Raw genomic sequence first — 108,401 nt, 5'->3', positions numbered from 1 at the left:
GAACTCGACGCCGACCTGCTCACGGTCAAGGCCGGCCCGCACACTTGCAAGGTCGCGGTGGCGCAGTTGGACCTGCAACACGCGCGCATCGTCGACCTCGACGAACACACCGGCCTGCGGCCCTCGATCAAGACCTTCGGCGTCGCCCTGCCCGGCTACAAAGCCGGCTGGTTCCGCATGCGCGAGGGCTGGCGCAAGGCCTTCTGCCTGCTCACCGGCTACCGGCGCGTGCTGTGCCTGCCGCCACGCGGCGACGGCGCCACGCTGCTGCTGTCGCTGCAACAGCCGCAGGCCTTGCTGGATGCGCTGCAGGACGTGGCAAGGCGCGCCCGCAGCCGTTAACCTGCACGCATGCGCGGCACCGTTCCGGTCCTGATCAACACCCCCGACATCGAGCTGTGGCCCGGCGGCCTGCTGCGCGCGCGCAGCAATCACGACGCCCGCGCGCTGTCGCGCGCGCGCCACGTGCTGCGGCGCAAGCGCGACGGCCAATACCTCGCCGCCGACCTGCCCGAAGGCTTGCTGCCGCTGATTCCGCACCTGGGCCACGAGCCCGGCCTGGACGCCGCGCTGGACGCGATGGAGCATCACTTCAGCCTGCGCCGCGCCGGCCTGGAGCGGGTGAGCGCGTTGCCGCTGGACCGCCTGGAAGAACGCCTGGCTTGGCTGGGCCTGGACCAGGCCTACGGCGAGCGCACCGGCCTGCCGCTGGTGCCGGAGCCCGACCGCCTCGCCTACGCCGGCCACGACCGCTACCGCCGCCCGCTGTGGCTGCATCCGCGCGCGGCGCGCGCCTGGACCCACCTGCACGCGGCGGCGCTGCGCGACGGCGTGGTGCTGGAGGCGATCTCCGGCTATCGCAGCCACGACTACCAGCTGGGCATCTTCGAACGCAAGCTCGCGCGCGGGCAAAGCGTCGAACAGATCCTCACCGTCAACGCCGCGCCCGGCTACAGCGAGCACCATTCCGGCCTGGCCCTGGACATCGGCGCACCCGACGAGCCGCCGGCGGAAGAATCGTTCGAGCGCACCGCCGCCTTCGCCTGGCTGCGCGCGCAGGCCGGCGGCTACGGTTTCGTCATGAGCTATCCGCGCGACAATCCGCACGGCATCGTCTACGAACCCTGGCACTGGCGTTTCGACCTCGCCTGATCGCGCCCGCGACCGCCGCGCTACGATGCCAGCCCGCGCCGCGCGCGCCACCGGGAGCCGATCTTGATCACCTGTTACCTGCGCTACGTGCTGGACCCGGCCAAGCTGGCCGAGTTCGAAACCTACGCGCGCATGTGGATCCCGCTGGTGCAGCGCCACGGCGGCACCCACCACGGCTACTTCCTGCCCGGCGAAGGCCCCAGCAACATCGCCCTGGCGCTGTTCTCCTTCCCCAGCCTGGCCGAGTACGAGGCCTACCGCAGCCGCGCCGCCGTCGATCCCGATTGCCAGGCCGCGGTGCGCTACTACGAGGACACGCGCTGCTTCCTCAGCTACGAGCGCAGCTTCTACCGGCCGGTGCTGGAGTGAGCGCGGTCGAGGTGCGATTGCTGGGCCGCGACGAGGCCGGCGTGCTGGCGCGCGTCGCCGACGACGTCTTCGACGGCGCGATCGACCCGCGCTGGGCCGGCGAATTCTTCGCCGATCCGCGCCACCACCTCGCGGTCGCGCTGCTGGACGGCGTGGTCGTCGGCATGGCCTCGGCGCTGCACTACGTGCACCCGGACAAGCCGCCGGCGCTGTGGGTCAACGAGGTCGGCGTGAGCGCCGCGCAGCAGCGCCAGGGCATCGGCCGGTGTCTGCTAGACGCGCTGCTCGCGCATGCGCGCACGCTGGGCTGCCACGAGGCCTGGGTCGGCACCGAACTCGGCAACGCCGCCGCGCGCGCGCTGTACGCGTCGGTGGGCGGCCAGGAAGCGACGATGGTGGTGGTCGCGCTGCCGCTGGACGCGCAGGGCTAAGCGCATGCCGTTCACGCCGATCCACCTCGGCCCCGGCCTCGCGCTCAAGGCCATCGGCGGCCGCCACTTCAGCTTCATGGTGTTCGGCGGCGCGCAGGTGCTGATGGACATCGAACCGCTGATCGGCATCCTGCGCGGCTGGGCGGTACTGCACGGACGCACGCACAGCCTGATCGGCGCCTTGCTGATCGGCCTGCTCGCGGGCGCGATCGGCAAGCCGATCAGCGCCGCATGCCTGCGCTGGCTGCGCATCCCGCATGCGCCGTTCACCTGGCGCGCCGCGTTCGCGGGCGGCCTGATCGGCACCTACTCGCACGTGCTGTTGGACGCGATCATGCACTACGACCTGCAGCCGGCCTGGCCCTGGTCGCCGGCCAATCCCCTGCTGCGCTGGATCTCGGTGGACGCGCTGCATCTGTGGTGCGTGGCGCTGGGCGGGTTCGGCTGCGCCGTGCTGGCCGCACGCGCGGCCTGGCGCCGCCTGGAGTAAAGCCGGGCGGCGCGGGCTCCAGATCGGGCACAATGCGCCGATTCCGCCACCCACTCAGGACCCGGCATGACGTTGCAGCAGGCCCCAAACCGACACGGCCAGTGGCAGGCATGTGTCGGCAACGCCGACGTAGAGTTCGGCGACTGATGCGGCACGCAATCGCATGACCCCGCGCACCCTGGCCGAGGGCCATGCCCAGCCACGCAACAACTTCAACCTGATCCGCCTGGTCGCGGCCTGGCTGGTGATCTACGGCCACAGCTACGCGGTCACCGCCAGCGGCGGCCAGGACCTGTTGCTGCAGCTGGTGCAGATCAAGTTCGCCGGCGGCATCGCGGTGGACATGTTCTTCGTGATCAGCGGCTTCCTGATCGCCGCCAGCCTGGAACGCAATCGCCTGGCCGGCTACGTCGCCGCGCGCGCGTTGCGGATCTTCCCGGCCCTGATCGTGTGCGTGGCGCTGTCGGTGCTGGTGCTGGGGCCGTGGCTGACCACCGCGGCCGACTACTGGAGTTCGCCGCAGACCTGGAAGTACCTGCGCGCCAACGCCCTGCTCAGCCGCGACACCCAGTACTTCCTGCCGGGCGTGTTCGAGACTTTGCCCAGTCACGCCATCAACGGCTCGCTGTGGTCGCTGCCGATCGAGGTGCGGCTGTACCTGTGGCTGGCGCTGATCGGCCTGCTGCGCTTGCTGCCGCGGCTGCGCTTCAACCTGCTGTGCGTGGCGCTGCTGATCTTCGGCGTGGTCAAGTACGGCGGCCAGACGCTGTCGCCGGAAAAGATCAACTGGCTGTACTGCACGGCCTACTTCCTCACCGGCAGCCTGGCCTGGGTCAACCGCGACCGCGTGCCGCTGCGCTGGTGGCTGCTGGCGCTGGTGCTGGTGGCGGCGGCGCTGCTGCGCGGCAGCAGCTACTACTACCTTGGGTATTTCGTCGCCCTGAGCTACACCACCTTGTTCCTGGCCTTCGTGCCGCGCCTGCCGCAGATCCGCCGCACCGATCTGTCCTACGGGCTGTACCTGTACGGCTGGCCGGCGCAGCAACTGGTGCAGCACTACGCGCCCAGCACCGGTCCGCTGATGAACACCCTGTGGGCGACCCTGATCGCGGGCACGCTGGCGGCGCTGTCCTGGCATCTGGTCGAACGCCCGGCGCTGCGCCTGAAATCGCGCTTCGGCGCGCGCAACGATCCGCATGCGCCGGCGGCGGCCGAACCGGCCGGCGGCGGCGCCGTTGCCGCGAACGCGCCGCGCGAATGAGCACGCACGACGACCGGGCCGTGCTCGCCGCCTGGCAGCGCAACGCCGCGCCGTGGACGCGCAGCGTGCGCGAGCACGGCATCGAGAGCCGGCGCCTGGTCACCGACCGCGCCATCATCGAGGCGGTGCTGCGGCAAGCGCCACGCGAGGTGCTGGACCTGGGTTGCGGCGAAGGCTGGCTGGCGCGCGCGCTCGCCGCGCAGGGCCTGTCCGTCACCGCCGTCGATGCGGTGCCGGCGCTGGTCGATGCGGCGCGCGCGGCCGGCGGCGGCGAGCGCTATCTGGCCCTGACGTACGCGCAGATCGCACAAGGCGCCTTGGACACGCGCTACGACGCCGCGGTCTGCAACTTCTCTCTGATCGGCGAGGCCGACGTCGAATCCTTGTTGAGCGCGCTGCCGCGCCTGCTGCGACCCGACGGCCGCGCGATCGTGCAGACCCTGCACCCGATCCTGGGTTGCGGCGACGCGCCGTATGTCGATGGCTGGCGAGCGGGCTCCTGGGCCGGTTGCGAAGGCGACTTCGCCGAGCCGGCGCCGTGGTATTTCCGCACGTTGAGCGGCTGGTTGGCGCTGTTGGCGCGCTGCGGCCTGCGCCTGCTCGAAATCGAAGAACCGTTGCACCCGCACACGGGCCGGCCGGCGTCGCTGATCCTGATCGCGCGACCGGCACCGTAGCGACGCCGTAGGATGCGGCGAGCGCAGCGAACCGCATCGTCGCGCGGCCCCAACAAGCGCCGCGACACGACACATCGTTCGCCTCTTCCGCCCCGATTCAATCCTGCGACCGCTTGGTCGGCTTGACCTCGGCTTTGCCCGGCATCGCCAGATCGGCGATGCGCCACAGATACAGGCTGGCGTAGCTGCGGTACGGGCCCCAGCGCTCGCCGATCTCGGCCAGTTCCTTCGGCGTCGGCATGGCGTCGAGCCGGTCCACCGCCTGCGCGCCCTTGCGGATGCCCAGGTCGTCCACCGGCAGGATGTCCGGGCGGCCGAGGCGGAACATCAGCATCATCTCCACCGTCCAGCGGCCGATGCCGCGGATCGGCACCAGCGCTTCGACGATGGCGTCGTTGTCCATCGTGCTCATGCGCCGCAGGTCGGGCACTTCGCCGCGCGATTCGCGCAGCGCCAGATCGCGCAAGGCCAGCAGCTTGTTGCCCGACACGCCGCAGGCGCGGATCGTGGCGTCGTCGCAGCGCGCCAGGGTGTCGCAATGGAAGCGGTCGCTGGCGATCGCGGTCTCGACGCGGCCGACGATGGTCGCCGCGACCTTGCCGCTGAGCTGCTGGTACAAAATCGCGCGCGCCAGCGCATCGACCGGATCGAAGCGCTTGCGCCAGCGCGGATCGGGCGCGATCGGGCCGACCTTCTTCATCCATGCGGCCAGCTTGCGGTCGCGTTTGGCCAGGTGGGCGTAGGCGGCGTCGGTGTCGAAACCGCGGCGGTGGCGCGGCATGGCTCAGCGCCTCGCGGCGTCGGCCGCGTACAGCAGCCAGGCCAGGATCATCAGGCTGCCGCCGAACGGCAGCATGCGCGTGCTGGTGCCGAAGAAATAGGCCGAGGCCAGGCCGCCGGCGAACAGCAGCACGCCGATCAACAACGCCGCCAGCGCGATCCGCGCCAGCCGGCGCGCCGCGGCCGGCGCCAGCGCGGCCAGGGCGACGCCGTGACCGAAAGCGAACAGCGCCGCCATCTGCAGGCGCGACTGCGCGGCGGGATCGGCGACGTGCGCGGCGTAGGCCGACAGCGCGACCGAGACCGCGGCGAGCACCGCGCCGGCGACGGCCAGGGTGCGCGTGGACGCGGGTTTGGGAGTGTGGGACGGCGTCATGCCTAAGGGCCAACGGGTGCGTGTCGGCACGATAGCAGGCGGGCTGCGCGCCGCAAGCGCCGGTCCTGCGAATCGGAGGTGGCGGGCTGGAATGTATTCGGCGGGATACGTCGTTGGCGTATGCGCGGCGCGGCGCGCATCGCGGCTTACGCCGCTCGCACAGAAAGCGGCCGGCGCCGATGCGCGGCGCACAAAAAAACGCGCCGCGGAATCCGCGGCGCGTTTCGTGCAACACAACGAGTAAGGCTTATTCCTTGACGGTCCAGTACACGTCGTAGTCGCCTTCCTCGGTGAAGCTCTTCTCGACGCCGGCCTTCCAGGTCTCGTACGGACGGTCGATGGTCTCGTCGCCCTGGGTCATGGCCCAGGCGCGCAGCGCGTCGCGGACCTTGGGCAGGTTGGCCATGTGGCCCTTGAACGGCACGGTGGCGACCTTGGCCTGGCCCAGGAACACGGCCTTGACCGGGCCTTCGACCTTCACGTCCAGCTCGGTGGCCGGACCGGTCGCGCCGACCTTGCGCACCGGCTGGGCGACGTCGAACGAATAGGTCTCGGTGCCGAACTCGTTGGTGATGATGCGCATCGGACCGGCGGCTTCCAGGCCGTTGGCGGCCATCACCTTCTTGATCCATTCCATGTTGCTGTTCATCTGGCCCTGGACCTTGGCGTTGTCGCGGTCCACGGCGGCGGTGACGATCAGCAGGTTCTCGGCTTCGCGCTGGACGAACTTCGGCTTGTTGGCCGGGTTGTCCTTGCTGAGGTCGGCGTAGTCGAGGTTAGGCACCGCGGCGAGCATGTTGCTCAGGCGCGACAGGCCGAGCTTGATGTCCTCGCCGACGCTGCTGCTGACGTACAGGCCGGAGTAGCGGCCCAGCATGTTCCAACCGTAGTCGACGTCGTAGGTCTGGGTGATCTCGACGTTGCGGTTGTTGCGGCCGGTCGGACGCAGGGTGAATTCGGTGCGCTTGTTGTCGCCGCGCAGGATGTCGTCGATCTTGTAGGCGACGCGCTTACCCGGCTCGGAGGCGGTGATTTCCCAGCTGCCGTCGCCCAGGTTCTTTTCCTTGGAGGTGTACTCGAGGCGCGCGCCCACGCCGGCGTCCGGGCCGGCCAGCTTCAGCTGCATGTTCGGGTCTTTCATGACCAGCGGATTCCAATCCTTGAACCGGTGCAGGCTGTTCAAGGTGTCGAACACGATGGTCATCTTGCGGTTGGTCTCAACCGAGTGCGACAGGTGACGGCTGGACGGCAGCGCAACGCCGACGACCAGGAACAGCACGGCGACGATCGCCAGGGAAATCAAAAACTCGATCAGACGGGTCATTCAGGTTTCTCCAAGGCCGGGACCCGGATCGGGCCGGGGCGCAGACCCACAATCGTATCAAGGAAGCCGGTGTCGGGGCAGTCATCCGTCGCAACCGCCCCATGCGGGCAAGCCGGCGGCGGGCGACGGACCGCGACGCCCCGCAAACGAAATCGCAACCTACGGCAAAGCACGGACGCGCGACCGGCGGCGAACGCGCCGCGAGCCGCCGCGATCGGGACTTTAACGAGGGCGAAACGGGCGCCGGGCGCGACGCGCGGGGCGGTCCCGGCCCGGCGCGATGCGCCGAACCGGGGCGCAGCCGGATCAGACCAGCTGCAGCTCGAAGGCCTTGAGCACGGCGCGGGTGCGGTCGCGCACGCCCAGCTTCGACAGGATGTTGGAGACATGGTTCTTGATCGTGCCTTCGGCCACGCCCAACGAGTTGGCGATCTCCTTGTTGGAGAAGCCGCCGGCCATCAGGCGCAGGATCTCGGTCTCGCGCTCGGTCAGCGGGTCCGGGCGGTCCAGGCTGACGAAATCGTTGCGCATGTGCTCCAGGCCCGACAACAGGCGCTGGGTGACCGCCGGCTGCACCAGCGAGCCGCCGTCGGCGACGGTCTGGATCGCGCCGACCAGCTGTTCCAGCGACACGTCCTTGAGCAGATAGCCCTTGGCGCCGGCCTTGAGCCCGGCCAGCACCAGCTGGTCGTCGTCGAAGGTGGTCAGGATGATGGTCGGCGGCAGGTTGCCGGCCCGGGCCAGGGCCTGCAGGGCCTCCAGGCCGGACATCACCGGCATGCGCATGTCCATCAGGACCACGTCCGGACGCACCTGCGGCACGATTTCGACCGCCTGGCGGCCGTCGCCGGCCTCGGCGACCACTTCGATGCCCTCGGCCAGCGCCAGCAGCGAGCGCACGCCCTGGCGGACCAGGGTCTGGTCGTCGACGAGCAGGACACGGATGGTGCGGGCGGGACGGGCAGTGTCTGAGCTGGGGGTCATGCGGTGACTCCTTCACAGGCGGCGGCCGCGGCCGCCGAGGCCGGCAGCGTGAGATGCAGGCAAAAGCCTGCCTCCGGCCGGGTTTCGATACGCAAATCGCCACCGTGCTGGACCAGGCGCTCGCGCATGCCGCGCAGTCCATTGCCGGAGACGGGATTGTCGGCGCCGTGGCCGTCGTCGCGCGCGTCCATCACGATGCAGTCCTTGTCGCGGCGGACCTGGATGTCGAGATGGCGCGCGCCGGCGTGGCGCACGGCGTTGGTGATGATTTCCTGGGTGCAGCGCATCAGCACGTGGGCGCGCTCGGGATCGTCCAGGGTCAGCGGGCTTTCGATGTCCATGCGGATGTCGAGCGCGGGCACGTTCTCGGCCAGCGGGCGCAGGGCCACGGCCAGGTCGATCGCGCCGTTCTCGCGCAGCTGGCTGACCGCCTCGCGCACGTCGGTCAGCAGCAGCCGCGCCAGCGCGTGGGCCTGCTGCACGTGTTCCTTGGCGCGGCCGTCGGACAGGTGGCCGGCGACCTCCAGATTCAGGCTCAGCGCGGTCAGATGGTGGCCCAGCAGGTCGTGCAGCTCGCGCGAGATGCGGGTGCGCTCGTTGATGCGCGCGCTCTCGGCCAGCAGGGCGCGGGTGGCGCGCAGCTCGGCGTTGAGGCGGCGCTGCTCCTCGCGCGCCTGGGTCTGCTGCAACGCGACCAGCGCGGTCACGAACACGAAGCTGGAGAAGCCCATGTACAGCAGCGACTGCAGCACCGCCACCAGCGGCGGGATGTCCAGCGCCTGCACGAACACCGGGGTGATCGCCAGGTTGCCGACCAACAGCCAGACGATGCCCACGCGCAGCGGCAGCATCCACGGCAACAGGCCGGCGATGACCATGAACAGCACGCTGCCCAGGCCGGTGTTGGAGTAATAGCTGACGCCGATCGCGCAGCCGGTCAGCACCAGCAGCAGCAGGTGGTCGACGATGCCGGTCTGGCGTTCGCCCAGCGAGCGGGTGATCCACCAGTAGACGATGCCGAAGGTCAGGTAGACCGCGACCCAGCGCAGAACCTGCAGGTAGACCGGCACCAGCGACTGGCCGGGCTCGAGCTGGAAATAGCCCGGGTCCAGCCAGATCGACAGCAGCCAGCAGCCCAGCAGGCCCCAGGTGAACAGGCCGGCGTAACGCAGCAGTCGGGTATGGGTGAGGCGCGCCAGCATGAACGCATGCTAACGGCTGGCGCCCGGCCCGGAGCCGTCCGAAAGTCATGGGCGCCGTGCCGCGCGGCCGGCAGCCCGATTCGGCATGGCCGTCGCGGCGGTCGCCCGGAGGGGGCGGCCATGCGATAATCGGCGCCGCCGGCCACCGATTTCGTGGCCGGCTTGCGAATACTGGAGCCTGGAATGTCGATCGTCGTCCGCGACGTGCGTGAGCACGAGCTGGATTCCGTCCTTGCACTCAACAACGCTGCCGGACCTGCGATCCTGCCGCTGGATGCGGCGAGACTGCGCCACTTCTTCGACCGCGCCGAGTACTTCCGGGTCGCCGAGCGCGACGGAACCATGGCGGGTTTCCTGATCGGCATGGGCAGCCACAGCGAACACGACAGCAGCAACTTCCGCTGGTTTCGCGAGCGCTATCCGGACTTCTTCTATATCGACCGCATCGTGGTCGCCAGCCGCCGTCGCGGCGGCGGCGTCGGCCGCGCGTTCTATGCCGACGCCCAGAGCTACGCCGAGCTGCGCTATCCGCAGCTGGCCTGCGAGGTGTTCCTGGAAGGCGGCAACGATCCGGCGCTGCTGTTCCACGGCAGCTTCGGCTTCCGCGAGGTCGGCCAGCACGTGATGGCCGAGGCCGACGTGCGCGCGGCGATGCTGATGAAGCCGTTGTGCAGCTACGCCTGGGTGCGCGACACCTACGGCGACGATTTGCCCGATCAACCCTGGCTGACCCGTCCGCGCACCGCCCTCGGTCACGACGACTCCCTGGCGCGGCGCCCGACGGGTACCTGCCCGTGAGCGTGGCGGTGGATTACGAACAGGCGGGCGAACTCAAGATCGGCCAGGTCGGCATCGCCAACCTGCGCGTGCGCACGCTGGACGTGGCGCGCCTGATCGAGGAGATGCGCGGCCGCGTGCAGCGCGCGCCCAAGCTGTTCGGCCGCGCCGCCGTGGTCATCGACTTCGGCGGTCTCAGCCACACCCCGGACGCCGCCACCGCGCAGGCGCTGCTGGACGGCCTGCGCGCCGCCGGCGTGCTGCCGGTCGCGCTGGCCTACGGCACCAGCGAAACCGAGCGCCTGTCCGAGGCGCTGGGCCTGCCGCTGTTGGCGAAATTCCGCGCCCAGTACGAGCGCGGCGACGACGAACCCGCGCCGCCCCCGGCCGCCGCACCGGCGCCCGCACGCCGCGAAGCGCCCGCCGCGGCGCCCGCGCCGGCCAAGATCGCCGCAGCCGCCGCCGCGCCCGGACTGATCCAGTCCGCGCCGGTGCGCTCGGGCCAGCAGATCTACGCCGAGAACCGCGACCTGACCGTGCTGACCGCGGTCGGCGCCGGCGCCGAGGTGATCGCCGACGGTTCGGTGCACATCTACGGCCCGCTGCGCGGACGCGCGCTGGCCGGCGCCCAGGGCAACGCCCAGGCGCGCATCTTCTGCCGCGAGTTCCATGCCGAACTGGTGGCGATCGCCGGCAATTACAAAGTGCTGGAAGACATCCCCAAGACGCTGCGCGGCAAGGCCGTGCAGGTCTGGCTCGAAGACGAACAGATCATGATCGCGGCCCTTGATTGAGGCCGCACTTTAGGAGGAATACAACTTGGCCGAAATCATCGTAGTCACCTCGGGCAAGGGCGGCGTCGGCAAGACCACGACCAGCGCCAGCGTCGCTTGCGGCCTCGCGCGCCGCGGCCACAAGGTCGCCGTGATCGACTTCGACGTCGGTCTGCGCAACCTCGACCTGATCATGGGCTGCGAACGCCGCGTGGTGTACGACTTCGTCAACGTCGTCAACGGCGAGGCGACGCTCAAGCAGTCGCTGATCAAGGACAAGCGCTTCGACAATCTGTACGTGCTGGCCGCTTCGCAGACCCGCGACAAGGACGCGCTGACCAAGGAAGGCGTGCAGAAGGTGCTCGACGATCTGATCGCCGACGGCTTCGACTACATCGTCTGCGACTCGCCGGCCGGCATCGAGAAGGGCGCGTTCCTGGCCATGTACTTCGCCGACCAGGCGGTGGTGGTGGTCAATCCGGAAGTGTCCTCGGTGCGCGACTCCGACCGCATCCTCGGCCTGCTCGCGTCCAAGACCCGTCGCGCCGAGAACGGCGAGCGCGTCAAGGAGCACCTGCTGCTGACCCGCTACAGCCCCAAGCGCGTGGAAACCGGCGAGATGCTCAGCGTCGGCGACGTCGAGGAAATCCTCGGCCTCAAGACCGTGGGCGTGATCCCCGAATCCGGCGACGTGCTCAACGCCTCCAACAAGGGCGAGCCGGTGATCCTGGAGACCGAGTCCGACGCGGCCCAGGCCTACGACGACGCGGTCGCGCGCCTGCTCGGCGACACCCGCCCGATGCGCTTCGTGCAAGTGGAAAAGAAGGGCTTCTTCAGCAAGATCTTCGGAGGCTGAGCATGGGACTGTTCGACTTCCTGCTGGCCAAGAAGCAGACCGCCTCGGTCGCCAAGGACCGCCTGCGCATCATCGTCGCCCACGAGCGCGCCGGCCGCGGCGGCCCGGAGTACCTGCCGATGCTGCAGCGCGAGCTGCTCGAGGTGATCCGCAAGTACGTCAACGTCGACGTCGAGTCGGTCAAGGTGGACCTGGTCAAGGAAGGCGAGCACGACGTGCTCGACATTTCCGTGGCCCTGCCTGACCGCCCCAGCGCGGCTTGAGGAGTGCGAGTGCGGAGTAGCGAGTGGGGCGTAACGCCGCTTTCGCTCACTGCTCCAAACTCGCCGAGCTCTCCTGCGACCCCGCCCCCGGCTCCACCGTGCTCACCCTGTCCGACATCGACCACGGCGCCGTCGCCGCGCTGCTGGCGCGCTACGGCCTGAACCTGGTGCGCGTCGGCGACGGCGAGGCCATTCCCGGCAGCTACTGGGGCGAATGCGAGGCCGGCCTGATCGGCAGCGACGTGTACGCGCGCGGCGACACGCCGGTGCATTCGCTGCTGCACGAGGCCGCGCACCTGATCGTGCTGCCGCCGCAACGCCGCGCCGCCGTGCACACCGACGCCACCGACTCGGTCGAGGAAGAGGATGCGGTGTGCGTGCTGCAGAGCCTGCTCGGCGAGGCCCTGCCCGGCGTCGGCCGCGAGCGCGTACTCGCCGACATGGACGCCTGGGGCTACACCTTCCGTCTGGGGTCGGCGCGCGCCTACGTCGATCACGATGCCGACGCGGCCTGGCGCTGGTTGCACGAGCGCGATCTGGCCGATGCCGATCTGCGCTGCCTGAAGCTGCCGGGCGCGTCCCTGGCGCCGGCGGCCTGATCCCTACGACTACCGCGGCGCCGCCGCGCAGCGCGCCCGCAGGCGCTGCCCGGCGACGGCCACCGCGGCCGTCGCGCACGCCCTCCGGGCGCACGCATTGGGGCTCGCTACAGCCCCGCATTCGATACCGTCCCTGGCACGCCGATCCGATGGGCACCCGCGTCGCGCGCGGCCTTGCGGCCTGCGCGCCCGTGCGATCCTTCGCCGCGGCCGCCGTCCTCCGGACGGTGCCGCCGAGCCCTCTGTAACCCTACCCATCCTCATCGCCGCTGACGTCCCGACGGCCTCCCTTGCCGCCGACGACCGGTCCATCTCCTACCTCGCGCCCGACCGCTCCGCAGAGCCGCGCCGGACGAGCATCCATGGCTAGACGCGGCCATCCGGGCCTGCGCCTTCGAGCATTTGCTACCGCTCCCTTCTTACCCCTTGCACGAACAGGCCAGCCTGTCGCTCGGTACCCCACGCCCTCCCCGGCGTTCGTTCGGTCGGTCCTGCGCGGCGCGCGTTGCGCGCCGGCGCGAGTTCAGACCTTCCTTGGCGTACCGGGCGAACCTCCCCAAGGCTTTACAGCCTGCCCTGGAGCGTCACCTTTCCCGCTTCTTGGTCACAAATCAAATGATTTTTTTATGACTAAGGTCGGTTTTAGTGCATGCGGTGGGGCACAAACAAGCCCCGAGCCGCAGTTTTGCGATTGAATCCTATTCTCGGAAATAAGCGCCATTAACCGGCGTATCTCGGATTTTTAACGACAAACGACTCCGAGATTTCACATCGCCATCACCTGAATATGAACGGTAGCTGTACAAGATTGGCATGACTGTTGCCGCTATGCGTCACCCACCGCGTTATGCGCGGGCCGCCGCGGCGGCGGTTTGCGCGAAAAACGCGGGCGCGGCGCGCGCGGCCGTCGCACACGGGCAAGCCGGCCGGCAAGCGGCGCACAGCCTGCCGACCCACGCCGCCAAGGCCGACGGCGGTGGCGCGGGGATTGGCGCACACACCGGCCTTTCCGGCCTTGCGCCGCATCGGACGGCCCTCTAGCCTCGGGGCACCCCGCGCCCGGCGCGGTGCATTCGTCCTGGAGAGAACCGCCTTATGAAGCCCTTACGCGCCCTGCTCGCGCTCAGCATCACCGCCGCCGTGATCGGCCTGGCCGGTTGCAAGAAAGAACCGACCGCGCCCACCACCGGCACCGCGCCGACCACCGCGCCCCAGGGCGAGACCGCCGATCAGTTCATCGCCCGCGTCAACGCCGAGTACAAGGCGATGTACCCGGAGATGAGTTCGGCGCAGTGGCTGTCGAACACCTACATCAACGACGACAGCGCGCTGATCGCGGCCAAGAGCAACGAGCGCTGGCTGACCCAGCTCAATGCCTGGATCGAGCAGGCCAAGCGCTTCGAAGGCCAGCAGATGTCGCCGGACACCGCGCGTTCGATCCAGTTGCTGAAACTGGCCACCGCGATGCCGGCGCCCAAGGATCCGACCAAGCTGGCCGAGCTGACCAAGATCGCGACCAAGATGGACGGCATGTACGGCTCGGGCAAGTACTGCACCGGCGACGGCGACGCCAAGCACTGCCGCCAACTCGGCGACCTCGAAGACGTGCTGCGCAGCAGCCGCGACTACGACGCGCAGCTGGACGCCTGGCAGGGCTGGCACACCATCGCCCAGCCGATGCGCAAGGACTACACGCGCTTCGTCGAGCTGGTCAACGAAGGCGCGCGCGACATGGGCTACGCCGACACCGGCGAGATGTGGCGTTCGGGCTACGACATGAGCCCGGCGGAAATCGCCGCCGAGACCGACCGCCTGTGGGGCCAGGTCAAGCCGCTGTACGAACAGCTGCACTGCTACACCCGCACCAAGCTGGAAACCACCTACGGCGCCGACAAGGGCCACGTCGCCGGCAACATGCTGCCCGCGCACCTGATGGGCAACATGTGGCAGCAGGACTGGGGCAACCTCTGGGACGTGCTGGCGCCGTACAAGAACGCCGGCAGCCTGGACGTGACCGGTGCGCTGGCCGCGCAGTACCAGCAGCAGCTCGACGCGCAGATGGCCAGGAATCCGGACTCGCGCGAACCCGATCAGGAAGCGCAGCTGGAAGTCGACGCCGGCCTGGCCACCGCGCGCCTGATGACCGAGCGCGCGCAGGACTTCTACGTCTCGCTGGGCATGCCCAAGCTGCCGGAGACGTACTGGAGCCGCACCCAGTTCGTGAAGCCGCGCGATCGCGACGTGGTCTGCCACGCCAGCGCCTGGGACATGGACATGGCCGGCGACGTGCGCACCAAGATGTGCATCAAGCCCAACGAGGAAGACTTCACCACCATCTATCACGAGCTGGGCCACGTCTATTACTACATGGCCTACAACAAGCAGCCGCCGCTGTTCCAGGGCGGCGCGCACGACGGCTTCCACGAGGCCATCGGCGACACCATCGTGCTGGCGATGACGCCCAAGTACCTGCAGTCGATCGGCCTGGTCGGCGATCAGCAGCAGAGCAACGAGGCGCTGATCAACGCGCAGATGCGCATGGCCCTGGCCAAGGTCTCGTTCCTGCCGTTCGGTCTGATGATCGACCGCTGGCGCTGGGGCGTGTTCGACGGCTCGATCAAGCCGGCCGACTACAACAAGGCCTGGTGGGAGCTGAAGGCCAAGTACCAGGGCGTGGCCCCGGCGACGGCGCGCGGCGAGGAATTCTTCGACGCCGGCGCCAAGTACCACGTGCCGGGCAACACGCCGTACACGCGCTACTTCCTCTCGCACGTGCTGCAGTTCCAGTTCTACAAGGCGCTGTGCGACGCATCGAGCTACAAGGGCCCGCTGTACGAGTGCAGCTTCTACGGCAACAAGGAAGCCGGCGCCAAGTTCCAGGCCATGCTGAGCAAGGGCCAGAGCCAGCCCTGGCAGAAGACGCTGAAGGAACTCACCGGCGGCGAGAAGATGGACGCCTCGGCGGTGCTGGAATACTTCGCGCCGCTGCAGACCTGGCTGAAGCAGCAGAACGAAGGCAAGACCTGCGGCTGGCAGCCCGACGGCAAGACCGCCGCGGCCAAGCCGGCGGCCGGCAAGGGCTGATCGACCGCCGCTACGCAACACCCGACAGGGCCGGCGCAAGCCGGCCCTGTTCGTTTCGGTGACGGCGCTTGCGTGAAAGCGCGGCGCATCGTGCGCCGCTCGAACGAAACCACACGCCCGCGCGGCCTGCTGTGGGAGCGACGTGAGTCGCGATTCGTGGCCGCACGGGATGGCGCTATCGCGACTCACGTCGCTCCCACAGACAGCACGAAGACGATCATCGCTACTCGGACCATGCGGCCGAACGCCCGACTTCGAAACTTTCGAAACCGTCGAGCCACGCAAGCACCGCAACCGCGACCGCGGTTGCAACTCCCATCGCCTCGATGTGAGCCTCGTCAAGTTATGCGCCGGCGCGCGCTGCTACGGTCGCCGACATGTCGAACCCCACCCCTACGGATAGCCGGGTCGTCTCGCGTTGGACCGTGCCGTTGCTGATCGCCGCGCTGGCGCTGGCCAGCGCGCTGGTGGTGGCGCTGGGCTGGCAGTTGCACCAGGCGCGCGAGAACCAGCGCTGGCTGTCGCAACGCGCGACCCAACCCTACATCGGCATGTACGTGCCGCGCATCGCGATGACCTCGCTCGACGGCGCCAGCCGCCGCCTGGGCGAGCCGGCCGCCGATTACCAGGTGCTGTACTTCTTCACCACCGGCTGCCCGCACTGCCGCGCCTCGGCGCCGTTGGTGAAGGCGATCGCCGGCCAGCTCGAGGCCGCGTCCGGCGGCCGCGCCGAAATGCTCGGCATCGCGCTGGATCCACCCGCGGCCGCGGGCGCATACGCGCGCGAGCACGGCTTCGCGTTTCCGGTGATCGCCAGCCAGGACCGCCGCAGCGCGATGCTGTTCCGCGCGCGCAACGTGCCCCTGCTGCTGGTGATCGGCCGCGACGGCCGCGTGCGCTATGCGCGCGTGGGCGCGATCAATACCAAGGAAGGCGTCAACGGCGTACTCACCGCGGTGCGGCGCAAGGAGGCGTCGTCGGCGGGACCCACCACCAAGGAGAGTTGAGATGAAGCATCGGACACGCAGTGTGCGCATCGCCCTGGCTGCCTTGCTGTTCTCCACCGCGATGAGCTTCGGCGCATTCCAGGTCGTCGCCGGCGACGGTACCGGCGCACAGGCCGAAAGCGAAGCCTGCAGCGCCTGGGCCTGCCGCCAGGAATGCCAGGGCTTCGGCGGCGACCTCGGCCCCGGCGGCCCGGGCCAGCCCTTGCAGTGCTATTGCTGCGGCTGAAACCTGTAGCGATACACCGTGGTCACCACGACCGGCCGGCGGAGCGATCCGTCGGCCGGTCGCGTTCGAACCCTTCGCGGCCGCCCCTTTGCGGCCGGCCCGCGCACGGCGCAATACTGCGGCCATGAACACGCGCCCCGCCCCTGCCGCCGATCTCGCGCCGCAACCGCTGGACCGCGCCACCGCCCTGCCCGCGCGCTACTACACCGACGCCGCGATGGCGGCGTTGGACCGGCGCCTGGTCTTCGATCCGGGCTGGCAGTTGATCGCGCACCTGTGCCAGCTGCAGCAGCCCGGCGATCACGTCGTCGCCGATCTGGCCGGGCTGCCGGTGATCGCCGTGCGCGGCGAGGACGGCGAAATCCGCGCGCTGCACAACGTCTGCCGCCACCGCGCCGGACCGATCGCCAGCTGCGACGGCCTGGCCGCGCGTTCGCTGCGCTGCCGCTACCACGGCTGGACCTACGGCCTGGACGGCGTGCTGCGCTCGGCGCCGGAGATGGGCCAGGCGCCGGACTTCGCCGTCGCCGACGTGCGGCTGCCGCAGCTGCGCGTGCGGATCTGGCAGGGCATGGTGTTCGCCTGCGCGGGCGAGGCGGCGATGGACTTCGACGCGCTGGTGCAAGGCATCGACGAGCGCATCGGCGGCGAGCGCGACCTGGGCGGCTACGGCCACCACCACCGGGTGAGTTACGACGTGGCCTGCAACTGGAAGGTCTACGTCGACAACTACCTGGAGGGCTACCACGTCCCGCACATCCACCCCGGCCTCAACCGCCTGCTCGACTACCGCAGCTACATCACCGAGACGGCGCGCTGGTACTCCTACCAGTGGAGCCCGCTGGAAAGCGGCGACGGCCTCTACGGCGACGGCGACGCGCTGTACTACTGGCTGTGGCCCAACACCATGCTCAACATCCTGCCCGGCCGGCTGCAGACCAACCGCGTGGTGCCGGTGGGCGTGGACCGCTGCCGGGTGGTGTTCGACTTCTACTACCGGCGCGACGATTCGGGCGAAGCGCGCGCGCGCCGCGACGCCGACCTCGCCTTCAGCGACGAAGTGCAGCTGGAGGATCTGACCATCTGCGAGGACGTGCAGCGCGGCCTGGCCTCGGGTTCCTACGTCGGCGGGCGCTTGAATCCGCTGCGCGAGAACGCGGTCCACCATTTCCAGGAACTGCTGCGCGCCTGTTACCGCGACGCGGGCGTGTCGGACCCGGCGTGAACGCCACGGGCCGGCCGCTGGGGGTGTGGTCGGCCACCGCGCTGGTGACCGGCAGCATGATCGGCAGCGGTGTGTTCCTGCTGCCCTCGGCGCTGGCGCCCTATGGCGCGGCGACGTTGATCGGCTGGGCCATCACCCTGTGCGGCGCGCTGCTGCTGGCGCTGACCTTCGCCCGCCTGTCGGCGCGCTGGCCGCACAGCGGCGGGCCTTATGTGTATGCGCGTCTGGCCTTCGGCGACAGCGCGGGGTTCGTGATCGCATGGAGTTACTGGATCTCGATCTGGTGCGCGAATGCGGCCATCGCGGTCGCCTTCGCCGGCAGCCTGGGCGCGGTGTTTCCGGCCGCCACCGCCACGCCCGCGCGTGCCGCCGGCTGCGCCCTGGCGGCGTTGTGGGTCTGCGCCGCGATCAATCTGGCCGGCATCCGCGAGGCCGGTCGCGTGCAGTTGCTGACCACCGCATTGAAGCTGTTGCCGCTGCTGCTGTTCGGCGGCGTCGCGCTGTGGTTCGTCGACACGCGCGCGGCGGTGCCGTTCAATCCCAGCGGCGAATCGCTGCCGCAAGTCGCGCACGCGACCGCCGCGCTCTGCCTGTGGGCCTTGCTCGGCCTGGAGGCGGCGACGGTGCCCGCCGACGCGGTGCGCGACGCCGCGCGCACGGTGCCGCGCGCGACGATGTTGGGCACGCTGATCGCCGGCGTGGCGACGATCCTGGCCTGCACGGCGGTGATCGGCGTGCTGCCCGCAGCGGCGTTGCAGCACTCGCAGGCGCCGATGGCCGATGCGGCGCGCGCGCTGTGGGGCGTGGAGGCCGGCATCGCCCTGGCGCTGGTGGCGGCGGTGTCGTGCTTCGGCGCGCTCAACGGCTGGGTGCTGCTGTCGGCGCAGCTGCCGCTGGCGGCCGCGCGCGACGGCCTGTTCCCTTCGCTGTTCGCACGCGTGGATGCGCGCGGCACGCCGCAAGCCGGGGTGCTGCTGTCGTCGGCGCTGGCCTCGGCGCTGGTGCTGGCCAACTACAGCCGCTCGCTGGTGCAGGTGTTCACCTTCGCCATCCTGCTGTCCACCGCGGCCACCCTGCTGCCCTACCTGGCCGGCAGCGCGGCCTGGCTGCTGCGCGGCGACCGCGGCCGCGCGACGGCGGCGCTGGCCTTGCTGTTCAGTGTGTATGCGCTGGCCGGGATCGGCGCGCAGGCCCTGCTATGGGGCGCGGCGCTGATCGTGGCCGGGCTGCCGCTGCATGCGTGGCTGCGCTATCGCGGCCTGGGCACGCGCGGCTGAGCGCCGAGCGGCCGGACACAACGAATCGGCCGCCCTACTCGCCGTCCAGCTCGCGCAGTTCCAACGCGCGCTCGGTATTGAGCTTCATCGGGCAGAAGCCGTACATGGGCGATCCGATGTACGAGCCGGCCAGTTCGCAATGCGCGTTGCGGTAGTTCAGCCAGGCCTTTTGCGAGGCTTCGAACTTGGCCGCATCGTCCGGATTGGCCTCGCTCAGGCGCGCATGGATGGTCTTGTAGCGGCGCGTGATCTCGGCCTTGGCGCTGGTGGAGACCTGGTTCGAGCACGCGTCGACCACCGCATTATTGATGGGACCGAGCTTGTCGACGCAGGCGTCGTAGAGCCGGTCGTATTCCGACGGGTTCGCCGCCATCGCCTGCAAGGGCAAGGCCAGCAACAGCGGCGCGATGCGCATCGTGATCGTCTTCATGGCCTTCATTCCCCTTGCGCCGGCTATCGCGCCATTGTGCACGAGCACTCGGGCCAACCCGCACCCGGTCCGGCGCAGCGCCGGGCCGTGGCCGCAACGGTGGCGGCATCAGCGCGCGGGGGCGGTGGCCGTCGCGGACGGATAGACCCAGGTCGCGAAGAACGTCGACAGGCTGCGGCCGCTGGCCAGCTCCATCGAACGCTGGAAGTCCTGGCTGACCACCGCGGTGCCGCGATGGGCGCGGGTGTATTCGCGCAGGCCGTTCCAGAACGCCGCCTCGCCGAGTTCCTCGCGCAGCAGATGCAGCACGTAGGCGCCCTTCTGATAGACCACCGCGCGGTCGTCGGCGCTGGGCTTGTCCCAGTCGGCGAACACCAGCGGCTTGTCCTTGCCGGCTTCCTTCAACTTTTCGTAGCGGCGTTTCCAGCCCTCGACCTGCTTGAGGTATTCGTCGCGGCCGAAGCGCTGCTCCATGTAGCTGGCGGCGAGGAAATTGGCGAAGCCTTCGTTGAGCCAGAAGTGGGTCCATTCGCGGCAGGTGATCAGGTTGCCCCACCACTGGTGCGCGGCCTCGTGCGCGATCAGCGATTCGTCGCGGCGGTCGGCCAGCACGCCGCGGCCGTACTCCTCCGACAACAGCGAGAAGCCCGCATGCTCCTGGCCGATGGTGCGCGCGACCAGCGCCTGCGTGTAGACGCCGCCCGGGTACGGCACGCCGGCACGGCGCTCGAAGTAGCGCAGCATGTCGCCGCTGTCGGCGAAGATCCGACGCAGCTCGTTCTGGCTGTAGCCCGCACCGAGGTAACGCAGGCGCACGCGGCTGCCGCGGTCGCTGGCTTCCTCGAACGGGCCGGCGGCGAAGCCGTAGGTGTAGGCGGGCATCGGCACGGTCTGGCGCCAGCGGTGCAGTTCGGTGCCGTTGCCCAGGCTGCGGCGGCCGACCAGATAGCCGTTGCCGACCGCCTTCAGGCCGGTGGGCAGGGCCACGCTCAGGTCCAGGCTGGCGCGCTCGTCGGGCGCGTCGATGCCGACCAGCCATTGCGCGGTCGAGAACAGGGTGTAGATCTGTCGCTTCTCGGGGTGGAACTGCAGGCCGAACTTGGGCGTGCCGTGGTAATTGACCGTCACCTCGCGCAACTGTCCGCGCAGCGCCGGCCGCGACAAGCGGATCTTGAGCACGCGCCCGGTCTGGTCGAAGGACAGCGATCGCTCGCCCTCGCGCACGCGGTCGATGTCCAGGCCGTCGCGGTCGAGCACGATCAGGTCGGTGCTGTCGACGGTGGCGACGAAGCGGATCGAGACCTCGCCCTTGAGGCTGCGGGTCTTGAGATCGGGGTCGATACGGGCGACGTAGTGGCGGACGTCGATGTCGCGCGCCAGGGCCGGCGTCGCCGAAGCCAGGGCGCAGGCCAGGGCCAGTCCCCTCCACACCGTCCAACACCGACGCGGCCGCGCCGCGTTCCTCTCCTTGCCCACTGCCATGCCGTTCCGTCTAGCCGTCCTCAACCGGTCGAAGTCTAGCGTCCCCGGCCGGCGCGCGTTTGAACGCGTCCGCACCGGCGCGTTCGCCGCGGCTCATGCCGCCGCCGCGTCCGTCACGGTGGCGCGCACGGCCTCGGCGAGGCGGCGCAGGTCGCCCTCGCCCTCCGGCGCGGGCAGGTACACCACCGCGTCCATGACGCGGCGCAGATCGCCCGCGCCGGGCGCGGCGTCGCCGGGCACCGCGTACAGGCTGGACGCGCCGCGGGTGGCGTCGAAACCGCGCGCGAGCAGGCCGGCGATCAGCCGCGGCGGGTCGGCGCTGAGCACCGGCAGCACCCAATGGCCGGAACCGGCGACGGCCTGGCCCGGGCGCGCCAGCGGCAGCGCCGCGAGCAGGCGTTCGCCGCGCTGCGCGCGCTGCGCCGCCCGCGCCCGCGGGTAGCCGCGCAGGCGCCGCAGCAGCAGGCGCGACTGCGCCGCGCACGGGCGCTGACGGATGCGCTGGAACAATTCGCCGCCGGCGAAGCCACGCACCGAGCGGTTGATCAGCGCATCGTGATCGATGCCGAACCATCCGCAGGCGCGACAGAACAGGCCGTAGGGGATACGGGCCGTGAGCGCTTTGAGCAGCGCGTACTTGCCGACCCGCTGCGCGAACGCGCGGCCCGCCTGCAGCGGCTGGTGCGCCTGCGCCGCGCGCACGCGCTCGCACAGGCCGGGATCTGCGAAGCGCAGCACGGCGCCGCCCAGCGCGGTCGCGGTCTTGATGGGGCCGAAACTCAGCAAGCTGACATCGCAGGCCGCATCGCCCAGCCAACCGTCGCCGGTGTAGGCCTGGGCGCCGTCCTCGACCAGCAGCAAGCCGTGTTGCCGCGCGAAGTCCAACGGCGCGCGCAGCGGCATGCGGCTGCCGAACAAATGCGCGACCAGCAGCATGCGGCTGCGCGGCGTCAGCGCCGCGGCCAGCGCCGCTACGTCCAGGCTCAGCGTGTCGGCGTGCAGATCCACCGGCACCGCGCGCAGGCCGTGCCGCTCGATCACCGCGATCATGTCGCGGATGGTGACCGCCGACACCAGCACTTCGCTGCCCGGCGGCAGCTGCAGGGTGGCGAGCAGGCGGTCGAAACCGCTGCGCACCGACAAGCTGACCAGGCTGTGGCGGCCGTCGTCGGCCAGCGCATCGGCGCCGGCTTCGGCCGCGGCCTGGGCCGCCGCCGGATCGCCGCCGCGCAGCGTGTACGCCGCTGCGCAAACCAGATCGAGCCAGCCGATGTCGGGGCGTTGCCGGGGCAGCATGCAGCTCGCCTCCCGCTACAACGTTTCCGACAGCCCGATGGCGGGAACCCGCGGCGAGTATCCAATTTGCATGACGGTCGATGCCTGAGACGAGCGAATTCGTCGGCATCTTCGCTACTCTCTTCGGTACGAACAAGCACCGTGAGAGCTGACGGCACACCCTTTGCACCAACGATGCGCCGCAGTCGATGCAATGCGATCGCATCACCGTGCGTCGGCCCTCGAGGCTTGCGCCTGCTTGCGACCTACAGCGTCTCCGGCGGCTCGATCGCGGGCGCGTCCGGGGTCGGCGCGGCCTGTCGCGAACGCGCGGTTTCCCAGCGCCAGAACACCCAGCCGGTCACCACGAACGCGAGCCCGGCGCCCGCCAACGCGACGCCGCTGCCGCTGACCAGCGGCGACAGCACGCCGGCGATCAGCGCGTTGAGCACCAGGCCGGTGAAGGCCTGCAGCGACGAGGCCGAACCGCGCTGGCGCGGGTACATGTCCAGGATCGCCAGGGTCACGATCGGGAACACCAGGGCCACGCCGAACGAACACAGCGAGATCGGGATCACCGCCCACGGCACCTGCGGGGTGGCGTCGAATAGGTTGTAGGCGACGTTCAGCGCCATCGCCAGGATGGTGCAGGCGAAACCGATCCGGACCATGCGCTGGCCGCCGACCTTGCCGGCGGTGCGTCCGGAGACGAAGGCGCCGACCACCATGCCGCCGATCATGGGCACGAAGAACCAGGCGAACTCGCGCTCGTTGAGACGCAGCAGGTCGAGCACGAACGCCGGCGCCGAGGCGATGTACAGGAACAGCGCGCCGAAGTTGAAGGCGCTGGCCGCGGTCAGGCGCTGGAAGCGCGGGTTGATGAAGATCGCCACGTAGTCGCGCAGCAGGCGGCGCGGCACCAGCGGCAGGCGCGACGCCGGCGGATGGGTTTCCGGCAGCACGCGCAGGGTCGCGACCAGCAGCAGCACCGAGAACGCGACCAGGAACCAGAAGATCCCCGGCCAATGGCTCCAGCCCAGGATCCAGCCGCCGATGATGGGCGCGATCGCCGGAGCGATGCCGAAGATCATCGACACCTGGCTCATCAGGCGCTGCGCGTCGTCGCCCTGCAGCACGTCGCGGATCACAGCGCGCCCCACGATCAGGCCGACGCCGGCCGACAGGCCCTGCACGGCGCGGAACACCAGCAGCGTGCCGAGGTCGCGCGACAGCGCGCAGCCGACCGAGGCCAGGGTGAACACGACCAAGCCGCCGATGATCACGCGCCTGCGCCCGATCGCGTCGGACAGCGGGCCGTGGACGATGCTCATCAGCGCGTAGGCGATCAGGTAGACGCTGATGGTCTGCTGCATCGCCAGCTTGTCGGCGCCCAATTCGGCGCCCATCGCCGGGAACGCCGGGAAGATGGTGTCGATCGAGAACGGCCCGAACATCGCCAGGCCGGCCAACAGCAGAGCCAGGTAACGCGCGGGCTTGGCGGCCGCCCGCGATGTCGCAGGTTCGCTCATGCCTGCGCGGCCACCGCGTCGGGCGGGCCTTTGAGCTCGACCAGATTGCCTTCCGGATCGAACAGGTACTGCGACGGCCCCTCGCCTTCGGCGCCGTAGCGCGAGCCGAAATCGCCGATGCGCACGCCGTGCGCGTGCAGGTGCGCCAGGATCGCGTCGCGATCGAAGGGATCGGCGCGCAGGCACAGATGGTCCATGTTGCGGCCCTCGACGCCGGGCGCGGCGCCGCCCATGCGGCCGAGCTTGCCGTCGATGCCGACCAGGTCGATCAGCGACTGTCCGGCGCGCAACTGAATCAGGCCGATCTCGTCCTGGCGGCGCTCCACCGAACAGCCCAGCACTTCAAGATAGAACGCGACCATGGCCTCGGGATCGCGCACCCGCAACACGACGTGATCGAGTTGCAGCAAACGGAACGGGGGTGCGCTCATCCTGTGCGTCCGCGAGCTCGTGGAGAGAGCGACAGCATACAACCGCGACGGCGCGACGGCGCGTGGCGCAACTGTCCGGATCGGTCTTTTTTCGCGCGCATCGATCGCGTCGCCGCGCTCACGGCGTACGCGTACCCGCGGCGACCGGCGCGACGGCCTTCGCGGGTGTCGTCGCCGGCGCGCCTGCAGGCGTCGCAGCAGCTGCGGTATCGCGCTTGCGCAAGAGCGACGGCGCCAGCAGGCGACCGATGCTTTCGATCGGCACCGCTTCGGCGCGACGCGCTTCGGGCCACCACAGATAGACATAGGCGCTGCCGGTGCCGAGCAGACGCGCAACGCCCGGCAACGGCGCGGACTCGCCGGCCAAGGTCACCACCACCGGATGGCCGTCGGCGTGGTCGCGAATCAAATTGGCCTTGTCGACCACGTACAGGCAGCTGGTCGCCGCCATGCCCATGAACACGCCGATGGCGATACCGGTTTCCGGCTTCAGCCGCAGCAGGGTCCAGCGGAACAGGTCCGACCGTGGAAACACCAGCCGTCCCCACCAGCGGCGCTGGTACTCCCGCACCCGGCGCGGATGCCGCCGGCGGTATATATCGGGCCAACTGATCAGCCAGGCCACCGCGACCGAGGCCGCCAGCATCAGCGCATAGCGAGGATCGCGCAGCCCGGCGACGAGGTAGTCGCTGGCCTGCATGTATTCCAGGATCGGCAGGCCGAACTGCCGGTAGAACCAGAAGTTCGCCCACAGTCCGATCATCGACACCAGGAGGTAGGCCGCGCTCAGGCCCAGGCTGGGTTCGTTGATCAGACGTCGCCAGGCGCGCACCGCCAGGGCATCGTGCGCAAGCGGAACCTGCGCATCGGCATCGCGCGGCGGCCGGCTGGCGCGCCCAGCGACCTCGGCCGCCGCTGCGGCCGTTCCGGCGCCCGCACCGGAACGCTTGCGCTTCCGCTTTGCCCGGGTGGGCGCACCTGATCCGTCGCTCATCATGCGGCGCTCCCCAAGGCCTTCGAATACGTTGCCGCGCGCGGCGGCCGTAGCGGCGATGCGACCGGTCGATCCCCCTGGATCGCGACGACCTGGCACTGTGGCATAGAGGTAAGGCGGCCCAAGAACGGCGGAACCCCATGGTACGGCGGATCGGCGCAAACTGAACCGGGCGGGCGCTGACCGGCGCCGCGCGTGCGGCTATAATCCCCGGCTTGAAACACGCGGTGGGAGAAGCCGGCCGGCCCCGCAAGGGAACCGACCGCTGCCGAAGGCGCAACGCCCGTAATCGCTCAGGCCCCATACCGCCGCGTGTACAAACTCTGGAGAGACCGCCCGCCCGGACCATCGGACGGAACCGGCGCCGAAGGGGCACGAAGCGAGCCGTACAGGAGCGAGCCTACCCAGGCCCCCCTCCCCCAGCTGCCTGTATGCAGCGGCGCTTCCAAACTCTCAGGCAAAAGGACAGAGGGGCGCCTCGCGTGCGGCACCGCACGCTGCCTACGGACGCCCCCTGCCATGACTTCAGCTGTCAATCGCGCTTCCCTGCGCGACCTCGAGCACCACGACGCCTTCCTCGAGCGCCACATCGGCCCCAACGACGCCGAGATCGCGCACATGCTGCGCACCGTCGGCCACGACTCGCTGGAAGCGCTGACCGACGCGATCGTGCCGGCCAAGATCAAGTCGCCCGCGCCGCTGGCGCTGGCCGCGCCGATGACCGAAGTCGAAGCGCTGGCCAAGATCCGCGCCGTCGCCGACAAGAACCAGGTGTTCCGCAGCTTCATCGGCCAGGGCTACTACGGCACCCTCACCCCGAACGTGATCCTGCGCAACATCCTCGAGAACCCGGCCTGGTACACGGCCTACACGCCCTACCAGGCGGAAATCTCGCAAGGCCGCATGGAAGCGCTGATCAACTTCCAGACCATGGTCGCCGACCTGACCGGCATGGAAATCGCCAACGCCTCGCTGCTGGACGAAGGCACCGCCGCCGCCGAGGCCATGACCCTGGCCAAGCGTTCGGCCAAGTCGAAGTCGAACCTGTTCTTCGTCTCCCGCGACGTGCACCCGCAGACGCTGGAAGTGCTGCACACGCGCGCCGAGGCCATGGGCATCGACCTGCAGATCGGCGACGACGCGCAGGCGCTGGCCGCCGACAGCTTCGGCGTGCTGCTGCAATACCCCAACACCCACGGCCAGATCGGCGACCACCAGGCCCTGGCCGATGCCGTGCACGCGCGCGGCGGCCTGGTCGCGGTGGCGACCGACCTGCTCGCGCTGACCCTGATCGCCGCGCCCGGCGAATGGGGCGCCGACATCGTGGTCGGCAACAGCCAGCGCTTCGGCGTGCCGTTCGGTTTCGGCGGCCCGCACGCGGCCTTCATGGCCTGCCGCGACGCCTACAAGCGCTCGATGCCGGGCCGTTTGATCGGCGTGTCGATCGACGCCGAGGGCAAGCCCGCCTACCGCCTGACCCTGCAGACCCGCGAGCAGCACATCCGCCGCGAGAAGGCCACGTCCAACATCTGCACCGCGCAGGTGCTGCTGGCGGTGATGGCCTCGATGTACGCCGTCTACCACGGCCCGGAAGGCCTGACCCGCATCGCCCGCCGCGTGCACCGCCTGGCCGCGATCCTGGCCGCCGCGCTGCGCCAGGCCGGCCTGACCGTGGGCCCGGACTTCTTCGACACCCTGGACGTGGTCGGCGTCGACGCCGACGCGCTGCAGGCCAAGGCCGTGGCCGCGCGCATCAACCTCAACTACAGCGGCGACCCGGGCCGCGTCGGCATCAGCCTGGACGAGACCACTACGCGCGCCGAAGTCGTGCAGCTGGCCGCGCTGTTCGGCGCCCGCATCGACGACATCGACGCGCTGGACGCGGCCACCGCCGACGCCCTGCCCGGCGGCCTGCTGCGCAACAGCGAGTTCCTGCAGCACCCGGTGTTCAACACCCACCACAGCGAGCACGAACTGCTGCGCTACATGCGCGCGCTGGCCGACAAGGACCTGGCGATGGATCGCACCATGATCCCGCTGGGCAGCTGCACCATGAAGCTCAACGCCACCGCCGAGATGATCCCGGTGACCTGGCCGGAGTTCGGCAACCTGCATCCGCTGGCGCCGGCCGATCAGACCGTCGGCTACAAGCAGCTGATCGACGAGCTCGAAGCGATGCTGGTCGAGTGCACCGGCTACGACGCGGTCAGCCTGCAGCCCAACTCCGGCGCGCAGGGCGAATACGCCGGCCTGCTGGCGATCCGCGCCTACCACCGCTCGCGCAACGAAGGCCACCGCGACATCTGCCTGATTCCCGAATCCGCGCACGGCACCAACCCGGCCTCGGCGCAGATGTGCGGCATGCAGGTGGTGGTGACCAAGTGCGACGGCAACGGCAACGTCGACGTCGAGGACATTCGCCGCGCCGCCGAGAAGTACAGCGACCGCCTGGCCGCGCTGATGATCACCTACCCGTCCACGCATGGCGTGTTCGAAGAGGACGTGGTCGAGATCTGCGAGATCGTCCACGCCCACGGCGGCCAGGTCTACACCGACGGCGCCAACATGAACGCCCTGGTCGGCGTGGCCAAGCCCGGCAAATGGGGCTCGGACGTGTCGCACCTCAACCTGCACAAGACCTTCTGCATTCCGCACGGCGGCGGCGGCCCGGGCGTCGGCCCCTGCGCGGTCAAGTCGCACCTGGCCCCGTTCCTGCCGCGCACGCTGGGCGGCGAAGGCGCGGTCGGCATGGTCTCCGCGGCCAGCTTCGGCTCGGCTTCGATCCTGCCGATCAGCTGGATGTACATCACCATGATGGGCGCCGCCGGCCTGCGCAAGGCGACCCAGGTCGCCCTGCTCAACGCCAACTACATCGCCCAGCGCCTGGCGCCGCACTACGAGACCCTCTACACCGGCCGCAACGGCCTGGTCGCGCACGAGTGCATCCTCGACCTGCGGCCGATCAAGGACGCCACCGGCATCGGCGCCGAGGACGTGGCCAAGCGTCTGATCGACTTCGGCTTCCACGCCCCGACCCTGAGCTTCCCGGTCGCCGGCACGCTGATGGTGGAGCCGACCGAGAGCGAATCGCAGCACGAGCTGGACCGCTTCATCGACGCCATGATCCAGATCCGCGAGGAAATCCGCGCGGTCGAGGACGGCAAGCTGGACCGCGAGGACAACCCGCTCAAGCACGCGCCGCACACCGCCACCGCGGTCTCGGCCAGCGAGTGGACCCACGCCTACCCGCGCGAGCTGGCGGCGTTCCCGCTGCCCAGCCTGAAGCTGCAGAAGTACTGGCCGCCGGTGGCGCGCGTGGACAACGTCTACGGCGACAAGAACGTGATGTGCGCCTGCATCCCGGTGGACGCTTACAAGGAAGAAGCCGAGGCGTAAGCTGGACGGACGCGGCCGGCTCGGGCCGGCCGCGTTGCGGCGCAGACGCCGCGCTCATGGCGAACGGATTCGCGAACGATCCGATCCGATGAGGGGGCCGCGGCCACCGCCTTGCCATGAAAACGTCACACTCCTTGCGCAACCAATCCACGCACACCATGCCGGCGCGCGTTCCGCATACAAAACCGCGACCTTCCGTGGCTATGCTCGCGCACGATCTTCGCTGGAGCTGACCATGAACGCGTCCCTCGCGCCGACGTCGGATGAAGCCTCGCGCCTGTTGCAGGTGATCGAAACCCAGACCGAAATCGCGCGCCTGGGCCTGGACCTGGGCGGCGTGATGGAGCTGGTCACGCGCCGCGCCCAGACCCTCACCGGCGCGGTCGGGGCGGTGGTGGAACTGGCCGAAGGCGACGACATGGTCTACCGCGCCGCATCCGGCATCGCCGAATCCAGCCTGGGCCTGCGCCTGCGCCGCGCGGCCAGCCTGTCCGGCGCCTGCGTCGCGGTCGGCGCGCCGCTGAACTGCGAGGATTCGGAAACCGACCCGCGCGTGGACCGCGAGGCCTGCCGCCGCGTCGGCCTGCGCTCGATGATCGTGGTGCCGCTCAAGCACCATCAGACCGTGGTCGGCGTGCTCAAGGTGATGGGCGCGACGCCGTCGGAGTTCGGCGCGCAGGAACTGCGCATGCTCGACCTGATGTCGGGCCTGATCGGCGCGGCCATGTACCACGCCGCGCGCTACGAAACCGACGAGCTGTTCCACCAGGCCACCCACGATGCGCTCACCGGCCTGCCCAACCGCGCGCTGTTCTACGACCGCCTGCGCCACTGCCTGGCGCAGGCGCAGCGCGACCAGCGCCGCATCGGCATCCTCAACCTGGACATGGACGGCCTCAAGCCGGTCAACGACCGCATGGGTCACCGCGCCGGCGACGCCGCGCTGGTGGAGTTCGCCGCGCGCGTGCGCGGCAGCGCGCGCAGCGGCGACACCGTGGCGCGCGTGGGCGGCGACGAGTTCGGCGTGATCCTGCCCAGCATCGACCACCGCGACGGCGCCGTCGCCCAGGCCCAGCGCCTGGCCGAATCGCTGACCCCGCCGTTCGCCTACGACGACGGCGAAATCCCGTTGCAGGCCAGCATCGGCTGCGCGATCTACCCCGACGACGGCGAGGACCTGGGCGAGCTGCTGCACAAGGCCGACCAGGCCATGTACAGCGCCAAGCGGCGCAAGAAGGGCCAACCGGACTAGAACATCGCAGGAACATCGCAGGCACCTTTTACGCGCAAAATGCGCCGTCTATCACGGAACCAGCCTCGGTGCTAGGCTGCCAGCGAGGCCCAGGAAAGGCCCTGGCGCCATAGGAACCGCCGCGCGCGACGCGGCGTAGGACAGGGAGTTCCGCCATGCCCGAGTTCGACATCAACGCCTCGGCCGATCAGGTCGCCGCCCTGTTCAACCAGGGTCGCGGCAACGACGCTGTCGCTCGACTTAACGCCCTACGCCGCGACCAACCGCTGGTAATGCAGGAAGCCTTGGATCGCTATGTCGCCACGCGCGCGACCGCAACGATCGCGGCTCTTTACACCGCCAACGTGGGCATGGACGCGCTGCCCGGACATGGCCCGAATACGCACGCGCCGCAACGGGACCTTGGCCGACTGATCGCGGCGCACGGCGCGCCGCGCTTTCCGCAGGAAAGCGAAACCGCGGACCTGTCGCAGGCGCAGAAGTACGACGTTTACGCCAGTGTGATCGGGGTGCGCGGCAACGAGGCCGCGCGGAATGCGCTGGTCAGCCGAGACCGGGTGATCCTGGGCATGCGCAACGAAACCCGGACCACCGACAACCAAGGGCGCGGCGAGTATGACGATCGCATCGTCGTGGTATGGAGGGACGCCAACGGTGGCCGCCATGCGCGCGAGTTCAACCAGGCCAATACCGAGCCCACCGCCCAGTACGACCACCATGCCGGCAGCGACGGCCACCGCATCATCAAAGAAACGAGGCGCCCGGCACCGGCGCTCGAGCGCTGGCCCGGCTACGAAAACGTCCGACGCCGTGATATCGAAGGCGATGACGCCAACAACGACCGCGTGCGCGATCTGGGCCGCCTGGCCGCCGGCACGGTCGAGATGGAAGAGGCTCGCCATAGCAGCAATCGCCAGACCCCAAGCGGCGTCGAGTTTTCGCTGAGACCCTCCGAAGAAGCCATACGCAACGGCCGCAACATGGTCCAGCGCGACACTAATGCCGATGGTCTGTTCGATTCGCGCGACGTCAACGGCCTCCAGGATCTCAACCGCACCTTCAAGATCCATCGCGGCAGCAACAACAACACCGACTCCGCCGGCTGCCAGACTATCGGCGGCGGCGAGCACACCGCCTTCATCGACACGGTGCGCGGCAACACGCATCAAACCCGCTGGCAATACGTGCTGACGCCGGTCGCGCCCGAGCAGACCCAGCAACGCCCCCGGCCCGAGGGTGACCATGGGCGTCCGCGCGCCGATGCCGCCCTGCCCGAAGGCGTCGATCCGCGCCATCCCGTCAACCCGCAGCATGCCGACCATCGCCTGCACGGCCAGATCGACGGCCACCTGCGCGCGCTCGGCGGCGAGTACGCGCGCAATGCCGAGGCGATCGGTCTGAGCGTGCTGGCCGCGGCCAAGGCCCATCAGATCACCCAGGCCGACAGCCTGGTGCCCAATCGCGCCAGCGACGGCTTGCGCGCCGACGAAACCTTGTTCCTGGTCCAGGGCCGCCCCGGCGACCCGGCCGCGCGGCGGGTGGCGCTGTCGGTGGAGCTGGCCGCCAACACGCCGGTGCAGGCCAGCCTGGCGCGCCTGGATGCGCTCAATCAGGCAGCGCCCCAGGCGCAGGCGTCGGACCCGGCCCAGACCCAGGCCCCGAACCCCGCGCCGCGCCGCATGGGCTGACGCCGCTGCACGCAGCCGCGCCGCCTGCCGAACCCGGCGGGCGGCCGATGCGATCGCAGCACCCCCACATTTCCCGACGTCGCCCGGCGGCCGCGACGGTCCTGCCCGTCCCGGCGCATCGCGCACTCGGGCGAGCCGCCCTGCCCGCTCGCGCCGACTTGCTCCACTTTCACGCACCAGTGCTACCCTCGCCACGACGGCGGCGCGTATCGCCCGCGCGCGTACCCGGCACCCGCCGGCGCGTGCTTTCAACCGGAAAGGAACTCCCATGCCCGAACTCGATATCAACGCCTCCGCCGACGAAGTCGTCGCGATGCTCAACCGCGGCCAGAACCGCGAAGCCGCCGCGCGCCTGGACGCACTGCGCGAGAACCAGTCGGTGGTGGTGCAAGAAGCGCTGGACCGCTACGTCGCCGTGCGCGGACAGGAGCACCTGACCGCGCTGCGCGCGCCGAACGCGCTGTCCGCCGACGACGCCACCGCGCTCAACCCCACCCTGGACCGGCTGCGCACCGCGACCACCGCGCCGCGCTTCCCCGCCGAGACCGAAACCCAAAATCTGTCGCAGGCGCAGCAGTACGACGTCTACGCCAGCGTGATCGGTGCGCGCGGCACCCAGGCCGCGCGCGACGCGCTCAACGGCCAGGACCGCGTGATCCTGGGCATGCGCAATGAAACCCAGACCACCGAAAACAACGGACGCGGCGAGTACGACGACCGCATCGTGGTGGTCTGGAAGGACGCCAACGGCGGCCGCCACGCGCGCGAGTTCAACCACGCCACCACCGAACCCACCGCGCAGTACGACCACCACGCCGGCAGCGACGGCAACCGCATCTACGCCGACACCCAGCGCCAGGCGCCGCGGCTGGCGGCCTCGGCCGGTTACGAGGACGTGCGCCCGCGCAAGATCGAAGGCGACGACGTCAACGGCGACCGCGTGCGCGACATGGGCCGCCTGTCCGAGGGCACGGTCGAGATGGTGGCCACCCAGCACGCCAGCAACGGCCACACCACCAGCGGCAAGGAGTTCTCGCTGCGCCCCTCCGACGAGGCGGTGCGCAACGGCGCCAACCGGGTCGAGCGCGACACCAACGCCGACGGCTGGTTCGACTCGCGCGACGTCAGCGGCGTGCAGGATCTCAACAACACCTTCAAGATCCACCGCGGCAGCAACACCAACACCGACTCGGCCGGCTGCCAGACCATCGGCGGCGGCGAGCACACCGCCTTCATCGACACCGTGCGCGGCAACGCCCAGCAGACGCGCTGGCAGTACGTGCTGACCTCGGTCGCACCCGGCCAGCAGCAGGAGCGCACCCAGGCGCCGGGCGAGCAGACGCCGGCCCGCGACGCGCGCCCGCCCGCCGACCCGCGCGACCCCGCGCACGCCGACCACCGCATGTACACGCAGATCGAAGGCCACACGCGCGCGCTGGGCCCGCCCTTCGACCGCAACGCCGACGGCATCAACCTGCACCTGCTGGCCGAGGCCAAGCGCGCCAACCTCACCGACGTCAACGCCATCGCCACCAACAACGCCACCGGCACGCTGCGCGCGGGCGAGACCTTGTTCATGGTGCAGGGGCGCCCGGGCGATCCCGCCGCCGCGCGCGTGGCGGTATCGGCCGACGCCGCCACCCATGCCACGCCCGAGGCCGGGCTGAACCGCCTGGACGCGATCAACCGCGCCCAACCCGCCGCGCCGCAACCGGCGGTGGAAGATCCGCAACGCACGCAGCAGCAGGAAGCGCCGCGTCGCGTGCACTAGTCATCGCACAGGAGTCCGCCTTGTCCCCCAGTTCCAAACTTCTGCTTGCCGGCGCGCTGTTGTGCGCCAGCGCCGGTGCCAGCGGCGCGCCCAGCCAGGCCGGTAGCGCCGGTCTGGCCGGGTTCTCGCCGGTCAGCGGGCCGGTGATCCAGAACGGCCGTTACACCGCCGCCCCGGAAGCCGTGGCCGCGTTCGTGGCGGCGCTGCCGACCCGCGACGTGCTGCTGCCCAAGCAACTGCGCCAACGCCTGATGGGCGCGCAGGTCTACCTGAGCAGCGTGCCGGGCGCCGGCGGCCGCAGCGACTATCTGATCGCCGACAAGAACGGCGCCCGTTACAGCCTGTGGGTGCGAAGCTACGAAAGCCGCCGCCGCGGCACCACCGGCTACCTGGTGCAGATGCGCATTCCCTGCGCCGAACTGGCCAAGGCGCAGACCGAGTCGACCGAGGACCTGGCCGCCGCGCGACGCGCCTGCGCCAAGCCCAAGGCCGAGTTCGCCGACAGCGGACTGCGCGCCTATCGCGTCGTCGCGGGCCGTGCGCCGGTCGACGTCACCGCCAGCCTGCGCGCGCCCGAGACCGCCCTGGGCCGCGCGCGCCTGGACCGTTACCGCGCGCTGGGCGCCAATCCGATCGCCCTGGACGACAGCCGTGCCGGCGTGGTGCCGGTGCTGCGTTGGGTGGTGGAAGCCGACCCGGAACAGCCGCTGCCGGCCAAGGACGAACGCCGTTTTCAGGGCGGCCTGAAGGCTCACGGCGGCTTCCTGATCTGGAACGGCGAAGGCTTCGAGGTGCGCGACAGCGTGCAGCGCGCGCAATGGCCGTGCGCGGCCCGCGACGAGGGCTGCCCGGACCCCAGCGACCGCTACGTGCTCGGCAAGAAGTAAACCGGCTGCCGCGGGCGCGCCGCAACGGCGCGCCCGACCGCCAGAGTCCCGCAGCACGGCGTTTCGTCGCCCTCCGCCGGCGTTCGTCGCCGCGCCCCTGGCCGCCGCGCGGGGCGTGGATATGCTTCATCGCACCAACGCCGCCGGACCCTGCCGTGATCAAGAGCTTCTTCTTCCTACTGCGCATCATCGCCGCCTGGACGATGCTGTTCTTCATCCTGGCGCTGGCCTGGTCGGCGCTGCCCAGCCTGGACGGCCGCTACCACGGCGACAACGATCCCTGGCCGGTGTTCCTGGTCGGCCTGGTCGTCGGCGCCTTCGTGATCACCGGCGCGTTCTCGCACCTGCGCCGGGTGCGCCTGATCGCCGGCCATATCGACGGCGGCACCCTGGCCAACCGCCAGCGCCGCCAGATCGAGGTGCCGTTCGAGGCCGGCGAAGCCTTCGACCTGCTCGACGCGGCGATCCGCGAACTGCCGCGCAGCGAAGAGATCGAAAGCGCCCGCGACAGCCTGCAGGTGCGCGCCAAGGTGCGCCGCCCCGACACCTACGGCCGCCGTCCGTGGGGCCGCTACAACCCGCTCAACTGGTTCGGCGTGCCGCGCAACCAGATCCTGGCCATGGTCGCGCCGCGCGACGGCAGCGGCAGCGTCACCCTGGTCTGCGAACCCGAAAGCGGCGCCTGGAGCGACTGGTTCCGCGTCGACGACGGCACCAACCTGGAGAACGCCGAGGCGATCACGCGCGCCATCGCCCGCCGCGTCGCCGAGCGCCGCCGCAACGAACAGGCGGCCGTCGCGCAGACCGTCACCGAGAAAGAGCTCACCGTCGCCAAGCTCAGCCTGCTGCACGCGCAGGTCGAACCGCACTTCCTCTACAACACCCTAGCCAGCGCGCAGTACCTGACCCGCAGCGATCCGGCGCGAGCCGACGAGATGCTCGGTCATCTGATCCAATACCTGCGCCACTCGCTGCCGCGCACCGAGGACGCGCTGTCGACCCTGGGCGAAGAACTCGAACGCGCCCAGGCCTATCTGGAAATCCTGCGCATCCGCATGGGGCCGCGCCTGAGCACGCAGATCGACGTGCCCGATGCGCTGCGCGCCACGCCGCTGCCGCCGATGATGCTGCAGACCCTGGTCGAGAACGCGATCAAGCACGGCCTGGAGCCGCGCAGCGGCGGCGGCACGGTGTGGCTGCTGGCGCGTCGCGAAGGCGATGCGGTCGCGGTGACCGTGGCCGACGACGGCGAAGGCTTCGCCGCCCAACCCGGCGGTACCGGCATCGGCCTGAAGAACGTGCGCGAACGCCTGCGCCTGGTCTACGACGCGCAGGCCTCGCTGGCGGTGGTCGCCAATTTCCCCAACGGCGTGGCCGCGACCATCACGGTCCCCGCCGCTTTCGATCGGGACGCCCGTCATGGCTAAGGCCGTCATCGCCGAAGACGAAGCGCTGCTGCGCCAGGCCCTGCTCGACCTGCTGGCCGAGGCCTGGCCCGGGCTGGACGTGGTGGCCGCCTGCGAGGACGGCGCCGAGGCGCTGGAAGCCATCGCCGCGCATGCGCCCGACGTCGCCTTCCTCGACATCCGCATGCCGGGCCTGAGCGGGCTGGACGTGGCCGCCGCCGCGGCCGAGGCCAGCCCGCACACGCGCATCGTGTTTGTGACCGCCTACGACCAGTACGCGGTGGACGCCTTCGAGCGCGGCGCGATCGACTACCTGCTCAAGCCGATCGCGCCCGAGCGTTTGGCCGCGACGGTGCGCCGCCTGCAGGCGCGCAGCGCCGACGACGGCGCCGAGGCCGGCGCACTGGCCGCCTTGCTGCGCCAGCTGGGCGCGGGCCTGCCGCGCGCCGACACGGCGCCGGCCTTGACCTGGATCACCGCCAGCGCCGGCCGCGAGACGCGCCTGATCCTGGTCGACGACGTCGCCTACTTCCGCGCCGATCACAAGTACACCACCGTGGTCACCGCCGAAGGCGAAGCGCTGCTGCGCACGCCGATCCGCGAGTTGGTGGGCATGCTGGATCCGAACGTGTTCAAGCAGATCCACCGCTCGACCATCGTCAACCTCAAGGCGATCGCGGCGATCGTGCGCGACGACAGCGGCCGCGGCACGGTGCGGCTCAAACAGCGCCCGGAAACCTTGAGCGTGAGCCAGCCGTTCATGGCTCTGTTCCGACACATGTAGCGCGGTTCCGCCGGCGCAGTCGCACGACGATCCGCTCCGGCCCGCGTTGTTTCGAAGCCCGATCCTTCCCATGCGGCCCGCCGCGTGCGGACGGCGTTCGCCCACAGCCCGAGGTGCAGCATGCGCAATCTGATCGCGTTGGCCTATTTCCTGTTCGCCCTGCTGGGTTGCGATACCGGCGGCACCACCCTGGTCACGCGCACCCACACCGACGGCCGCGACACCTTGCACGCGCGCACCCGCGTGCAGGCCGGCATCGGCCGTTTCGAATGCATCGCCAGCGACAGCGGCCGCTGCCACTACGCGCTGTTCGCGCACGCCTGCGCGCCGAAGCGGCCCGACTGCCGCGCCCAGGCCTACGAACGCTTCAGCGTGGCCGCCGGCGCCAGCCGCGAGATCGTCGGCCTGTCGGCGCGCTTCGATCTGTGCGTGACCCAGCAGGCACCGCCGCCGACGCTGGCGCCGGATTGCACGGTGCCGGCGGACGCCGCGCCGCAGCGCACGCGATGAGCGCGGCCGACCGCGACGATCGCGGCTTGCGCCGCGCTCGCGTCAGTCATTGCGGTGCCGTGCGTCCGCTGCGGGGCCAACGGATCGTCGCGCGGTTCGTCTCCAGCCACAGCGTCGAAGCCAGATAAGTCCGACGACCGGCGCGCGCCCGTAGGCGTCGCCCCCATCCATCGAATCCGCGACTTCGGCGCTTGACGTCGCTTCGACTCGCCTGTATATAACCCATAAGTTATGTAACTCGAAGGTTATATTTGTGCAACCGCAACGCCTCGACGCCACCTTCGCCGCCCTGGCCGACCCCACGCGACGGGCAATCCTGGCCCGCCTCGCCAGCGGCGAAGCCACCGTGACCGAACTGGCCGAGCCCTTCGCCATGAGCCAGCCGGCGATCTCCAAGCACCTCAAGGTGCTGGAGCACGCCGGCCTGATCAGCCGCGGTCGCGACGCCCAGCGCCGCCCCTGCCGGATCGAAGCGCAGCCGCTGGCCGAGGCCAACGTCTGGCTGGAGCACTACCGCCGCATCTGGGAACGCAACTACCAGCGCCTGGATGCGTTGCTGAGCGAACTGCAAGCCGAACCGGCGCCCGCCCAACCGTCCAAATCACGCAAGCCACGTTAAGGAGAACGGATCCCATGCACACCCACAACGCCCTCACCGTCACCGCCCCGGGCGAACGCGAGATCGTGATCACGCGCGCGTTCGATGCGCCGCGCGAACTCGTGTTCGACGCGCTCACCAAACCCGAACTGCTCAAGCGCTGGTTCCACGGCCCCGACGGCTGGACCCTGATCGTGTGCGAGGTCGACCTGCGCGTCGGCGGCGCCTATCGCTTCGTCTGGAGCGGCCCGCAGGGCGTGGAGATGGGCATGGGCGGCGTGCATCGCGAGATCGAGCGGCCGGCCCGCATCGTGCGCACCGAGCTCTACGACCACGACTGGACCGGCGGCGAGACCGTCGGCACCTCCACGCTGGACGAGCGCGACGGCAAGACCACCCTGGTCACCACCGTGGTCTACGCCTCGCGCGCGGCGCGCGACGGCGCCCTGGCCAGCAACATGGAACAGGGCATCGCCGCTGGCTACGCCAAGCTCGACGCCTTCCTCGCCGACGCCTCGACCGTCTCCGGCTGACGCTGCGCCGACCTCCCCGCGCGGGCCGCGCGCCCGCGCCCCTCACGCTGTCCGCCGCCGCACGCGGCGCATAGGAGCCGCCATGAACGCCAGTCACGCAACCTCCGCCCTGCCGCCACGCCGGGTCGGCCGCAGCATCGTCGCCGTGGTGCTGGGCCTGCTGTCGGTGATGCTGCTGTCCACCGTCGCCGACGTGATCATGCACGCCAGCGGTGTGTTTCCGCCCTGGTTCCAACCGATGGACGCCGGCCTGTGGCTGCTCGCGCTCGCCTACCGCGCCGCGTTCACCGTGTTCGGCGGTTATCTGTGCGCGCGCCTGGCGCCGTATCGGCCGATGGCGCACGTGTGGACGCTGGGCCTGATCGGCACCGTGTTCGGCATCGTCGGCGTGGTCGCGACCTGGGGCCGCGGCGCCGAGTTCGGACCGGCCTGGTATTCCATCCTGGTCGCGGTCACCGGCCTGCCCTGCTGCCTGATCGGCGGCTGGCTGTACGCTCGCCGGCGCTGACCGCCGCGCCCCCACCCTTCCAAGGAGAACCGCGCATGTTCCGCAAGGTCGCTTTCACGATGTACCCGATACGCGACGTCGCGCGTGCGCGCCGCTTCTACGAGGAGACCTTGGGCCTCACGCCCGGCTCCAGCGGACACCAGGGCGAACAGTGGTGGATCGAATACGACCTGCCCGACGGCGGTTGCCTGGCGCTGACCAACTTCGTGCCCGACGCGCCCAGCGACGCGGCCGGCGGCACCATCGCGTTGGAGGTCGACGACCTGGATGCGCTGATCGCCGACCTGCAGTCCAAGGGCGTGCGCTTCAAGAGCGACATCATCCACAGCCCGGTCTGCCGCATGGCGGTGTGCCTGGACAGCGAAGGCAACTCGATCCTGCTGCACCAGCTCAAGCCCAAGGCCTGAGCGCAGCCGCCAACGCGCGTCGGGCCGTCGCCTCAGTCGGCCGATGCCTGCGCCACCGCGCGGCGCGCGATCGCCGCAGCGAACTCGTCCAGATCTGCGCTGCCGGCGTTGCCCAGGATCACCACGCTGATTCGCGGCTCGATCACGCGCAGCAGCTGGCTGCGCGCGCCCATGATCTGGCCCGGGCGTTTGACCACCCGGTAAGTTCGCTCGCCGAACTTCATCGTGTAGCTCCACAGGCCGTAACCGTAGTCGTCCAGCCCCGGCCGCAGCATGCGCGCCAGCGAATCGGCGCTCAGCAGGCGACCGCCGTAAAGCGCCTCGGCGAAGCGCGCCAGATCCTGCGCGCTGGAATACATCGCGCCGGCCGCATACCAGTTCTCCGGGTACGCGGGCAGATCGGGCGTCATCGCACCGCTGCCGTCGCGCGCGAAATAGGTATCGGCCAGGCGCTCTACGATGCGGTCTTGGCGCAACAAGCCGGTGTCGGCCAGCCCCAGCGGCCGCAGGATGCGCTCGCGCAACGCCTGCTCGTAGTCCTGCCCGGTCACGCGCTCGACGATCTTGCCCAGCACGATGTAGTCGCAGTTGTTGTAGTCGAACGCGCGCCCCGGCTCGGCCGACAACCGCCCCGCGCAATAGCGCGCGAGCAGGGCGTCGCTGGTGTGCGGCAGCTGGTAAACCGGCAGACCGTCGCGGATCGCGGTCTGTGCGTCCTTGACCGTGTCCAGGTTGGCCAGACCGGAGCTGTGGTTGAGCAACTGATGCACGCTAACCCGCCGCGCGCCCTCGCCCGCGTAATCGGGCAGGTAGTCGCCGATGCGGCGCTCCAGGTCCAGCCGGCCCTCGTCGCGCAGCTGCAGGATCAGCACCGCGGTGAAGGTCTTGGTGATCGAGGCGATCTTGTAGCGAGTCTGCGGCGTGTTGGGCACCCCGAATACCCGATTGGCGTCGCCGAAACTGCCCGCGTACGCGTTCCTGCCGTCGCGCGTGACCAGCACGGTGCCGCTGAAATCGTGCTGCCGGGCATAGTCGGCGACGAACGCGTCCAGGGTGGGCGACGCGGCCGGAACGGCACTGGCAGGCGCGGCGATGGCCGCGGGCGAGAGCAGCAACAGACTCAGTATCCAGGCTTTCATGTCGGCTCCGCGCAGACGGGTGACGGGCCGCGCGCGGCCGCCACCGATGCCGGACCGCGTGAGTCCGGGGCTTGCAAGCGCAGATACGGTCAGGGCGCGCTCGGTTGCGGCCGCGCGCCGCGACTCAGCCGGCGAAGCCCGCTCGGCCGCGCAGGCGCGCCTGCAGCGGCTCGATGTAGGTGCGGCTGGCGCGTACCGGGGTGCCGTCGCGCAGGCGCAGCATGGCGTCGCGGTTGGACAGCGGCTGCAGTTCGGCGACGCAGTCCACGCGCACGATGGTGGAACGGTGCACGCGCACGAACTGGGCCGGATCCAGCCGGCGCGACAGCCGGCCCATGGACTCGCGCAGCAGGTAGCCGCGGTCGCCCACGTGCAGGGTCGCGTAGTCGCCGTCGGCCTGGATCCATTCCACTTCCGAGGCCTCGACGAAGGCCACGCGCCGCCCCACGCGCACCACGAACCGGGTCAGCCAGTGGCCGTCGTCGTCCTGCGCCGGCGGCGGCGCGGCCATGGCGCCGGGCGGCTGGGTGCCGTTGCGGCGGTAGGGATAGGCCTGGCGCGCGCGCTCCAGCGCCTCGGCGAAACGCTCGTCGTCGATGGGCTTGAGCAGATAGTCGATCGCGTGCAGCTCGAACGCGCGCACGGCGAAGTTCTCGTACGCCGTCAGCAGCACCGCCAGCGGCCGCTGCTCGGGCGACAGCGCCGCCAGCGCTTCCAGCCCGGTCATGCCCGGCATCTGCACGTCGATGAACACCAGATCCGGCGCCAGCGCGACGATGCCGGCCAGCGCCGAAGGACCGTCGGCGAACTCGCCCACGATCTGCACGTCGTTGTGCGCGGCCAGGCGCGTGATCACGCCGCTGCGCGCCAGGGGCTCGTCGTCGATTACCGCCACTCGCATCATGCTTCCGTCTCCTTGACCACCCACGCTGCCGGCGCTTCGTTGAACGGCAGCGACATGCGTACTTCGTAACCGCCGTCGGCGCGCGCGCCGGCGGCGAAGGCGTGCGCGCCCGGGTACAGCGCCTGCAGGCGCTCGGCGATGTTGCGCAAGCCGATCGAACCGGCGCGCCGCGCGGCATCTTCCGAGGGCGCGGGCGCCGCCGCGCCGTCGTTGCCGACGTGCAGGTGCAGGCGATCGCCTTCGCGCTCGATGCGGATGTCCAAACGCCCGGGCTCGCTGCGCTGGGCGATGCCGTGGCGGATCGCGTTCTCCACCAACGGTTGCAGCAGCAGCACGGGCACGCGCGCGCGCAAGGTATCGGGGCCGATGTTCCACTTCAGGCGCAGGCGCGGGCCCAGCCGCGCGCGCTCGATTTCCAGGTAGGTGTCGGTCAGCGCCAGCTCGTCGGCCAGCGCGACCTCGTGGCCTTCGGCGCCGTCCAGCGTCACCCGCAGGAAACCGGCCAGGCGCGTGATCATCTGCTGCGCCTCGCGGTTGCGGTCCTCGGCCACCAGCGCCGAGATCGCGTTGAGGGTGTTGAACAGGAAATGCGGATTGATCTGATAACGCAGCGCGCGCAGCTCCGCGTCCTGGGCCAGCACCAGCGCCTGCCGGTTGCGTTCGCGCGCATCCTGCAGGTCGGCGTAATAGGTGATCACCGACTGGATCGCGCAGTACGCGATCAGCACCAGCCAGCAGCCGCCGACGCCGCCGAAGATCAGGGTCCAGTTGGTGGGATCGCGGTACAGCGAGCCCTGGGTGTTGGCGATCCAGTGCGCGGCCAGGTTGCTCAGCACCGACATCACGTAGGTGATCGCCAGCAGCGCCACCACCATGGTCCATTTGGAGATGCCGCGGCGCCAGAACAGGTGCTGGATCGCGGTCAGCGGCGACATCCAGATCAGGTTGGCGAGCAGGAACGTCGCCCAGTACGCGGTTTCGTGCGGATCGTTCAGCGACGGCAGCGCGATCAGCAGCGTGCACACGCCCAGCAGCAGGCGCGCCAGCAGCGACAGCCAGTGCCGCCCGGAACCGCCGGTGTCCTGCGCCGGCGCGTCGTCGGGCGCGGGGTCGGTGCGGGAATCCGGTAGGGCGATGGGACGGGTCATGGCGGGTTGGGCAGGTCGAAACGTAGCGGCAAGCCGATTCTCCTGCGTATGCCGCTTGCGAACTAGCCCGTTGCGCCGATCCTGGTCCGGCGCGCGGGCCGGCGGAGCGGCAGAAAGAGTCGCCTTCCCTGGCAACGCAATAGGCGCTCGACACGGCTCCGCCGCGCCGTGGACGCGTAACGGCGCGACGGTGCCGGATCGAGCGTGGGGCCATTGGAGCCCAGCGCGAGCGGCGCGGCCAGGGCGCGCGCGCGGTCTTGCGACGAAACGGTAGACGCCTGCGGCGGACCGAAGGCGGCGCGCATGGCGGACGGGCGCACGGCTTCACGCGACCCGGTGGCGAGCGGCACAAAAAAGCCGCCGTCGCGCGTTCAGGCGCCCGCGGGCGCGACGGCCTCCTGGTACGGCAGCGACAGGCGCACCTCGTATCCGCCGTCGGCGCGTGCGCCGGCGGCGAAGGAATGCGCGTGCGGATACAGGGTGCGCAGACGCTCGACGATGTTGCGCAGGCCCACTGGGGCGGCGCCGCGGTCGGCCGGGTCGGACGCGGCGGCGGCGGTGCCGTCGTTGCCCACGTGCAGGTGCAGGCGTCCGTCCACGCGCTCGATACGGATGTCGATCTGGCCCGGCTCGCTGCGCCGCGCGATGCCGTGCCGGATCGCGTTCTCGACCAGCGGCTGCAGCAGCAGCGCCGGCACGCGCGCGCGCAGGGTGTCGGGCCCGACGTTCCAGCGCAGGCGCAGGCGCTGGCCCAGGCGGCTGCGCTCGATCGCCAGATAGGTGTCGGTCAGCGCCAGCTCGTCGGCCAGCGCGACTTCGTGGCGGTCGCCGCCCTCCAGCGTCGCGCGCAGGAATTCGGCCAGGCGCGACAGCATCTGCCGCGCGTCGCCGCTGCGTTCCTCGGCCACCAGGCTGGAGATCGCGTTCAAGGTGTTGAACAGGAAATGCGGATGCAGCTGATAACGCAGGGCGCGCAACTCGGCCTCGCGGGCCAGGGCCAGCGCCTGCAGGTTGCGCGCGCGGGTCTCCTGCAACTGCGCGTAGTAGGCCGCGCCGGCGTGCACCATGCAGAACGCCACCATCACCAGCCAGCAGTGATCGAACGCGCTCAGCGGCAAAGTCCAGTCCAAGGGATAGCCGGTGGGCCAGCCGCGCGCGCGCGAGACCGCGTCGCTGATCAGGTTGTTGGCCAGCGACATCAGGTAGGTGGCGCACAGCAGCACCGCCGCCAGCGTCCATTTGTTGGCGCCGCGCTTGCGCAGCGCGTCCTGGATCGCGGTCAGCGGCCACAGCCAGAACAGGTTGACGAACAGGAACATGCCCCAGGAGTAACGCGCGCGCTCGTTCTCGAACGAAGGCAGCGCCAGCATCAGGGTGCAGGCGGCCAACGGCAGCCCGGCCAGCACCGGCAGCCAATACGGCGACATCGGCGTGGCCTGCAAGGCGGTGACCAGCGAGCCGGGCAGCGCCACCGGTTCGCGCAGGTCTTCGTCGCTGATGCTGTCGGCGCGCATGCCGTCGTCGCGTACGCCGTCGTCGCGCATCCGACCGTTGCGCACGTCGCCGTCGTGGAGCGCCGGAGTCCGCATGCCGGCCCGGCCGTCAGGCGTCCGCGTCGCGCGCGAGGCCGCGGCAGAGTTCGATGGTGGCGTCGTCGACCGGGAAGCAGCACTCGATGTGCAACTCGTCGATGGTCACGTCGCGCGGCGTGCCGAAGGTGGTGATGGTGGAGAAGAACCGGAACACGTGGTCGTCGCGGCGCAGCACCGTGGTCAGCAGCGGCGTCGGCGCCGCGCCCAGGTCGCGATGGCGCCAGCGCGCCGGCACGCCCGGGTAGGCCAGCACCTCGTCCAGCAGCGCGCGCGCGGCGCGGTCGCCGGGCGCGGCCGCGACCTCGTCGTGCAGGTGGCGGATCAGATCGCCCGCGACCTCCTCCCAGTTCGCCACCGCCGGGCGCAGATCCTCGGGGTCGAAAATCTGCCGGATCATGTTGGCGTGCTTGCCGGCGCGGCCGCGCATCACGTAGGCATTGACGCGCATCGCCGCGGCGTTGGCCATCAGCACGTCCCAGCGCCGGTTGAGCACGAACGCCGGATACGGCTCCTGCTGCGCCAGGATGAATTCGATCGCGCGCCGCACCTGCGACAGCTCGGGCGTGTTGAGCGCGGTCTCGGGGTACTTGGGCGCGTAACCGGCCGCGACCAGCAGGGCATTGCGCTCGCGCAGCGGCATTTCCAGCGCGTCGGCCAGGCGCGCGATCACCTCGCGGCTGGCCTGGGCCTTGCCGGTTTCCACGCAGCTCAGATGGCGCGCGGACAGGCCCGCGTCCAGGGCCAGATCGAGCTGGCTCAGGCGCCGCGCCGCGCGCCATTCGCGCAGCAGGGCGCCGACCTGGGTCGGGGCGGTGGTCGATGGGGCGGCGGCGATGTCCATCGTCCGCATCTTACGACGCCGCCTGGGCAAAACCATGACCTGTCAGGTCATGAAAGCATGACCTGCGACGGCATTGAGCGCATGACCTGGACGGCGAATCATCGCCGCCAACGAAGGACGGTCCTTCGACGGAGATACGACATGAGCAAGCTCGACATCGGCCGCAGGCGCTTCCTCGCCCTGTCCACCGGCGCACTGGCCGCCGGCGCCCTGGCCACCCGTTTCGGCCTGGGCGCAGCCGCCGCCGCATCCGCCGGCGGTCCGTTGGACGCGGCGGCGTTCGCCGCCGCGCGCCGTTTCGCCCGCACCCGCTACGGACGCATCGCCTATGTCGAACGCGGGCGCGGCGCGGCGGCGCTGTTCCTGCACGGCTTCCCGCTCAACAGCTTCCAGTGGCGCGGCGCGATCGAACGCCTGGCGCCTTACCGCCGCTGCGTGGCGCCGGACTTCATGGGCCTGGGCCACACCGAAGTGGCCGACGGCCAGAGCGTGGCGCCCGACGCCCAGGTCGAGATGTTACTGGCGCTGATGGAACGCTTGAACATCGACCGCGCCGACGTGATCGCCAGCGACAGCGGCGGCGCGGTCGCGCAGCTGCTGCTGGCGCGCCATCCCGAACGCGTGCGCTCGCTGCTGCTGACCAACTGCGACACCGAGATCGAATGCCCGCCCGCGGCGATGCTGCCGGTGATCGCGTTGTCGCGCGAGGGCAAGTTCGTCGACCAGTGGCTGGCGCCGTGGCAGGCCGACAAGCGCCTGGCGCGTTCGCCGGAAGGCATCGGCGGCATGTGCTACCTGGATTCCAGCAACCCGACCGACGAGGCCATCGACAGCTACTTCCTGCCGCTGATCGCCTCGGCGCAGAGCAAGGCGCGCGTGCACGCCTATGCGGTCGCCCTGGATCACAACGTGCTCGAAGGCGTGGGCGAGGCGCTCAAGCGCGGCAGCGCGCCCGTGCGCGTGGTCTGGGGCATGGGCGACACGATCTTCTCGCCGGCCGGCGCGGAACACCTGCAGCGCAGCTTCGGCCGCTTCGAGGGCCTGCGCCGGCTCGAGGGCAGCAAGCTGTTCTGGCCGGAAGAACGCCCCGACGTGGTCGCCGAGGAAGCGCTGCGCTTGTGGGACGCGGCCTGACACCGGCGCGCGGCGTCCGCCTAGCGGGGACGCCGCGCGATCAGCGCATTTCGCGCCAGCGGTACCAGCGCCGATGCGCGAGCGCCAGCATGTCCAGGTCCTCGCGGGTGTCGCCGTAGGCATAGATCTGCGCGTAGCGCGACAGGTCGTAGCGCTCGCCGATCAAACGCGGTTTTTCCTTGCCCACGCATTGCGCGCCACGGTAGCGCCCGGTGAGCACGCCGTCCTCGACTTCCAGCCGCGAGCAGATCAGGTCCAGCCCATGGCGTTCGCACCAATGGCGCAGATAGACGTCGAAAGCGCCGGACACCACGACGACGGTATCGCCTTGCGCGCGATGCCAGGCGATGCGCTGCAGCGCCTCGGGCCGGATCGAGGCGGGCAGCACCTCGTCGGCGAAGCGCCGCCCGGCCTGTTCCACGCTGGCGTCGTCGAGGCCGCGAAAGCCGTAGTCGACCACGCGCGCGCGGATCGCACTACCCGACACCAAGCCCAGCTTGTAGCCCAGCACCCACGGTGCGAACAGCCAGCGCCCGCGGCGCAGGCGTCGAGCCGGCACGGCGCTGGCGACGAAGGCGCCGAACAGCTCACGGTCGCTGATGGTGCCGTCGAAATCGAAGAGCGCCAGATTCACTGCTGCGTTCGGCCTGCCGGGAGGGAGGCGCAGCATAGCGGGCTGCGCCGCCACCGTGCGACGCAGCGCCGTGTCCCGGCGCCGGTCGGGTGCTTGGCCTCAGGCGAGCTTGGTGAAGCGGTCCACCGTCCACTGGCCGTTGTTGAAGTACTCCCAACTGGTCCAGGTGGTGGCGCCGCCGACGCCGGGCTTGAAGGTGAGCGAGGCCACCGTCTTGAACTTGTTGAAGTCCAGGGGCGTCGGATAGTCCTTGCCGCCCTTGGTGACGTCGACATAGTTGTCGGCCACTTCGCGCGTCGCGTTGTAAGGGCCGCAAACCTTGCCGGATTTCAGGGTGAACGTGACCGAGCCGAGTACGGGCATGAGCGTGGACCTCCGATAGGGCTCCGCGGACGGAGCCGTGGTGGCGGCACACGGGACCACCCCGCACGCCGGCGGCGGCCGCGCGCCGATCGGGCGCGGCCTCCACCCCTAGAAACGGCCGCCGACCGCGCACGTGAAGGCGCCGTGCCCGGGCGCCCCTAAGATGGCCCGAAACTTTTTTCGCGAGCATGTAGAGAACCCGCCCCCTGCTCCGACTACTGCATACGGACGCCCATTGCGGGCGCCGACTCTGACCTGGAGCCCGACCATGAAGTACCTGCTGATGATGAATTTCCCCAACGCCGCCTGGAAGGTCTCGCGGATGGAGCTGTGGCCCGAGCAGGACGTGCAGACGCACATGGATTACCTGCGGCGGATGAACGAGGAGCTGGTCGCCGCCGGCGAATTCGTCCAGGTCCAGGGCCTGACCGGCCCGGAAGCGGCGACCGTGGTGCATGCGCGCGCCGACGGCAGCCCGGCGGTGACCGACGGGCCGTTTCCCGAGGCCAAGGAATTCCTGGCCGGTTACCTGATCGTCGACGTCGACAGCGCCCGACGCGCGCATGAGATCGCCGCGCGCTGGTCGGCCGGCCCCGGTCCGGGCGGCGCCGCGCTGAACCTACCGGTGGAAGTGCGCCAGCTCATGGACCACACCCAGTGCGTGGAACCGTAACGCCCGCGGCCGCGCCGACCGAGCACCTGCTGCGCAGCCTCGCGCCGCAGGTGCTGGGCACGCTGGTGCGCCGCTACGGCGACTTCGCCGCGGCCGAGGACGCGGTGCAGGAAGCGCTGCTGGCCGCGGCGATGCAGTGGCCGCAGCAAGGCGTGCCCGAGCATCCGCGCGCCTGGCTGGTGCAGGTCGCGGCGCGGCGCATGACCGACCACATCCGCGGCGAACTCGCGCGCCGTCAGCGCGAGGCGCAGTTGCTGCGGCAAACCCCCGACGACGAATGGCAGGCGCCGGCGGCGGACGAGAACGAGGCCGGCCACGACGACGCCCTGATCCTGTTGTTCATGTGCTGCCATCCCGCGCTGACGCCGCCGTCGGCGATCGCCCTGACCTTGCGCGCGGTCGGCGGCCTGAGCACGGCCGAGATCGCCAACGCCTATCTGGTGCCGGAAGCGACCATGGCCCAGCGCATCAGCCGCGCCAAGCAGCGCGTGCGCGATTCCGGCGTGCCGTTCGAGGTGCCCGATCCGCGCGAACGCGCCGAGCGCCTGGCCAGCGTGCTGCACGTGCTGTACCTGATCTTCAACGAAGGCTATGCCAGCAGCGTCGGCGACACCCTGCAACGCGAGGACCTGGCGCAGGAAGCGATCCGCCTGGCGCGCGAAGTGCAGCGCGGCCTGCCGCGCGACGGCGAGGCCGCCGGCCTGCTCGCGCTGATGCTGCTCACGCACGCGCGCCGTGCCGCCCGCAGCGGCGCGCACGGCGAGCTGATTCCGCTGGAGGCGCAGGACCGCGGGCTGTGGGACCGGCAGGCCATCGCCGAGGGCGTGGCGCTGATCAGCCGCAGCCTGTCGCGCGGCGCGGTCGGCCCCTACCAACTGCAGGCCGCGATCGCGGCGGTGCACGACGAGGCCCGCCGTTACGAAGACACCGACTGGCCGCAGATCCTGGCCTTGTACGGTCTGCTGTTGCGCATGTCGGACAACCCCATGGTGGCGCTCAACCACGCCATCGCCGCGGCCATGGTCCACGGCCCGCAACAGGGGCTGGAGCGCCTGCGCGCGCTCGACGCCGATCCGCGTCTGGCCGGCCACTACCGCCTGGACGCGGTGCGCGCGCACCTGCACCAACGCGCCGGCGACCACGAGGCCGCGATCGTCTGCTACCGCAACGCCGCAGCGCGTACCGCCAGCATTCCGGAACGCGATTACCTGCGCCGGCAGGCGGCGCGATTGGCCGCCGGCGAGTAAGGCCGGCCGCGGCCCGCGCTCACCCGCGTCGCGCGCGATGCCAGTGCGACAGCGCCTCGGGCAAGCGCGAGTCCAAGGTCAGATCCAGGGCCGGATACGCGTCCAGCGTGTCCAGCACCTTGCGGCGCAAGGCGGCCAGCGCCGGCGCGTCCAATTGCGCGGGATCGCCGCCCAGCGCATCGAGCACACTCGCGCCCCAGGCGTACAGGGCATCGGAATGCGCCAGCAACTCCTGCGCCAGCCAATCGCGCAACGGCGCGTGCAGGCGATAGCCGAGCGCGCCCAGGGACTGGGCCTGATCGCGCAAAGGCGCGTAGGCGCCGCGGTACCACTCGGTATGACCGCCGGCTTCGTGGCGGATCGACAGCGGCGCCGGCGCCTGATGCTCGCGCAATGCATGCCGCAGCCTCAGTTCCAGATCGCGCGCGTCGCGCACGGTTTCGGTTTCGACCAGGAACGCGCGCTCCAGGTCGAAGGCCTCGTAATAACGCGTCTGCAGTTCGCCCAGGCGGCGCAGCGGGTTGCGCGAAAACCCGAGCTTGAGCAGGTCTTCGTAGGCGCAGGGCAGCACGTACAGATAGCAGCGCCCTTCGCTGGCGCTGTGGGTGACGTCGGGATCGCCGGTGGACAGGAACGCCATGCCCGCAGCCTAGGCCATCGCGACGATGCGCAGCGGCCTGTTGACCTCAACTTTGCTTGAGGTCGCAGACTGCGCGCCACGCCGGCCGCCGTGGCCGTCGCCGCCCATCGAGGAACGCGCATGTCCCAGTCCAGCTCCCCTGCCCCGGTGTACCGTCTCGATCGCTTCATCGTCCCGGCCGAGGCGCTGCCGGCCTTAAACGAACGCCTGCGTTACACCCAGCACGTCCTGGACGGCATGCCCGGCTGTCGGCAGAACCTGGTGTTGAGCCGGGTCGGCAGCGGCGGCGAGTACGACGTGGCCACTCTTGTCGAATGGGACAGCGCGGACGCGGTCGCCGCCGCCAAGGCCGCGATGCAGCAGCGTTATGCCGAGGAAGGCTTCGACCCGGCCGAGTTCATGCGCGCGCTGGGCATCCGCGCCGACATGGCCTCGTACGTGCCGACGGTCTTCTGAAGCAAAGGGCCGTGCACGCGAACGCGTCACGCGATCGCGCGCGTCAGCAGCTCGCGCATCGCCGCACGCATCGCGCCGGCATCGGTGCCGGCGTCGATCTCCAGCGCGGCGCGGTCGAAGGCCGCCGACAGCAGGCGCGCCAGGGCATCGACCTGCGCCGCATCGCGCCGCAGCGCGGCGGCCAGGCCCTCGCGCAGCGTGCGCGCGGCGTGGGCCTCGTCCAGCGCCGCCAGTTCGGCCAGGCCCAGCACCGCCGGGCCGTCGATCAGCAGCAGGCGGGTCCGCCCCGTCGCCGCCATCGCGTCCAGATAGGCCTCGCTGCCGGCGATCAGCGCCGCGCGCGCGTCGTCGGCAGGCGCCGCGCTGGCCTCGATCCGCGCCGCCACCGCCTCGGCTTCGCGCGCCAGTACCTGGCGGAACAGATCGCGCTTGTCGGCGAAGTGGTGATACAGCGCGCCGCGGGTGATCCCGGCCGCCGCGCAGATGTCGGGGGTGGAGGTCTCGGCGTAGCCCCGGCTCACGAACAGGCCGCGCGCGGCCTCCAGCAGGGCCAGACGGGTGGTTTCGGTGCGTTCGCGGTTGGTCCGGGGCGCGGCCATTGAAATACATTCAGCCTGTATGTTATTGTCGATTTACATACAGACTGTACGTCAATTCCCCGGAGCCGACCATGAAAGTCACCAGCTACTACCCCGTGATTATGACCGCCGACGTCGCCGCCACCCGCGCCTTCTACGTCCGCCATTTCGGTTTCGCCGAGCTGTTCAGCAGCGACTGGTACGTGCACCTGCAGTTGCACGACGACCCGTCGGTCAACCTGGCCATCCTCGACGGCGAGCACGAAACCATCCCCGCGGTCGGCCGCGGACGCGCCAGCGGCCTGCTGCTGAACTTCGAGGTCGAGGACGTGGACGCCGTGCACGAGCGCCTGCAGGCGGCCGGCCTGCCCATCCTGCGCTCGCTGCGCGACGAGGCCTTCGGCCAGCGCCACTTCATCACCGCCGACCCCAACGGCGTGCTGATCGACGTGATCAAACCGATCCCGCCCAGCGCCGAATTCGCCGCGCAGTACGACGCCGCCGCCCTGCCGACCTGAGCGGTCTTCAGCCGAACGGCAGCAGCGGCCCGCCCAGCCACAGCCAGCGCGCCATCCACGCCGAAGTCAGCGCGATCAGGCTGGTCAGCGGCACGCCCACGCGCAGGAAGTCGCCGAAGGTGTACTGGCCGGGGTTGAGGATCAGCAGGTTGCCGTGGTGCCCGATCGGGGTCAGGAACGAAGCCACCGCGCCCATCGCGGTGCAGACCACGAACGGCAGCGGCGGCAGGCTCAGGCTCTGCGCCAGGGCCAGCGCGATCGGCGCCAGCAGCACCGTGGTCGCCGCGTCGGACAGTATCTGGGTCAGCAGCGCAGCGGCCGCGAACATCAGCAGCAGCAAACCCAGCACCGGCAGACCCTGCGCGTGCACGGACAGCAGCTGCGCGATCAGGTCGGCCGTGCCGGTCTTGTCCATCGCGATGCCCAGCGGAATCACGCCGGCGATCATCACGTAGATGCGCACGTCGATTTCCTCGTACGCGCGCTCGATGCTCACGCAGCGCGTCAGCACCATCGCCACCGCGCCCAGCAGGAACGCGATCTGCGGCGCCAGCAGCTCGGTCGCGGCCAGCGCGATCGACGCGGCCATGATGCCCAGCGCCAGCGGCGCGCGCCGGCGCGTGCTGCCACGCGCGTCGAACGGCATCAGCATCAGAAACGCGCGATGCGCGGCCAGTTGCTCCAACCGCGCCTGCGCGCCCCACAGCACCAGCAGGTCGCCCTCCTCCAGGCGCAGCTCCGACAGTTCGCCGCGCAGCCAACCTTCCTTGCGCCACAGGCCGACCACGACCACGCCCAGCGTGCTGAGGAAATCGATCTCCGACACGCTGCGGCCGAGGAACTCCGAACGCGGCGCCACCACCGCCTGCACCAGGCGCTCCTCGCCCAGCGCCTCGGCCTCGGCCTTGCCGCCCTCGCGCGGCTTCTCGCCGTACTTGACCACCGCGTGCAGCGACAGCCCGGGCTCGTCGCGCACCGAGGCGATCTCGTCGGGCGAGGCGCGCACCAGCAGCACGTCGCCGGCGGCCAGCGGGCTGTCGGCGCGCTGATCGCGGCGGCGCATGCCGTGGCGCAGCCAATCCACCACCTGCAGGCGCCCCTGGAAGGCCTTGTCGAACGCCGACAGGGTCTTGCCGATCCACGGCGATTCCTTGTCCACCAGCAACTCGGTGTAATAGCGCTCCAGTTTCAGGTAATCGACGTTGCCGCTCTCGCCCTGGCGCTTGGGCAACAGCCAGCGGCCGGCGAGCATGTAGACCGCGCCGATCGCGACCAGCATCGCGCCGATCGGCGTGATCGCGAACAGGTCCATGCGCCCGCCGCCGTTGCGCGCCAACAGGTCGTTGGCGAGCAGGAACGCCGGCGCGCTGATCAGCGTCAGCGTGGTGCCCAGCGATGCGGCCAGCGACATCGGCATCAGCAGGCGCGAGGCCGCCAGTTTGCGCTCCTGCGCCAGCCGCATCAGGATCGGCAGCATCATCGCGGTGACCATCAGATGGTGCGAGAACGCCGCCATCGCCGCGGTCGCCGGCATGATCACCGCGATCGCGCGCGCCTCGCTGCCGCCGGCCGCGCGCCCGATCGCCGCGCCGATGCGGTCGGTGATGCCGGTCGCCGACAGCCCCGCCGACAACACGAACACCGCCGCGACGATGATCGCCGGCTCGCTCGCGAATCCCGACAACGCCTCCTTGGGCGACAACACGCCGGTCAGCGTCAAAGCCAGCATCGCCAGCATCGCCACCAGGTCCACGCGCAGCTTCTCGCTGATGAACAAGGCCAGCGCGGCGGCCAGGATCAGCAGGAATACGATCTGTTGCGGCTCCATCGCCGGCCCTGTTCCGAAACTCCCTATTAACTTAACGCATACGCATGAAGGCGGTATTCATGCGCGAGGCGGCGACGCACGCCGGCGCGATGCGCGAGAAGCCGCACCCCACGGCGGTCGCCCGCGCCATCGGCGCGCTCAAAGCGTCTGCGACAACGCGAATATGGGCAGGTACAAGGCCGCCATGCAGGCCGGCACGCCTAACACCAGCACCGACACGCCGAACGCGCAGGCCACTTTCGCCCGGCTGCGCGGCCACGGCACTACGCGCCACAACAGCAGCACCAGCACCGGCAGGATCCACAGCGCCGGATAGCCCTGCAGTAACAGCTGCGTGGGCCAAGGCGACTCGGCGCCGAACATGCGGAAGGTTTCGCGAAAACTGGGCACGATCAGCGTAGGCACCAGCGCGGTCAACGCCGCGCAGGCCACGCCGATCACGACCAGCAGCGTGTGGCCGGAGGTGGGGGCCGCAGGCACTGCGGCCGAGGGAGGACGATAGGGATCGCTCATCGGTGCTCGATCCTTGCAATGGTCATCGGGCCCGATCAGTCCTCGCCTGCCAGGAACCACACAGGCTTCAACGGCAAGCGTCGCCTCGCGGCATCGTCCAGCTTGGCGTAGTGTTCTGTCCACAAGTCCACCAACTTGGTGGTATCGAGTAGCGTCACGCGACGCTGGGACTGGCGCGCTTCCGCTTCCGCGTCGCGCGTGAAGCCCGACATGGCCACGAACAGGCCGACATCGCCATCGCCCAGGACCGCCATGAAACTGCGCAGCCCGACCACATCGATGCGCGGCGAATTGGCGTTACGCTTGACCTGCACCTTGATCCGCGGCGGGCGGGTGCCGAGCGGATCGTTGTAGGCGATCACGTCGATACCGCCGTCCTTTCCTGCCGGCGCGATCCACGCGACGTGATAGTCCATCGCCCTGAGCAGCTCGCCGACCAGTTCCTGGAATTCGTAGGGAGGCATTTCCGCCAGGAAGGCCTCGATCTCCTTCCACGCCATCTCCTCGGCCTGCTCCAGCGTGATCACCGCAGACTTCTCCACGGCCTCCTCTGTTTCGGCAGCGTCGGACGTCGCCGGCTGCGCCTTACGCCATTTCCAGTACAGCCGCTCGGCCTCGCGATAGAACTTCTCCGGCTCGCCGAATTGCGCGTACGCGGCTTGTCCTTCGTCACTAACCGTCCAGACGCCCTTGTGCTTGATCAGCCATCCGGCCTTGACGCAGGACACCGTGGCGAAACGGACGATACGTTCGAAGCGCCGGCCGCCGGAGTCGTAGTCCCCGGCTTCGTACGCGGTCAACTGCACGGCCTTTTCCAACGTGCCCAAGGCATCGGCCGCGCGCATCCCTTCACGCTGGGACAGCAGTATCTCGAACAGCTTGCGTATCAGCAGGCCAGTCCTGGCCTTGGTTATGTCCGCCATGGCGTCCCCCGTGTGCTTGCCTGCACTCTAAGCCCGGAACCCGGCCCGCTCAAAGAAAAAGCCCCGCATGGCGGGGCTTTTCGACGCGGCGCAGGACGATCTCAGGCCCAGGGATCGCGCAGCACGATGTTGGCGTCGCGGTCCGGGCCGGTGGACACCATCGCCAGCGGGCAGCCGGACAGTTCTTCCAGCGCGCGCAGGTAGGCGCGCGCGGCGGCCGGCAGCTTGTCCCACTCGGTGACGTTGTGGGTGCTTTCCTGCCAGCCCGGGAACTCCAGGTAGACCGGCTCGCACTCGTTCCAGCCCTGCGCGTCCAGCGGCGCGTACTCGGTTTCCTTGCCGCGGTAGCGGTAGGCGATGCAGAGCTTGAGCTTCTCCATGCCGTCGAGGATGTCGAGCTTGGTGATGCACAGGCCGGAGATGCCGTTGATCGCGACCGCGCGCTTGAGCGCGACCAGATCGATCCAGCCGCAGCGGCGCGGACGGCCGGTGGTGGCGCCGAATTCCTGGCCGCGCTTGCGGATGCCTTCGCCGATCTCGTCGTCCAGCTCGGTCGGGAACGGGCCGCCGCCGACGCGCGTGGCGTAGGCCTTGGCGATGCCGAGCACGTAGTCGATCGAGTCCGCGCCCACGCCGGTGCCGGCGAGCGCGCCGCCGACGGTGGTGTTGGACGAGGTCACGTAGGGATAGGTGCCGTGGTCGATGTCCAGCAGCGAGCCCTGCGCGCCTTCGTACAGCACGCGCTTACCCTGCTTGCGCAGGTCGTGCAGGATGCCGGCCACGTCGGACTTCATCGGCTCGACGTACTCGCCGAACGCCAGCGCCTCGTCCAGCGTCTGCTGGTAGTCGACCGCGTCCACGCCCAGGTACTTGGTCAGCACGAAGTTGTGGTAGTCCAGCGCGGTGCGCAGCTTTTCGGCCAGCTGGTCGGGATAGTGCAGATCGGCCACGCGGATGCCGCGACGGGCAACCTTGTCTTCGTAGGCCGGGCCGATGCCGCGGCCGGTGGTGCCGATGGCCTTGCCGCCGGCGGCCTTCTCGCGCGCCTGATCCAGGGCGATGTGGTACGGCATGATCAGCGGCGTGGCCGGGCTGATCTTCAGGCGCGAACGCACCTCCACACCGGTGGCCTCGAGCTCGTCGATTTCCTTGCGCAGCGCGGCCGGGCTCAGCACCACACCGTTGCCGATCAGGCACAGCGCGCCGTCGCGCAGGATGCCGGACGGGATCAGGTGCAGGACGGTCTTCTTGCCGCCGATGACCAGGGTATGGCCGGCGTTGTGGCCGCCCTGAAAGCGCACGACCGCGCCGATCTGCTCGGTCAGCAGGTCGACGATCTTGCCCTTGCCTTCATCGCCCCACTGGGCACCGAGAACGACGACTGACTGACCCATTACACGCACTCCGAATTGGTTTGGCGGTCCGGCGGGACCGGCATCGCGGAGGCTCCCGCATCGTGCGAAAGCCGAAAACGACAAAAGCCGGCGGGAATCCCCGTCCGGCTTTTGTGCATTATCCGGGTTTCGGGGGGCGGGGGCCACCCCGTCGGCGCCAGCGGACAGATTCGGCTCAGCCTGGGGCTGGAACGACGTTTTGGCGGCCTCGCCGGAGCGTTCGCGTTGCGCGCTCAGCCCTCACCCTGGCCCTCTCCCGCAGGCGGGAGAGGGGGCTGGCGTCGTCGCCGGCGGTGCTCGACGCGCTGGGGCAGGCCGCCATCTCGCGGCGCGGCCCGTCCGCGCCCGGCGTGGCCCGTCGCCCGCAACCCGTCGCCCATCGCGCGCCGACTACCGCTGTCGCGCCCGTCCCGCGAACACTGCCGCGACCCGGCCGATCACGCGCAACGGCCGGGGACGCCCCGCGCGCGGCCACCTCCGGAACGATCCGATGACCCCGACTCCACTGACGCCGGCCGCCTCCGCTCCTGGCGCAGCCCTGGCTACGACGGCGCTCGACCGCGGCACGCTCCACCGCAACGCCGGTGCGGCCTTGAAAGCCAGCGCCACCGCCTGGTTCGCGGTCGCCGCCCTGGGCCAGTTGCTGTTCGTCGCCTATGTGCTGGGCTACTACGGCCGCGCCGCCCTGCAGGGGCGCTGGCAGGCCTGGAACGGGGTGTTTCCGCGCGGCTATGTCGAAGGCGAACCGGTCGGCAACCTGATCGTCGCCGCGCACCTGGGCGTCGCCTGCCTGATCGTGCTGGCGGGCCTGCTGCAGCTGATGCCGGCGCTGCGGCGGCGTTGGCCGCGGCTGCACCGCTGGACCGGGCGCGCCTACCTGCTGATGGTGGCGGCCATGAGCCTGGGCGGCGTGGCGATGATCCTGGGCCGCGGCTCGGTCGGCGACCTGTCGCAGAAACTGGCGATCTGCCTCAACGCCGCGCTGATGCTGGTGTGCGCCTATCAGGCCTACCGCCACGCCCGCGCGCGCCGCTTCGACGCGCACCGGCGCTGGGCGCTGCGGCTGTTCCTGTGCGTGAGCGGCGTCTGGTTCTTCCGTGTCGGCCTGATGCTGTGGATCGTCGCCCATCAGGGGCCGGCCGGCTTCGATCCGGAGACCTTCCGCGGCCCGTTCCTGACGTTCCTCGCATTCGCGCAGTACCTGCTGCCGCTGAGCGTGCTGGAGCTGTACCTGCGCGCCCAGCACCGCGGCGGCGCCGCCGCGCGCATCGCCGCCACCGCGCTGCTGGCGACGCTGACCCTGGCGACCGCCGCCGGCGTGGGCGCGGCGACGCTGCTGATGTGGCTGCCGCGCCTGTGACCCCGCCAACGCCGTGGCCGGCTTACCCTTAGCGTCGCGCCATGCCCGCCACGCTCCCGCCCCTGCCGCCCGCCCTGCCCCCGCCATTGCTGGGATGGCGGCGCGTGCGTTTCATCCTGATCGCGGCCTTCGTCAGCAGCCTGCTGATGAAGCTGGGCTCGCAGGCGCCGTACCTGATCGTGCTGCTGCGCATGCTGGTGGTCGGCTTCTGCGCGCTGCTGACGTTCGGCCTGTTGGAACGCTGGCCCGCGCGCCTGCCGCGCTGGAGCGCGCGCTGGGCGCTGCAGGTGACGGGCGTGGCCGCGACCATCCCGCTGGCCTCGGTCCTGGCCTACTCGCTGACCACCGCCGACGATCCGCTGCCGTGGTGGCAGGACAAGCCGTACCTGGCCGGCCTGGCCAAGATCACCGTCTACGGCCTGTTGGTCGCGCCGTGGATGGCGATCGCCGCGCTGCTGCGGCAGATCCGCGGCGAGGCGCAGCGGCAGGCGCTGGCGTTCGAGCTCGAACGCAGCCGCTACGAACGCAACGCCCTGGACGCGCGCCTACGCCTGTTGCAGGCCCAGGTCGAACCGCATTTCCTGTTCAATACCCTGGCCAACGTGCGCGAACTGGTCGAGGCCGGATCGCCGCAGGCCTCCAGCGTGCTGGACAGCCTGATCGCCTATCTGCGCGCCGCGGTGCCGCGCCTGCACGGCCCGGCCGCGACCCTGGCGCAGGAACTGGACCTGGTCCGCGCCTACCTGGAGGTGATGCACATGCGCATGCCCGACCGCCTGCAGTACGCGCTGCACGTCGAGCCGGCCGCACTGGATCTGGATTGCCCGCCGACGACCCTGCTGACTCTGGTCGAGAACGCGCTGCGCCACGGCATCGACCCCAGCGAGGAAGGCGGCCGCATCGAGGTGCGCGCGAGCCTGCGCGACGCGCATTGCCGCCTGGAAGTGGCCGACACCGGCGTCGGCCTGGGCGCGTCCGGCGGCGGCCTGGGCACCGGCCTGGCGAATCTGCGCGAACGCCTGCAGCTGGCCTATGGCGATCGCGCGCGGCTGAGCCTGATCGAACTGCAGCCGCACGGCGTACTGGCGCAGATCGAGTTCCCCGCGCAGCGGAGCGCGGCATGAGCGCGCGCCGCCCCACCGCCCTGATCGCCGACGACGAACCGCTGCTGCGGCGCGCGCTGCAACGCCAGCTGGGCGAGGCCTGGCCGGACTTGGAGGTGATCGCACAGGCGCGCAACGGCCGCGAGGCGGTGGAGCGCTACGACGCGCTGCGCCCGGACATCTGCTTTCTCGACGTGCACATGCCGGGCCTGTCCGGCGTCGAAGCCGCGCGCCATATCGGCCGCGGCGCGCACCTGGTGTTCGTGACCGCCTACGACCAGTACGCGGTGCAGGCCTTCGCCCAGGGCGCGCTGGATTACCTGGTCAAACCGGTGGAAGCCGCGCGCCTGGCCGACACCGTCGCGCGCCTGCGCGAACGCCTGCGCGCGGCCCAGCCCGCGCCGGACACGCAGGCGCTGCTGGAACGCCTGGCCGCGCAGTTGCAGAAGCACAACGCGCCGGAGACGCTGCGCTGGATCCGCGCTTCGGTCGGTCAGGCCCTGCGCCTGATCGGCGTCGACGAAATCGACTACCTGCGTTCGGACGAGAAATACACGCGTGTGGCCTGGCGCGGCGACGGCGGCAAGCCGGGCGAGGCGCTGATCCGCACGCCGTTGAAGGAACTGGCCGCGCAACTGGACCCGGCGCAGTTCGTGCAGGTGCACCGCGCGGTGGTGGTGAACCTGCGCGCGATCAGCCACGTCACCCGCGGCGCCAACGAAACCGCGCACGTCCACCTCAAGGGCCGCGACGAAGTGCTGCCGGTCAGCCGCAGCTACCTGCACCACTTCCGTCAGATGTGAGCGCTCAGGCGGCGGCGCGCACGGCCCACAGCGCCAGCAGCCCCAAGCCCACCGCCACCGCGCCGACGATGCGCAGCTGGCGGTCCGGCATCGCCTGCAGTTGTTCGGCGGCGCGCTTCCAGCCGCGCGGCGCCACGAACAGGAACAGCCCTTCCAGCACCGCGACCAGGCACAGTGCCGAAACCAGCTCGGCGCTCACTCAGCGGTCCGACTTCAGGTATTGCAGGAACGGGTCGTCGCGGTCGAGCACGATCACGCTGTCGCCGTCCTTGAAGGACTGGCGGTAGGCCTCCAGGCTGCGCTGGAACGCGTAGAAGCCCGGGTCCTTGTTGGCCGCCGACGCGTAAGCGGCCGCGGCCTCGGCATCGCCTTCGCCGCGCAGGCGCTGCGCGTCGCGCTCGGCCTCGGCGACGATCACGGTCTTGTCGCGGTCGGCGGTGGCGCGGATGGCCTGCGACTGCTCCACGCCCTCGGCGCGTTTCTGGCTGGCCACCTGCAGGCGCTGCGAGCGCATGCGGTTGTAGACCGAGGCCAGCACGTTGCTGTCCTGCGGCAGGTCGATGCGCTTGATGCGGATGTCGATGATGCGCACGCCCAGCGTCGCCGCGCCGCGGTTGATCCCGGCCAGCTGCTTGCCGATCACGGTGGCGCGGTCGCCGGACACCACCTGGGTCAGCGTGCGCGAGTTGATCTCGTTGCGCAGCGAGTCCTTGATGATCGGCGCCAGGCGCTCGGCCGCGGTCTTCTCGTCGCCGCCGGTGGCCTGGTAGAAGCGGCGCAGGTCTTCGATCTGGCCGATGGCGAAAAAGTCGACGCTGACGTCGAGCTTGTCGGCGGTGAGGTAGCGCTCCGGCTCGGCCGCCAGCACCTGCAGGCGGCGGTCGAACACCGAGGCGTTCTCGATCAGCGGCCACTTGAAGTGCAGGCCGGGGCCGATGTCCTGGCGCACGATCGTGCCCAGGCGGAACACGATCGCGCCATGGCCTTCGCTGACCACGAACATCGAACCCATCACCGCCAGCAAGGCGGCGACGATTAGGGCGATCCAGGCGGGAAACTTCATTGTGCGGGCTCCTCGCGGCCATCCGGGCGCTTGCTGCGCGCCGGGCGCGACAGGGTGTCGTTACCCAGTTCGGACGACGGCGTCGCGATCGTGGGGGCCAGCAGTTCCGGCGTCAGCAACGGCGCCGAGGCGCCGCCGCGGCGTTCGGGCAGCGGCACGTACAGCATCTGGCGCGAATCGCCGCCGACGATCTTGCGGTTCTCGCTCATCACCTGCTGCACCGTCTCCAGCCACAGGCGCTTGCGGGTCACGTCGGGCGCCGACTTGTACTGGTCGACCAGCAGCGAGAAGCGCGCCGCGTCGCCTTGCGAGCGCGCGATCACCGCGGTCTTGTAGCCCTCGGCCTCGGTGCGCACCTGCGCGGCCTGGCCGCGCGCTTCCGGCACCACCTTCTTGGCGTAGGCCTCGGCCTGGTTGATCGAGGTGGCCTTGTCGGCGTCGGCGCGCTGGGCCTCGTCGAACGCGTCCTTGACCTCGTCCGGCGGGCGCGCGTTGGGCAGATTGAGCTCGGTCAGGGTCAGGCCGGTGCGGTAGGCGCGCAGCGATTCCTGCAGACGCGCGCGCACCACCGTGGTCAGGGCGCCGCGCGCGCTGAGCACCGTGTCCAGGTCGGAGCGTCCGACCTGTTCGCGCAGCACGCTCTGCGCGGCCTGGCGCAGCACGTCGGCCGATTCGCGCGAACCGAACAGGTACTGCTGTGGATCGCCGATGCGGTACTGCACGTTGATCTCGACGTTGACCATGTTGCCGTCGCGGGTCAGCACCGGCACGGTTTCGGAATAGGCGTTGCTCTGGGTGGCGTTGACCTTGGTCACGCGCTCGATCGGCCACGGCGCCTTGAGGTGCGGGCCGGGCTGCAGGATGCGCGAGAAATGACCGAAGCGCAGGACCACGCCGCGCTCCTGCTCGGTCACCAGCACGAAGCAGTTGAACACCAGCCACAGGCCGACGATCGCGGCGACCCAGCGCAGGATGCCGCCGCCGCCCAGACCGCCACCGCCGCCGAACAGGCCGCGCAAGGGGTCGAGCAAGGCGTCCAGGCCGCGGCCGTCGGATTTGCGTTGCCGCGGCGGTCGACCGTTGGGGTCGGAACCACCGGAATTGTCACTGCCAGGGGTGTTCCAGGCCATGCCTGCTCCAAAGGGGAATCTGTGCCCGCGTTCAGCTTGCGGACCGGTTGATTCTAGGTGGGGGCCCGGGCCGCCTCAAGCAAGGTCGTCCGGCGGGGTCACCGATTCGAGCAAAGCCCGCAGCGGTTCGCCGTGCGGCTGGGCGAACAAACGCTGGGCGTCGGCGACGGCCAGGTCCACGTCCAGCTCCCAGCCGTGCTCGTCCGCGCGCTCGCCGCGCACCGCGCCCAGCTCGTGCAGGCGGGCGCGCAGGCGCGCGCCCTGCGGCGGCACCCGCAGCTGGCCGGCGACATGGCGCAGCTCCAGCGCTTCGGCCAGCGCCGTGCGCAGCAGGTCCAGCCCGCGGCCCTCGCGCGCCGACAGCCAGACCCGGGTATGGCCCTCGCCCGGACGGTCGATGCGCGGCTGCACGCCGTCGAGGCGGTCGATCTTGTTGAACACCAGCAGCTGCGGCAGGTCGCCGGCGCCGATCTCACGCAGCACCGAATCGACCTGCGCCACGCGTTCGTCGCGCAGCGGGTCGGCGGCGTCGATCACGTGCAGCAGCAGGTCGGCCTCGCGCGCCTCCGACAGGGTCGAGCGGAACGCGGCCACCAGTTCGTGCGGCAGGTCGCGCACGAAGCCGACCGTGTCGGCCAGCACCACCCCGCCGCCGGACAGCTCGATGCGGCGCACGGTCGGGTCCAGGGTGGCGAACAACTGGTCGGCGGCGTAGGCCTCGGCGCCGGTCACCGCATTGAACAGGGTCGACTTGCCGGCGTTGGTGTAGCCGACCAGGGCCACGCGCGGCAGCTCGCTGCGCACGCGCGCACGGCGCATCTGGGTGCGCTGCACCTCGACCTTGTCGAGTCGCTTCTGCAACTGCTCCAGGCGCTTTTGCAGCAGGCGACGGTCGGTTTCCAGCTGGGTTTCGCCGGGGCCGCGCAGGCCGATCGAACCGCCGCGCTGGCGCTCCAGGTGGGTCCAGCCGCGCACCAGCCTCGTGGCCATGTGCTTGAGCTGGGCCAGCTCGACCTGCAGCTTGCCCTCGGCGCTCTGCGCGCGCTGCGAGAAGATGTCCAGGATCAGGCCGGTGCGGTCGACCACGCGCCGTTCCAGCGCGCGTTCCAGGTTGCGTTCCTGGCCGGGCGACAGCGGATGGTTGACCAGGATCAGGTCGGCGCCGGTGGCGTCGGCCGCGGCCTTGACCTCGGCCAGCTTGCCGCTGCCGATCAGCATGGCCGCGTTGGGGCGGTCGATGCGCGCGGTCAGCACCGCGGCCACGGTGGCGCCGGCCGATTTGGCCAGGTCGGCGAATTCTTCCAGCAGGCCCTCGTCCGGCGGACCGCCGGCGTGGGGCTGGATCAGTAAGGCGTGCTCGCCTTTGCGTGAACGTTCGAACATCTAGTCTGCAGATGGGGAGGGAATGCCGGAAACACAAGGACGGCGGGACGCCTGCGCCCCACCATCATCTCATCCGCGCCCCGCCGCGACTGGCGTCACTCGTTCTCGTCGTCGCCTTCGGCCGAGCCGCCTTCGCTGGACTGCACGTAGCCGCCGCCCGGTCCGACGCGCACGTTGCGCGCGGGCACCACGGTCGAGATCGCGTGCTTGTAGACCATCTGGCTCACGGTGTTGCGCAACAGGACCACGAACTGGTCGAAGGACTCGATCGTGCCCTGCAGCTTGATGCCGTTGACCAGGTAGACCGAAACCGGCACGCGTTCGCGCCGCAGCGCATTCAGGAAAGGATCCTGTAAGGATTGCCCCTTGGACATCGGTAGTTCCCCAGCTTTCTAGTTATAAGGTTTGGTGCCAAAGACGGCCCTGGACATCCTGTGGGCCGCGTCGCCGGTAGCTGTCCCCACAGCGGCGACCGACCGATGGTAACGCAACTGGCCGTTGCGGATACGGGCCGTCCTCAGGCTTTGCGATGGGCGTGCCGGCCTGAGCCGAGGAACAGCGCCGCCGCCCTATCCAGGCCCTCGCGGTCGCGGCCGGGATCGAACCAGCGGGCGTCGAGTTCGCCGCGCAGCCAGGTCAGCTGGCGCTTGGCGAGCTGGCGGGTGGCGTAGATGCCGCGATCGCGGAACTCCGCCCTGGCCTCGTCGCGGCCGCCGCCGTCCAGGAACTCCCAGGCCTGGCGGTAGCCGACCGCGCGCAGGGCCGGCAACTCCAATGGCCGCGGATGCGCCTGCAATTCCGGCAAAGCGCGCAAAGCCCGTACCTCGTCCAGGAAGCCGGCGGCGAGCATGGCGTCGAAGCGCTGCGCGATGCGCGCATGCAGCACGGCGCGATCGGCCGGCGCCAGCACCAGCTTCAGCACCCGGTACGGCAGCCGCGGCGCGCCGGCAGCCTGGCGCCGCCAGTCGCTGATCGTGCGCCCGGACAGGCGATGGACTTCCAGCGCGCGCTGGATGCGCTGGGCGTCGGTGGCGTGGATGCGCGCCGCCGCCTCCGGGTCCAGCGCGGCGAGCCGGGCGTGCATGGCCGCCCAGCCCGCTCCGTCGGCCTCGTCCTGCAACTGCGCGCGCACCGCCGGGTCGGCCTCGGGCATCGGCGCCAGGCCGTGCAGCAAGGCGTGGAAGTACAGGCCGGTGCCGCCGGCGAGGATGGGCAGGCGCCTGCGCGCGGCGATCTGGTCCAGCGCGCGGCGCGCATCCAGCGCGAACTCCGCCGCCGAATACGGCTGCCAGGGCTGGCGCAGGTCGATCAGGTGGTGCGGCGCCCGCGCCTGCTCGCCCGCGTCGGGCTTGGCCGCGCCGATGTCCAGGCCGCGGTAGACCAGGGCCGAGTCGACGCTGACGATCTCGCCGTCGTAGCGCTGCGCCCAGTCCAGGGCGAGCGCGGTCTTGCCCGAGGCGGTCGGGCCCATCAGGGCGATCGCGAGCGGGCGCGGGTCGGCGGACATGCGGAGACGACGGTTCCGGTACGGAAGGCGAGCGCGCAGCCTCGCACAGCCGTGCCCAAGTCGAAAGCGCCGCGGTCGGCGCGGTTTCCACAAGCCTTGTGGAGAAGCGCTGGGGCAAGCCTGTTGATAAGCGGCTGCGGCCCAGGCCCCGCAAGGGCCGCGCGCGGTTTGGCGAAACTTTCGCCAGTGCTCGCGCGCTATCCACAAGGCCTGTGGACAAACCTGCGGACAGAATCGGGACGAGGTGGCTGAGAGCCATGCGCAGCAAGGAGCGCAAGAGGGTTGGCGAAATAATGACCAGCGAAATCGCTTGACTTGCGCGCACGCAACGGCATGCGCCACCGCCCTGTCGTGAAGCGCGAATGCGGATCGGATGCGAGCGGATCCGTCAAGAAGAAAATCGCGCCGGATGCATGCTGCAACGCAATACGCTGCGACTCGCGCGACTATCCACACCGCCTGTGGACAAGCCTGCGGACAGTGTCGCGTGAACCCCTCGCAAAGCCAGGCGCCGCAAGGGCCGCAAGGAATATGGCGAAAAATTGACCAGCCAAAATGTTTGACATCCAGCCGCGTTTCGGCGTCGTCGCCGGCGCGCGCGGACGGGCTCGGAGACGATAGGAAATCCGCATTCGTCAAGCTTGTTTTTCGCTGCACGATGCGCTTGCGCGCGCCGGTCCCACGTCTATCCACATCGCCTGTGGACAAGCCTGCGGACAGTTGCGTGAGCAGTCGCACGCAGCCCCCGCCGCGCAAGGCGCGCAAGGAGTTTGGCGAAAACTTCGCCACCTGCGCGCGCGCCGATGCGCGCTTGCGGGGTTTCGCGCAAAAGGCGCCGCCGCGAATGCGATGCGGCGAGTGGCGGGACCGAATTCATCATCTCGACGAAGCGCGAACCCTCGATCTTCGCTCGCTCGCGCAGTGGCACCTGTGCGCAAAACGAAGCGAAGGTCGAAATGGGTTCCGGCGTCTGCCGGAATGACGGAGTGGGCGGTGCCGAGACGGCGCAGTGCTCGCGCCGATGCCTTTGCGCGAATGCATGCAGGCACCGTCAAAGTCAAAACGGGTTCCGGCGTACGCCGGAATGACGAGCGCGTAACGCCGGCACGATGCGATTCTGCGTCTGATCCGCGCGCGCCTCGCGCGCCCTTACTCGTCGTCGGGCCACTTCGGCATGGACGGTGCCGCCGCGCGTCGCGGTTGCGTCTGCGCGGCCACCGCTTCCCAGACCTTCAAGGCATCTACCGTCGCGGCCACGTCGTGCACGCGCAGCAGGCGCGCGCCGCGCTGGGCGGCGATCAGGTGGGCGGCGACCGAGCCGTGCACGCGCTCGCGCGCGGCCTCGCGGCCGGTGAGCTCGCCGATGCTCTTCTTGCGCGACAGGCCCGCCAGCACCGGCACGCCCAGGTCGGTGCAGCGTTCCAGCTGCGCCAGCAGGGTCAGGTTGTGGGCCAAGGTCTTGCCGAAGCCGAAGCCCGGATCGATCACGATGCGCTTCTTGGCGATGCCGGCCATCTCGGCGGCGAAGATGCGTTCGGCGAGGAAGCGGTGCACTTGCGCGACCACGTCGTCGTAGTCCGGCGCGTCCTGCATGCTGCGCGGTTCGCCGCGCATGTGCATCAGCACCACCGGCACGCCCAACTCGGCCGCGGCCTCCAGCGCGCCCTCGCGACGCAGCGCGTAGACGTCGTTGATCATGCCGGCGCCGGCCGCGACCGCGGCGCGCATGACCTCGGGCTTGGAGGTGTCGACGCTGATCGGCAAGCGGGTCTCGCGCGCCAGGCGCTCGATCACCGGAACGACGCGCCGCAGTTCCTCTTCCAGCGACACCTCGTCGGCGCCCGGCCGCGTCGACTCGCCGCCGATGTCGAGCACGTCTGCGCCCTCCTCCGCCAGCCGCAGGCCGTGCGCGACCGCGGCCTCCTGGGTGTCGTGATCGCCGCCGTCGGAGAACGAGTCCGGGGTGACGTTGACGATGCCCATCACGCGCGGCCGGTCGAGCTTGAGCGGACGGCCGTTGCAGTCGAGGATCGGGCTGGTGTCGAACATGGCGGTCTCGGCTAGGGCCTGGGGCGAACCGGCATGCTAGCGCGAGCGAGGCCGTGCGCGGCCGTTGGCCGGCCGGCGTGCGCGCGAGTGCGCAGCCGCATCGCGGCTCACGCCGCTCCCACAGAGAGCTGAGGAGCGCCGGCGTTCGGCTTTCTGTGGGAGCGGCGTGAGCCGCGATGGACTCCGGCAACGACGCACGCTCGAACAAACGAAAAACGCCGGGACATGCCCGGCGTTTTTCGAGTTCGAACGAATCGGACCGATCAGGTCTGCGCCGCAGGCCCGCCGATCGCGCCCGGACGGTTGTCGTCCTTGGGCAGCTTGCCCGCCTTGGCCCAGTCGGCCGGCGGACCCGGCTGGCGGCCGGCCATGATGTCGTCGATCTGGGTCGCGTCGATGGTCTCGTACTGCAGCAGCGTATCGGCCATCACGTGCAGCTTGTCCAGGTTGTCCTTGAGGATCTGGGTGGTGCGGCCGTAGGCCTTGTCGAGGATGCCGTGCACCACTTCGTCGATGCGGCGCGCGGTCTCGTTGGAGACGTTCTTGTGCTGGGTGACCGAACGGCCCAGGAACACCTCGTCCTCTTCCTCGCCGTAGGCGATCGGACCCATCTCGTCGCTCAGGCCCCACTTGGTGACCATGTTGCGCGCCATCTTGGTCGCGCGCTCGATGTCGTTGGACGCGCCGGTGGTGACCTTGTCGACGCCGAAGATCAGCTCCTCGGCGACGCGGCCGCCGTACAGCGAGCACAGCTGCGACTCGATCGCCACGCGGTTCATCGAATAACGGTCGCCCTCGGGCAGGTACATGGTCACGCCCAGCGCGCGGCCGCGCGGGATGATGGTGACCTTGTAGACCGGGTCGTGCTCGGGAACGATGCGGCCGACGATGGCGTGGCCGGCCTCGTGATAGGCGGTGAGCTTCTTCTCGTCCTCGCTCATCGCCATCGAGCGGCGCTCGGCGCCCATCAGGATCTTGTCGCGCGCCTTGTCGAAGTGCTCCATGCGCACTTCCTTGCCGTTCTCGCGCGCGGCGAACAGCGCCGCCTCGTTGCACAGGTTGGCCAGATCGGCGCCGCTGAAGCCCGGCGTACCGCGGGCGATGGTCATCGGCACCACGTCGTCGGCCAGCGGCAGCTTGCGCATGTGCACGCGCAGGATCTGCTCGCGGCCCTTGACGTCGGGCAGGCCCACCACGACCTGACGGTCGAAGCGGCCCGGACGCAGCAGCGCCGGGTCCAGCACGTCGGGGCGGTTGGTCGCGGCGATCACGATCACGCCTTCGCCGCCTTCGAAACCGTCCATCTCGACCAGCAACTGGTTTAGGGTCTGTTCGCGCTCGTCGTGACCGCCGCCCAGGCCGGCGCCGCGATGGCGGCCGACCGCGTCGATTTCGTCGATGAAGATGATGCAGGGCGCGTGCTTCTTGGCCTGCTCGAACATGTCGCGCACGCGGCTGGCGCCGACGCCGACGAACATCTCGACGAAGTCCGAACCGGAGATCGAGAAGAACGGCACCTTGGCCTCGCCCGCGATCGCGCGCGCCAGCAGGGTTTTGCCGGTGCCCGGAGGGCCGACCATCAGCACGCCGCGCGGAATCTTGCCGCCCAGCTTCTGGAACTTGGAGGGATCGCGCAGGAACTCGACCAGCTCGCCGACTTCCTCCTTGGCCTCGTCGCAGCCGGCGACGTCGGCCAGGGTCACCTTGACCTGGTCCTCGCCCTGCAGCTTGGCGCGCGAACGGCCGAAGCTCATCGCACCCTTGCTGCCGCCCTGCTGCATCTGGCGCATGAAATAGACCCAGATGCCGATGAACAGCAGCCAGGGCAGCACGTTGATCAGGATCATGCCCAGCGTCAGGCCGTTCTGCGGCGGCGCCTGCTCGATGGCGACCTTGTGGTTGATCAGGTCGTTGACCAGGTCGCGGTCGTTGGGCGCGTAGGTGACGAACTTGGTGCCGTCCTTGCGCTCGCCGTTGATCGTGGTCTTGTCGTCGGAGATGTTGACCTGCTTGATGCGGTCGCCCTGCACCTGCTGCACGAACTGGTCGTAGGCCAGCGCCTCGCTGCCGGGCGCGCGCGGGCCGAACTGCTGGAACACCACCATCAATACGACGGCGACGATCACCCAGAGCAACAGATTCTTGGCCAAGTCGTTCATTCAGTTCCTGCCTGCTGCCCGTGGGGGGCATGGTTGCCGCTGGCGCGTCTTTGCGCCGTGAGAGCGGGACGCCGGGCCGGGCCCGGATCTCGCACCTTACTTAATTTGTGCCCGCTTGCCCTGTGCCAGCGCATACACCTCCGGCGAACGCTTGCGCGAGGCCGCGGGTTTGCGGATCGAGACCTTGGCGTAACGCCGGCGCAGTTCGCGCACGTAATCGTCGAAGCCCACGCCCTGAAACAGCTTGATCAGGAACGCGCCGTCCACGCGCAGATGGCGGTCGGCGAAATCCATCGCCAGCTCCGACAGGTGCATCGCTCGCGGCAGGTCCACCGCATCCACACCGCTCATATTGGGGGCCATGTCCGACAGCACAAGGTCCACCGCCTGTCCGCCCAGGCTGGCTTCCAGCCGGGCCAGCACCTCGTCTTCACGGAAATCGCCGTGCAGGAACTCGACCCCGGCCAGGCCGGGCATCTCCAGAATGTCCAGGGCGATCACCCGGCCCTTGTCGCCCAGGGCCTGGCGGACCCACTGCGACCAGCCGCCCGGCGCCGCGCCCAGGTCGACCACGACCATGCCCGGCTTGAGCAGGCGGTCGCGCTCGACCAGCTCCTCCAGCTTGTAGGCCGCGCGCGAGCGCAACCCCTCCGCCTTGGCCTTCTTCACGAAGGGGTCGGAGAAGTGTTCCTTGAGCCAACGTTGGCTGCTCTTGCTGCGGGTTGCCATGGCGGCCGGAGGGCGGGGGGGCGGCCATGATACCCTGACGCCCCCTCCGTCCCCCGTTGCGTGCCCGAATGTCGACCCTCCTGACCTCCGCCCAGACTCGATTCCTGCGGGGACAGGCGCACGACCTCAAGGCGATGCTGCAGGTCGGCGGCAAGGGCATCACCGAGGCCCTGGTGGCCGAAATCGACCTGGCCCTGGAACACCACGAGCTGATCAAGGTCAAGGTCGGCGCAGACGACCGCGAGGTCCGCGACGCCATGATCGGCGAGATCGCCGAACGCACCGGCGCCGCCCTGGTGCAGCGCATCGGCCACACCGCCGTGCTCTACCGTCAGAGCAAGGACAAGCGTCAGATCGTGCTGCCGCGGGCCTGACCGCCGGATTCGGGCTTGGCCACGGGCGAACCTGAACGCCTGCCACCCGCCTCGATGCACCGCGTATCCCCACCCGGACGCCCAGCCCCATGCAACTGACGCTGGAAAACCCCGACCACACCTACTTCCTGCGCGGCGCCGACGGCCAGGCCGCCCTGGTCAACGACCTGCGCCTGGAGGCCAGTTTCGTGCTCTCGCCCGACCGCCTGATCGAGGGCTGGGCGGTCACCGACGTGCGCGGCCTCAGCCTGGACGATCTGGCCCCGCTGCTGGCGCTGGAACCCGAATTGATCGTGCTGGGTTCGGGCGCAAGCCAGGCCTTCCCGCCGCCGGCCACCCTGGCCGCCTGCCTGAGCCGCGGCGTCGGCCTGGAAACCATGACCAACGCCGCCGCCGCGCGCACCTTCAACGTGCTGGCCGGCGAAGGCCGCCGCGTGGTGGCCGGGTTCGTGCTGCCCGGGTGAACCCGCCGCGGGCGCTGTTGGCAGCATGGATCGCGGCCACGCTGGCCGCCTGCGCGCCGGCCCCGCCCCCTCCTACCCTGGCCGACCGCTACCAACGCTGGCAGCGAACCGCCGCGCCCGCCGCCGACGCCTACCTCGCCTACCTGCGCCAACACGGCGTGGCCGACACGCTGCCGCCCGAGCAACTGCTGCGCAGCGCGCGGCGCTGGCGCCGTTGCCACGCCGAAGAATTCGCGGTGCCGCCGCAGCGTCTATGGCCGGCGATGGTGCCGACCTTGCGCCTGGTGCGGGAGCTGCGCGCGGCCGGCCTGCTTGAACGGCCGCGCGTGGGCTCGGGCTACCGCGAACCCGCGCTCAACCGCTGCGAAGGCGGCGCCGACGGCAGCAAGCACACGGCCAACGCCGCCCTCGATTTCGACCTGGCGCCGATGGACGCGGCCAAGCGCGCGCGGCTGTGCGACTACTGGCGCCGGCACGGCGCCGCGCGCCGCTTCGGCCTGGGCTTCTACGACAGCGGCGCCATCCACGTCGACACCGCCGGGCACCGCACCTGGGGTTACGACCACACGCGCCGAAGCTCGCTGTGCAACCATGTCGACACAGACGTACCGCGTCGTCGCCGACAGGAGCCGAGCCCCGCTCCATGAGCATGCACCGCACCGACGATGCCGCCGGCGATGCGGCGCTGGGCGCGCACGAACGCGACTACCTGCGCACTCGCCTCTCGCCCACGTCCCCGGCCTTGCAGCTGGCCGGCGGCGTGGCCGTGGCGGCCGCCTGCATCGGCCTGGTCGTCGCTTCGCCCGAGCTGCATGGGTTCTGGTCGCTGTTCGGCTTCGGCGTGATCGCCTTGGTCATGCTGTTGTTCGCGCTGCACCTGTACGGCGAGCAGACCGCGTTGCGCGCGGATCTGCGACAGGGCGTCAAACGATGGAGCGCGGGGCGGGTGCACGACCGGACCCGGACGGAGGACAGCGAGAGCGGCGCGGTCAGCTACCGCGTCTACGTCGCCGTCGACGGCGATGCGGGTGCGCCGCTGGATTTCCCGATTTCGCAAGCCTGTTACGAGACCATCGCCCAGGGCGATCGCGTTCGCATCGCCTATGCGCCCAATAGCGGGCTGCTGCTAGATCTGATCGACGGCGACTACCGGTACGCGGCGGTGTCGGGGCGCCTCTAACGCGCCGAGCGAGTACGTGACCGCCGCCACGCCAAGGACGCTTACTTCTTCGGCAAATACAGCAACGGGTCCACCGGCTTGCCGTTGTAGCGCACCTCGAAATGCAGCATCTCGCGGGCGGCGCCGCTGCGGCCCATTTCGGCGATCTGCTGGCCGGACTTGACCAGCTGGCCTTCGTTGACCAGGCGGTTGCGGTTGTGGCCGTAGGCCGACAGCCAGGCGTCGTTGTGCTTGATGATGATCAGCTCGCCGTAACCGACCAGGCCCGAGCCGGAATACACGACCACGCCGTCGCTGGCCGCGCGCACCGGCGCGCCGCTGCTGCCGGCGATGTCGATGCCCTGCTTGGTCGGCTCGCCGGCGACGTAGCGGCTGAGCAGCTGACCGTCGGCCGGCCAGCGCCAGTCGATGCCGCTGCTGACCGGCGCGCTGGGGGCCGGCGGCGGACGCGTGGGCGCGGTCGCGACCGGCGGGCGCGCGACCGGCGCGGTCGGCGCGCCCGTGGCGGGCGTAACGGTGGTCGGGCGGCCCGGCACCGGGCGCGACACCGGCGGGCGCGCGGCGCTGGCGTTGCCGCCGCCCGGATACAGCTTCAAACGCTGCCCCGGATAAATCGTGTACGGCGCGCTGATGCCGTTCCACGCCGCCAGGTCGCGCGCGTCGATGCCGTTGCGGAACGCGATTCCGTACATGGTGTCGCCGCGCTGGACCACCGCGCTGGCGCCGTACTTGGGCGTGGACACGCGCACCGGCGTGCGGCTGCCGCGCGTAGGCTCGCGGGTCACGGTGCTGGAACAGGCGGCCAGTGCGAGCGCACCCGCCAGCGCCACCAAAATCGTGCCCGTCGTGATCGTGCTCGTCTTGATCGTGCCTTTCGGCCTGCGTCCTGTATCGATCATGCGCGCGCTCATGCTCCTGTCTTTGCGTGCCACCACAGCCAACCGATGCCGAGCACCACCACCGCGGTCGCGATCCAGCCCACCGGCTCGATGTAGCGACGCAGCGCGGCCTCGGCGCGCGGCCCGCCGATCCGGATCACCAGCGCCAGCAGGAACACCCGCTTGCCGCGACCGATCAGCATGCTCAGCACGTATTGCAGCATGGGAACGCCGACGATGCCCGACGCCCAGGTGAACACCTTCATCGGAATCGGCATGAAGCCGCCGATCACCAGGAAGGTGAACACCGCCCACGGCGACTCGGCCATCTTGGCCTGCACCGTGGCGATGCCCGCCTCGATGTTGTCCAGCATGCCCAGCGCCGCGAACATCGGCTTCAGGGCCTCGAACGCGTAATGCCCCAGCGCGTAACCGACCAGCGCGCCGGCCATCGAGCCGATCAGGCTCAAGGTCGCGAACCAGAACGCGCGCCTGGGCTGGGCCACGCACATCGGCGCCAGCATCACCTCCGGCATCACCGGAAAGATGATCGCTTCGATGAAGCTCAAGCCGGTCAGGTAAGCCGGGGCGTGACGGTGGCCGGCCCAGGCCAGCGTGCGCTCGTAGAGCGGACCGAAAATCTTCACTCAGTGTCCTTGTCGCGCGGCGCGCTCAATCGATCATGCCCGACAGCAGCGGCACGAACACCACCGGCGCCAGCGTGGTTTGGCTGACGTTGCCGTCGGCGTCCTTGCGCAATTGCAGCAGCGACTGCGATGAGGACGCGCCGACCGGCGCGATCAGGGTGCCGCCCGGCGCCAGCTGCGCGGTCAGCGCGTCGACCAGCGCCGGCGCGGCAGCGGTGACGATGATGGCGTCGAAGGGGCCGTTCTCGGGCCAGCCGATGCGGCCGTCGTCGTGCTTGCTGCGCACGTTCAGGCCCAACTGGCGGAAGCGCTTGCGCGCGGTGCGCAGCAGCTCGCCGATGCGCTCGACGGTGTGCACCTCCAGGCCCAGCGCGGCCAGGATCGCGGCCTGATAGCCCGAGCCGGTGCCGATCTCCAGCACCTTGCCGGGCACGCCGTCGGCGAGCAGGGCCTCGGTCATCTTCGCCACCACCCAGGGCTGCGAGATGGTCTGGCCGTGGCCGATCGGCAGCGCGGTGTCCTCGTAGGCGCGCGTGGCCAGGGCCTCGTCGACGAACAGGTGGCGCGGCACGGTGCGGATCGCGTTGAGTACGCGCTCGTCGCCGATGCCGTTGTCGCGCAGGCGCTCGACCAGGCGGTCGCGCACGCGCTGCGAGGTCATGCCGGTGCCGATCGCCTCGGGCTGCAGCCGCATGCGCACGCTCATGCGCTCCGCTCCAGCTCGGCGGCGAGCCCGCCGACCCAGCTGGCGACCTGGTCCAGGGCCTGATAGCGGGTCAGGTCGACATGGATCGGGGTGATCGAAATGCAGCCGCGGCGCAGGGCGTGGAAATCGGTGCCCGGGCCGGCGTCCTGCTCGGGACCGGCCGCGCCGATCCACCACCACTGGCGGCCGCGCGGATCGCGCTGCGGGATGCAGGCCTCGGCGCGATGGCGGTTGCCCAGGCGGGTGACCTCGAAACCGGCGATCTCGCCCCAGGGCAGATCGGGCACGTTGACGTTGAGGATGGTGTCGGCCGGCAGCGGGTCGGTGCGCAGGCGGGCGATGATTTCCACCGCCGCGCGCGCCGCGGTTTCGTAGTGCTTGCCGTCGTGGTCGACGGTCTGCAGCGACATCGCCAGCGCCGGCAGGCCCAGGAAACGGCCTTCCATCGCCGCGGCGACGGTGCCCGAATAGATCACATCGTCGCCGAGGTTGGCGGTGTTGTTGATGCCGGACACCACCAGGTCGGGCTCGGCCTCGAGCATGCCGGTGATGGCGACGTGGACGCAGTCGGTCGGGGTGCCGTGCACGCGCCAGGTCGAGTCGTCCAGCTGGTGCACGCGCACCGGCGCATCCAGGGTCAGCGAATTGCTCGCGCCGGAACGGTCGCGGTCGGGGGCGACCACCAGCACTTCATGGCCGGCCTCGCGCAGGGTCTGCGCCAGGACGCGGATGCCGGGGGCGTCGACGCCATCGTCGTTACTCACGAGAACTCGCATGGACTCCCTTGCGTTACCGCACTGCTTCGAAACGGGGTGGGCACCGGAGCGGGCGGAACCTAGGTCCAGCGCAACCCCGGAAGCGCGCGAATCGGCGCACGCGACCATGATAGCCGATGGGCGTTACCGGCTCCCGCGCGGCTGCGCGGCGTGGACCGGCACGGCGCGATCGGGGCGGTTGCGGCCAGGATCGGAAAAGAGCCGCGAACGTCGCTGTGAGGTAGGAGCGGCTGGCGACGGGCACTAGTCGGGCGTTCCATCGCCCCTGGAGGGATATCGCGGCTTACGCCGCTCCCACAGGAGGCTAGAGGCGCCGGTTCGCAAGTCGCTGTGCACGCGCTTGCTACCATCCGCGCATGGCCGACGAACGCGACGAAGACGACGCCGAACTGTTCCGCTCCGCGATCGGTCCGGTGCGGCGTCTGCCCGAGGCGGCGCTGCCTCCCAGCGCGCCCAAGCCCAAGCCGCGCGCGCGCATGGCCGAGCGCGACGAGGCGGCGGCGCGCGAGGAATTCCGGCACGCGCTCGACGCCCACCTGCCCGGCGGCGGCGAACTCGAATCCGGCGATGCCCTGTCCTACCGCCGCGACGAACTGCCGCCGCGGGTGTTCCAGCGCCTGCGCCGCGGCGAGATCTCCGCGCAGGAGGAACTGGACCTGCACGGCAGCGACGTGCGCGAGGCCGAAGCGCTGCTGCGCGCCTTCCTGCGCGACGCGCACGAGCACGGCCTGGGTTGCGTGCGGGTGATCCACGGCAAGGGCCGTCGCGGCACCGATTACGTCGACAGCCGCGGGCTGCCGGTGCTGAAGAACCTGGTCGACCGCCTGCTGCGGCAACGCGGCGACATACTGGCCTTCCACTCCGCGCCGCCCACGCAGGGCGGCACCGGAGCGGTGCTGGTGTTGCTCGCGCCGCCGGTCAGGCGGCGCTGAGCAGGGTCAATCCTCGGTGTGCTTGGCCAGCGGCTTGCGCGGCACGTTGACCCAGGTCACATCGATGCCGCGGCGGCGCGCGATGCGTTCCACCTGGGCCATGTAGAGCTCGTCGTTGTCCATGATGGACGGCGCTTTCTGCGGCGCCACGTAGGCGCTCTTGGTGCTGTGCCCGGCGCAGGCGGCCAGACCCAGAACGGACAGCGACAGCAGGGCGACTTTCCAGGACGCGTTCATATTCCCGTCTCCTGAGGCATGCAGCGCCCGGCACCATTGCCGGTCGCACCTCCGGTATACGCCGGCGTTTCGGAGCGACCAGTGCCGCCCGTTGCTTTCCGACGAACGGTCGATCAGGGCCGAATCAGCGTAGCGATTTCGCCCAGCTCGGCGAGCACGACGGTGGCATAGGCGCCCGCCGGCAGCACGAAATCCAGTTCCAGCGCGTCGCCTGCGGCGCCGTCGAGCCAACGCCAAGCCAGCGCCTTGGGCTGCAGACGCAGCGCGCGCCGTTCCTGGTTGAGGCCGGCCTGCTCCAGGCCCGCGCGCAACGCGGCGGCGTCCTCGCCGGTCAGCGCGGCCAGCTCGGCCTGGGCCGCGGCATCGCGGCTGCGCAACTCGCCGCGGCCCCACAGCGGGCCGCTGGGATGGATGTCGAACGCGGCCAGCCGTGCGGCCAGGGCGTCGTCGAACGGCTCCGGGCCGAACACGCTGCGGCTTCCGTCCAGCATCCAGACCTCGCCGTCCAGCGGCCGGTCCCAGCACTGCGCGCTCACGCGCGCGGCCAGCACCCGGTTGAACAGTTCCGAGCGCGCCGCCGACAACAGCAGGCTGCGCTGCTCGCGCCGCATGCGCCTGCCGGCGAACATCGCCAGCGCATTGGCGACGTTGTCGCCGTCGCGGCCGAAACGCTGCTCGCCGAAGTAATTGGGCACGCCGCGCGCGGCGATCGCGCGCAGACGGGTTTCGATCGCGTCGCGGTCGCCTTCCAGCTCGCGCAGGGTCAGCACGAAGCGGTTGCCGGCCAGCGCGCCGCGCGGCAGTTTCTTGGCATGCCAGGTGCTCTGGAGCACGCGCAGGCGCTCGCCGGATTCGGTTTCGCTGTGCAGGGTCGCCGGATCCGGCGCCACGCGCTTGGGCAGATGCACGCTGAAACGCTGGCGAGTCAGCGCATGGCGGTCCTTGAGACCGGCGTAGCCGATCGCCAACTCGCCGACACCGGCCCAGGCGGCGATCCGCTTGGCCGCGAAGGCGGTGTTCATGCCGCGCTTCTCGACGGTCAGCAGCAGATGCTCGCCGCTGCCGCTGGGCTCGAAGCCGGGCAGTTCCTCGACCTGAAAATCCTCGGCCACTGCGCGGATGCGCGCGCGCAGCACCGGCGCGCCATGGGCGCGCGCCAGGACCGGCTCGGCGCTCACGCCGGCACCAGCAGGCAGATCGCGGTCGCGGCGATGCCCTCGCCGCGGCCGGTGAAACCCAACTGCTCGCTGGTGGTGGCCTTGACGCTGACCGCGTCCAACGCGATGCCCAGATCGGCCGCGATCGCCTCGCGCATCGCCAGCGCGTGCGGACCGACCTTGGGCCGCTCGCAGACCACGGTGACGTCGGCATTGCCGACGCGGTAGCCGCGCTCGCCGATCAGTTCGTTGCAGTGGCGCAGGAAACGACGGCTGTCGGCGCCGCGCCAGCGCTCGTCGCTGGGCGGAAAATGCCGCCCGATATCGCCCAGCGCCAGCGCGCCGAGCATGGCGTCGCAGAGCGCATGCAGCACCACGTCGCCGTCCGAATGCGCAAGCACCCCGCGATCGTGCGGCACCCGCACCCCGCCCAACATGACGTGGTCGCCATCGCCGAATGCGTGAACGTCGTAGCCTTGGCCGATGCGCATGAGTGGCTGCCGCCTGATGGAATAGGGGCAATTATGACGAAAATCGCGGGGGTTCCGTTGGTTCCGTCGCTCCGTCGGCTCGCAGCCCCTTGCGTGCTCGTGCTTTTTTGCCGTCATTCCCGCGAAGGCGGGAATCCAGGGACTTCAGCGCGACCGCTAGCGAAACGGCCCCTCCCGAATAAAGACGGCAACTGCGTTTGCCGTGACCAGCGAGTGGAAATCAACCGTCATTCGCGTATGGCCCTGAAGCCACTGGATTCCCGCTTTCGCGGGAATGACGACCAAGAAGAGCCCAATAGTCGGTAGCCCTAGCGGCGTCGTTCTTTTTGCCGTCATTCCCGCGAAGGCGGGAATCCAGGAACTTCAGCGCGACCGCTAGCGGAGCGACCCAACCCGGATAAAGAACGGCGATCGCTTTACCCTGATCGGTGAGCGGCCCAAACCCGTCAAACCTTGCCCAGCAAATACTCCGCCAACGCCAGATCCGCCGGCGTCGTCACCTTGAGGTTGTCCTCGCGCCCTTCCACCAGGCGCGGATGCAGGCCCGCGTACTCCATCGCCGACGCCTCGTCGGTCACGACCAGACCAGCAACGGCGGCGTCGCGCAGCGCGGCGGTCAACGCGCCGCGTCGGAACGCCTGCGGCGTGAACGCACGCCACAGGCCGTCGCGCGGCTCGGTGGACAGGATGCGGCCGTCGTGGGCGCGCTTGAGCGTGTCGCGCAGCGGCGCGCCCAGGATCGCGCCGTCCGGCTCGGCTTCGGCCGCGGCGATCAGGGCGTCGATGTCCGGACGGCGCAGATTCGGCCGGGCCGCATCGTGCACCAGCACCAGCGCATCGTCGCCCACCGTGTCCGGCAGCGCGCGCAAGGCCGCGAGCACCGAATCGGCGCGTTCGCCGCCGCCGACGCAGCGCAGCACCGGCTTGCCCTGGCGCTCGCTCCAGCCCGGCCAGCGCGCGTCGTCCGCGGCCAACGCGATCATCGCGCCGGCCACGCGCGGATGCGCGAGCAAGGCGTCCAGCGCATGCGCGATCAGCGGCTTGCCGGCCGCGACCAGGTATTGCTTCGGAATCTCACCGCCGAAACGGCTGCCGCGGCCGGCGGCGGGCATCACCGCCCACACCGGCGCGCTCATCGGCGCGCCTCCACGCCCATACCGCCTCGGCTGCGACTCGAAGGCATCACCGCGCTCGCTGGCGCGTCGCCGCGGCTGCGGCCCGAAGGCATCGCCGCCATCACGGCGTCGGCGCCGCGTCGGCCGGCGCGGCCTGGGCGGTGCTGGGATTTTCGGGTTCGACCACGCGGTAGAAGGTCTCGCCGGGCTTGATCATGCCCAGCTCGCTGCGTGCGCGTTCCTCGACCGCAGCCTCGCCGGACTTGAGATCCTCGACCTCGGCCGCCAGCGCCGCGTTGCGCTGGCGCAGTCCGCCGTTGTCGTGGGTCTGCGCCTGCACCTGCTGTTGCAGGTCGGCCACCGAACGGCTGCCGCCCTGGCCCATCCACAGGCGGTACTGCAGGAAGGCGAGCAGGCCCGCCAGGATCACCACCAGCACTCGCAGCCAGCGCATGTCCGCCCTCCCCGTTCGCTCAGCGCTTCAAGGACACGAACGCGTCGCGGCCGGCATAGCGGGCCGCGGCGCCGAGCTGTTCCTCGATGCGCAGCAACTGGTTGTACTTGGCGACGCGGTCGCTGCGGCACAGCGAGCCGGTCTTGATCTGCGTGGCGGTGGTGGCCACGGCGATGTCGGCGATGGTGGTGTCCTCGGTTTCGCCGGAACGGTGCGAGACCACGGCCGCGTACTTGGCCGCGTCGGCCATCGCGATCGCTTCCAGGGTTTCGGTCAGGGTGCCGATCTGGTTGACCTTGATCAGGATGGCGTTGGCCACGCGCTGATCGATGCCTTCCTTGAAGATCTTGGGATTGGTCACGAACAGATCGTCGCCGACCAGCTGCACCTTGTTGCCGACCTTCTCGGTGAGCAGCTTCCAGCCGTGCCAATCGTCCTCGGCCATGCCGTCCTCGATGGTCACGATCGGATACTGCGCCGCCCAGTTGGCCAGGAAGTCGACGAACTGCTCGCTGGTCAGACGCTTGCCCTCGCCGACCAGATGGTACTTGCCGTTGTCGTAGAACTCGGTGGACGCCACGTCCAGGCCCAGGAGGATGTCCTCGCCGGCCTTGTAACCGGCCTTGCCGATCGCTTCCAGGATGGTTTCCAGCGCTTCCTCGTTGCTGCGCAGGTCGGGCGCGAAGCCGCCTTCGTCGCCGACCGCGGTGCTCAGGCCGCGGCCCTTGAGCACGGACTTGAGCGCGTGGAACACCTCGGCGCCGGCGCGCAGCGCCTCGGCGAAATTGGTCACGCCCACCGGCAGGATCATGAACTCCTGCAGGTCGACGTTGTTATCGGCGTGGGCGCCGCCGTTGATGATGTTCATCATCGGCACCGGCAGCACCGGCGCGCGGCCGTTGGCCAGGTACTGCCACAGCGGCTGCTTGCGCGAGGCAGCGACCGCGTGCGCGTTGGCCATCGACACGCCCAGCAGCGCGTTCGCGCCCAGGCGGCCCTTGTTCTCGGTGCCGTCCAGGTCGATCAGGCGACGGTCCAGGCCGGCCTGATCGGCGGCGTCGAAACCGGTCAGCGCCTGCGCGATCGCGGTGTTGACGTTCTCCACCGCCTTGCGCACGCCCTTGCCCAGGTAGCGGGTCTTGTCGCCGTCGCGCAGTTCCACGGCCTCCTTGCTGCCGGTGGACGCGCCCGAGGGCACCATCGCGCGGCCGAAGCTGCCGTCGGCGAGGGTGACCTCGGCTTCCAGCGTGGGGTTGCCTCGGCTGTCGAGGATTTCGCGGGCGTGGATCTGGGTGATCGTGGTCATGGGCGGGGAATGGACCGGAGATTGAGGGTATGGAATGAAATTAGCGGCGGCGACGCAAGTTCGTCAGGGTTCGGGCGCGACGCGCGCCATCGCCGCGGCCAGCTCGGGCGCGGTCTGACAGCGTCCGTCGCTGACGCCGGCGATCTCGCTGGCGACCACGGCCACGGCCTTGGCGCGCAGCAGATCCTGGCGCACGGTGCCGCCTTCTTCGCTGGCGAACAGGCCCAGCGCGACGATCAGGGACTGGGTCTGGCCGGCGCTGCCGGCGGGGTTGTCGCGCGCGGACAGCACGGTCAGGTGGGACGAGCCGAGCACGCTGGAGGCGGCCACCACCAGGCTCGGATAACGGCCGGCGGCATGAATCCGCGCCGCGACCTTGGCACCGCCGAGGCTCTGCATGTAGGGACCGACGCACTTGTACAGTTCGCCGGCGCGCTGGCCCAGCTCGATCGCAAGCGCCTCGTCGCCGGACTTGGACGATTCGACGGCGGCCGCAGCGGTCGGCGGCGGCGCGGCCGACGCCGCGAACGCCATCACGACGCCGGCGAGCGCGGCCAAACGCAGGCCGCGCCGTCTGTCGCCGCCGGCGCCCATCAGAACGAACTCTCGAGGAAGCCGTTCTTCTTGGTGATGCGGTCCAGCTCGACCAGCGTCTCCAGCAGCGCGCGCATCTTCGGCAGCGGCACCGCGTTGGGGCCGTCGGACAAAGCCTCCTCGGGGCGCGGATGGGTTTCCATGAAGATGCCGGAAATGCCCACCGCCATCGCCGCGCGCGCCAGCACCGGCACGAACTCGCGCTGGCCGCCGGACTTGCCGTCCATGCCGCCAGGCAACTGCACCGAATGGGTCGCGTCGAACACCACCGGACAGCCGGTGTCGCGCATCACCGACAGCGAGCGCATGTCGCTGACCAGGTTGTTGTAGCCGAAGCTGGCGCCGCGCTCGCAGGCCATGATCTGTTCGTTGCCGACGGCCTTGGCCTTGGCGGTGACGTGCTTCATCTCCCAGGGCGACAGGAACTGGCCCTTCTTGATATTGACCGGCTTGCCGGCGCGCGCCACGTTCTGGATGAAATCGGTCTGCCGGCACAGGAAGGCCGGGGTCTGCAACACGTCGACGACCGAGGCGACCTCGTCCATCGGCGTGTATTCGTGCACGTCGGTCAGCACCGGCAGATCGAGCTGGCGCTTGACCTCGGCCAGCACCTTCAGGCCTTCCTCCATGCCCGGGCCGCGGAAACTCGTCGCCGAGGTGCGGTTGGCCTTGTCGAAGCTGGACTTGAAGATGAAGGGAATGCCGAGCTCGCCGGTGATCTCCTTGAGCTGTCCGGCCACGTCGAGCTGCAACTGCATCGACTCGATCACGCAGGGACCGGCGATCAGAAAGAACGGTTGATCCAGGCCGACGTCAAAACCGCAGAGCTTCATGGTGTGTTTCCAATGGGACAGAGCCCGATCAGGGGCCGGTCAGGAGGCCGATCCGGAAGCCAACTTGGCGATCCGGCGACTGCGTACATGCTTCGCCGTGCCGACCACCAGCACGACCACGGTGATCAGCAACAACGGCACTTCGATCGCCAGCGTGCCGAGCAGGAACCACATCGCCACCATCGCATAGGCGTCGCCCGCGCCGGTGGATTGCTGCCAGTAGTGATACAGCCCGGCGCTCAACAGCGGCACGGCCAGACAGGCCGTCGCCAGCCAGGCGCCGAGTTTCAGCGCCGTGGAGCTGGCGGGCGCGGCCTGCGCGGCCTGCGTCATCCCCGCACTTCCTTCAACAGCTTGCCGCCAGCCTTGGCCTCGCGCGCGGCGCGCACGAAACCGATGAACAGCGGGTGGCCATCGCGCGGCGTCGACAGGAATTCCGGATGCGCCTGGCAGGCCAGGAACCACGGGTGCTGCGACTTGGGCAGCTCGACCATCTCCACCAGCAGGTCGTCCATGGACTTGGCCGCGATCACCAGGCCGGCGTCCTCGAGCTGGGTGCGGTAGCGGTTGTTGAACTCGTAGCGATGGCGGTGACGCTCGCCGACCACGTCCTTACCGTACAGCTCGCGCGCCAGCGTGCCCGGCTTGATGCGCTGATCCTGCAGGCCCAGGCGCATGGTGCCGCCCAGGTCGCTGTCCTCGCTGCGGCGCTCGACCTCGCCGGTGGCGGTGCGCCACTCGGTGATCAGGCCGATCACCGGATGCGCGCTGGCCTTGTCGTTCTCGGTGCTGTTGGCGCCGTCCAGGCCGGCGACGTGGCGTGCGTAATCGACCACCGCCGCCTGCATGCCGTAGCAGATGCCGAAATACGGCACGGCGTTTTCGCGCGCATATTTGGCCGTGGCGACCTTGCCCTCGAAGCCGCGGTCGCCGAAGCCGCCGGGCACCAGGATGCCGTCGACATCCTTCAGCGACTCGATGCCGTCGCGCTCGATCTCGCTGGATTCCAGCCACTTCAGCTTGACCTTGGTACGCTGGCGCAGGCCGCCGTGCTTGAGCGCTTCGGCCAGCGACTTGTAGGCGTCCTGGTGATCGATGTACTTGCCGACCACCGCAATCGTCACCTCGTCGACCGGATGCTCGGACGCGTCCACCACTTCGTGCCATTCGCGCAGATCGGCCGGGCCGGAGTCCAGACGCAGGCGCTCCAGCACGATCGCATCCAGGCCCTGCTCGTGGAACCACTGCGGCAGCTTGTAGATGTTGTCCAGATCCACCGCCGAGATCACCGCGCGCTCGGGCACGTTGGTGAACAGCGCGATCTTGCGGCGCTCGCTGTCGGGCAGCGGCTGCTCGCTGCGGCACAGCAGCACGTCGGGCTGGATGCCGATGGAGCGCAGTTCCTTGACCGAATGCTGGGTCGGCTTGGTCTTGAGCTCGCCGGCGGCGGCGATAAACGGCACCAAGGTCAGATGCATGAACAGCGCGTACTCCGGGCCGCGCTCGGTGCGCAGCTGGCGAATCGCCTCCAGGAACGGCAGCGACTCGATGTCGCCGACCGTGCCGCCGACCTCGACCAGGGCCACGTCGAAGCCTTCGGTGGCCTCGACGATGCAGCGCTTGATCTCGTCGGTGATGTGCGGGATCACCTGCACGGTGCCGCCCAGGTAGTCGCCGCGGCGCTCCTTGCGGATCACGTTCTCGTAGATGCGGCCGGTGGTGATCGAGTTCTTGCGGCTGAGCCGGGTGCGCAGGTAGCGCTCGTAATGGCCCAGGTCCAGGTCGGTCTCGGCGCCGTCGTCGGTGACGTAGACCTCGCCGTGCTGGAACGGGCTCATGGTGCCCGGATCGACGTTGATGTAGGGGTCGAGCTTCATCATCGTCACGCGCAGGCCGCGCGCTTCGAGGATGGCCGCCAACGAGGCTGCCGCAATGCCCTTGCCTAGCGAGGACACCACGCCGCCGGTGACGAAAATCAGGGGAGTCATGGTTTTACTGCCGCTGGAAAGCCGTAGTTTACCGGCAAGGCGACCGGCCCGCGACTGCTTGACAGGGCGCCGGACCGGGCCTATTCGGCGCAAAGTCAGGCAGGACAAGGCTTTAGGCGTCTTGAACGCAGCGGCGGCGGCGCCCTCCCGTCGGCTTTGCGCTAGGAGCGGGGTGAGCCGCGACCGGCGCGGGCCGCTCAGTTCGCGGTCGCGGCTCACGCCGCTCCTACCCCAGACCGGGCACCGGCGACGGCCTCAGGCCAGCTTGGCGCCGCGCTCCTCCAGCAACGTCCGCAGCACCGACCGGTGGCAGCGCGCCTCGTCCTCGCAATAGCAGCCGACCGAGAAGTCGCTGTCCAGGGACAGCGACGCCAGCAGTTGCAGCGCGTGGCTGGCGTCCGGCGCGGCCATCTCGGCCTTGTACTTGCGCACGAACGCGTTCCATTGCGCCGGCGTCTGCGCGTCCAGGGCCTGCTTGACGGTCTCGGCGCTGGGCGCGAGGTTCGGGAACCAGACGTCGTACCAGTCCTGGCGCGCGAATTCGCTCTTGGGCACGCCGCGCGGCGGCCGCCGCACGGTACCGATGCGCAGGCCTTCGCCGGGCGTGCGCGGGCTGCCGAGTCTGACGATACGTACGGCCATGGCGTCTCCTAGCCGGGTCCGGCCTCATCGCGCCGCGGCGCCGGTGCGTGCGCGGGCCAGGTGCGTCGCGCATCACGATAGCCCAGGGCGATATCCGCGGCCAGGACCGCGCGGCACACGGCCATGGCGAACAGATCGCGCCCGTCCTGAGCGAGCGCCTCGGCCGGCCTCGCGCCGCCGCTTACTCGACCACGCCTATCATCGGCCCGAGCTTGGGGCCGGAGTCGTAACGGCGCAGCGCGGGCGCGTACAGGCCCGAGATCGCGCCGTCCAGGTACAAGGCGTCCGAACACTGGAGCGTGTCGCGGAAATACAGCGCGAACTCGTACAGGGTCACCGGGTTGTCGCTGATCACGAAGTAGGCGATGTCGCCGCGCACACCGACGCCGTTGCGGATCTGGCGCGACTTCGAGGCCGGATCGAAACGCGGATGGACGGTTCCGTGATGCAGCAGCAACGGCCCGGATTGGGTGGCCAGCCGCACGCCCGCGGCCAGCGCCGGATACTGCGAGGACTCGACCACTTTCGGCCCGTCCGCGCCGACCAGGAACACGCCGTTGGGCTTGAGGTAGAAGTTGCCCTCGCCCTCGGCCAGATTCAGCGGCGCCCGCTCGCGGCCATCGGCCACATACAGGCCCACCGGCGAGTAGTCGGGTTCGTACATGCCGGCGTTCATGGCGAAACGCAGGCGCTTGCCCTGCGGTTTCAGCCACGCCTCCAGGCGCTTGAGGCGGTGCAGCGGCTGGCCGCGCTCGTCGTCGAGGAACAGGCGCAGGTCGTCGCGGCGCGTGTCCACCGGCATCACGGTGTAGTGCGGCTCGCGTGCGTGCGCGAAACCGAAGAACGCGGCCAGCGCGAGTAGGAAGCCTGCTTTCATGGCCGCCATCCTAGCGCCAGGCCCGCGAAGTCGGAGCGGCCGCCGTCCGAAGGCCGGACGCTGCCGACCCGGGCCCTCGATCAACCGGGCAGCTCCTCCCACCGTACCTCTGGCACCCACAGCTGCGTCCAGCGGCCGATCTTCTGTTCGCGGCTCAAGCGCTGCGGCGAGGCCGGTACCCAGGCGGCGAACTCGTCGCGATTATCGAGGCAGCCGGCGTTCACCGCCGCGTAGTCGCGTCCGTCCTGGGCGTAGGTCACCGCCACCAGCACGCCGCAGCGGCCGCAGAGGCGGAACAGCGCCGCTTCCGAGCCCTGGCGGTAGGACCGCAGGCATTGCGGGTCCGACACGCGGATCGTCAGCGCGCCGGCGGGATCGGACACATAGGCCGCGCCGTGCATGCGGCAGTAGCTGCAATCGCAAGCGCGCGGCGCGGTGTCGGCCGGCGCCAAGGCCGTGCGGTACACCAGCCGCAACGCGCCGCAGTGGCAGCCGCCGTGAAGCTCGACGGCGCCTGGCGCCGCATCGTCGACGCCGTCGCCCATCCGCTCACCCCACCAGGAAGTCGAAGATCTTGGCGCCAGACGACAGATCGGCGCGGTAGAACTCGGTATAGCCGCAGGTCTCGCAGCTGACGTATTTGAACTTGTTGGTGGACACGTCCAGCACGGACGACACCAGGCCGCCCGCCGCGCGCAATTCGCCTACCGTGCAGGACTCGCCATTGCATTTGAGGCAGCGAAACGACGACATGACTCGCTCCTGTGTGAAGGATCAGGGCGTGCAACGGTACTTCGCGAACTCCGACAGCCGCGCGGTCAACGAACCGCCGTCCTGCCAACGGATGTCGAGTATCGCCCAGCGGCCGCGCTGCTTTTCCAACAGCACGGTGTCGGTCCAGCGCACATCATCGTAGGCCAAGATGACCGAAACCCGCGCGACATCGCCCTGCACGCGCTGCGACGCCTCCAGCATCGTCTTGGCGCCGTCCGGCGCCAGAAAGAACGGGCTCTGGTCGATCATGTGCGGCTTGATGTCGGCGGCGACGATACGCGCGCAGGCGCGTTCGTATGCCTCATAGGCGCGCAAGGCCCGATACAGTTCCTCGCCCAGGAACGGCGCCATCGCGGCGAACCGCTCCCGCCGGGGCTCGGGCGGATCGGGGTAGATGAGCCGGTCGTAAAAATCCGCGACCACCCGTACGGGCCGATCCCCAGCCAGGGCCATGCCCGGAACGCCGGCCATCAGGCTCGCCAACATCGCGGCCGCGAACCGACTACGCAGATCGGCCATGCCCTCTCCCGTGAGCGCTAGCTCAGCGCCGCCGCCACGCCGGCCACGTAACACAGCAGCGAAACGCTGATGCCGATCAACGGCGCCCTGAACCAATAGATTTTGCCGACGATCAGCAGCCCGCCCAGCGTCAGCGCGCCCACGGCCAGCAGGTAGACCGAGGAGAACAGCAGGTCGGGATGCGCGATGGCCAGATAGCCGTAGATCGCGCCGTACAACAGCGCCGCCATGCTGTGGCTGACGTTGAAGCCGACCCAGAAGTCCCACATGCTCGCCCGCCCGGTGATCCCGGGCGAGACCTCGCGCATGCGCGCCAGCAACGCCGGATCGCGCGGCTTGAGTTTGGGACCGACGAAGGTGATGACGAGGTGGATCGCGCCCAGCGAGAACAACACGGCGGCGCTGACGACCAGCAGTACGGTGGCTAGCATGCATTCCCCCAGGTTCTGCGGCATTTTATGCCGACTCGTCCCTGTGCAACAGCGCCTGCGTGGTCCGATGATCGATCGGCGCCGAGGTGTGTTCGTGGAAGATTTTCCACACACCCTGTTCGCGACGCAGCATCGCGCTGATGCGGTTGCTCAGCGAGCGCAGCGGCCGGCCGTCGGCGGCGTGGCCGGTGTAGGTGAGGATCGCGTGGCCCATCGCCAGGTCGCCGTCCGCGGCGCCATCGACCCCGTCGAAATCCACCACGACGTACTCGTCGCCCAACGAGGCGAACCACTCCGTCGCCATGGCCCGCCAGGCCGGCAGGCCCTGCAAGGTCCAGCGCCCCCACATGTCGAACACGTGCACGTCTTGCGCGTACAGCGCCACGAACGCCTCCACGTCCTTGGCCCGCACCGTGGCGCGGTAGGCCTGCAACGCATGCAGGAATGGGGCTGGGCCCTGGTTCATCGCATCCTCCCGAACGGTTCCGTACGACGACGGCGCACGGCGCCTCACATGGCCATGCCCGCCAGCACCTTGGCCACCACGGCCATCACGCAAAGCCCCGCGGCCAGCGGGGCGACCACGATATGACACAGCGCCAGGCGCCGTTCCCGGCGAGTGCGGGCCAGCAGCCATGGCGCCACGGCGTAGGCCGTGACCAGGACGGCGACGTAGATCGCCACCTTGGGCGCTTTGGAAAACGACTCGATCGCGACGCCGACCAGATCGCCGGCGAACGCCGCCATGTGGCCGATCTGATCGAACACGTTCTGGTTCCAATCGAGGGTACCGGCGAGCATCGCGATGCCGACCAGGAACATGGCCGCGGTCGCCAACAACACCAGCCAGGTCAGCCAGCGCCTGGCGAGGTACTGCAACGGTTCGCGAACCGCCGGCGCCGCGGCGCTCATACGGCGCCCGCCTGCGGCGATGCGATCGGGCCACCGCGATCGCGGCAGGTCTTGCTACATGGCCGGCCGACGATCGACATCATGGTGCTTGCGCGGCATCCGCTGTGGCTGGATCGGACAGGCCTCGGCCTGGACGGTGTGCCGTCAATCTACGGGGCCGCGCGGGCAGCCGCCACTGCGACCGCGCTGGGCTGCGTCCTGTCGGCTAAGCTGCCCGTCTCGATTCGCGGCGAACTCCCATGCCCGACCCCTTGGAACCGACTGCCGCCGCCACTGTCCGCGCTCCGGCATGCCCGCGCTGCGCAGGCACGGCGGACCTGCGCCCGAAACTGCTGCTGATCGCGGCGTTCGATGACGCGCATTTCGCACACGCCCCCGAAACCCGATCGGCTTGCGACTGCCGCGGCCAGCTCAGCGTCGACGGCCTCAAGCCCGATGCCATCGCGCAGGCGCCGCTGCAGCAATTCGTGTCCGGCCTCTATTGCCAAGCCTGCGGCATCGGTTTCGTCCCGGACGACATGGCCAAGCCCTTGCCGCAACTTTGGAAGCTCAGTGCGCAGGGCTTCCATCCCATCCTTGCCGATGGCTCGCTGGGGCCGGCGCAAGCACGAATGGACAGCGAGTAAGGTCGAGCCGGCTGCGCGCGGCCGTGGCCGCCGCGAATGTCCGAACAGTCTTCGCGCGGCGCAGCCGCCAGCGGCGTTGGCCGCCGAGCGGCCGACCGCGGTGGAATGATCGAGTGTGTATGTGTGCTCCGCCGCGCAAGGATCGAGCGGAACGTATCGGCGCCCGGCGCGATGCACGAGTCAGTATGGCGCTGCGGCGCGCTGCGCCGAAGATTCGCCAGCGACGCGGTCGCGGCGGCGACCGGGGTGCGCCCGAACGAGCGCACCCCGCGGAACGCAAGCCTTAACGCTTGCCGTCTTCCTCTTCCGGCTCGGCGGTCGGATCGGCCGCCTTGTCCTTCTTCTTGTCTTTCTTCTTGTCCTTTTCGGCCTGCTCGGCCTTGGCCTTCTCGGCCGCCTCGGCCTTCTTCTGCGCCTGCGCGGCCGCCTGCTCGGCGGTCGGGTTCTGGGCGGCGTCCTGCGCCATCGCCAACGGTGCCACCAGGGCGGCGGCGATCAGGCTGGGAATCCAATACTTGCGGGTGCTCATGGTGCGGTCCTCCGATGTCGTGGGGCTCACAGGGAAAGGCGGGGCGCCTAGGCCGCTCCCCTCAGCGACGGCGCGACCGTAGCGCCTGTTTCCATGCTCGCGACTGAATGAGCGAATGTTAACGCCTGCGGACAGACGCCGCGCGACGGCCGCGGCGCGGGTCCGCGCCGCCGGATCAGTCCAGCGCCAGCTCGACGCCGTCTTGCGCTTCCGCGCCGTCCGGGCCGTGAACGCGAACGATCCCGACCAGCCAATCGAACACGGTCGCCCCCTGGCCCAGCAAAGCGCGATCCAGATCGGCGCGCACGCGCTCGGTATTGTCGGGATGGCAGCGCTGCAAGCGCAGGCGCAGTTGGCGGACGGTCTCGGCATGGCCCAGGCGTTGCCGGGACAGCGCATGCTGTTTCCATCGCAGTACGAAGCCGCCGTCGGGCGTCCCGAATCCGCCGCGCAGCACATCGTTGAACGCGTCCAGGTTGCGGCCCCAGTCGTGTTGCCCGCACAGGGCGCGCTGATCGAAGTGGCTGAAGAATTCCTCGAGCGTCGAAAAATCGGCTCCGTCGATCTCTACGACGGCTTTCGTTCCGAGGCCATCGTTCATGCATCCGGCTCCTGACGGCCGGTGCGGGACGTCATGAGCAAGTAGGCGGCCAGCGCCAGAAAGCACACGCCATACAGCGATGTCTGCCACGACGGCGCGGGCACCATCCGCAGATAGCTGTGAGAACTCAGCTGGACCAGCGTGACAGGCTCCGAATCGGGTGAACAGACGGCGAACACCAAACAGGCCACGCCGAAGATCAGCGATACCAGCCCCCAGCGTCGACGCGTCTTGCCTTGCATCCTCACCCGCCCCTCCGGCCCTAAGGTTTATTCGTGGCCTTGCAGACCATCCGCATGGCGATATCGGTCCGAAGACCGCACCGGATCGGCACCGTGGCCCGCCCGGCCGAATTTCGGCGGACTGGCCCTGGCGGAGACCGGCGTAAGGACACGCAATATAGACAAGTCCGGCGCCAAACCCATCGCGGCGCCCCGGCTTGACCGCGCCCGACCCCATCGCCATGCTCGCTGCGCTCATTCAGGGGGAACCGTTCCATGCGCCGTCTGCGTCTATCGTTCATGTTGTGCCTGGCCCTGGCGGCCGCCGCGCCGGCCTGGGCCGGCCATACCGGGGTGCCGATCGCCGAGATCCGCGTCGACGAACTGATGAGCGACACCCAGAAGACCGGCGGCGGCGTCAACGGCAGCGAAATGGTCTGGTGGCTGCCGCCGCAGCTATGGGCCTATGTGCTGGACCGGCAAAACGCCGAGGCCAAGGGCGCGGCCAAGAAGACCTCCGACGAGGTGTCCCGGCACTTCCAGGACCTGTTCACCCGCCATACGGTGATCGCGGCGCTGCGGATCGGCAATCTGGACGGCGAACAGGTCAGCTTCACCAGCGAAACCGACCTGCGCAGCAAGCTGCAGCTGATCGACATGCACGGCGGCAGCCATCGGCCGATCGCGGCCGACCAGGTCGATCGGGAGCTGAAAGAGCTGCTGGCTACCATGCGGCCGATGCTGACCAGCATGATCGGGCCGGCCGGCGAGAATATGCAGTTCTACGTGTTCCCGGGCCAGGACAAAGACGGCCGACCGGTCGCCGACCCGCTCGGGGATGGCAAGATGCGGGTCCGGCTGGACGGTAGCGAGTTCAGCTTCCGCCTGCCCCTGGGCGGCCTGCTGCCGGCGCGGCGCGATCCGGCCAATGGCGAGATCTTCCCGGGCGGTTACCGCTACAACCCCTACACTGGCGCCCAGTTGCAGGCCGTCGAGGCCGGGCGCTAAGCCCTACACATCCCCCACGCGTCACTACTCCACGCAGGTTTCATGAGCAGTCGTTACAACGCCGCCGATATCGAAGTCCTTTCCGGCCTGGACCCCGTCAAACGCCGTCCGGGCATGTACACCGACACCTCCCGGCCCAACCACCTGGCCCAGGAGGTGATCGACAACGCGGTCGACGAAGCCCTGGCCGGGCACGCGCGCAACATCGAGGTCACCCTGCACGCCGACGGCAGCTGCGAGGTCTCCGACGACGGCCGTGGCATGCCGGTGGACATCCATCCGGAGGAGAAAATCCCCGGCGTCGAGCTGATCCTGACCCGCCTGCACGCCGGCGGTAAGTTCAGCAACAAGAACTACACCTTCTCCGGCGGCCTGCACGGCGTCGGCGTCAGCGTGGTCAATGCGCTCTCGACCCTGGTCGAGGTGCACATCAAGCGCGACGGCAACGAATACCGCATGACCTTCCGGGACGGCGACCGCGCCACGCCGCTGGAAGTGGTCGGCAGCGTCGGCAAGAAGAACACCGGCACCCGCGTGCGCTTCTGGCCCGACGCCAAGTACTTCGACACGCCCAAGTTCGCCCTGCGCGCGCTCAAGCACTTGCTGCGCGCCAAGGCGGTGCTGTGCCCGGGCCTGACCGTGAAGCTGCACGACGTGGCCAGCGGCGAAACCGCGCAGTGGTACTACGAGGACGGCCTGCGCGATTACCTGTCGGGCGAGCTGCGCTCCAACGGACAGCAGGGCCGCGAGCTGCTGCCGCCGGAGCTGTTCGTCGGCCAGCTCAAGAAAGACACCGAGGTCGCCGATTGGGCGGTGGCCTGGGTGCCGGACGGCGAGCTGGTGCAGGAGAGCTACGTCAACCTGATCCCGACCGCGCAGCACGGCACCCACGTCAACGGCCTGCGCACCGGCTTCACCGACGCGCTGCGCGAGTTCTGCGACTTCCGCAACCTGTTGCCGCGCGGCGTCAAGCTGGCGCCGGAAGACGTGTGGGACCGGGTCGCGTTCGTGCTCAGCGTCAAGATGACCGACCCGCAGTTCAGCGGCCAGACCAAGGAACGCCTGTCCTCGCGCCAGGCCGCCGGCTTCGTCGAGGGCGCCGCGCACGATGCGTTCTCGCTGTGGCTGAACCAGCACACCGAACTGGGCGAGAAGATCGCGCAGCTCGCCATCGAGCGCGCCGCGGCGCGTTTGAAGACCGAGAAGCAGATCGTCCGCAAGAAGATCACCCAGGGCCCGGCCCTGCCCGGCAAGCTCGCCGACTGCACCTCGCAGGACCTCTCGCGCACCGAGTTGTTCCTGGTGGAAGGCGACTCGGCCGGCGGCAGCGCGCGGCAGGCGCGCGACAAGGACTTCCAGGCGATCCTGCCGCTGCGCGGCAAGATCCTCAACACCTGGGAAGTCGCTTCCGGCAGCGTGCTGGGTTCGCAGGAAGTGCACGACCTGGCGGTGGCGATCGGCTGCGATCCGGGCAAGGACGACATCGCCGGCCTGCGTTACGGCAAGGTCATCATCCTGGCCGACGCCGACTCCGACGGGCTGCATATCGCGACCCTGCTCAGCGCCCTGTTCCTCAAGCACTTCCCGGCGCTGGTCGCGTCCGGCCACATCTTCGTGGCGATGCCGCCGCTGTTCCGCGTCGACGTGGGCAAGCAGGTGTTCTATGCGCTGGACGAGGAAGAGAAGCGCATCCTGCTGGAGAAGATCGAACGCGAGAAGATCCGCGGCGCGATCAACGTCACCCGCTTCAAGGGCCTGGGCGAGATGAACGCCTCGCAGCTGCGCGAGTCGACCATCCACCCCGACACCCGCCGCCTGGTCCAACTCACTGTAGACGACGGCAGCGAAACCCATTCGCTGATGGACATGCTGCTGGCCAAGAAGCGTTCCGGCGACCGTAAGCAGTGGCTGGAAACCAAGGGCGATCTGGCGACGCTGGAGGTCTGAGCGTGGCGCCGATGTAGCGCAGGGACGGCATGACCGATCGGGAAGCGAGCGCGCAAGACGGGCATGCCGAATCGGCGCTGCATTACGCGGCGTGGTCGGGCGATCTGGACGAAGTGAACGCCCTGCTCGCCGCCGGCGCCAATGCGAACTGGCCGGATTCGGGCGGGGAGACGGCGTTGTTCGGCGCCGCCGCGCACGGCCGCAGCGACATCGTGCGCCGCCTGCTGGCGGCCGGTGCGCGCCACGACTTGCGCGAGCCCAGTCGCGGCTACACGCCGTTGCACTGGGCGGCCAGCCACGGCGACGCTCGCGATCCTGGTCAGCGCTGGCGCGGACACCGCGGCGGACGACGGCGGCTGCCTGCCGATCGATGTGGCGCACGCGCATGGAAAAGGCGCCAACGTCGCTTATCTGAAGACGGTGGGCCCGGCGATCGCCTCGCGCCGACGCTAGGCTTGCTGTATAGCTATGCCCAGCACCGTGCGCGGTAACGCGGCGCTACGCGATGGCGCGGCGCATCCGTCCGATCGCGCACGTTCACCGGATCGAGACCCGCCATGAACTCCGCCAGCCCGCCCCAGCCGCGCCCGCTCCTGCTCTGGCTCGCGATCGCCACCGCCGCCATGCACGCACCGCTGATCTGGCTGCTGCACACCACCGGCGGTCCCTGCCCGGACGGCCTGTGCGGCTTCTGGGAATCGATCCTGATCTGGATGATGTGCGCGTTCTTCACCCTGCTGTTGTCGGTGCTCGGTTGGCTGCGCGGCGAGCGGCCACGCAGTCTGATACTGCTGGCGATGGCGGCGCTGTTCGGGCCGGGCGTGGTGCTGATGCTGAAATCGGCGTACGTCTGAGTCCGGCGATCGGCGTGCGGGCGTCGTAGCGCGCGAACGGCGCTGCGTCCGACGCCTGAAGAACACGCCCGGAAGCAGAAGGCGTCGTGAGCGAGTGACGCGGCCACGGCGGGCGCCGCTCCTACCCTGGCGATCTCGTCGCGGCTCGGCCGCGGTTCACGCGCTCGCCAGCGCGCGCAGTGCGGCGCGCAACGGCGTGCGCAGGCCGGCGGGGCGGCAGCGTTGCAACTCGACCTTGGGCGTGGCGTGCCAGCGCGCGCAGTCGTCGATCGCGCGCGCGATGTCGGCGATCAGCGCTTCGTCGGCGGCGATGCCTTCCTCCAGATACAGCGCCTTGACCTCGAACACGCCCTCGCGGCGGTGCGCCTTGGCGTCCAGCCGGCCGACCAGGCGGCCGCGCGCCAGGATCGGCAGCACGAAGTAGCCGTAGCGGCGCTTGGGCTCGGGCGTGTAGCACTCCAGGGTGTAGTCGAAGCCGAAGAATTCGCTGGCGCGCTCGCGGTCCCACACCACCGGATCGAACGGCGACAACAAGGTGGCGTGGGTCGCGCGCAGGCGGCCGGCCGCGGCCAAGACCAGTGCGTCGGCGTGATCGGGATGCACGTAGCCCGGCGCCTCCCAGCCTTTCACCGCCACCCGCAGCAGCGCGCCTTGCGCGACCAGCGCATCGAGATCGGCATCGCGCAAACGCGGCTTGGTGCGGTAGTAGTCGGCGATCCAGCGCGCCTGGGTGATGCCCAGCGCGCGCACCGATTTGAGCAGGCTGTCGCGGCGCACGGTGGCGGCGTCGATGCGGGTCGTGTCCCAGTGGGGCACCACGGCGCCGGCCACGCGCTCGGCCAGGTCGTAGACGCGATGGAAGTTCTCGCGCCGCGCCACCATCAGCTCGCCCAGCGCGAACGCGGACTCCAGCCAGCGCTTCTCGTCCTTCCAGCCCCACCAGCCGCCGCCACCCGCCTGTTCGCGCTCGAAGTCGGAGGATTTGACCGGGCCGAGTTCGCGGATGTGCGCGAGCAGGCGGTCGATCTTGGCGCCGCTGGCGTCGCGGTGGTGCTGGGCGTTGCGCACCGCCCAATGGTGGGCGCGCTGGTCGTGGGCATTGCGGTGCAGCAGGTAGTCGCCCATCGGCGCGAAGCAGGCTTCGTGCGCCCACACCTCGAAAATCTCGCGCTGCGCCAGCAGATCTTCCAGCCAGGTCTGCGGATACGCGCCCAAGCGCGAGTACAGCACCAGATACGGGCTGCGCGCGACGACATGGATGGTGTCGATCTGCAACAGCTGCATGCGCGCGATCGCGTCCAGCAGGTCGGACCGGCGCGCGCGCCGGCGCGGGCGCGCCAGCAGCCCCTGCGCGCCCAGGTGCAGCGCGCGCGCCTGCGACAGGCTCAGCGCGGGCACCGCGCTCATGCGGCCAGGCAGGTCCGCAGCAGTTCGGCCAGCAGCGGTTGCAGCTTGGCGGCCTTGATCTCGTCGTAGGCGAAACTGTCCTCGTCCATGTAGTTGCGCTGGCTCAGCTCCAGCTGCACCGCCTGCACGCCGTCGGCGGGCGCGGCGTAATGGCGGGTGATGTAGCCGCCCTTGAAGCGTCCGTTGACGATCCAGTCGTAGCCGCCTTGCCCGGCCAGCACCGCTTCCAGCCGCGCCTGCAACTGCGGCGAGCAGCTGGCGCCGCCGGAGGTGCCCAGGTTGAGGTCCGGCAGGCGGCCATCGAACAGGAACGGCAGCTCGCTGCCCTTGATCGAATGCCCTTCCCACAGCACCACCCGGCCGTGTTCGGCGCGGAGGCGTTCGAGTTCGGCGCTCAACGCCTCGTGGTAGGGGCGCCAATAGGCATCGACGCGCGCGGCGACCTCGTCGGGCGTGGGTTCCTGACCGTCCAGGTACACCGGCTCGCCGGTGAAACGCACCGCCGGGCACAGGCCGGTGGTGTTCTGGCCGGGGTACAGCGAGGTGTCGTCGGGCGGACGGTTGAGGTCGACCACGTAGCGCGAATAGCGCGGCACCAGCAGCGAGGCGCCCAGCTCGCGCGCGAACGCGTACAGCAACGACACGTGCCAGTCGGTGTCCGGCGCCTGCCGCGCCGGCGGCTGCATGCGGTCGGCCAGCGCCGGCGGGATCGCGCTGCCGTCGTGCGGCAGGCTGATCAGCAGGGGCGCGGTGCCGCGGTGCAGTTGCAGGACCGGTTGGGTCGGCGCGGGGACGCTATTCGCGGAAGCGGTACTCATCGGTATTCAGGGTGTCAGCTGGCGCTCGAAGAAGTCCATGGTACTGCGGTGCACGCGCATCCAGGTCGCGTAGCGCAGGAAGAAGTGATCCTCGTCCGGAACGACCAGGGTTTCCACCGCCGCGCCCTGCGCGCGCAGGCGCTCGACCAGGTCGATGCTCTGGCTGAACTTGACCGCGCGGTCGTCGTCGCCGTGCACGAACAGCACCGGCGAGCGCCAGCCCTGCACCTGCGCGACCGGCGAGGACTGCCCCGCCAGCTCCAGCTCGTCCGGCTTCAGCCCCCACAGGCCGCTGTTGTCGCCACCCTTGGCGCTCTCGCGCCAGTCGTGCACGCCGTGGCGGTCGACGCCGGCCGCGAACAGATCGGAATTGCGCGACAGCGCCTGCGCGGTCAGATAACCGCCGTAGGAGCCGCCGTAGATGCCGATACGACGCGCATCGACCTGCTCCAGACCGGCCAGGTGCTTGTGCGCGGCCAGCACGTCCTGGTACTCGCTGGCGCCGCGCGGCCCTTGTCTGGCGGCGCGCCGGAAGGCCTGGCCGTAACCGGTGCCGGCGCGGAAGTTCAGCGCCAGCACCACGAAGCCGCGACTGGCCAGCCATTGGTTGCTGGCGTAGTCGTTGTAGTAGTAGCTGCTGTAGTGCCAGCCCGGCAGCATCTGCCGGATCGGACCGCCGTGCACGTATACCAGCGCCGGCCGCTTGCCCTCGAACGAGGCCGGCGGCAGGAACACGGTCGCGTGCGAGATCACGCCGTCGGCGGCGCGCAGCGTGATCGTCTTGGGCTCGACCAGCGACTGCAGCGGGAACGCGTCCGGCAACCGCGCCGGGAAGATACGCCGCGGCTCGCCGCCCGTGGCCGGCATCACCGCGATCGCGGTCGGGCGGCGCGCGTCGGCATGCCGGAACGCGATCCACTGCGCGCCCGCCAGCGGCAGCGGATCGGTGGCGATCTGACCGTCGCCGCTGAGCCGCTTGGGCGCGGCGCCGGCGGCGGCGCTGTACACCTGGCGGCGCTCGATGTCGTCGCAATTGGCGCTGTAGACCAGCGTGCCGGTGTCGCTCAACGCCGCCGTCTCGACTTCGCACTCGCCGCGACTGACCGCGACTGGCGCGCCGCCCTCGGGCGACAGCGCATACCACTGCAGCCAGCCGCTCTGCTCGGACGCGAACAGCAATCGCCCGTCGCGACTCCAGCGCAACGGCTCGGTCACGGCGAACTGCGCGTAACCGCCGGCGCTGTCGCTGGAGCGGAACACGCGCCGCGCCTGGCCGCTGTCCGCATCTCCCACCCAGACCTCGAACGGATTGGCCGCGGTCAGATCGAACGCCTGCCCCGGCCGCGTGCCGGCCGTGCGCAGGAACGCGATGCGCTTGCCGTCCGGCGACCACGCCGGGGCGCTGTCGTTGTTGAAATCCGGCGCGATCCAGCGCACTTCGCGCGCAGCCAGGTCGAGCACGCCGATGAAGCTGTGGTCGCCGCGGTTGCTGACGAACAGCAGGCGTCCGCCGTCCGGCGAGAACGCCACCGCGCTGCTGGCGCCGCGCGTCTTCAACAGCCCTTCCACGCACCAGGCCGGCGCCTTGGCCTGAGTCAGCGGGTTCGCCTGGCAGCTCACGCCCTTGCCCTGCACGATCAGCGCGTCGCCGCCGGGCGCGAACATCACGCCGCGACCCGCGCCCACGCGCTGCGGCGCGACCGCGCCATCGGCCGCGCCGTCGGTGGCCACCACCCATACCGCCTGTTCGGCGCCGTCGGGATCGCCAACGGGGTTGCTGGCATTGCCGGCGGCGTCCGGACCGCCGCCGCGCACGTAAGCCAACGCGCGGCCGTCGGCGCTGAGCGCGAGCGAGCTCAGTACCTGGCCATCGTCCTGGTCGTAACGGGTAAGACGGCGCGGCGCGAAGTCCGGCGCGCGCGCGACCCACAGGTTGCGCACGGCGCGCTCGTTCGCCACCCAGGCGATCACCGGCGCTTGCGCGGCCGCGACCGGCGCGTCCGGCTGCGGCGCGCCGAGCAGGTCAGCGATCTCCATGCCCTGCGCCGCCGGCGCGCCGATCAGCGCCCCCGCCAGCACCCAACCCCGCCACTGCTTCATGCGTCCGACTCCTTGGGAATGTGTCGACGCGGGCCGTGCACCACCCGCTCCGTACCGGCCACCGCTACCGCATCAGCACCACTTCCTCGGCGCTGGTCGGATGGATCGCGACCGTGTCGCGCAGATCGTCCAGGGTGATGCCGCGCTTGAGCGCCACGGCGAAGCCCTGCAGGATCTCGTCGGCGGCCTCGCCCATCAGATGGATGCCGATCACGCGCCGCTCCTCGCCCACGCACACCAGTTTGAACAAGCTGCGCTGCGGCGAATTGACCAAAGCGTGCAACATCGGCCGGAAGCCGGCGCGGTACACGCGCACCGCGTCGCCGTGCTGTTCGCGCGCTTGCGCTTCGGTCAGGCCGACCTTGCCGATCGGCGGATGCGAGAACACCACGGTGGGAATGTCCTGCGCGTCGAACACCGCGCTGGCGCCGCCGTAGAGGCGGTCCATGAGCCGTCGCGCGGCCGCGATCGCCACCGGCGTCAGCGCCGGATCGGCGGTGACGTCGCCGACCGCATGGATGCCGGCGACGTTGGTGGCGTGGCGTGCGTCGACCTGGACGTAGCCGTTCGCATCGGTGCGCACGCCGGCCGCGTCCAAGTGCAGGCCTGCGGTGTTGGCCGCGCGCCCGGTCGCGAACAGCAGACGGTCGTAACGCTCGCTAAGACCGCCGTCGGCGTCGCGCAGGCGCACGCCCTCGCCGTCGCGTTCGACCGCGGCCAGGCGATGGCCGAATTGCAGGTGCACGCCGGCGTGGCGGTAGTCCTCGCCCAACTGCTCGACCAGTTCGGTGTCGAACCCGTCCAGCAACCGGCCGCGCACCAGCAGGTCTACGCGGCTGCCCAGGGCCTGCAGCAGGCCAGCCAGTTCGACCGCGATGTAGCCGCCGCCGACGATGGCCACGCGTTCGGGCGCCGCGGTCCATTGGAAGAAATCGTCCGACACGCCGCCCAGTTCGGCGCCCGGCAGCGCCGGCCGCACGGGATGCCCGCCGGTGGCGATGAGGATGTTGGGTGCGCTCAGGCGTACGCCGTCCATGCACTCGATGGTGCGCGCGTCGATGAAGTGGGCGCGCATCGGCGCCACCACGATCCCGTTCGCATCGAGACGGCGGCGGTAGCTGTCGTGAATGTTGGCGATGTAGCGCTGGCGGTGGGCGATGAAGGTCGGCCAATCCAACGCCGGCGCTTCGGCGACATCGAACCCCAGGTCGCGCGCCATGCGCAGTCGGCCGGCGACCTCGGCGGCCAGCCACATCGCCTTCTTCGGCACGCAGCCGACGTTGACGCAGGTGCCGCCCAACAGGTTGGGCTCCAGCAGGGCGACGCGGGCGCCGTGTTCGGCGGCGCGGAACGCACCGGCCAGGCCGCCGGAGCCGCCGCCGATGACGATCAGGTCGAAGTCGCGCAATACGGCGTTCATGCGAAACGCTCCGGTCGGTAGGGCGTGGGGTCGATCGCGGGCGCGCGCCCGGCGATCAGGTCGGCGAGGAGCTGGCCGCTGCCGGCGCTCATGCTCACGCCCATCATGCCGTGGCCGGTGGACAGCCACAGGCCGTCGCGGCCGGGCACACGCCCGATCAGCGGCACGTCGTCGCTGCTCATCGGGCGCCAGCCGTACCAGCGCTCGCGCTCGACCGGGCCGACCGGTTCGTGCAGGTACTCGGCCGCGCCGCGTTCCAGCGCCGCCAGGCGGCGCGGGTTGAGGCTGTCGTCGTAGCCGGAAAATTCCATGGTGCTGCCCAGGCGGTAGCCGCTGCCCCAGGCGGTCACGCAGACCTTGCGCTCGCGCAGCACCACCGGCCGCAAGGGCACGCGCGCGGGCCGGTCGTAGGTGATCGAATAGCCCTTGCCGGGCTGGATCGCGCGCTTCAGGCCCGGCAGGCCGATCGCCTCGGACAACTGCGGCGACCAGGCGCCCAGCGCGAACACGACTTCGCGCGCGCGCATCGGCCCGCGCGAAGTGATCAGCCTCGCGCCCGCGCCGTCGCGGTCCAGCGATTGCAGGCGGCAGTGCTCGGCGATCTCGCCGCCGCGCTCGCGCACGGCCTGCGCCAATGCGTCGACGTAGCGGTCGGGGCGCAGCACCGCGTCGTGATCGAAGCAGATCGCACCGGCGATACCGGGCTTGAACGCGGGATCGCGCGCCTCGTAGGCGCGTCCGTCGATCAGCTCGACGCGGATGCCGAATTCGCGCAGCAGGTCGAGCTCGATCTGCCCGGCCGCGAACGCGCGCGGGTCGCGGAACACGTAGTCGACGCCGCTCTGCTCGAACTCGCAATGCAGGCCGTAGTCGCGCACCCAGTCCTGCAGGCGCGCGCGCGAGTCGTTGAGCAGCGCGGATTTGGCCATCGCGCTGCGGCGCCAGTCGCGCGCGTTGCAGCGCAGGGCGAAACGCAACAGCCAGCCCCACAGGCGCGGATCCAGGCGCGGATGCACGTACAGCGGCGCATCGGGGGTGAGCATCCAGCGCAGGGCCTGCGAAATCACCCCGGGCGCGGCCAGCGGGGTCGCGTGGCTGGGCGTAATCGTTCCACAGTTTCCGTGCGAACTTCCGCTGCCCAGGGTGTTGGCTTCCAACACGCAGACGCGGCGGCCGTCGTTCAGCAAGGCCAGCGCCGACGCCAGCCCGATGACGCCGCCGCCGACGATGGCGACGTCGGTATCGCGCGGCGCATCCGTCTGCGCCATGTGCATGGATTCACTCGACAAGGCTGTGCTCGGGTCGATCGAAGATCCGGAAGTGTGACCGCAATCCGACGATGAGCGCCATTCGCGGCTTGCGCCGTCGCAAAACGCATCGTCGCGGCACTTACGGTTCAAGAACTCGGCAAGTAAGCGCCGCAGCGCTGCGCTGGCTCGCGCGAGTCGTAAGGACAAAACAGTACCGGATGTGGACCGTATCCACCAACCATTCTTTAGTCATTGGGGACTCACGCACATGCAAGCGAAGACCGCCCTGCTCAGCGCCGCCATCGTCGGCGCGCTCGCCCTCCTGGCCAGCCAGTCCGACACGCTGTCCGGCGCCGTGCATCGGCACGTCTTGCCTGGCTCGGACGCCAGCGGCGCCTCGGCCCAGGGCCAGCCCGGCCAGACCCATGCGCATCCCGCCGGCAGCGGCCTGCGCGCCCTGATGGCGCGCGTCGGCGACGGCGCCCGCCCCGGCAGCGAGCAGATGTTCGCCTCGACCTCGCCCGCCGAAGCCGACGCCTCGCCGGCCGCGGACCGCGCGCGCGGCCTGCTCGAAGGCACGGCATCGCGCGAAGTGCACCGGATGCCGGCCGACGGCTTCATCGCCCGCGACGTGATCGTCGACCGCGACGGCACCGAGCACGTGCGCATGGACCGCAGCTATCAGGGCCTGCCGGTGATCGGCGGCGACATGGTCGTGCACACGCGCAACGGCAAGCTGCTTTCGATCACCCAGGGCGACGAGATGAAGACCTTCGCGCGTCCGAACCTCAAGCCCACGCTGAGCGCGGCCCAGGCCGAGATCGAAGCCGGCGCGGCCTTCGACGGTTCTGTGACCGAGATCGAAGCGACCCGCCTGGTGGTGTTCGCACGCAGCGGCCGACCGACCCTGGCCTATCAGGTCGACTTGCTCGGCGACCGTCGCAATGACCAAGCCCCGGGCAACATGACCTACTACCTCGACGCCGCCAACGGCAAGGTCCTGTTGGAAGACGATCGCTTCCACTCCGCCGCCGCCAGCGGCACCGGCAAGACCCTGACCCTGGGCGATGTCGGCATCGGCACCAATTCGGTCAGCGGCGGTTTCCAGATGACCGACGTCGCGCGCGGCAGCGGCTCCACCTGGGACGCGCGCAATCGCACCAGCACCTCTGGCGCCACGCTGTTCAGCGACAGCGACAACACCTGGGGCAACAACGCCCTGTCCGACCGCGCCACCGTCGCCGCCGACGCCCACTACGGCGTGGCCTCGACCTGGGACTATTACAAGAGCGTGCACGGCCGCAACGGCATCACCAACAACGGCGCCGGCGCCAAGAGCTACGTCCACTACGGCACCAACTACGTCAACGCCGGCTGGAACGGCGTGATGGTCTACGGCGACGGCGACGGCGTCACCTATCGGCCGCTGGTGGCGGTGGACGTGGCCGGTCACGAGATGACCCATGGCGTGACCGGCGCCACCGCGCGCCTGGGCTACTACAACGTCAAGGACGCCGGCGGCCTCAACGAGGCGGTGTCGGACATCTTCGGCACCCTGGTCGAGTTCAGCGTCGACAACGTCAACGACCCGGGCGATTTCCTGATCGGCGAGGAAATCTTCTTCAGCAATCCCGGCGACAAGAAGGGCCTGCGGCTGATGTTCAAGCAGGACGCCGACGGCAAGTCGTTCTCGTGCTACCCCGCCGGCGGCTTCAGCGCTTCGCAGGCCTACGCGCGCGGTCCGCACGATCCGCACAACACCTCCGGCGTCGGCAATCGCCAGTTCTATCTGCTCAGCCAGGGCGCGAAGGCGCCGGCCGGGTTCGGCTACACCGACGCGCAGATGGTCTGCAACGGCGACACCAGCCTGGTCGGCATCGGCCGCGCCAAGGCCGGCGCGATCTGGTACCGCGCGCTCACGCGCTACTTCGTGTCCAGCACCACCTACCCGCAGGCGCGCACGGGCACCCTGCAGGCGGCCGCCGATCTGTACGGCAACGGCTCGGCCGAGTATCAGGCGGTGGCGCGCGCCTGGTCGGCGGCGGCGGTGAACTGACGCCCCTCCGCGCACGGATTCCCCCCTTTGGAAAAGGGGGGCTAGGGGGGATTTGCTTTGGCTTTGGCTTCGCGCGAAAAAGCAAATCCCCCTCAATCCCCCTTTTTCAAAGGGGGAGGCTTGAGTAGCGCGGGGTTACGCTCTCATCCCTTCAGCAACACCGGTCTGCGCGCGTAAGTGAACCAACGCCACAGCCACTCCATCGGGCCGTAGCGGAACCGCGCCAGCCACCAGCGCGCGAACGCCAGTTGCAGCGCGAAGAACACGCAGGCGCCCAGCACCTGCGGCGCGCGCGAAACCTCGCCCCACAAGCCCAGGCCATAGCCGTAGAACAGCAGCGTGCCGGCCACCGACTGCATCAGGTACAGCGTCAGCGCCATGCGTCCGGCCGGCCCGAACGCCAGCGGCCAGCGCGCGCCGCGCTGCAGCACGCGCACCAGCGCGGCCAGATAGCCCAGCGACATCAGCGGCGCGCCCAGCGTCTGCAGGGTCGCGCCCAGCATGTCGGAGCCGCCCATGCCGCTGTCGATCAGCAGCGGTTCGCTGTCGATCACCAGACCGGCCAGCGTGATCGCCAGGCCCAGCGGCCCGACGGCCCACAACAGCACCGAGTAAAAACGGCGGTAGCGCTGCGGCTCGACGATGGCGCCGCTGCGCACGAACCAGGTGCCGATCGCGAACAGGCCCAGCGCCATCGGCACGAACACCATCAATCCGGCCATGCCGGGGCCGAAGAAGTAGCGCACGCGCATCGCGGTCGCCTCGGCGTAGCTGCCGCGCGCGTAGGCCGCGACCTCGCTGGCGCGCAAGGCGCGGTCGGCGGCGCCGCTGCCCGCGTCCGCGATCAGATCGCCGGCCACGAAGGTCGCCAGCGTTCCCAGCAGCAGCATCGCCGCGATCATCAGGTTCAAGGTTCCGCCGATCGGCCACAGCGCGCCCAGCGGCGCATTTCGGAACGCCAGCAGCGCGAACGCGGCCAAGGCGTAGCAGACCAGGATGTCGCCGGACCAGATCAGCAGCGCGTGCACCAGCCCGATCGCGAGCAGGCCGACGACGCGGCGCAGGTACAGCGGCAGGAAATCGGTGCCCGCCGCGCGTGCGCGTTCGCTCATGGCCGCGAAGCCCATGCCGAACAACAGCGCGAACAAGGTCCAGAACTTGCCCTGGATGAAGAGATAGACGAAGCCGTCGGCCAGCCAGTCCCAGCGCGCCTGGCGCGGATCGATACCGCTGCCGGCATCGAGCATGGACGCGGTGAACGACTCCACGTTCATCAGCAAGATGCCGAGCAAGGCCAGGCCGCGCAGAGCGTCGAGGGTGAGGATGCGTTCGGCCGAAGCGATCGGAGCCAACGCGGCGGCGCGAGTCGGGGCGGTTGCGGTCATGCCGGCACTCTACCGGCCCCGCGCGTCGGCGCGGACGGGCCGTAAGTTGGTGCGGCGCACGCACGCCGCAAACGAAAACGGCCCGCATCGCGCGGGCCGTTCCGGTGTCGCCGTGGCGAACGATCAGTGGTGGTGACCACCGTCGCCGTGCACGTGGCCGTGCTCGATTTCCTCGGTGCTGGCCTCGCGCACTTCCACGATCTCGACCGCGAAGTGCAGATCCTTGCCGGCCATCGGATGGTTCAGATCGACGTCGACCACGCTCATGCCGACCTTCTGGATGGTCACGGCGCGCGGACCGAAGTTGGTCGGCAGCACCGCCTGCATGCCCGGCTCCAGGCGCGCGTCCTTGAAGTACTTCTTCGGCACGCGCTGGGTCAGGCCTTCCTGGCGCACGCCGTAGGCATCGGCGGCGACCACGTCGACTTCGAACTTCTCGCCGGCCTCACGACCGTCCATCGCGGTCTCCAGGCCCGGGATGATGTTGCCGTGGCCGATCAGGATCGCCAGCGGATCGCGGCCTTCCGAGGTCTCGAGCGGCTCTTGGCCCTGCTCGGAGACGGTGTAGTGGAAACGGACGACGCGATCTTTCTCGATTTTCATTGCGGGACTCGACTGGCGGCCGACACAGCGGCGCGGAATGGGTGAGACGGCGGCGGCGGCATCGGGCCGGCGCAGCGGAGGCTTGTCGCCGCCGGCGCCAGCGGCCAAGCTAACGGCCGTGACGAAGGCCGCGCATTATCCCGGCAACACCGCCCCCGCGCCAGCGCGGGACGCATCGTCGCGCGCGCGCGGCGCTCTGCGATGGCTGGCGATCGGCCTGGGCTGCGCGCTGCTGGCGGCCTGCGGCGGCGGCCGCGAGACCGTGCGCCGCCCCGCCCCCACCGTCGGCCCGCGGGTCTGGCCGGTGGTCGAACCGGCCGATCCGGTCTCGGCCAATGCCGTGCTGATGCGCGCGATCAGCCTGGTCGGCACGCCCTACCGCTACGGCGGCAACACCCCCGAGAGCGGCTTCGACTGTTCGGGGCTGGTCAACTACGTCTACCGCGACATGCTGGCGCTGAACCTGCCGCGGACCTCGCGCGATCTGGCCGGCTTTCAGGGCCCGAAGATCGCCCCCGAGCGCCTGGCGGCGGCCGACCTGGTGTTTTTCGGCAGCTCCGGCAGCGTCAGCCACGTCGGCATCTACGTCGGCGAGGGCCGCTTCGTGCACGCCCCCAGCAGCGGCGGCACGGTCCGCCTGGACCGCCTGGACGGGCCGTATTGGCGCGACCACTACAGCGGGGCGAAACGGGTTCTGAAGTAGTCGCCGGCCAAAATGTGAGCAAAATCACAGGCTTGTTAACGAACCTCTAACGAAAATTGAACCTTCTGCTCGCCTTCGGCAGGCATGATCGCTCGGTACCGATTTAGTGATGACCGCGTGACGACCCAGCTTTTCTGCCAAGGCCGCCCAGCAGCCACCACCGCCCCCCGCGTTTCGCGGGCCGCATTCCGCATTGCATTTGCCCTGTGCTTGGCCGCCCTGGCGCTGCCGGCGTTCGCGCAGGAGCAGCCGTCCGCCGTGGCCTCGCTGGCCGGCGGCTCGGCCATGAGCGGCGACTCGGCCGACGGCCCGGCGCCCGCCACCCGCCACCTGCTGCCCGACGCGATGACCCTGCCGGACCGCGCCCTGCTGCTGGCGACCGATCTGAACCGCCTGCTGGCGTATTCCAACGCCGTCGGCGACAGCAAGACCCCCGCCACCGGCGCTGCGCCGGCCGGCGAAGGCCGCATCAAGGGCATGCTGCAACGCGCCCTGGCCCTGCTCGGCACGCCCTACCGCTGGGGCGGCAACTCCCCGGACAAGGGTTTCGACTGCAGCGGCCTGGTCGGCTACGTCTTCCGCAACGCCCTGGGCATCGAACTGCCGCGCGTCTCGCGCGAGATGGCCAAGACCGGCGAACTGATCAGCGACCGCGCCGATCTCAACGAAGGCGATCTGGTCTTCTTCGGCCGCAAGGGCCGGGTCGATCACGTCGGCATCTACCTGGGCGAAGGCCGCTTCGTGCACGCCCCGCGCACCGGCAAGGACGTGACCGTGTCCAGCCTGGAAACCGGCTACTGGAGCGGCAAGTTCATGGAAGCGCGCCGCGTCGAAGGCATCTGAGCCTCGCCTCAACCGTATAAGCAAGAAGGCCGCCCCAGGGCGGCCTTCTTTTTTGCTTCCGCTTCTCCTCCCCCTTTGTAGAGGGGGATCGAGGGGGATTTGCTTTTAGGCCTCGAACGGAAGCAACCGCAACAGCAAATCCCCCCTAGCCCCCCTTTTTCAAAGGGGGGGACTAAGCCTTAGAGCGGGTCGGCGCTATGGCTCAGATACCGCTCCACCGTCGCCTCGATGCCCTTGCTCAGCTCCATCACCTTGAGCGCGTACTCGGCCAGGCGCTTGTCGTCCTCGCTGGTCGGGGTCCAGGGCGGCACCGCGGTCGGCTTGCCCTCGACCTGGTCCATAGCCACGAACACGATCACGCAGTGGGTGCACAGCCGCTCCTCGGCCTCGCCGTCGTCCAGGCCCGGGTCGCGCGCCTTCACGTCGACCGCGAAATGCATGCTGGTGGTTCCGGTGTGGACCAGCTTGGTGTGCACGGTGACCAGGTCGCTGATGCGGATCGGGGCGACGAAGCGGATGCCGCCGACCGCGACGGTCACGCTGTACTTGCCGCTCCAGCCGACCGCGGCGGCGTAGCCGGCCTGGTCGATCCACTTCATCACCATGCCGCCGTGGACCTTGCCGCCGTAATTGACGTCGGTGGGCTGGGCGAGGAACCGCAGGTTCAGTTCGCGCTGCTGGCCTTTCATGCGACCACTCCCTTGCACAGATGACGGACCACGGCCGCGCCGACGCCGTGCACGGCATTGCGCAGGCGCTCGTCGGTGAGCACACCGGTCTCGGGCAGGCGCTCGGCGGCGGCGCCCACCGCGACCTGTTGCGGCACCACCAGCAGGCCGAGCTTGGACAGCGCGTCGCGCAACACCAGCAGCGAGCGGATACCGCCCAGCGGCCCCGGCGACGCCGACACGATGCCGGCCATCTTGTCCTGGAACAGCAAGGTGCCCGAGCGGCCGTCCAAGGTCGCGCGCGACATCCAGTCCAGGGTGTTCTTGACCAGCGCCGGCATCGAGCCGTTGTACTCGGGCGTGCTGATCAGCAACCCGTCGCAATCGGCCATCAGCGCCTGCAGGCGATGCACGTTGTCGGGCATGCCGGCCGCTTCGATGTCGCCGTCGTACACCGGCAGCGGGTAGTCGCGCAGTTCGATCAACTCGACGTCCGCGCCGGCGTCGCGCGCGCCCTGCGCCAGCAGCGGGATCAGACGGCGGTTGTAGGAGGCCTGGCGCAGGCTGCCGGCGAAGGCCAGCAGGCGCGGACGCGGCGGCGGCGTGGCGATGGTGCGGTCGGCGTCGGGCGCGCGCGGATCGGACGGGCTGGCGGACATGCGCTGGCTCCAGAGGACGGGCGCCGATTATGCGCGCAGGCGCCGCTTGCGGCGATGCGCGCGACCGGCGATGCTCGCCGCGTTCGCTCGGGGGAGACACGACATGGGACGCACGATACTCGCGGTGCTGGTGGGCCTGGTGGTGGCGTGGATCACGATCACGCTGTGCGAGTTCGGCGGGGTGATGCTGCACCCGCCCGCGCCCGGCACCAACCTGGCCGATCCCGACGCCTTGGCCGCGCATATCGCCGGCGCACCGCCGGCGGCGATGGCGCTGGTGCTGCTGGGCTGGGTCGCGGGCGCGTTCGACGGCGGCCTGGTGGCGGCGCTGATTTCGCGCCGGCACAAGACCGGCGCAGCCCTGACCCTGGGCGTGCTGATCGTACTGGGCGTGATCGCCAACAGCCTGATGATTCCGCATCCGCTGTGGATGACGGTGGCCGGCCTGGCGCTGCCGATTCCGGCCGCCTGGCTGGCGGCGCGCGTGATCGGCGGACGGCGCAAGGACGCGGCATGAGCCGCGGCGATCGGCAGCACTCGGGCAAGGCCGTGCTCTATACCGTCGGCCTGTTCGCGGCCGCGTTCGCGATCGGCGCCTGGCTGGCCGGCTACGCCGCGCCCGGCCACGAGGCCGCGTGGTGGATCAGCGGCGCGCTGCTCGCGGTGGGCCTGGTGGTCGGCCTGAAAGTATTGGAAGCCGCGGCGCTGCTGGCCGCGCCCTTCCTGCTGGCCAAGATGGCCGCACGCTGGGCGGTCACCGGCCAACCGCTGGACCCGCGCAAGGACGGCGATCGCCACGATTGGATCGCCTATCTGCTGTTCGTTCCTTCGTATGCGCTGTTCGCGCTGTTGACCGGTGCCGGCGTCGGCTTCGTCGACGGCGGGCTGGGATTCTTTTTCAGCGCGTTGGCGTACGCAGCGGTCGGCCTGGTGTTGGGCGCGGTGGCGGCCCGAATTCTGCTGAGGTATGCGTTGGAGACCGGCTGATCGCGCACGCGGAACGCGCCGCATCCGCTCGGACAGCAGGCTGCGGCGCGACGATGCGGTGCGTCTGCGGCCACTCGCGACCACGCGACTCCGATGCGGCGAGAGCCCTGCCGGAGGACTACGGCAGACCGTATGATGCGCGTGCGAGCGCGGATGTCCGCTCCCGCACTGGGACCACACTCTTACAGGGGATGTTGCAGATGAACACGGCAAGTCGCGGATTGTTGTCCCTTCTGGTCATCGGCTGCCTGTCGGCTTGCTCCGGCGAGAACGCCGAGAAGTCGGCCGCCGGCGCCGTGTCCAAGGCGGTGGAACTGGCGAAGGGCGCGGCCACCGGCGTCGGCAAGGGCGTGGACGATGGGCGCAAGGCCAGCACCAGCGCGGACGGCGCGCAGATCGTCACCAACGGCGCGGAACTGCGCGCCGCCTTGAACGGGAAAGTGCTGGAAGCGACGCCCGCCGAAGGCAGCGTGCGCGTGACCCTCGGCTTCGAGAACGCCGGCGCGGCGCCGGTCCGAGTGACCGAACTCGACAGCCTGAACAACGTCACCGCGCTCGACAAGGACGGCTACGCCTGCACGACCCAGACGGTCGAGCGCGAATT

121 protein-coding genes and 1 riboswitch (2 of these 122 running past the window's edge) are annotated in these 108,401 nt (G+C 69.9%); of the genes, 54 read left to right on the top strand and 67 right to left on the bottom strand.

From position 1 onward, the window contains the following. The 7 genes from LVB77_RS08145 to LVB77_RS08115 all read left to right on the top strand — a co-directional run. Positions 1 to 342 carry the 3' portion of a hypothetical protein gene (locus LVB77_RS08145; protein ID WP_232909651.1) on the top strand. It extends 204 nt beyond the left edge of the window, so the window shows 342 of its 546 coding nt (coding positions 205-546); its start codon lies off the left edge, out of view; the stop codon is at positions 340 to 342. A gap of 9 nt (positions 343 to 351) precedes the next feature. Further along, positions 352 to 1,152 (top strand): M15 family metallopeptidase, encoded by an 801-nt coding sequence (locus LVB77_RS08140; RefSeq protein ID WP_232909650.1) that lies wholly within the window; start codon positions 352 to 354, stop codon positions 1,150 to 1,152. A gap of 63 nt (positions 1,153 to 1,215) precedes the next feature. Beyond that, on the top strand, positions 1,216 to 1,521 hold the full coding sequence (locus tag LVB77_RS08135) for an NIPSNAP family protein (RefSeq protein WP_232909649.1): 306 nt from the start codon (positions 1,216 to 1,218) through the stop codon (positions 1,519 to 1,521). Then, positions 1,518 to 1,952 carry a GNAT family N-acetyltransferase gene (locus LVB77_RS08130; protein ID WP_232909648.1) on the top strand — a complete coding sequence of 145 codons (435 nt, stop codon included), beginning with the start codon at positions 1,518 to 1,520 and terminating at the stop codon, positions 1,950 to 1,952. Before LVB77_RS08135 ends, LVB77_RS08130 begins: the two co-directional genes overlap by 4 nt. Positions 1,953 to 1,956: 4 nt before the next feature. Next, complete coding sequence (locus LVB77_RS08125) at positions 1,957 to 2,442, top strand: metal-dependent hydrolase (RefSeq protein WP_232909647.1); 486 nt, start codon at positions 1,957 to 1,959, stop codon at positions 2,440 to 2,442. A gap of 163 nt (positions 2,443 to 2,605) precedes the next feature. Beyond that, a complete protein-coding gene (locus LVB77_RS08120; RefSeq protein ID WP_232909646.1) occupies positions 2,606 to 3,703 on the top strand; it encodes an acyltransferase in 1,098 nt (365 codons plus the stop codon). Continuing rightward, on the top strand, positions 3,700 to 4,380 hold the full coding sequence (locus LVB77_RS08115; RefSeq protein WP_232909645.1) for a methyltransferase domain-containing protein: 681 nt from the start codon (positions 3,700 to 3,702) through the stop codon (positions 4,378 to 4,380). Before LVB77_RS08120 ends, LVB77_RS08115 begins: the two co-directional genes overlap by 4 nt. A 97-nt stretch (positions 4,381 to 4,477) precedes the next feature. Here LVB77_RS08115 and LVB77_RS08110 read toward each other — a convergent pair whose 3' ends face one another. From LVB77_RS08110 to LVB77_RS08090, 5 genes are all read right to left on the bottom strand, one after another. Beyond that, positions 4,478 to 5,161, bottom strand: coding sequence for a DNA-3-methyladenine glycosylase 2 family protein (locus LVB77_RS08110; RefSeq protein ID WP_232909644.1), 684 nt, complete (start codon positions 5,159 to 5,161; stop codon positions 4,478 to 4,480). 3 nt (positions 5,162 to 5,164) lie between these two features. Then, positions 5,165 to 5,536 (bottom strand): DUF423 domain-containing protein, encoded by a 372-nt coding sequence (locus LVB77_RS08105; RefSeq protein ID WP_232909643.1) that lies wholly within the window; start codon positions 5,534 to 5,536, stop codon positions 5,165 to 5,167. 247 nt (positions 5,537 to 5,783) lie between these two features. Beyond that, positions 5,784 to 6,860, bottom strand: coding sequence for an SRPBCC family protein (locus LVB77_RS08100; protein ID WP_232909642.1), 1,077 nt, complete (start codon positions 6,858 to 6,860; stop codon positions 5,784 to 5,786). A 306-nt stretch (positions 6,861 to 7,166) separates the two neighbouring features. After that, on the bottom strand, positions 7,167 to 7,844 hold the full coding sequence (locus LVB77_RS08095) for a response regulator transcription factor (RefSeq protein ID WP_232909641.1): 678 nt from the start codon (positions 7,842 to 7,844) through the stop codon (positions 7,167 to 7,169). Continuing rightward, on the bottom strand, positions 7,841 to 9,046 hold the full coding sequence (locus LVB77_RS08090) for a sensor histidine kinase (protein WP_232909640.1): 1,206 nt from the start codon (positions 9,044 to 9,046) through the stop codon (positions 7,841 to 7,843). The genes LVB77_RS08095 and LVB77_RS08090 overlap by 4 nt, the downstream gene beginning before the upstream one ends. 183 nt (positions 9,047 to 9,229) lie before the next feature. On the opposite strand from LVB77_RS08090, the gene LVB77_RS08085 reads away from it, so the two are divergent. The 10 genes from LVB77_RS08085 to LVB77_RS08040 all read left to right on the top strand — a co-directional run bounded on the left by LVB77_RS08085 (position 9,230) and on the right by LVB77_RS08040 (position 19,133). Then, entirely contained in the window at positions 9,230 to 9,844 is a 615-nt protein-coding gene (locus LVB77_RS08085) for a GNAT family N-acetyltransferase (protein WP_232909639.1), read from the top strand. Next, a complete protein-coding gene (minC, locus tag LVB77_RS08080) occupies positions 9,841 to 10,617 on the top strand; it encodes a septum site-determining protein MinC (RefSeq protein ID WP_232909638.1) in 777 nt (258 codons plus the stop codon). The genes LVB77_RS08085 and minC overlap by 4 nt, the downstream gene beginning before the upstream one ends. A 25-nt stretch (positions 10,618 to 10,642) precedes the next feature. After that, positions 10,643 to 11,452, top strand: coding sequence for a septum site-determining protein MinD (gene minD / locus LVB77_RS08075; protein ID WP_232909637.1), 810 nt, complete (start codon positions 10,643 to 10,645; stop codon positions 11,450 to 11,452). Between the two features lie 2 nt (positions 11,453 to 11,454). Further along, positions 11,455 to 11,715: a cell division topological specificity factor MinE gene (gene minE / locus LVB77_RS08070; RefSeq protein ID WP_232909636.1), complete on the top strand. Its 261-nt coding sequence runs from the start codon at positions 11,455 to 11,457 to the stop codon at positions 11,713 to 11,715. Positions 11,716 to 11,813: 98 nt separating this feature from the next. Continuing rightward, complete coding sequence (locus LVB77_RS08065) at positions 11,814 to 12,314, top strand: hypothetical protein (RefSeq protein ID WP_232909635.1); 501 nt, start codon at positions 11,814 to 11,816, stop codon at positions 12,312 to 12,314. A 1,095-nt stretch (positions 12,315 to 13,409) separates the two neighbouring features. After that, positions 13,410 to 15,398 (top strand): M2 family metallopeptidase, encoded by a 1,989-nt coding sequence (locus LVB77_RS08060; protein ID WP_232909634.1) that lies wholly within the window; start codon positions 13,410 to 13,412, stop codon positions 15,396 to 15,398. A gap of 377 nt (positions 15,399 to 15,775) precedes the next feature. Next, on the top strand, positions 15,776 to 16,405 hold the full coding sequence (locus tag LVB77_RS08055; protein WP_232909633.1) for a TlpA disulfide reductase family protein: 630 nt from the start codon (positions 15,776 to 15,778) through the stop codon (positions 16,403 to 16,405). 1 nt (position 16,406) lies between these two features. After that, the gene (locus tag LVB77_RS08050; RefSeq protein ID WP_232909632.1) at positions 16,407 to 16,631 is read left to right on the top strand and encodes a hypothetical protein; all 225 of its coding nucleotides are present in this window, start codon (positions 16,407 to 16,409) and stop codon (positions 16,629 to 16,631) included. Between the two features lie 124 nt (positions 16,632 to 16,755). Next, positions 16,756 to 17,856 (top strand): aromatic ring-hydroxylating dioxygenase subunit alpha, encoded by a 1,101-nt coding sequence (locus tag LVB77_RS08045; protein ID WP_232909631.1) that lies wholly within the window; start codon positions 16,756 to 16,758, stop codon positions 17,854 to 17,856. Further along, positions 17,853 to 19,133 carry an amino acid permease gene (locus tag LVB77_RS08040; protein WP_232909630.1) on the top strand — a complete coding sequence of 427 codons (1,281 nt, stop codon included), beginning with the start codon at positions 17,853 to 17,855 and terminating at the stop codon, positions 19,131 to 19,133. Before LVB77_RS08045 ends, LVB77_RS08040 begins: the two co-directional genes overlap by 4 nt. 34 nt (positions 19,134 to 19,167) lie before the next feature. Here LVB77_RS08040 and LVB77_RS08035 read toward each other — a convergent pair whose 3' ends face one another. From LVB77_RS08035 to LVB77_RS08010, 6 genes are all read right to left on the bottom strand, one after another. Continuing rightward, positions 19,168 to 19,563, bottom strand: coding sequence for a lysozyme inhibitor LprI family protein (locus tag LVB77_RS08035; protein WP_232909629.1), 396 nt, complete (start codon positions 19,561 to 19,563; stop codon positions 19,168 to 19,170). Between the two features lie 108 nt (positions 19,564 to 19,671). Next, entirely contained in the window at positions 19,672 to 20,994 is a 1,323-nt protein-coding gene (locus LVB77_RS08030; RefSeq protein WP_232909628.1) for a M1 family metallopeptidase, read from the bottom strand. Positions 20,995 to 21,138: 144 nt separating this feature from the next. Next, positions 21,139 to 22,341: a DegT/DnrJ/EryC1/StrS family aminotransferase gene (locus tag LVB77_RS08025; protein WP_232909627.1), complete on the bottom strand. Its 1,203-nt coding sequence runs from the start codon at positions 22,339 to 22,341 to the stop codon at positions 21,139 to 21,141. A 245-nt stretch (positions 22,342 to 22,586) separates the two neighbouring features. Then, a complete protein-coding gene (locus tag LVB77_RS08020; protein ID WP_232909626.1) occupies positions 22,587 to 23,849 on the bottom strand; it encodes a multidrug effflux MFS transporter in 1,263 nt (420 codons plus the stop codon). Then, complete coding sequence (locus LVB77_RS08015) at positions 23,846 to 24,280, bottom strand: VOC family protein (RefSeq protein ID WP_232909625.1); 435 nt, start codon at positions 24,278 to 24,280, stop codon at positions 23,846 to 23,848. The genes LVB77_RS08020 and LVB77_RS08015 overlap by 4 nt, the downstream gene beginning before the upstream one ends. A gap of 118 nt (positions 24,281 to 24,398) precedes the next feature. Beyond that, positions 24,399 to 25,436, bottom strand: a complete 1,038-nt coding sequence (locus LVB77_RS08010) for a hypothetical protein (RefSeq protein ID WP_232909624.1) — start codon at positions 25,434 to 25,436, stop codon at positions 24,399 to 24,401. A gap of 151 nt (positions 25,437 to 25,587) precedes the next feature. Further along, positions 25,588 to 25,753: riboswitch (glycine riboswitch) on the top strand. A 40-nt stretch (positions 25,754 to 25,793) separates the two neighbouring features. Here LVB77_RS08010 and gcvP point away from each other — a divergent pair. From gcvP to LVB77_RS07950, 12 genes are all read left to right on the top strand, one after another. Further along, entirely contained in the window at positions 25,794 to 28,670 is a 2,877-nt protein-coding gene (gene gcvP / locus LVB77_RS08005) for an aminomethyl-transferring glycine dehydrogenase (protein ID WP_232909623.1), read from the top strand. A 235-nt stretch (positions 28,671 to 28,905) separates the two neighbouring features. Beyond that, complete coding sequence (locus LVB77_RS08000) at positions 28,906 to 29,922, top strand: sensor domain-containing diguanylate cyclase (protein ID WP_232909622.1); 1,017 nt, start codon at positions 28,906 to 28,908, stop codon at positions 29,920 to 29,922. A gap of 155 nt (positions 29,923 to 30,077) precedes the next feature. Continuing rightward, positions 30,078 to 31,610, top strand: coding sequence for an XVIPCD domain-containing protein (locus tag LVB77_RS07995; RefSeq protein ID WP_232909621.1), 1,533 nt, complete (start codon positions 30,078 to 30,080; stop codon positions 31,608 to 31,610). Positions 31,611 to 31,878: 268 nt separating this feature from the next. Further along, entirely contained in the window at positions 31,879 to 33,381 is a 1,503-nt protein-coding gene (locus LVB77_RS07990) for an XVIPCD domain-containing protein (RefSeq protein WP_232909620.1), read from the top strand. Positions 33,382 to 33,401: 20 nt separating this feature from the next. Continuing rightward, complete coding sequence (locus tag LVB77_RS07985; RefSeq protein WP_232909619.1) at positions 33,402 to 34,268, top strand: hypothetical protein; 867 nt, start codon at positions 33,402 to 33,404, stop codon at positions 34,266 to 34,268. A gap of 155 nt (positions 34,269 to 34,423) precedes the next feature. Further along, positions 34,424 to 35,695, top strand: coding sequence for a histidine kinase (locus LVB77_RS07980; RefSeq protein ID WP_232909618.1), 1,272 nt, complete (start codon positions 34,424 to 34,426; stop codon positions 35,693 to 35,695). Beyond that, complete coding sequence (locus tag LVB77_RS07975) at positions 35,688 to 36,458, top strand: LytTR family DNA-binding domain-containing protein (protein WP_232909617.1); 771 nt, start codon at positions 35,688 to 35,690, stop codon at positions 36,456 to 36,458. The genes LVB77_RS07980 and LVB77_RS07975 overlap by 8 nt, the downstream gene beginning before the upstream one ends. Positions 36,459 to 36,578: 120 nt before the next feature. Then, the gene (locus LVB77_RS07970; protein ID WP_232909616.1) at positions 36,579 to 36,968 is read left to right on the top strand and encodes a hypothetical protein; all 390 of its coding nucleotides are present in this window, start codon (positions 36,579 to 36,581) and stop codon (positions 36,966 to 36,968) included. Between the two features lie 253 nt (positions 36,969 to 37,221). Next, on the top strand, positions 37,222 to 37,587 hold the full coding sequence (locus tag LVB77_RS07965) for a metalloregulator ArsR/SmtB family transcription factor (RefSeq protein ID WP_232909615.1): 366 nt from the start codon (positions 37,222 to 37,224) through the stop codon (positions 37,585 to 37,587). Positions 37,588 to 37,601: 14 nt separating this feature from the next. Then, a complete protein-coding gene (locus LVB77_RS07960) occupies positions 37,602 to 38,099 on the top strand; it encodes an SRPBCC family protein (protein ID WP_232909614.1) in 498 nt (165 codons plus the stop codon). An 82-nt stretch (positions 38,100 to 38,181) separates the two neighbouring features. Next, complete coding sequence (locus tag LVB77_RS07955) at positions 38,182 to 38,607, top strand: hypothetical protein (RefSeq protein WP_232909613.1); 426 nt, start codon at positions 38,182 to 38,184, stop codon at positions 38,605 to 38,607. A gap of 35 nt (positions 38,608 to 38,642) precedes the next feature. Then, on the top strand, positions 38,643 to 39,014 hold the full coding sequence (locus tag LVB77_RS07950) for a VOC family protein (protein WP_232909612.1): 372 nt from the start codon (positions 38,643 to 38,645) through the stop codon (positions 39,012 to 39,014). Between the two features lie 32 nt (positions 39,015 to 39,046). On the opposite strand, the gene LVB77_RS07945 is transcribed toward LVB77_RS07950, so the two are convergent. From LVB77_RS07945 to LVB77_RS07925, 5 genes are all read right to left on the bottom strand, one after another. Continuing rightward, positions 39,047 to 40,153 (bottom strand): serine hydrolase domain-containing protein, encoded by a 1,107-nt coding sequence (locus LVB77_RS07945; RefSeq protein ID WP_232909611.1) that lies wholly within the window; start codon positions 40,151 to 40,153, stop codon positions 39,047 to 39,049. A gap of 124 nt (positions 40,154 to 40,277) precedes the next feature. Then, positions 40,278 to 41,057 (bottom strand): LytTR family DNA-binding domain-containing protein, encoded by a 780-nt coding sequence (locus LVB77_RS07940; RefSeq protein ID WP_232909610.1) that lies wholly within the window; start codon positions 41,055 to 41,057, stop codon positions 40,278 to 40,280. Beyond that, on the bottom strand, positions 41,054 to 42,205 hold the full coding sequence (locus LVB77_RS07935) for a histidine kinase (protein ID WP_232909609.1): 1,152 nt from the start codon (positions 42,203 to 42,205) through the stop codon (positions 41,054 to 41,056). The genes LVB77_RS07940 and LVB77_RS07935 overlap by 4 nt, the downstream gene beginning before the upstream one ends. Before the next feature lie 371 nt (positions 42,206 to 42,576). After that, positions 42,577 to 43,794 carry a histidine kinase gene (locus LVB77_RS07930; RefSeq protein WP_232909608.1) on the bottom strand — a complete coding sequence of 406 codons (1,218 nt, stop codon included), beginning with the start codon at positions 43,792 to 43,794 and terminating at the stop codon, positions 42,577 to 42,579. 13 nt (positions 43,795 to 43,807) lie between these two features. Next, positions 43,808 to 44,638, bottom strand: coding sequence for a helix-turn-helix transcriptional regulator (locus LVB77_RS07925; protein ID WP_232909607.1), 831 nt, complete (start codon positions 44,636 to 44,638; stop codon positions 43,808 to 43,810). 141 nt (positions 44,639 to 44,779) lie between these two features. Here LVB77_RS07925 and LVB77_RS07920 point away from each other — a divergent pair, with 141 nt between their 5' ends. Continuing rightward, a complete protein-coding gene (locus LVB77_RS07920) occupies positions 44,780 to 45,772 on the top strand; it encodes an alpha/beta hydrolase (protein WP_232909606.1) in 993 nt (330 codons plus the stop codon). A gap of 40 nt (positions 45,773 to 45,812) precedes the next feature. On the opposite strand, the gene LVB77_RS07915 is transcribed toward LVB77_RS07920, so the two are convergent. Beyond that, positions 45,813 to 46,406, bottom strand: coding sequence for an HAD family hydrolase (locus tag LVB77_RS07915; RefSeq protein WP_232909605.1), 594 nt, complete (start codon positions 46,404 to 46,406; stop codon positions 45,813 to 45,815). A 99-nt stretch (positions 46,407 to 46,505) separates the two neighbouring features. Then, a complete protein-coding gene (locus LVB77_RS07910) occupies positions 46,506 to 46,769 on the bottom strand; it encodes a hypothetical protein (RefSeq protein WP_232909604.1) in 264 nt (87 codons plus the stop codon). A gap of 268 nt (positions 46,770 to 47,037) precedes the next feature. Here LVB77_RS07910 and LVB77_RS07905 point away from each other — a divergent pair, with 268 nt between their 5' ends. After that, positions 47,038 to 47,442 carry a YciI family protein gene (locus LVB77_RS07905; RefSeq protein ID WP_232909603.1) on the top strand — a complete coding sequence of 135 codons (405 nt, stop codon included), beginning with the start codon at positions 47,038 to 47,040 and terminating at the stop codon, positions 47,440 to 47,442. Next, complete coding sequence (locus LVB77_RS07900; RefSeq protein ID WP_232909602.1) at positions 47,427 to 48,689, top strand: sigma-70 family RNA polymerase sigma factor; 1,263 nt, start codon at positions 47,427 to 47,429, stop codon at positions 48,687 to 48,689. The genes LVB77_RS07905 and LVB77_RS07900 overlap by 16 nt, the downstream gene beginning before the upstream one ends. Before the next feature lie 19 nt (positions 48,690 to 48,708). Here the strand turns inward: LVB77_RS07900 and LVB77_RS07895 are convergent, their stop codons facing one another. Then, entirely contained in the window at positions 48,709 to 49,329 is a 621-nt protein-coding gene (locus LVB77_RS07895; RefSeq protein WP_232909601.1) for a GIY-YIG nuclease family protein, read from the bottom strand. A 120-nt stretch (positions 49,330 to 49,449) separates the two neighbouring features. Between LVB77_RS07895 and LVB77_RS07890 the strand changes: the two genes are divergently transcribed. Beyond that, positions 49,450 to 49,785: a hypothetical protein gene (locus LVB77_RS07890; protein ID WP_232909600.1), complete on the top strand. Its 336-nt coding sequence runs from the start codon at positions 49,450 to 49,452 to the stop codon at positions 49,783 to 49,785. 26 nt (positions 49,786 to 49,811) lie between these two features. Here LVB77_RS07890 and LVB77_RS07885 read toward each other — a convergent pair whose 3' ends face one another. Further along, positions 49,812 to 50,384 (bottom strand): TetR family transcriptional regulator, encoded by a 573-nt coding sequence (locus tag LVB77_RS07885; RefSeq protein ID WP_232909599.1) that lies wholly within the window; start codon positions 50,382 to 50,384, stop codon positions 49,812 to 49,814. Positions 50,385 to 50,455: 71 nt separating this feature from the next. Between LVB77_RS07885 and LVB77_RS07880 the strand changes: the two genes are divergently transcribed. Then, on the top strand, positions 50,456 to 50,881 hold the full coding sequence (locus LVB77_RS07880) for a VOC family protein (protein WP_232909598.1): 426 nt from the start codon (positions 50,456 to 50,458) through the stop codon (positions 50,879 to 50,881). Positions 50,882 to 50,888: 7 nt separating this feature from the next. Here the strand turns inward: LVB77_RS07880 and LVB77_RS07875 are convergent, their stop codons facing one another. From LVB77_RS07875 to LVB77_RS07860, 4 genes are all read right to left on the bottom strand, one after another. Next, positions 50,889 to 52,709, bottom strand: coding sequence for an SLC13 family permease (locus LVB77_RS07875; protein ID WP_232909597.1), 1,821 nt, complete (start codon positions 52,707 to 52,709; stop codon positions 50,889 to 50,891). A 138-nt stretch (positions 52,710 to 52,847) separates the two neighbouring features. Continuing rightward, complete coding sequence (locus LVB77_RS07870; RefSeq protein WP_232909596.1) at positions 52,848 to 53,222, bottom strand: hypothetical protein; 375 nt, start codon at positions 53,220 to 53,222, stop codon at positions 52,848 to 52,850. A gap of 35 nt (positions 53,223 to 53,257) precedes the next feature. Beyond that, positions 53,258 to 54,145 (bottom strand): restriction endonuclease, encoded by an 888-nt coding sequence (locus LVB77_RS07865; protein WP_232909595.1) that lies wholly within the window; start codon positions 54,143 to 54,145, stop codon positions 53,258 to 53,260. Positions 54,146 to 54,246: 101 nt separating this feature from the next. Next, positions 54,247 to 55,539 (bottom strand): adenylosuccinate synthase, encoded by a 1,293-nt coding sequence (locus tag LVB77_RS07860; protein ID WP_232909594.1) that lies wholly within the window; start codon positions 55,537 to 55,539, stop codon positions 54,247 to 54,249. Between the two features lie 490 nt (positions 55,540 to 56,029). On the opposite strand from LVB77_RS07860, the gene LVB77_RS07855 reads away from it, so the two are divergent. Genes LVB77_RS07855 through LVB77_RS07845 form a run of 3 tightly spaced genes read left to right on the top strand, consistent with a single transcriptional unit; the run spans position 56,030 to position 58,805 of the window. Continuing rightward, positions 56,030 to 56,899: a DUF2306 domain-containing protein gene (locus tag LVB77_RS07855; RefSeq protein ID WP_232909593.1), complete on the top strand. Its 870-nt coding sequence runs from the start codon at positions 56,030 to 56,032 to the stop codon at positions 56,897 to 56,899. Positions 56,900 to 56,940: 41 nt separating this feature from the next. After that, complete coding sequence (locus LVB77_RS07850) at positions 56,941 to 58,023, top strand: histidine kinase (protein WP_232909592.1); 1,083 nt, start codon at positions 56,941 to 56,943, stop codon at positions 58,021 to 58,023. Next, on the top strand, positions 58,020 to 58,805 hold the full coding sequence (locus LVB77_RS07845; protein ID WP_232909591.1) for a LytTR family DNA-binding domain-containing protein: 786 nt from the start codon (positions 58,020 to 58,022) through the stop codon (positions 58,803 to 58,805). The genes LVB77_RS07850 and LVB77_RS07845 overlap by 4 nt, the downstream gene beginning before the upstream one ends. 4 nt (positions 58,806 to 58,809) lie before the next feature. Here LVB77_RS07845 and LVB77_RS07840 read toward each other — a convergent pair whose 3' ends face one another. The 6 genes from LVB77_RS07840 to miaA all read right to left on the bottom strand — a co-directional run bounded on the left by LVB77_RS07840 (position 58,810) and on the right by miaA (position 63,888). Next, a complete protein-coding gene (locus tag LVB77_RS07840; protein WP_232909590.1) occupies positions 58,810 to 59,004 on the bottom strand; it encodes a DUF2065 family protein in 195 nt (64 codons plus the stop codon). Further along, the gene (gene hflC / locus LVB77_RS07835; protein WP_232909589.1) at positions 59,005 to 59,868 is read right to left on the bottom strand and encodes a protease modulator HflC; all 864 of its coding nucleotides are present in this window, start codon (positions 59,866 to 59,868) and stop codon (positions 59,005 to 59,007) included. Then, on the bottom strand, positions 59,865 to 60,998 hold the full coding sequence (gene hflK / locus LVB77_RS07830; RefSeq protein WP_232909588.1) for an FtsH protease activity modulator HflK: 1,134 nt from the start codon (positions 60,996 to 60,998) through the stop codon (positions 59,865 to 59,867). The genes hflC and hflK overlap by 4 nt, the downstream gene beginning before the upstream one ends. Before the next feature lie 75 nt (positions 60,999 to 61,073). Next, positions 61,074 to 62,381, bottom strand: coding sequence for a ribosome rescue GTPase HflX (gene hflX, locus LVB77_RS07825; RefSeq protein ID WP_232909587.1), 1,308 nt, complete (start codon positions 62,379 to 62,381; stop codon positions 61,074 to 61,076). Positions 62,382 to 62,476: 95 nt separating this feature from the next. Continuing rightward, a complete protein-coding gene (gene hfq, locus LVB77_RS07820; protein ID WP_232909586.1) occupies positions 62,477 to 62,755 on the bottom strand; it encodes an RNA chaperone Hfq in 279 nt (92 codons plus the stop codon). Between the two features lie 143 nt (positions 62,756 to 62,898). Then, a complete protein-coding gene (gene miaA / locus LVB77_RS07815; protein WP_232909585.1) occupies positions 62,899 to 63,888 on the bottom strand; it encodes a tRNA (adenosine(37)-N6)-dimethylallyltransferase MiaA in 990 nt (329 codons plus the stop codon). 724 nt (positions 63,889 to 64,612) lie between these two features. Here miaA and LVB77_RS07810 point away from each other — a divergent pair. Beyond that, entirely contained in the window at positions 64,613 to 64,870 is a 258-nt protein-coding gene (locus LVB77_RS07810) for a hypothetical protein (protein WP_232909584.1), read from the top strand. A gap of 167 nt (positions 64,871 to 65,037) precedes the next feature. Here the strand turns inward: LVB77_RS07810 and folP are convergent, their stop codons facing one another. The 3 genes from folP to rlmE all read right to left on the bottom strand — a co-directional run bounded on the left by folP (position 65,038) and on the right by rlmE (position 68,825). Further along, the gene (gene folP, locus LVB77_RS07805; protein WP_232909583.1) at positions 65,038 to 65,937 is read right to left on the bottom strand and encodes a dihydropteroate synthase; all 900 of its coding nucleotides are present in this window, start codon (positions 65,935 to 65,937) and stop codon (positions 65,038 to 65,040) included. 263 nt (positions 65,938 to 66,200) lie between these two features. Beyond that, the gene (gene ftsH / locus LVB77_RS07800) at positions 66,201 to 68,096 is read right to left on the bottom strand and encodes an ATP-dependent zinc metalloprotease FtsH (protein ID WP_232909582.1); all 1,896 of its coding nucleotides are present in this window, start codon (positions 68,094 to 68,096) and stop codon (positions 66,201 to 66,203) included. 96 nt (positions 68,097 to 68,192) lie between these two features. Continuing rightward, entirely contained in the window at positions 68,193 to 68,825 is a 633-nt protein-coding gene (gene rlmE, locus LVB77_RS07795) for a 23S rRNA (uridine(2552)-2'-O)-methyltransferase RlmE (protein WP_232909581.1), read from the bottom strand. Positions 68,826 to 68,893: 68 nt separating this feature from the next. Here rlmE and yhbY point away from each other — a divergent pair, with 68 nt between their 5' ends. The 4 genes from yhbY (at position 68,894) to LVB77_RS07775 (ending at position 70,843) form a co-directional block, all read left to right on the top strand. After that, a complete protein-coding gene (gene yhbY / locus LVB77_RS07790) occupies positions 68,894 to 69,199 on the top strand; it encodes a ribosome assembly RNA-binding protein YhbY (RefSeq protein ID WP_232909580.1) in 306 nt (101 codons plus the stop codon). Between the two features lie 89 nt (positions 69,200 to 69,288). After that, positions 69,289 to 69,663, top strand: coding sequence for an Mth938-like domain-containing protein (locus LVB77_RS07785; RefSeq protein WP_232909579.1), 375 nt, complete (start codon positions 69,289 to 69,291; stop codon positions 69,661 to 69,663). A 17-nt stretch (positions 69,664 to 69,680) separates the two neighbouring features. Beyond that, complete coding sequence (locus tag LVB77_RS07780) at positions 69,681 to 70,310, top strand: D-Ala-D-Ala carboxypeptidase family metallohydrolase (protein WP_232909578.1); 630 nt, start codon at positions 69,681 to 69,683, stop codon at positions 70,308 to 70,310. Next, positions 70,307 to 70,843 (top strand): hypothetical protein, encoded by a 537-nt coding sequence (locus LVB77_RS07775; RefSeq protein ID WP_232909577.1) that lies wholly within the window; start codon positions 70,307 to 70,309, stop codon positions 70,841 to 70,843. The genes LVB77_RS07780 and LVB77_RS07775 overlap by 4 nt, the downstream gene beginning before the upstream one ends. Before the next feature lie 41 nt (positions 70,844 to 70,884). Here the strand turns inward: LVB77_RS07775 and LVB77_RS07770 are convergent, their stop codons facing one another. From LVB77_RS07770 to surE, 4 genes are read right to left on the bottom strand one after another with little or no spacing between them, the layout of a single operon-like run. Then, positions 70,885 to 71,742, bottom strand: coding sequence for a peptidoglycan DD-metalloendopeptidase family protein (locus LVB77_RS07770; RefSeq protein WP_232909576.1), 858 nt, complete (start codon positions 71,740 to 71,742; stop codon positions 70,885 to 70,887). 8 nt (positions 71,743 to 71,750) lie between these two features. Then, the gene (locus LVB77_RS07765; RefSeq protein ID WP_232909575.1) at positions 71,751 to 72,368 is read right to left on the bottom strand and encodes a YqaA family protein; all 618 of its coding nucleotides are present in this window, start codon (positions 72,366 to 72,368) and stop codon (positions 71,751 to 71,753) included. Between the two features lie 25 nt (positions 72,369 to 72,393). Beyond that, positions 72,394 to 73,074 carry a protein-L-isoaspartate(D-aspartate) O-methyltransferase gene (locus LVB77_RS07760; RefSeq protein WP_232909574.1) on the bottom strand — a complete coding sequence of 227 codons (681 nt, stop codon included), beginning with the start codon at positions 73,072 to 73,074 and terminating at the stop codon, positions 72,394 to 72,396. Further along, the gene (gene surE, locus LVB77_RS07755) at positions 73,071 to 73,850 is read right to left on the bottom strand and encodes a 5'/3'-nucleotidase SurE (protein ID WP_232909573.1); all 780 of its coding nucleotides are present in this window, start codon (positions 73,848 to 73,850) and stop codon (positions 73,071 to 73,073) included. Before surE ends, LVB77_RS07760 begins: the two co-directional genes overlap by 4 nt. Positions 73,851 to 74,206: 356 nt before the next feature. Between surE and LVB77_RS07750 the strand changes: the two genes are divergently transcribed. Then, positions 74,207 to 74,782, top strand: coding sequence for a Smr/MutS family protein (locus tag LVB77_RS07750; RefSeq protein ID WP_232909572.1), 576 nt, complete (start codon positions 74,207 to 74,209; stop codon positions 74,780 to 74,782). 6 nt (positions 74,783 to 74,788) lie between these two features. On the opposite strand, the gene LVB77_RS07745 is transcribed toward LVB77_RS07750, so the two are convergent. From LVB77_RS07745 to LVB77_RS07660, 18 genes are all read right to left on the bottom strand, one after another. Then, entirely contained in the window at positions 74,789 to 75,019 is a 231-nt protein-coding gene (locus LVB77_RS07745; protein ID WP_232909571.1) for a hypothetical protein, read from the bottom strand. 113 nt (positions 75,020 to 75,132) lie between these two features. Beyond that, the gene (gene truD / locus LVB77_RS07740; RefSeq protein ID WP_232909570.1) at positions 75,133 to 76,197 is read right to left on the bottom strand and encodes a tRNA pseudouridine(13) synthase TruD; all 1,065 of its coding nucleotides are present in this window, start codon (positions 76,195 to 76,197) and stop codon (positions 75,133 to 75,135) included. Beyond that, a complete protein-coding gene (ispF, locus tag LVB77_RS07735; RefSeq protein ID WP_232909569.1) occupies positions 76,194 to 76,667 on the bottom strand; it encodes a 2-C-methyl-D-erythritol 2,4-cyclodiphosphate synthase in 474 nt (157 codons plus the stop codon). The genes truD and ispF overlap by 4 nt, the downstream gene beginning before the upstream one ends. Positions 76,668 to 77,113: 446 nt before the next feature. Next, positions 77,114 to 77,803 carry a 2-C-methyl-D-erythritol 4-phosphate cytidylyltransferase gene (gene ispD, locus LVB77_RS07730; protein ID WP_232909568.1) on the bottom strand — a complete coding sequence of 230 codons (690 nt, stop codon included), beginning with the start codon at positions 77,801 to 77,803 and terminating at the stop codon, positions 77,114 to 77,116. Between the two features lie 100 nt (positions 77,804 to 77,903). Then, entirely contained in the window at positions 77,904 to 78,236 is a 333-nt protein-coding gene (ftsB, locus tag LVB77_RS07725) for a cell division protein FtsB (RefSeq protein WP_343226226.1), read from the bottom strand. Positions 78,237 to 78,255: 19 nt separating this feature from the next. Next, the gene (eno, locus tag LVB77_RS07720; protein WP_232909567.1) at positions 78,256 to 79,542 is read right to left on the bottom strand and encodes a phosphopyruvate hydratase; all 1,287 of its coding nucleotides are present in this window, start codon (positions 79,540 to 79,542) and stop codon (positions 78,256 to 78,258) included. A 63-nt stretch (positions 79,543 to 79,605) separates the two neighbouring features. Beyond that, complete coding sequence (locus LVB77_RS07715; protein WP_232909566.1) at positions 79,606 to 80,136, bottom strand: hypothetical protein; 531 nt, start codon at positions 80,134 to 80,136, stop codon at positions 79,606 to 79,608. After that, a complete protein-coding gene (kdsA, locus tag LVB77_RS07710; protein WP_232909565.1) occupies positions 80,136 to 80,969 on the bottom strand; it encodes a 3-deoxy-8-phosphooctulonate synthase in 834 nt (277 codons plus the stop codon). Before kdsA ends, LVB77_RS07715 begins: the two co-directional genes overlap by 1 nt. Before the next feature lie 39 nt (positions 80,970 to 81,008). After that, entirely contained in the window at positions 81,009 to 81,302 is a 294-nt protein-coding gene (locus tag LVB77_RS07705) for a hypothetical protein (RefSeq protein ID WP_232909564.1), read from the bottom strand. Continuing rightward, entirely contained in the window at positions 81,299 to 82,957 is a 1,659-nt protein-coding gene (locus LVB77_RS07700) for a CTP synthase (RefSeq protein ID WP_232909563.1), read from the bottom strand. The genes LVB77_RS07705 and LVB77_RS07700 overlap by 4 nt, the downstream gene beginning before the upstream one ends. Before the next feature lie 255 nt (positions 82,958 to 83,212). Continuing rightward, positions 83,213 to 83,599: a DUF488 family protein gene (locus LVB77_RS07695; protein ID WP_232909562.1), complete on the bottom strand. Its 387-nt coding sequence runs from the start codon at positions 83,597 to 83,599 to the stop codon at positions 83,213 to 83,215. Between the two features lie 181 nt (positions 83,600 to 83,780). Then, positions 83,781 to 84,476 (bottom strand): phosphodiester glycosidase family protein, encoded by a 696-nt coding sequence (locus LVB77_RS07690; RefSeq protein WP_232909561.1) that lies wholly within the window; start codon positions 84,474 to 84,476, stop codon positions 83,781 to 83,783. Between the two features lie 80 nt (positions 84,477 to 84,556). Next, positions 84,557 to 85,021 (bottom strand): GFA family protein, encoded by a 465-nt coding sequence (locus LVB77_RS07685; protein WP_232909560.1) that lies wholly within the window; start codon positions 85,019 to 85,021, stop codon positions 84,557 to 84,559. 4 nt (positions 85,022 to 85,025) lie between these two features. Further along, a complete protein-coding gene (locus LVB77_RS07680; protein ID WP_232909559.1) occupies positions 85,026 to 85,229 on the bottom strand; it encodes a zinc ribbon domain-containing protein in 204 nt (67 codons plus the stop codon). A gap of 21 nt (positions 85,230 to 85,250) precedes the next feature. Further along, on the bottom strand, positions 85,251 to 85,769 hold the full coding sequence (locus LVB77_RS07675; RefSeq protein ID WP_232909558.1) for a YbjP/YqhG family protein: 519 nt from the start codon (positions 85,767 to 85,769) through the stop codon (positions 85,251 to 85,253). A gap of 17 nt (positions 85,770 to 85,786) precedes the next feature. Continuing rightward, entirely contained in the window at positions 85,787 to 86,200 is a 414-nt protein-coding gene (locus tag LVB77_RS07670) for a hypothetical protein (protein WP_232909557.1), read from the bottom strand. A gap of 25 nt (positions 86,201 to 86,225) precedes the next feature. Beyond that, entirely contained in the window at positions 86,226 to 86,666 is a 441-nt protein-coding gene (locus LVB77_RS07665) for a nuclear transport factor 2 family protein (RefSeq protein WP_232909556.1), read from the bottom strand. 44 nt (positions 86,667 to 86,710) lie between these two features. Continuing rightward, entirely contained in the window at positions 86,711 to 87,112 is a 402-nt protein-coding gene (locus tag LVB77_RS07660) for a hypothetical protein (RefSeq protein WP_232909555.1), read from the bottom strand. Between the two features lie 239 nt (positions 87,113 to 87,351). Between LVB77_RS07660 and LVB77_RS07655 the strand changes: the two genes are divergently transcribed. After that, entirely contained in the window at positions 87,352 to 87,738 is a 387-nt protein-coding gene (locus LVB77_RS07655) for a hypothetical protein (protein ID WP_232909554.1), read from the top strand. Between the two features lie 283 nt (positions 87,739 to 88,021). Here LVB77_RS07655 and LVB77_RS07650 read toward each other — a convergent pair whose 3' ends face one another. The 3 genes from LVB77_RS07650 to LVB77_RS07640 all read right to left on the bottom strand — a co-directional run bounded on the left by LVB77_RS07650 (position 88,022) and on the right by LVB77_RS07640 (position 89,110). Beyond that, positions 88,022 to 88,267, bottom strand: coding sequence for a hypothetical protein (locus tag LVB77_RS07650; RefSeq protein ID WP_232909553.1), 246 nt, complete (start codon positions 88,265 to 88,267; stop codon positions 88,022 to 88,024). Positions 88,268 to 88,442: 175 nt separating this feature from the next. Beyond that, complete coding sequence (locus LVB77_RS07645; RefSeq protein WP_232909552.1) at positions 88,443 to 88,868, bottom strand: barstar family protein; 426 nt, start codon at positions 88,866 to 88,868, stop codon at positions 88,443 to 88,445. Continuing rightward, positions 88,865 to 89,110: a hypothetical protein gene (locus LVB77_RS07640; protein WP_232909551.1), complete on the bottom strand. Its 246-nt coding sequence runs from the start codon at positions 89,108 to 89,110 to the stop codon at positions 88,865 to 88,867. Before LVB77_RS07640 ends, LVB77_RS07645 begins: the two co-directional genes overlap by 4 nt. 255 nt (positions 89,111 to 89,365) lie before the next feature. Between LVB77_RS07640 and LVB77_RS07635 the strand changes: the two genes are divergently transcribed. The 4 genes from LVB77_RS07635 to LVB77_RS07620 all read left to right on the top strand — a co-directional run bounded on the left by LVB77_RS07635 (position 89,366) and on the right by LVB77_RS07620 (position 92,898). Further along, positions 89,366 to 90,097: a hypothetical protein gene (locus LVB77_RS07635; RefSeq protein ID WP_232909550.1), complete on the top strand. Its 732-nt coding sequence runs from the start codon at positions 89,366 to 89,368 to the stop codon at positions 90,095 to 90,097. Positions 90,098 to 90,139: 42 nt separating this feature from the next. Beyond that, positions 90,140 to 92,044 (top strand): DNA topoisomerase IV subunit B, encoded by a 1,905-nt coding sequence (gene parE / locus LVB77_RS07630; RefSeq protein WP_232909549.1) that lies wholly within the window; start codon positions 90,140 to 90,142, stop codon positions 92,042 to 92,044. A 29-nt stretch (positions 92,045 to 92,073) separates the two neighbouring features. Then, positions 92,074 to 92,535 (top strand): ankyrin repeat domain-containing protein, encoded by a 462-nt coding sequence (locus LVB77_RS07625; RefSeq protein ID WP_232909548.1) that lies wholly within the window; start codon positions 92,074 to 92,076, stop codon positions 92,533 to 92,535. Positions 92,536 to 92,601: 66 nt separating this feature from the next. Continuing rightward, positions 92,602 to 92,898 carry a hypothetical protein gene (locus LVB77_RS07620; protein ID WP_232909547.1) on the top strand — a complete coding sequence of 99 codons (297 nt, stop codon included), beginning with the start codon at positions 92,602 to 92,604 and terminating at the stop codon, positions 92,896 to 92,898. Positions 92,899 to 93,054: 156 nt separating this feature from the next. Here LVB77_RS07620 and LVB77_RS07615 read toward each other — a convergent pair whose 3' ends face one another. From LVB77_RS07615 to LVB77_RS07595, 5 genes are all read right to left on the bottom strand, one after another. Further along, complete coding sequence (locus LVB77_RS07615; RefSeq protein ID WP_232909546.1) at positions 93,055 to 94,305, bottom strand: crosslink repair DNA glycosylase YcaQ family protein; 1,251 nt, start codon at positions 94,303 to 94,305, stop codon at positions 93,055 to 93,057. Then, positions 94,302 to 95,123 (bottom strand): N-formylglutamate deformylase, encoded by an 822-nt coding sequence (gene hutG / locus LVB77_RS07610; protein WP_232909545.1) that lies wholly within the window; start codon positions 95,121 to 95,123, stop codon positions 94,302 to 94,304. Before hutG ends, LVB77_RS07615 begins: the two co-directional genes overlap by 4 nt. A gap of 6 nt (positions 95,124 to 95,129) precedes the next feature. Next, on the bottom strand, positions 95,130 to 97,223 hold the full coding sequence (locus tag LVB77_RS07605) for a prolyl oligopeptidase family serine peptidase (protein WP_232909544.1): 2,094 nt from the start codon (positions 97,221 to 97,223) through the stop codon (positions 95,130 to 95,132). A 64-nt stretch (positions 97,224 to 97,287) separates the two neighbouring features. After that, on the bottom strand, positions 97,288 to 98,643 hold the full coding sequence (gorA, locus tag LVB77_RS07600; RefSeq protein ID WP_232909543.1) for a glutathione-disulfide reductase: 1,356 nt from the start codon (positions 98,641 to 98,643) through the stop codon (positions 97,288 to 97,290). After that, on the bottom strand, positions 98,640 to 99,911 hold the full coding sequence (locus LVB77_RS07595; protein ID WP_232909542.1) for an FAD-dependent oxidoreductase: 1,272 nt from the start codon (positions 99,909 to 99,911) through the stop codon (positions 98,640 to 98,642). The genes gorA and LVB77_RS07595 overlap by 4 nt, the downstream gene beginning before the upstream one ends. Before the next feature lie 250 nt (positions 99,912 to 100,161). Here LVB77_RS07595 and LVB77_RS07590 point away from each other — a divergent pair, with 250 nt between their 5' ends. After that, complete coding sequence (locus tag LVB77_RS07590) at positions 100,162 to 101,949, top strand: M4 family metallopeptidase (protein ID WP_232909541.1); 1,788 nt, start codon at positions 100,162 to 100,164, stop codon at positions 101,947 to 101,949. Positions 101,950 to 102,092: 143 nt separating this feature from the next. Here LVB77_RS07590 and LVB77_RS07585 read toward each other — a convergent pair whose 3' ends face one another. Together LVB77_RS07585 and LVB77_RS07580 are read right to left on the bottom strand one after the other, a co-directional pair. Further along, complete coding sequence (locus LVB77_RS07585) at positions 102,093 to 103,334, bottom strand: DUF418 domain-containing protein (RefSeq protein WP_232909540.1); 1,242 nt, start codon at positions 103,332 to 103,334, stop codon at positions 102,093 to 102,095. A 123-nt stretch (positions 103,335 to 103,457) separates the two neighbouring features. Beyond that, complete coding sequence (locus LVB77_RS07580; RefSeq protein ID WP_232909539.1) at positions 103,458 to 103,937, bottom strand: peptidylprolyl isomerase; 480 nt, start codon at positions 103,935 to 103,937, stop codon at positions 103,458 to 103,460. A gap of 196 nt (positions 103,938 to 104,133) precedes the next feature. On the opposite strand from LVB77_RS07580, the gene LVB77_RS07575 reads away from it, so the two are divergent. Both LVB77_RS07575 and LVB77_RS07570 read left to right on the top strand, forming a co-directional pair. Next, on the top strand, positions 104,134 to 104,640 hold the full coding sequence (locus tag LVB77_RS07575; RefSeq protein WP_232910206.1) for a C40 family peptidase: 507 nt from the start codon (positions 104,134 to 104,136) through the stop codon (positions 104,638 to 104,640). Positions 104,641 to 104,850: 210 nt separating this feature from the next. Next, a complete protein-coding gene (locus LVB77_RS07570) occupies positions 104,851 to 105,483 on the top strand; it encodes a C40 family peptidase (protein WP_343226225.1) in 633 nt (210 codons plus the stop codon). Positions 105,484 to 105,662: 179 nt separating this feature from the next. On the opposite strand, the gene LVB77_RS07565 is transcribed toward LVB77_RS07570, so the two are convergent. Beyond that, on the bottom strand, positions 105,663 to 106,172 hold the full coding sequence (locus tag LVB77_RS07565; protein ID WP_232909537.1) for an acyl-CoA thioesterase: 510 nt from the start codon (positions 106,170 to 106,172) through the stop codon (positions 105,663 to 105,665). After that, positions 106,169 to 106,810, bottom strand: a complete 642-nt coding sequence (locus LVB77_RS07560) for an NAD(P)H-dependent oxidoreductase (protein WP_232909536.1) — start codon at positions 106,808 to 106,810, stop codon at positions 106,169 to 106,171. The genes LVB77_RS07565 and LVB77_RS07560 overlap by 4 nt, the downstream gene beginning before the upstream one ends. 103 nt (positions 106,811 to 106,913) lie before the next feature. Between LVB77_RS07560 and LVB77_RS07555 the strand changes: the two genes are divergently transcribed. From LVB77_RS07555 to LVB77_RS07545, 3 genes are all read left to right on the top strand, one after another. Beyond that, positions 106,914 to 107,327 carry a hypothetical protein gene (locus LVB77_RS07555; protein ID WP_232909535.1) on the top strand — a complete coding sequence of 138 codons (414 nt, stop codon included), beginning with the start codon at positions 106,914 to 106,916 and terminating at the stop codon, positions 107,325 to 107,327. Continuing rightward, positions 107,324 to 107,797: a hypothetical protein gene (locus LVB77_RS07550; protein WP_232909534.1), complete on the top strand. Its 474-nt coding sequence runs from the start codon at positions 107,324 to 107,326 to the stop codon at positions 107,795 to 107,797. Before LVB77_RS07555 ends, LVB77_RS07550 begins: the two co-directional genes overlap by 4 nt. A 200-nt stretch (positions 107,798 to 107,997) precedes the next feature. Next, positions 107,998 to 108,401, top strand: the 5' portion of a protein-coding gene (locus LVB77_RS07545) for a hypothetical protein (protein ID WP_232909533.1). The gene runs 118 nt beyond the window's last position; the window shows 404 of its 522 coding nt (coding positions 1-404); the start codon lies at positions 107,998 to 108,000; its stop codon lies beyond the right edge, outside the window.

Origin of the sequence: Lysobacter sp. 5GHs7-4 (assembly GCF_021284765.1) — a bacterium.
In the GTDB taxonomy this organism is placed as follows: Bacteria; Pseudomonadota; Gammaproteobacteria; order Xanthomonadales; family Xanthomonadaceae; genus Lysobacter.
This window is presented reverse-complemented; position numbering and strand designations above follow the sequence as displayed.

What these genes read in the sequence shown, in the direction of transcription:
- LVB77_RS08140 (WP_232909650.1), top strand. Translation starts at nt 352, where the DNA reads ATGCGCGGCACCGTTCCGGTCCTGATCAACACCCCCGACATCGAGCTG.
- LVB77_RS08125 (WP_232909647.1), top strand. Translation starts at nt 1,957, where the DNA reads ATGCCGTTCACGCCGATCCACCTCGGCCCCGGCCTCGCGCTCAAGGCC.
- LVB77_RS08120 (WP_232909646.1), top strand. Translation starts at nt 2,606, where the DNA reads ATGACCCCGCGCACCCTGGCCGAGGGCCATGCCCAGCCACGCAACAAC.
- LVB77_RS08115 (WP_232909645.1), top strand. Translation starts at nt 3,700, where the DNA reads ATGAGCACGCACGACGACCGGGCCGTGCTCGCCGCCTGGCAGCGCAAC.
- LVB77_RS08110 (WP_232909644.1), bottom strand. Translation starts at nt 5,161, where the DNA reads ATGCCGCGCCACCGCCGCGGTTTCGACACCGACGCCGCCTACGCCCAC.
- LVB77_RS08105 (WP_232909643.1), bottom strand. Translation starts at nt 5,536, where the DNA reads ATGACGCCGTCCCACACTCCCAAACCCGCGTCCACGCGCACCCTGGCC.
- LVB77_RS08100 (WP_232909642.1), bottom strand. Translation starts at nt 6,860, where the DNA reads ATGACCCGTCTGATCGAGTTTTTGATTTCCCTGGCGATCGTCGCCGTG.
- LVB77_RS08095 (WP_232909641.1), bottom strand. Translation starts at nt 7,844, where the DNA reads ATGACCCCCAGCTCAGACACTGCCCGTCCCGCCCGCACCATCCGTGTC.
- LVB77_RS08090 (WP_232909640.1), bottom strand. Translation starts at nt 9,046, where the DNA reads ATGCTGGCGCGCCTCACCCATACCCGACTGCTGCGTTACGCCGGCCTG.
- LVB77_RS08085 (WP_232909639.1), top strand. Translation starts at nt 9,230, where the DNA reads ATGTCGATCGTCGTCCGCGACGTGCGTGAGCACGAGCTGGATTCCGTC.
- minE (WP_232909636.1), top strand. Translation starts at nt 11,455, where the DNA reads ATGGGACTGTTCGACTTCCTGCTGGCCAAGAAGCAGACCGCCTCGGTC.
- LVB77_RS08060 (WP_232909634.1), top strand. Translation starts at nt 13,410, where the DNA reads ATGAAGCCCTTACGCGCCCTGCTCGCGCTCAGCATCACCGCCGCCGTG.
- LVB77_RS08055 (WP_232909633.1), top strand. Translation starts at nt 15,776, where the DNA reads ATGTCGAACCCCACCCCTACGGATAGCCGGGTCGTCTCGCGTTGGACC.
- LVB77_RS08050 (WP_232909632.1), top strand. Translation starts at nt 16,407, where the DNA reads ATGAAGCATCGGACACGCAGTGTGCGCATCGCCCTGGCTGCCTTGCTG.
- LVB77_RS08045 (WP_232909631.1), top strand. Translation starts at nt 16,756, where the DNA reads ATGAACACGCGCCCCGCCCCTGCCGCCGATCTCGCGCCGCAACCGCTG.
- LVB77_RS08035 (WP_232909629.1), bottom strand. Translation starts at nt 19,563, where the DNA reads ATGAAGACGATCACGATGCGCATCGCGCCGCTGTTGCTGGCCTTGCCC.
- LVB77_RS08025 (WP_232909627.1), bottom strand. Translation starts at nt 22,341, where the DNA reads ATGCTGCCCCGGCAACGCCCCGACATCGGCTGGCTCGATCTGGTTTGC.
- LVB77_RS08020 (WP_232909626.1), bottom strand. Translation starts at nt 23,849, where the DNA reads ATGAGCGAACCTGCGACATCGCGGGCGGCCGCCAAGCCCGCGCGTTAC.
- LVB77_RS08015 (WP_232909625.1), bottom strand. Translation starts at nt 24,280, where the DNA reads ATGAGCGCACCCCCGTTCCGTTTGCTGCAACTCGATCACGTCGTGTTG.
- gcvP (WP_232909623.1), top strand. Translation starts at nt 25,794, where the DNA reads ATGACTTCAGCTGTCAATCGCGCTTCCCTGCGCGACCTCGAGCACCAC.
- LVB77_RS08000 (WP_232909622.1), top strand. Translation starts at nt 28,906, where the DNA reads ATGAACGCGTCCCTCGCGCCGACGTCGGATGAAGCCTCGCGCCTGTTG.
- LVB77_RS07995 (WP_232909621.1), top strand. Translation starts at nt 30,078, where the DNA reads ATGCCCGAGTTCGACATCAACGCCTCGGCCGATCAGGTCGCCGCCCTG.
- LVB77_RS07990 (WP_232909620.1), top strand. Translation starts at nt 31,879, where the DNA reads ATGCCCGAACTCGATATCAACGCCTCCGCCGACGAAGTCGTCGCGATG.
- LVB77_RS07975 (WP_232909617.1), top strand. Translation starts at nt 35,688, where the DNA reads ATGGCTAAGGCCGTCATCGCCGAAGACGAAGCGCTGCTGCGCCAGGCC.
- LVB77_RS07970 (WP_232909616.1), top strand. Translation starts at nt 36,579, where the DNA reads ATGCGCAATCTGATCGCGTTGGCCTATTTCCTGTTCGCCCTGCTGGGT.
- LVB77_RS07960 (WP_232909614.1), top strand. Translation starts at nt 37,602, where the DNA reads ATGCACACCCACAACGCCCTCACCGTCACCGCCCCGGGCGAACGCGAG.
- LVB77_RS07955 (WP_232909613.1), top strand. Translation starts at nt 38,182, where the DNA reads ATGAACGCCAGTCACGCAACCTCCGCCCTGCCGCCACGCCGGGTCGGC.
- LVB77_RS07950 (WP_232909612.1), top strand. Translation starts at nt 38,643, where the DNA reads ATGTTCCGCAAGGTCGCTTTCACGATGTACCCGATACGCGACGTCGCG.
- LVB77_RS07945 (WP_232909611.1), bottom strand. Translation starts at nt 40,153, where the DNA reads ATGAAAGCCTGGATACTGAGTCTGTTGCTGCTCTCGCCCGCGGCCATC.
- LVB77_RS07940 (WP_232909610.1), bottom strand. Translation starts at nt 41,057, where the DNA reads ATGATGCGAGTGGCGGTAATCGACGACGAGCCCCTGGCGCGCAGCGGC.
- LVB77_RS07935 (WP_232909609.1), bottom strand. Translation starts at nt 42,205, where the DNA reads ATGACCCGTCCCATCGCCCTACCGGATTCCCGCACCGACCCCGCGCCC.
- LVB77_RS07930 (WP_232909608.1), bottom strand. Translation starts at nt 43,794, where the DNA reads ATGCGGACTCCGGCGCTCCACGACGGCGACGTGCGCAACGGTCGGATG.
- LVB77_RS07925 (WP_232909607.1), bottom strand. Translation starts at nt 44,638, where the DNA reads ATGGACATCGCCGCCGCCCCATCGACCACCGCCCCGACCCAGGTCGGC.
- LVB77_RS07920 (WP_232909606.1), top strand. Translation starts at nt 44,780, where the DNA reads ATGAGCAAGCTCGACATCGGCCGCAGGCGCTTCCTCGCCCTGTCCACC.
- LVB77_RS07910 (WP_232909604.1), bottom strand. Translation starts at nt 46,769, where the DNA reads ATGCCCGTACTCGGCTCGGTCACGTTCACCCTGAAATCCGGCAAGGTT.
- LVB77_RS07905 (WP_232909603.1), top strand. Translation starts at nt 47,038, where the DNA reads ATGAAGTACCTGCTGATGATGAATTTCCCCAACGCCGCCTGGAAGGTC.
- LVB77_RS07895 (WP_232909601.1), bottom strand. Translation starts at nt 49,329, where the DNA reads ATGGCGTTCCTGTCCACCGGCGATCCCGACGTCACCCACAGCGCCAGC.
- LVB77_RS07890 (WP_232909600.1), top strand. Translation starts at nt 49,450, where the DNA reads ATGTCCCAGTCCAGCTCCCCTGCCCCGGTGTACCGTCTCGATCGCTTC.
- LVB77_RS07885 (WP_232909599.1), bottom strand. Translation starts at nt 50,384, where the DNA reads ATGGCCGCGCCCCGGACCAACCGCGAACGCACCGAAACCACCCGTCTG.
- LVB77_RS07880 (WP_232909598.1), top strand. Translation starts at nt 50,456, where the DNA reads ATGAAAGTCACCAGCTACTACCCCGTGATTATGACCGCCGACGTCGCC.
- LVB77_RS07875 (WP_232909597.1), bottom strand. Translation starts at nt 52,709, where the DNA reads ATGGAGCCGCAACAGATCGTATTCCTGCTGATCCTGGCCGCCGCGCTG.
- LVB77_RS07870 (WP_232909596.1), bottom strand. Translation starts at nt 53,222, where the DNA reads ATGAGCGATCCCTATCGTCCTCCCTCGGCCGCAGTGCCTGCGGCCCCC.
- LVB77_RS07865 (WP_232909595.1), bottom strand. Translation starts at nt 54,145, where the DNA reads ATGGCGGACATAACCAAGGCCAGGACTGGCCTGCTGATACGCAAGCTG.
- LVB77_RS07860 (WP_232909594.1), bottom strand. Translation starts at nt 55,539, where the DNA reads ATGGGTCAGTCAGTCGTCGTTCTCGGTGCCCAGTGGGGCGATGAAGGC.
- LVB77_RS07855 (WP_232909593.1), top strand. Translation starts at nt 56,030, where the DNA reads ATGACCCCGACTCCACTGACGCCGGCCGCCTCCGCTCCTGGCGCAGCC.
- LVB77_RS07850 (WP_232909592.1), top strand. Translation starts at nt 56,941, where the DNA reads ATGCCCGCCACGCTCCCGCCCCTGCCGCCCGCCCTGCCCCCGCCATTG.
- LVB77_RS07845 (WP_232909591.1), top strand. Translation starts at nt 58,020, where the DNA reads ATGAGCGCGCGCCGCCCCACCGCCCTGATCGCCGACGACGAACCGCTG.
- hflC (WP_232909589.1), bottom strand. Translation starts at nt 59,868, where the DNA reads ATGAAGTTTCCCGCCTGGATCGCCCTAATCGTCGCCGCCTTGCTGGCG.
- hflK (WP_232909588.1), bottom strand. Translation starts at nt 60,998, where the DNA reads ATGGCCTGGAACACCCCTGGCAGTGACAATTCCGGTGGTTCCGACCCC.
- hflX (WP_232909587.1), bottom strand. Translation starts at nt 62,381, where the DNA reads ATGTTCGAACGTTCACGCAAAGGCGAGCACGCCTTACTGATCCAGCCC.
- hfq (WP_232909586.1), bottom strand. Translation starts at nt 62,755, where the DNA reads ATGTCCAAGGGGCAATCCTTACAGGATCCTTTCCTGAATGCGCTGCGG.
- miaA (WP_232909585.1), bottom strand. Translation starts at nt 63,888, where the DNA reads ATGTCCGCCGACCCGCGCCCGCTCGCGATCGCCCTGATGGGCCCGACC.
- folP (WP_232909583.1), bottom strand. Translation starts at nt 65,937, where the DNA reads ATGTTCGACACCAGCCCGATCCTCGACTGCAACGGCCGTCCGCTCAAG.
- ftsH (WP_232909582.1), bottom strand. Translation starts at nt 68,096, where the DNA reads ATGAACGACTTGGCCAAGAATCTGTTGCTCTGGGTGATCGTCGCCGTC.
- rlmE (WP_232909581.1), bottom strand. Translation starts at nt 68,825, where the DNA reads ATGGCAACCCGCAGCAAGAGCAGCCAACGTTGGCTCAAGGAACACTTC.
- yhbY (WP_232909580.1), top strand. Translation starts at nt 68,894, where the DNA reads ATGTCGACCCTCCTGACCTCCGCCCAGACTCGATTCCTGCGGGGACAG.
- LVB77_RS07785 (WP_232909579.1), top strand. Translation starts at nt 69,289, where the DNA reads ATGCAACTGACGCTGGAAAACCCCGACCACACCTACTTCCTGCGCGGC.
- LVB77_RS07775 (WP_232909577.1), top strand. Translation starts at nt 70,307, where the DNA reads ATGAGCATGCACCGCACCGACGATGCCGCCGGCGATGCGGCGCTGGGC.
- LVB77_RS07770 (WP_232909576.1), bottom strand. Translation starts at nt 71,742, where the DNA reads ATGATCGATACAGGACGCAGGCCGAAAGGCACGATCAAGACGAGCACG.
- LVB77_RS07760 (WP_232909574.1), bottom strand. Translation starts at nt 73,074, where the DNA reads ATGAGCGTGCGCATGCGGCTGCAGCCCGAGGCGATCGGCACCGGCATG.
- surE (WP_232909573.1), bottom strand. Translation starts at nt 73,850, where the DNA reads ATGCGAGTTCTCGTGAGTAACGACGATGGCGTCGACGCCCCCGGCATC.
- LVB77_RS07750 (WP_232909572.1), top strand. Translation starts at nt 74,207, where the DNA reads ATGGCCGACGAACGCGACGAAGACGACGCCGAACTGTTCCGCTCCGCG.
- LVB77_RS07745 (WP_232909571.1), bottom strand. Translation starts at nt 75,019, where the DNA reads ATGAACGCGTCCTGGAAAGTCGCCCTGCTGTCGCTGTCCGTTCTGGGT.
- ispF (WP_232909569.1), bottom strand. Translation starts at nt 76,667, where the DNA reads ATGCGCATCGGCCAAGGCTACGACGTTCACGCATTCGGCGATGGCGAC.
- ispD (WP_232909568.1), bottom strand. Translation starts at nt 77,803, where the DNA reads ATGAGCGCGCCGGTGTGGGCGGTGATGCCCGCCGCCGGCCGCGGCAGC.
- ftsB (WP_343226226.1), bottom strand. Translation starts at nt 78,236, where the DNA reads ATGCGCTGGCTGCGAGTGCTGGTGGTGATCCTGGCGGGCCTGCTCGCC.
- eno (WP_232909567.1), bottom strand. Translation starts at nt 79,542, where the DNA reads ATGACCACGATCACCCAGATCCACGCCCGCGAAATCCTCGACAGCCGA.
- LVB77_RS07715 (WP_232909566.1), bottom strand. Translation starts at nt 80,136, where the DNA reads ATGGGCGCCGGCGGCGACAGACGGCGCGGCCTGCGTTTGGCCGCGCTC.
- kdsA (WP_232909565.1), bottom strand. Translation starts at nt 80,969, where the DNA reads ATGAAGCTCTGCGGTTTTGACGTCGGCCTGGATCAACCGTTCTTTCTG.
- LVB77_RS07705 (WP_232909564.1), bottom strand. Translation starts at nt 81,302, where the DNA reads ATGACGCAGGCCGCGCAGGCCGCGCCCGCCAGCTCCACGGCGCTGAAA.
- LVB77_RS07700 (WP_232909563.1), bottom strand. Translation starts at nt 82,957, where the DNA reads ATGACTCCCCTGATTTTCGTCACCGGCGGCGTGGTGTCCTCGCTAGGC.
- LVB77_RS07695 (WP_232909562.1), bottom strand. Translation starts at nt 83,599, where the DNA reads ATGGCCGTACGTATCGTCAGACTCGGCAGCCCGCGCACGCCCGGCGAA.
- LVB77_RS07690 (WP_232909561.1), bottom strand. Translation starts at nt 84,476, where the DNA reads ATGAAAGCAGGCTTCCTACTCGCGCTGGCCGCGTTCTTCGGTTTCGCG.
- LVB77_RS07685 (WP_232909560.1), bottom strand. Translation starts at nt 85,021, where the DNA reads ATGGGCGACGGCGTCGACGATGCGGCGCCAGGCGCCGTCGAGCTTCAC.
- LVB77_RS07680 (WP_232909559.1), bottom strand. Translation starts at nt 85,229, where the DNA reads ATGTCGTCGTTTCGCTGCCTCAAATGCAATGGCGAGTCCTGCACGGTA.
- LVB77_RS07675 (WP_232909558.1), bottom strand. Translation starts at nt 85,769, where the DNA reads ATGGCCGATCTGCGTAGTCGGTTCGCGGCCGCGATGTTGGCGAGCCTG.
- LVB77_RS07670 (WP_232909557.1), bottom strand. Translation starts at nt 86,200, where the DNA reads ATGCTAGCCACCGTACTGCTGGTCGTCAGCGCCGCCGTGTTGTTCTCG.
- LVB77_RS07665 (WP_232909556.1), bottom strand. Translation starts at nt 86,666, where the DNA reads ATGAACCAGGGCCCAGCCCCATTCCTGCATGCGTTGCAGGCCTACCGC.
- LVB77_RS07660 (WP_232909555.1), bottom strand. Translation starts at nt 87,112, where the DNA reads ATGAGCGCCGCGGCGCCGGCGGTTCGCGAACCGTTGCAGTACCTCGCC.
- LVB77_RS07655 (WP_232909554.1), top strand. Translation starts at nt 87,352, where the DNA reads ATGCCCGACCCCTTGGAACCGACTGCCGCCGCCACTGTCCGCGCTCCG.
- LVB77_RS07650 (WP_232909553.1), bottom strand. Translation starts at nt 88,267, where the DNA reads ATGAGCACCCGCAAGTATTGGATTCCCAGCCTGATCGCCGCCGCCCTG.
- LVB77_RS07645 (WP_232909552.1), bottom strand. Translation starts at nt 88,868, where the DNA reads ATGAACGATGGCCTCGGAACGAAAGCCGTCGTAGAGATCGACGGAGCC.
- LVB77_RS07640 (WP_232909551.1), bottom strand. Translation starts at nt 89,110, where the DNA reads ATGCAAGGCAAGACGCGTCGACGCTGGGGGCTGGTATCGCTGATCTTC.
- LVB77_RS07635 (WP_232909550.1), top strand. Translation starts at nt 89,366, where the DNA reads ATGCGCCGTCTGCGTCTATCGTTCATGTTGTGCCTGGCCCTGGCGGCC.
- parE (WP_232909549.1), top strand. Translation starts at nt 90,140, where the DNA reads ATGAGCAGTCGTTACAACGCCGCCGATATCGAAGTCCTTTCCGGCCTG.
- LVB77_RS07625 (WP_232909548.1), top strand. Translation starts at nt 92,074, where the DNA reads ATGACCGATCGGGAAGCGAGCGCGCAAGACGGGCATGCCGAATCGGCG.
- LVB77_RS07620 (WP_232909547.1), top strand. Translation starts at nt 92,602, where the DNA reads ATGAACTCCGCCAGCCCGCCCCAGCCGCGCCCGCTCCTGCTCTGGCTC.
- LVB77_RS07615 (WP_232909546.1), bottom strand. Translation starts at nt 94,305, where the DNA reads ATGAGCGCGGTGCCCGCGCTGAGCCTGTCGCAGGCGCGCGCGCTGCAC.
- hutG (WP_232909545.1), bottom strand. Translation starts at nt 95,123, where the DNA reads ATGAGTACCGCTTCCGCGAATAGCGTCCCCGCGCCGACCCAACCGGTC.
- LVB77_RS07605 (WP_232909544.1), bottom strand. Translation starts at nt 97,223, where the DNA reads ATGAAGCAGTGGCGGGGTTGGGTGCTGGCGGGGGCGCTGATCGGCGCG.
- gorA (WP_232909543.1), bottom strand. Translation starts at nt 98,643, where the DNA reads ATGAACGCCGTATTGCGCGACTTCGACCTGATCGTCATCGGCGGCGGC.
- LVB77_RS07595 (WP_232909542.1), bottom strand. Translation starts at nt 99,911, where the DNA reads ATGGCGCAGACGGATGCGCCGCGCGATACCGACGTCGCCATCGTCGGC.
- LVB77_RS07590 (WP_232909541.1), top strand. Translation starts at nt 100,162, where the DNA reads ATGCAAGCGAAGACCGCCCTGCTCAGCGCCGCCATCGTCGGCGCGCTC.
- LVB77_RS07585 (WP_232909540.1), bottom strand. Translation starts at nt 103,334, where the DNA reads ATGACCGCAACCGCCCCGACTCGCGCCGCCGCGTTGGCTCCGATCGCT.
- LVB77_RS07580 (WP_232909539.1), bottom strand. Translation starts at nt 103,937, where the DNA reads ATGAAAATCGAGAAAGATCGCGTCGTCCGTTTCCACTACACCGTCTCC.
- LVB77_RS07565 (WP_232909537.1), bottom strand. Translation starts at nt 106,172, where the DNA reads ATGAAAGGCCAGCAGCGCGAACTGAACCTGCGGTTCCTCGCCCAGCCC.
- LVB77_RS07560 (WP_232909536.1), bottom strand. Translation starts at nt 106,810, where the DNA reads ATGTCCGCCAGCCCGTCCGATCCGCGCGCGCCCGACGCCGACCGCACC.
- LVB77_RS07555 (WP_232909535.1), top strand. Translation starts at nt 106,914, where the DNA reads ATGGGACGCACGATACTCGCGGTGCTGGTGGGCCTGGTGGTGGCGTGG.
- LVB77_RS07550 (WP_232909534.1), top strand. Translation starts at nt 107,324, where the DNA reads ATGAGCCGCGGCGATCGGCAGCACTCGGGCAAGGCCGTGCTCTATACC.